92 protein-coding genes and 1 other RNA gene (2 of these 93 only partly in view) are annotated in these 115,343 nt (G+C 41.9%); 13 read left to right on the top strand and 80 right to left on the bottom strand.

Going from position 1 to position 115,343, the window contains the following annotated elements; all coding sequences use genetic code 11:
* Positions 1-96: the start of a cell division protein ZapA gene (zapA, locus tag P8P68_RS08905; RefSeq protein WP_000002028.1), read on the bottom strand. It extends 207 nt beyond the left edge of the window; only the first 96 of its 303 coding nucleotides appear in the window; its start codon is at positions 94-96; the stop codon falls past the left edge of the window.
* Between the two features lie 86 nt (positions 97-182).
* On the opposite strand from zapA, the gene rnhC reads away from it, so the two are divergent.
* From rnhC to P8P68_RS08890, 3 genes are all read left to right on the top strand, one after another.
* Complete coding sequence (gene rnhC / locus P8P68_RS08900; protein ID WP_278275892.1) at positions 183-1,064, top strand: ribonuclease HIII; 882 nt, start codon at positions 183-185, stop codon at positions 1,062-1,064.
* Positions 1,065-1,067: 3 nt separating this feature from the next.
* Positions 1,068-1,682 (top strand): signal peptidase I, encoded by a 615-nt coding sequence (gene lepB / locus P8P68_RS08895; RefSeq protein ID WP_001108430.1) that lies wholly within the window; start codon positions 1,068-1,070, stop codon positions 1,680-1,682.
* A 127-nt stretch (positions 1,683-1,809) separates the two neighbouring features.
* A complete protein-coding gene (locus P8P68_RS08890) occupies positions 1,810-4,179 on the top strand; it encodes an ATP-dependent RecD-like DNA helicase (RefSeq protein ID WP_278275891.1) in 2,370 nt (789 codons plus the stop codon).
* 47 nt (positions 4,180-4,226) lie between these two features.
* On the opposite strand, the gene tig is transcribed toward P8P68_RS08890, so the two are convergent.
* The 17 genes from tig to P8P68_RS08805 all read right to left on the bottom strand — a co-directional run bounded on the left by tig (position 4,227) and on the right by P8P68_RS08805 (position 20,006).
* Positions 4,227-5,510 carry a trigger factor gene (tig, locus tag P8P68_RS08885; RefSeq protein WP_000116504.1) on the bottom strand — a complete coding sequence of 428 codons (1,284 nt, stop codon included), beginning with the start codon at positions 5,508-5,510 and terminating at the stop codon, positions 4,227-4,229.
* Between the two features lie 92 nt (positions 5,511-5,602).
* The gene (locus tag P8P68_RS08880; RefSeq protein ID WP_278275890.1) at positions 5,603-6,259 is read right to left on the bottom strand and encodes a DNA alkylation repair protein; all 657 of its coding nucleotides are present in this window, start codon (positions 6,257-6,259) and stop codon (positions 5,603-5,605) included.
* Positions 6,260-6,892 carry a response regulator transcription factor gene (locus tag P8P68_RS08875; protein ID WP_061865225.1) on the bottom strand — a complete coding sequence of 211 codons (633 nt, stop codon included), beginning with the start codon at positions 6,890-6,892 and terminating at the stop codon, positions 6,260-6,262. It lies immediately after the preceding gene.
* Positions 6,893-6,902: 10 nt separating this feature from the next.
* Positions 6,903-7,901, bottom strand: coding sequence for a sensor histidine kinase (locus P8P68_RS08870; RefSeq protein WP_278275889.1), 999 nt, complete (start codon positions 7,899-7,901; stop codon positions 6,903-6,905).
* Positions 7,898-8,596, bottom strand: coding sequence for a cell wall-active antibiotics response protein LiaF (liaF, locus tag P8P68_RS08865; RefSeq protein WP_278275888.1), 699 nt, complete (start codon positions 8,594-8,596; stop codon positions 7,898-7,900). The genes P8P68_RS08870 and liaF overlap by 4 nt, the downstream gene beginning before the upstream one ends.
* 167 nt (positions 8,597-8,763) lie before the next feature.
* Complete coding sequence (fni, locus tag P8P68_RS08860; RefSeq protein WP_000210639.1) at positions 8,764-9,765, bottom strand: type 2 isopentenyl-diphosphate Delta-isomerase; 1,002 nt, start codon at positions 9,763-9,765, stop codon at positions 8,764-8,766.
* A complete protein-coding gene (locus P8P68_RS08855) occupies positions 9,749-10,756 on the bottom strand; it encodes a phosphomevalonate kinase (protein ID WP_278275887.1) in 1,008 nt (335 codons plus the stop codon). The genes fni and P8P68_RS08855 overlap by 17 nt, the downstream gene beginning before the upstream one ends.
* Positions 10,743-11,696 (bottom strand): diphosphomevalonate decarboxylase, encoded by a 954-nt coding sequence (gene mvaD, locus P8P68_RS08850; RefSeq protein ID WP_278275886.1) that lies wholly within the window; start codon positions 11,694-11,696, stop codon positions 10,743-10,745. Before mvaD ends, P8P68_RS08855 begins: the two co-directional genes overlap by 14 nt.
* On the bottom strand, positions 11,678-12,556 hold the full coding sequence (mvk, locus tag P8P68_RS08845; RefSeq protein ID WP_000163296.1) for a mevalonate kinase: 879 nt from the start codon (positions 12,554-12,556) through the stop codon (positions 11,678-11,680). The genes mvaD and mvk overlap by 19 nt, the downstream gene beginning before the upstream one ends.
* Before the next feature lie 117 nt (positions 12,557-12,673).
* Entirely contained in the window at positions 12,674-13,678 is a 1,005-nt protein-coding gene (gene cbpJ, locus P8P68_RS08840; RefSeq protein ID WP_008292544.1) for a choline-binding protein CbpJ, read from the bottom strand.
* A 99-nt stretch (positions 13,679-13,777) separates the two neighbouring features.
* Positions 13,778-14,467, bottom strand: coding sequence for a response regulator transcription factor (locus P8P68_RS08835; protein ID WP_000518004.1), 690 nt, complete (start codon positions 14,465-14,467; stop codon positions 13,778-13,780).
* Positions 14,468-14,478: 11 nt separating this feature from the next.
* Positions 14,479-15,903 (bottom strand): NADP-dependent phosphogluconate dehydrogenase, encoded by a 1,425-nt coding sequence (gene gndA / locus P8P68_RS08830; RefSeq protein ID WP_000158764.1) that lies wholly within the window; start codon positions 15,901-15,903, stop codon positions 14,479-14,481.
* A gap of 75 nt (positions 15,904-15,978) precedes the next feature.
* Positions 15,979-17,424: a cell division site-positioning protein MapZ family protein gene (locus tag P8P68_RS08825; protein WP_000039240.1), complete on the bottom strand. Its 1,446-nt coding sequence runs from the start codon at positions 17,422-17,424 to the stop codon at positions 15,979-15,981.
* Positions 17,425-17,436: 12 nt separating this feature from the next.
* Positions 17,437-18,594 (bottom strand): class I SAM-dependent RNA methyltransferase, encoded by a 1,158-nt coding sequence (locus P8P68_RS08820; RefSeq protein WP_000662905.1) that lies wholly within the window; start codon positions 18,592-18,594, stop codon positions 17,437-17,439.
* A gap of 83 nt (positions 18,595-18,677) precedes the next feature.
* Positions 18,678-19,059: RNase P RNA component class B (rnpB, locus tag P8P68_RS08815), an RNA gene on the bottom strand.
* Between the two features lie 20 nt (positions 19,060-19,079).
* A complete protein-coding gene (gpsB, locus tag P8P68_RS08810; protein WP_000146523.1) occupies positions 19,080-19,409 on the bottom strand; it encodes a cell division regulator GpsB in 330 nt (109 codons plus the stop codon).
* Positions 19,410-19,478: 69 nt separating this feature from the next.
* On the bottom strand, positions 19,479-20,006 hold the full coding sequence (locus P8P68_RS08805; protein ID WP_000199581.1) for a DUF1273 domain-containing protein: 528 nt from the start codon (positions 20,004-20,006) through the stop codon (positions 19,479-19,481).
* Positions 20,007-20,072: 66 nt separating this feature from the next.
* Between P8P68_RS08805 and recU the strand changes: the two genes are divergently transcribed.
* Together recU and pbp1a are read left to right on the top strand one after the other, a co-directional pair.
* Positions 20,073-20,669, top strand: coding sequence for a Holliday junction resolvase RecU (recU, locus tag P8P68_RS08800; RefSeq protein WP_000248759.1), 597 nt, complete (start codon positions 20,073-20,075; stop codon positions 20,667-20,669).
* The gene (pbp1a, locus tag P8P68_RS08795) at positions 20,666-22,834 is read left to right on the top strand and encodes a penicillin-binding protein PBP1A (protein WP_001041841.1); all 2,169 of its coding nucleotides are present in this window, start codon (positions 20,666-20,668) and stop codon (positions 22,832-22,834) included. Before recU ends, pbp1a begins: the two co-directional genes overlap by 4 nt.
* A gap of 167 nt (positions 22,835-23,001) precedes the next feature.
* On the opposite strand, the gene P8P68_RS08790 is transcribed toward pbp1a, so the two are convergent.
* From P8P68_RS08790 to P8P68_RS08780, 3 genes are all read right to left on the bottom strand, one after another.
* Positions 23,002-31,251: an SIALI-17 repeat-containing surface protein gene (locus P8P68_RS08790; protein WP_278275885.1), complete on the bottom strand. Its 8,250-nt coding sequence runs from the start codon at positions 31,249-31,251 to the stop codon at positions 23,002-23,004.
* Positions 31,252-31,390: 139 nt separating this feature from the next.
* Positions 31,391-37,756 (bottom strand): SpGH101 family endo-alpha-N-acetylgalactosaminidase, encoded by a 6,366-nt coding sequence (locus P8P68_RS08785; protein WP_278275884.1) that lies wholly within the window; start codon positions 37,754-37,756, stop codon positions 31,391-31,393.
* 323 nt (positions 37,757-38,079) lie between these two features.
* A complete protein-coding gene (locus P8P68_RS08780) occupies positions 38,080-40,062 on the bottom strand; it encodes a peptide ABC transporter substrate-binding protein (protein ID WP_049477778.1) in 1,983 nt (660 codons plus the stop codon).
* Between the two features lie 237 nt (positions 40,063-40,299).
* Between P8P68_RS08780 and rfbD the strand changes: the two genes are divergently transcribed.
* A complete protein-coding gene (gene rfbD / locus P8P68_RS08775; RefSeq protein WP_084880425.1) occupies positions 40,300-41,154 on the top strand; it encodes a dTDP-4-dehydrorhamnose reductase in 855 nt (284 codons plus the stop codon).
* A gap of 60 nt (positions 41,155-41,214) precedes the next feature.
* Here the strand turns inward: rfbD and rfbB are convergent, their stop codons facing one another.
* From rfbB to P8P68_RS08680, 19 genes are all read right to left on the bottom strand, one after another.
* Complete coding sequence (gene rfbB, locus P8P68_RS08770; RefSeq protein ID WP_084880423.1) at positions 41,215-42,261, bottom strand: dTDP-glucose 4,6-dehydratase; 1,047 nt, start codon at positions 42,259-42,261, stop codon at positions 41,215-41,217.
* An 18-nt stretch (positions 42,262-42,279) separates the two neighbouring features.
* Positions 42,280-42,873 (bottom strand): dTDP-4-dehydrorhamnose 3,5-epimerase family protein, encoded by a 594-nt coding sequence (locus P8P68_RS08765; RefSeq protein WP_278275883.1) that lies wholly within the window; start codon positions 42,871-42,873, stop codon positions 42,280-42,282.
* Positions 42,874-43,743, bottom strand: a complete 870-nt coding sequence (gene rfbA, locus P8P68_RS08760; RefSeq protein ID WP_000676122.1) for a glucose-1-phosphate thymidylyltransferase RfbA — start codon at positions 43,741-43,743, stop codon at positions 42,874-42,876.
* 71 nt (positions 43,744-43,814) lie between these two features.
* Positions 43,815-44,867, bottom strand: coding sequence for a hypothetical protein (locus P8P68_RS08755; protein ID WP_061852902.1), 1,053 nt, complete (start codon positions 44,865-44,867; stop codon positions 43,815-43,817).
* Positions 44,868-44,894: 27 nt separating this feature from the next.
* Positions 44,895-45,998 (bottom strand): UDP-galactopyranose mutase, encoded by a 1,104-nt coding sequence (gene glf / locus P8P68_RS08750; RefSeq protein ID WP_278275882.1) that lies wholly within the window; start codon positions 45,996-45,998, stop codon positions 44,895-44,897.
* A 9-nt stretch (positions 45,999-46,007) separates the two neighbouring features.
* On the bottom strand, positions 46,008-47,420 hold the full coding sequence (locus tag P8P68_RS08745) for a flippase (protein WP_278275881.1): 1,413 nt from the start codon (positions 47,418-47,420) through the stop codon (positions 46,008-46,010).
* The gene (locus tag P8P68_RS08740; RefSeq protein WP_000915515.1) at positions 47,417-48,577 is read right to left on the bottom strand and encodes a hypothetical protein; all 1,161 of its coding nucleotides are present in this window, start codon (positions 48,575-48,577) and stop codon (positions 47,417-47,419) included. Before P8P68_RS08740 ends, P8P68_RS08745 begins: the two co-directional genes overlap by 4 nt.
* A gap of 38 nt (positions 48,578-48,615) precedes the next feature.
* Entirely contained in the window at positions 48,616-49,581 is a 966-nt protein-coding gene (locus tag P8P68_RS08735) for a glycosyltransferase family 2 protein (protein ID WP_278275880.1), read from the bottom strand.
* A 33-nt stretch (positions 49,582-49,614) separates the two neighbouring features.
* On the bottom strand, positions 49,615-50,613 hold the full coding sequence (locus P8P68_RS08730) for a Stealth CR1 domain-containing protein (RefSeq protein WP_278275879.1): 999 nt from the start codon (positions 50,611-50,613) through the stop codon (positions 49,615-49,617).
* A 2-nt stretch (positions 50,614-50,615) separates the two neighbouring features.
* Positions 50,616-51,773, bottom strand: a complete 1,158-nt coding sequence (locus tag P8P68_RS08725) for a glycosyltransferase family 4 protein (RefSeq protein ID WP_000822224.1) — start codon at positions 51,771-51,773, stop codon at positions 50,616-50,618.
* 3 nt (positions 51,774-51,776) lie between these two features.
* Positions 51,777-52,949, bottom strand: coding sequence for a glycosyltransferase family 1 protein (locus tag P8P68_RS08720; protein WP_278275878.1), 1,173 nt, complete (start codon positions 52,947-52,949; stop codon positions 51,777-51,779).
* Positions 52,950-52,979: 30 nt separating this feature from the next.
* Positions 52,980-54,347 (bottom strand): sugar transferase, encoded by a 1,368-nt coding sequence (locus P8P68_RS08715; RefSeq protein WP_278275877.1) that lies wholly within the window; start codon positions 54,345-54,347, stop codon positions 52,980-52,982.
* A 22-nt stretch (positions 54,348-54,369) separates the two neighbouring features.
* Entirely contained in the window at positions 54,370-55,062 is a 693-nt protein-coding gene (locus P8P68_RS08710) for a tyrosine-protein kinase (protein ID WP_278275876.1), read from the bottom strand.
* 9 nt (positions 55,063-55,071) lie between these two features.
* Complete coding sequence (gene cpsC / locus P8P68_RS08705; protein ID WP_000664124.1) at positions 55,072-55,764, bottom strand: capsular polysaccharide biosynthesis protein CpsC; 693 nt, start codon at positions 55,762-55,764, stop codon at positions 55,072-55,074.
* A gap of 8 nt (positions 55,765-55,772) precedes the next feature.
* On the bottom strand, positions 55,773-56,504 hold the full coding sequence (gene cps4B / locus P8P68_RS08700) for a capsular polysaccharide biosynthesis protein Cps4B (protein ID WP_000565332.1): 732 nt from the start codon (positions 56,502-56,504) through the stop codon (positions 55,773-55,775).
* A gap of 1 nt (position 56,505) precedes the next feature.
* Complete coding sequence (locus P8P68_RS08695) at positions 56,506-57,951, bottom strand: LCP family protein (protein WP_000091224.1); 1,446 nt, start codon at positions 57,949-57,951, stop codon at positions 56,506-56,508.
* 191 nt (positions 57,952-58,142) lie between these two features.
* Positions 58,143-60,104 (bottom strand): peptide ABC transporter substrate-binding protein, encoded by a 1,962-nt coding sequence (locus P8P68_RS08690; RefSeq protein ID WP_000594275.1) that lies wholly within the window; start codon positions 60,102-60,104, stop codon positions 58,143-58,145.
* 146 nt (positions 60,105-60,250) lie between these two features.
* Positions 60,251-62,218, bottom strand: coding sequence for a peptide ABC transporter substrate-binding protein (locus P8P68_RS08685; protein WP_084945100.1), 1,968 nt, complete (start codon positions 62,216-62,218; stop codon positions 60,251-60,253).
* 169 nt (positions 62,219-62,387) lie between these two features.
* On the bottom strand, positions 62,388-63,998 hold the full coding sequence (locus tag P8P68_RS08680) for an alpha-glucosidase (protein ID WP_278275875.1): 1,611 nt from the start codon (positions 63,996-63,998) through the stop codon (positions 62,388-62,390).
* 152 nt (positions 63,999-64,150) lie between these two features.
* Between P8P68_RS08680 and P8P68_RS08675 the strand changes: the two genes are divergently transcribed.
* On the top strand, positions 64,151-65,635 hold the full coding sequence (locus P8P68_RS08675) for a DUF1846 domain-containing protein (protein ID WP_000743564.1): 1,485 nt from the start codon (positions 64,151-64,153) through the stop codon (positions 65,633-65,635).
* Between the two features lie 135 nt (positions 65,636-65,770).
* Here the strand turns inward: P8P68_RS08675 and P8P68_RS08670 are convergent, their stop codons facing one another.
* The 5 genes from P8P68_RS08670 to P8P68_RS08650 are packed head-to-tail and all read right to left on the bottom strand — an operon-like array spanning position 65,771 to position 69,699.
* Positions 65,771-66,802, bottom strand: coding sequence for a HAMP domain-containing sensor histidine kinase (locus tag P8P68_RS08670; protein ID WP_278275874.1), 1,032 nt, complete (start codon positions 66,800-66,802; stop codon positions 65,771-65,773).
* Complete coding sequence (locus tag P8P68_RS08665) at positions 66,769-67,467, bottom strand: response regulator transcription factor (RefSeq protein ID WP_084856625.1); 699 nt, start codon at positions 67,465-67,467, stop codon at positions 66,769-66,771. Before P8P68_RS08665 ends, P8P68_RS08670 begins: the two co-directional genes overlap by 34 nt.
* Before the next feature lie 12 nt (positions 67,468-67,479).
* Entirely contained in the window at positions 67,480-68,202 is a 723-nt protein-coding gene (locus P8P68_RS08660; RefSeq protein WP_278275873.1) for a lantibiotic ABC transporter permease, read from the bottom strand.
* Positions 68,202-68,990 (bottom strand): ABC transporter permease, encoded by a 789-nt coding sequence (locus tag P8P68_RS08655; RefSeq protein WP_042902878.1) that lies wholly within the window; start codon positions 68,988-68,990, stop codon positions 68,202-68,204. Before P8P68_RS08655 ends, P8P68_RS08660 begins: the two co-directional genes overlap by 1 nt.
* A 1-nt stretch (position 68,991) precedes the next feature.
* Positions 68,992-69,699: an ATP-binding cassette domain-containing protein gene (locus P8P68_RS08650; RefSeq protein ID WP_000400161.1), complete on the bottom strand. Its 708-nt coding sequence runs from the start codon at positions 69,697-69,699 to the stop codon at positions 68,992-68,994.
* Positions 69,700-69,982: 283 nt separating this feature from the next.
* Between P8P68_RS08650 and P8P68_RS08645 the strand changes: the two genes are divergently transcribed.
* The gene (locus P8P68_RS08645; protein WP_000032544.1) at positions 69,983-70,465 is read left to right on the top strand and encodes an S-ribosylhomocysteine lyase; all 483 of its coding nucleotides are present in this window, start codon (positions 69,983-69,985) and stop codon (positions 70,463-70,465) included.
* Positions 70,466-70,524: 59 nt separating this feature from the next.
* Here the strand turns inward: P8P68_RS08645 and P8P68_RS08640 are convergent, their stop codons facing one another.
* From P8P68_RS08640 to pflB, 3 genes are all read right to left on the bottom strand, one after another.
* Entirely contained in the window at positions 70,525-72,630 is a 2,106-nt protein-coding gene (locus P8P68_RS08640) for an ATP-dependent Clp protease ATP-binding subunit (protein WP_001063368.1), read from the bottom strand.
* 453 nt (positions 72,631-73,083) lie between these two features.
* Positions 73,084-77,178, bottom strand: a complete 4,095-nt coding sequence (locus P8P68_RS08635) for an FctA domain-containing protein (RefSeq protein WP_278275872.1) — start codon at positions 77,176-77,178, stop codon at positions 73,084-73,086.
* Between the two features lie 320 nt (positions 77,179-77,498).
* Positions 77,499-79,814, bottom strand: coding sequence for a formate C-acetyltransferase (gene pflB, locus P8P68_RS08630; RefSeq protein ID WP_000260621.1), 2,316 nt, complete (start codon positions 79,812-79,814; stop codon positions 77,499-77,501).
* Positions 79,815-80,046: 232 nt separating this feature from the next.
* On the opposite strand from pflB, the gene dinB reads away from it, so the two are divergent.
* A complete protein-coding gene (gene dinB / locus P8P68_RS08625; protein ID WP_042902880.1) occupies positions 80,047-81,108 on the top strand; it encodes a DNA polymerase IV in 1,062 nt (353 codons plus the stop codon).
* 34 nt (positions 81,109-81,142) lie between these two features.
* On the opposite strand, the gene P8P68_RS08620 is transcribed toward dinB, so the two are convergent.
* Together P8P68_RS08620 and P8P68_RS08615 are read right to left on the bottom strand one after the other, a co-directional pair.
* Complete coding sequence (locus tag P8P68_RS08620) at positions 81,143-81,988, bottom strand: undecaprenyl-diphosphate phosphatase (protein ID WP_000273567.1); 846 nt, start codon at positions 81,986-81,988, stop codon at positions 81,143-81,145.
* 59 nt (positions 81,989-82,047) lie between these two features.
* Complete coding sequence (locus tag P8P68_RS08615) at positions 82,048-83,943, bottom strand: DUF2207 domain-containing protein (RefSeq protein WP_049520837.1); 1,896 nt, start codon at positions 83,941-83,943, stop codon at positions 82,048-82,050.
* Between the two features lie 129 nt (positions 83,944-84,072).
* Here P8P68_RS08615 and P8P68_RS08610 point away from each other — a divergent pair, with 129 nt between their 5' ends.
* A complete protein-coding gene (locus P8P68_RS08610) occupies positions 84,073-85,638 on the top strand; it encodes an ABC transporter substrate-binding protein/permease (RefSeq protein ID WP_000732042.1) in 1,566 nt (521 codons plus the stop codon).
* Complete coding sequence (locus P8P68_RS08605) at positions 85,635-86,375, top strand: amino acid ABC transporter ATP-binding protein (protein WP_049505398.1); 741 nt, start codon at positions 85,635-85,637, stop codon at positions 86,373-86,375. The genes P8P68_RS08610 and P8P68_RS08605 overlap by 4 nt, the downstream gene beginning before the upstream one ends.
* Before the next feature lie 92 nt (positions 86,376-86,467).
* On the opposite strand, the gene P8P68_RS08600 is transcribed toward P8P68_RS08605, so the two are convergent.
* From P8P68_RS08600 to P8P68_RS08485, 24 genes are all read right to left on the bottom strand, one after another.
* Complete coding sequence (locus tag P8P68_RS08600; RefSeq protein ID WP_001130031.1) at positions 86,468-86,683, bottom strand: hypothetical protein; 216 nt, start codon at positions 86,681-86,683, stop codon at positions 86,468-86,470.
* 106 nt (positions 86,684-86,789) lie between these two features.
* Complete coding sequence (locus tag P8P68_RS08595) at positions 86,790-87,686, bottom strand: SPFH domain-containing protein (protein ID WP_000244062.1); 897 nt, start codon at positions 87,684-87,686, stop codon at positions 86,790-86,792.
* Positions 87,687-87,768: 82 nt separating this feature from the next.
* Positions 87,769-89,019, bottom strand: coding sequence for a threonine ammonia-lyase IlvA (gene ilvA, locus P8P68_RS08590; protein ID WP_000947300.1), 1,251 nt, complete (start codon positions 89,017-89,019; stop codon positions 87,769-87,771).
* Positions 89,020-89,098: 79 nt separating this feature from the next.
* Positions 89,099-90,121 (bottom strand): ketol-acid reductoisomerase, encoded by a 1,023-nt coding sequence (ilvC, locus tag P8P68_RS08585; protein WP_235097868.1) that lies wholly within the window; start codon positions 90,119-90,121, stop codon positions 89,099-89,101.
* Between the two features lie 89 nt (positions 90,122-90,210).
* Positions 90,211-90,687, bottom strand: coding sequence for an acetolactate synthase small subunit (gene ilvN / locus P8P68_RS08580; RefSeq protein WP_001253813.1), 477 nt, complete (start codon positions 90,685-90,687; stop codon positions 90,211-90,213).
* Complete coding sequence (locus P8P68_RS08575; RefSeq protein WP_000411743.1) at positions 90,680-92,380, bottom strand: acetolactate synthase large subunit; 1,701 nt, start codon at positions 92,378-92,380, stop codon at positions 90,680-90,682. Before P8P68_RS08575 ends, ilvN begins: the two co-directional genes overlap by 8 nt.
* A 322-nt stretch (positions 92,381-92,702) precedes the next feature.
* Complete coding sequence (gene fusA / locus P8P68_RS08570; protein WP_000090339.1) at positions 92,703-94,784, bottom strand: elongation factor G; 2,082 nt, start codon at positions 94,782-94,784, stop codon at positions 92,703-92,705.
* Between the two features lie 287 nt (positions 94,785-95,071).
* Positions 95,072-95,542, bottom strand: a complete 471-nt coding sequence (rpsG, locus tag P8P68_RS08565; protein WP_000087873.1) for a 30S ribosomal protein S7 — start codon at positions 95,540-95,542, stop codon at positions 95,072-95,074.
* Positions 95,543-95,561: 19 nt separating this feature from the next.
* Complete coding sequence (gene rpsL, locus P8P68_RS08560; RefSeq protein WP_001142332.1) at positions 95,562-95,975, bottom strand: 30S ribosomal protein S12; 414 nt, start codon at positions 95,973-95,975, stop codon at positions 95,562-95,564.
* Positions 95,976-96,293: 318 nt separating this feature from the next.
* Positions 96,294-96,893 carry a response regulator transcription factor gene (locus P8P68_RS08555; RefSeq protein ID WP_071851620.1) on the bottom strand — a complete coding sequence of 200 codons (600 nt, stop codon included), beginning with the start codon at positions 96,891-96,893 and terminating at the stop codon, positions 96,294-96,296.
* A gap of 1 nt (position 96,894) precedes the next feature.
* Positions 96,895-97,992: a sensor histidine kinase gene (locus P8P68_RS08550; protein ID WP_000890234.1), complete on the bottom strand. Its 1,098-nt coding sequence runs from the start codon at positions 97,990-97,992 to the stop codon at positions 96,895-96,897.
* Between the two features lie 4 nt (positions 97,993-97,996).
* Positions 97,997-98,731, bottom strand: coding sequence for an ABC transporter permease (locus tag P8P68_RS08545; RefSeq protein ID WP_278275871.1), 735 nt, complete (start codon positions 98,729-98,731; stop codon positions 97,997-97,999).
* A 12-nt stretch (positions 98,732-98,743) separates the two neighbouring features.
* On the bottom strand, positions 98,744-99,619 hold the full coding sequence (locus P8P68_RS08540; protein WP_278275870.1) for an ABC transporter ATP-binding protein: 876 nt from the start codon (positions 99,617-99,619) through the stop codon (positions 98,744-98,746).
* Positions 99,606-99,800, bottom strand: a complete 195-nt coding sequence (locus P8P68_RS08535) for a hypothetical protein (protein ID WP_000709170.1) — start codon at positions 99,798-99,800, stop codon at positions 99,606-99,608. Before P8P68_RS08535 ends, P8P68_RS08540 begins: the two co-directional genes overlap by 14 nt.
* A complete protein-coding gene (locus P8P68_RS08530; protein WP_000390701.1) occupies positions 99,797-100,003 on the bottom strand; it encodes a hypothetical protein in 207 nt (68 codons plus the stop codon). Before P8P68_RS08530 ends, P8P68_RS08535 begins: the two co-directional genes overlap by 4 nt.
* A gap of 124 nt (positions 100,004-100,127) precedes the next feature.
* A complete protein-coding gene (locus P8P68_RS08525) occupies positions 100,128-101,795 on the bottom strand; it encodes a DAK2 domain-containing protein (protein WP_049478837.1) in 1,668 nt (555 codons plus the stop codon).
* A 2-nt stretch (positions 101,796-101,797) separates the two neighbouring features.
* Positions 101,798-102,163 carry an Asp23/Gls24 family envelope stress response protein gene (locus P8P68_RS08520; protein WP_000216437.1) on the bottom strand — a complete coding sequence of 122 codons (366 nt, stop codon included), beginning with the start codon at positions 102,161-102,163 and terminating at the stop codon, positions 101,798-101,800.
* A gap of 152 nt (positions 102,164-102,315) precedes the next feature.
* Complete coding sequence (gene rpmB, locus P8P68_RS08515) at positions 102,316-102,504, bottom strand: 50S ribosomal protein L28 (RefSeq protein WP_001140948.1); 189 nt, start codon at positions 102,502-102,504, stop codon at positions 102,316-102,318.
* Positions 102,505-102,610: 106 nt separating this feature from the next.
* Positions 102,611-103,285: a membrane protein gene (locus P8P68_RS08510; protein WP_049489486.1), complete on the bottom strand. Its 675-nt coding sequence runs from the start codon at positions 103,283-103,285 to the stop codon at positions 102,611-102,613.
* Positions 103,286-103,290: 5 nt separating this feature from the next.
* Positions 103,291-103,737, bottom strand: a complete 447-nt coding sequence (locus P8P68_RS08505) for a LytTR family DNA-binding domain-containing protein (protein ID WP_049489485.1) — start codon at positions 103,735-103,737, stop codon at positions 103,291-103,293.
* Between the two features lie 113 nt (positions 103,738-103,850).
* Positions 103,851-104,354 carry a phosphatase PAP2 family protein gene (locus P8P68_RS08500; RefSeq protein ID WP_049489483.1) on the bottom strand — a complete coding sequence of 168 codons (504 nt, stop codon included), beginning with the start codon at positions 104,352-104,354 and terminating at the stop codon, positions 103,851-103,853.
* 96 nt (positions 104,355-104,450) lie between these two features.
* Positions 104,451-106,211: an ABC transporter ATP-binding protein gene (locus P8P68_RS08495; protein ID WP_278275869.1), complete on the bottom strand. Its 1,761-nt coding sequence runs from the start codon at positions 106,209-106,211 to the stop codon at positions 104,451-104,453.
* Positions 106,201-107,970: an ABC transporter ATP-binding protein gene (locus tag P8P68_RS08490; RefSeq protein WP_000731794.1), complete on the bottom strand. Its 1,770-nt coding sequence runs from the start codon at positions 107,968-107,970 to the stop codon at positions 106,201-106,203. Before P8P68_RS08490 ends, P8P68_RS08495 begins: the two co-directional genes overlap by 11 nt.
* Positions 107,954-108,415 (bottom strand): MarR family winged helix-turn-helix transcriptional regulator, encoded by a 462-nt coding sequence (locus P8P68_RS08485; RefSeq protein ID WP_278275868.1) that lies wholly within the window; start codon positions 108,413-108,415, stop codon positions 107,954-107,956. Before P8P68_RS08485 ends, P8P68_RS08490 begins: the two co-directional genes overlap by 17 nt.
* Before the next feature lie 192 nt (positions 108,416-108,607).
* On the opposite strand from P8P68_RS08485, the gene P8P68_RS08480 reads away from it, so the two are divergent.
* Positions 108,608-109,312 (top strand): CD20-like domain-containing protein, encoded by a 705-nt coding sequence (locus P8P68_RS08480; RefSeq protein WP_198464349.1) that lies wholly within the window; start codon positions 108,608-108,610, stop codon positions 109,310-109,312.
* Positions 109,313-109,362: 50 nt separating this feature from the next.
* On the opposite strand, the gene P8P68_RS08475 is transcribed toward P8P68_RS08480, so the two are convergent.
* Together P8P68_RS08475 and P8P68_RS08470 are read right to left on the bottom strand one after the other, a co-directional pair.
* A complete protein-coding gene (locus P8P68_RS08475) occupies positions 109,363-110,079 on the bottom strand; it encodes a YebC/PmpR family DNA-binding transcriptional regulator (protein WP_000532894.1) in 717 nt (238 codons plus the stop codon).
* A gap of 96 nt (positions 110,080-110,175) precedes the next feature.
* Positions 110,176-111,546 (bottom strand): MATE family efflux transporter, encoded by a 1,371-nt coding sequence (locus P8P68_RS08470; RefSeq protein ID WP_247923962.1) that lies wholly within the window; start codon positions 111,544-111,546, stop codon positions 110,176-110,178.
* Positions 111,547-111,655: 109 nt separating this feature from the next.
* Here P8P68_RS08470 and P8P68_RS08465 point away from each other — a divergent pair, with 109 nt between their 5' ends.
* Positions 111,656-112,210 (top strand): GNAT family N-acetyltransferase, encoded by a 555-nt coding sequence (locus P8P68_RS08465; protein WP_000060284.1) that lies wholly within the window; start codon positions 111,656-111,658, stop codon positions 112,208-112,210.
* Between the two features lie 131 nt (positions 112,211-112,341).
* Here P8P68_RS08465 and P8P68_RS08460 read toward each other — a convergent pair whose 3' ends face one another.
* From P8P68_RS08460 to P8P68_RS08445, 4 genes are all read right to left on the bottom strand, one after another.
* Positions 112,342-112,536 carry a PspC domain-containing protein gene (locus P8P68_RS08460; RefSeq protein WP_000415527.1) on the bottom strand — a complete coding sequence of 65 codons (195 nt, stop codon included), beginning with the start codon at positions 112,534-112,536 and terminating at the stop codon, positions 112,342-112,344.
* A 129-nt stretch (positions 112,537-112,665) separates the two neighbouring features.
* Positions 112,666-113,817, bottom strand: a complete 1,152-nt coding sequence (recA, locus tag P8P68_RS08455; RefSeq protein ID WP_001085520.1) for a recombinase RecA — start codon at positions 113,815-113,817, stop codon at positions 112,666-112,668.
* A gap of 54 nt (positions 113,818-113,871) precedes the next feature.
* The gene (locus P8P68_RS08450) at positions 113,872-115,128 is read right to left on the bottom strand and encodes a competence/damage-inducible protein A (protein ID WP_000642673.1); all 1,257 of its coding nucleotides are present in this window, start codon (positions 115,126-115,128) and stop codon (positions 113,872-113,874) included.
* Positions 115,129-115,200: 72 nt separating this feature from the next.
* Positions 115,201-115,343 carry the 3' end of an LCP family protein gene (locus P8P68_RS08445; protein ID WP_000592171.1) on the bottom strand. Its footprint extends 898 nt past the window's final position, so the window shows 143 of its 1,041 coding nt (coding positions 899-1,041); the start codon falls outside the window, past its right edge — the gene reads right to left on this strand; the stop codon is at positions 115,201-115,203.

Genomic DNA, 115,343 nt, shown 5'->3' with positions numbered 1-115,343 from the left:
CTTGGCAATTTCCTCCATAAAGAGGTTGTCATGCTCGGTTGTCAAGGTTAATGTCTTTTTCCCGAATGTAAACTTATATCGATTTAGATTTGCCATAAAATTCACCTCACGATATTATACCAAATTTCGCTAACTTTGTCAGTTTTTACCAATTCTCCTGCTTTTGTGGTACAATAGAGACTATGGCAAGTATCACACTCACACCAAGTGAAGAGAAAATTCAGAGCTTTTTAAGTCAGTATCAGAAGGCTCTCAGTCCTAGTAAAAATCCCTATATCCGCTATTTTTTGCGCCTGCCTCAGGCAACGGTTTCCATCTATACTTCTGGAAAAGTTCTCCTCCAGGGCGAAATGGCGGAGCAATACGCTAGTTTCTTTGGTTATCAAGTTCAACAAGAAAACAGTGGTCAAGATTTTCCTATGATTGGGACTGATGAGGTGGGAAATGGTTCCTACTTTGGTGGACTGGCTGTCGTGGCTTCCTTCGTGACACCTGACCAGCACGACTTCTTGCGAAAACTCAGCGTGGGGGATTCCAAGACTCTGACAGACCAAAAGATTCGTCAGATTGCCCCTATCCTCAAGGAAAAAATCCAGCACCAAGCGCTCCTCCTTTCACCGAGCAAGTACAACGAAGTTATCGGAGAGCGTTACAATGCTGTTTCTGTCAAAGTTGCCCTTCACAATCAGGCTATTTTTCTCCTGCTTCAAAAAGGAGTCCAGCCAGAAAAAATCGTCATTGATGCTTTTACAAGTCCTAAAAACTATGACAAGTACTTGGCGCAAGAAGCCAATCATTTTCCAAACAAGATCACTTTGGAAGAAAAAGCTGAGGGCAAATACCTGGCTGTTGCAGTTAGCTCCATCATCGCGCGGGATCTCTTCCTTGAAAACTTGGAAAATCTTGGACGAGAACTAGGCTATCAACTGCCAAGTGGCGCTGGAACTGCATCTGATAAGGTTGCAAGCAAAATCCTTCAAGCCTATGGTATGAAGGGGCTTCATTTCTGCGCCAAACTGCATTTTAAAAACACTGAAAAAGCAAAAAAACTTCTACAGAGGTAAACCATGAACTATTTAAAATCATTTATAAAAGAATGGGGAGTTTTCTTCCTGATTATCGCCCTGGTAGGTCTTAGCCGCATCTTTCTATGGAGCAATGTCCGTGTGGAAGGACACTCTATGGACCCTACCCTAGCCGACGGAGAAGTTCTCTTCGTTGTTAAACACCTCCCAATTGACCGCTTCGACATTGTAGTTGCGCATGAGGAAGACGGAAATAAAGACATTGTCAAAAGGGTCATCGGCATGCCTGGTGATACCATCCGCTACGAAAATGACAAACTCTTTATCAACGATAAAGAAACAGATGAACCCTACCTAGCTGAATACCTCAACTTGTTCAAAACAGAAAAGTTGCAAAACACCTATACTGGAAAGGGATTCGAAGGAAACAAAGGAGTTTACTTTAGAGAACTTGCTCAAAAAGCACAAGCCTTTACGGTCGATGTCAATTCCAATACCAGCTTCAGCTTTACAGTCCCTCAAGGCGAGTACCTTCTCCTTGGTGACGATCGTCTCGTCTCTAGCGACAGCCGCCATGTCGGTACCTTCAAGGCCAGCGAAATCAAAGGCGAAGCAAAATTCCGTTTCTGGCCACTCAACCGTATCGGAACATTTTAAGATAAGGAAGAGGCCGAGAATGCTAAGTCTCAGTCTCTTTTTCTATTGTGAGAAAAAACTTTTCGTCATCTAGTTTTTTCAAAGTGGACAAGAGACCAATTCTCACGAACTCATGTAAAGGAAACCTATGGAAGTTTATTTTTCAGGCACCATTGAACGCATTATTTTTGAAAATGTCAGTAATTTCTATCGCATCTTGCTCCTAGATATCGAAGATACCAATGCGGAGGACTTTGACGATTTTGAAATCATCGTTACAGGAACCATGGCTGACGTGATTGAGGGTGAAGACTACACTTTTTGGGGGCAAATCGTTCAGCACTCCAAGTATGGAGAACAGCTACAGATCAGTCGTTATGAGCGAGCAAAACCCACTAGTAAGGGTCTAGTCAAGTATTTTTCTAGTAGCCATTTCAAGGGAATTGGACTCAAAACTGCCCAGAAAATCGTTGATAGCTACGGTGACAATACCATAGACGAAATTCTGGAGCATCCTGAAAAGCTGGAAAGCATTGCTGGACTCTCTGCCAAAAACCGTGAGGCTTTTGTCTCCACCCTCCGTCTCAACTATGGGACAGAAATGGTCTTGGCAAAACTTGCCAACTACGGCATTCCCAATAAACTGGCCTTTCAGATTCAAGACTTTTACAAGGAAGAAACGCTGGGTATTGTCGAAAATTATCCCTACCAACTGGTTGAGGATATCAAGGGTTTGGGTTTTACCATTGCTGACCAATTAGCTGCCGAGCTAGGCATCGAAAGTCAAGCTCCTGAACGCTTCCGTGCTGGCCTTGTCCACAGTCTTTTTCAGGGATGTATGGATACAGGCGATACCTATATGGAAGCCCGAGATTTGCTGGAACAAACCCTGACTCTCCTCGAGTCTTCCCGTCCTGTGGAACTAGACCCCAGTCAAGTAGCTCAGGAATTATCTCATCTAATTGAAGAGGACAAGGTTCAGCAGATTGATACCAAAATCTTTGATAACAGCCTCTTTTTCGCTGAAGAAGGCATTCGCAGTCACTTGGTTCGTATCCTCGAAAAAGAAAAGCAGAAAAATCAGGATTTGGAAACCATTCAAAAGCATATCGCTACTGTCGAGCAAGAACTGGGGATTCAGTACGATAGCATTCAAAAACAGGCTATCTGTGACGCTATCCAGAACAAGGTCTTTATCTTGACAGGAGGACCTGGTACTGGTAAGACGACTGTTATCAATGGGATTATCGCTGTCTATGCCCTGCTTGAAGGACTCGAACTCAAGAAAAAGAGCAACTTACCTATCCTTCTCGCCGCACCAACTGGTCGAGCAGCTCGGCGCATGAATGAATTGACAGGATTGCCAAGTGCTACTATCCACCGCCATTTGGGGATGACGGGAGACGATGATACCAGTCATCTAGATGATTATCTGGATGCCGATTTTATCATTGTAGATGAGTTTTCCATGGTGGATACTTGGCTAGCCAACCAACTCTTCTCCAACATTTCTTCTAACAGTAAAATTCTCATCGTGGGCGATAGCGACCAGCTACCTTCTGTTAGTCCCGGACAAGTCCTGGCTGACCTGCTCCAGATACCCCTGATTCCTCAGACTCGCTTAGAACGGATTTACCGTCAGAGCGAGGAATCAACCATCGTTACCTTGGCTAGTCAAATTCGACAAGGCATCTTGCCAGCTGACTTTACTCAGAAAAAGGCAGACCGTTCCTACTTTGAAATCGCTAGTGGCCATATCCCAGCTACCATTGAGAAAATCCTCGGTGCTGCCCTCAGAAGTGGCATTCCGGCTCGCGATATTCAGGTGCTGGCGCCTATGTATCGAGGAACTGCTGGTATTGACGCCATCAACCAACTCATGCAAGACCTGCTCAATCCTCACCAAAAAGGACAAGTGAGTTTTGAAGCCACTCAGTGTCACTATCGAACAGGGGACAAGGTCATTCACCTAGTCAACGATGCCGAAGTCAATATCTTTAATGGAGACCTAGGCTACATCACAGATCTGATTCCTGGAAAATACACCGAGTCCAAACAAGATGAGATTGTCATTGATTTTGATGGCAATGAGGTCATCTACCCACGTAACGAATGGTACAAGATTCGACTAGCCTATGCCATGAGTATCCATAAGTCTCAAGGAAGTGAGTTTCCTGTTGTCATCCTGCCCATCACCAGTGCTAGCAAGCGCATGCTGGAGCGGAATCTCATCTACACAGCTATCACACGGGCCAAGAGCAAGCTCATCCTTCTTGGTGAATTACAGGCCTTTGACTATGCAGTCAAGCATATCGGGACTGCTCGCAAGACCTATCTGATTGAGCGCTTCAGTGATTTAATTGAAAATAATATTGAAGAAAGTAAACAAGCCTTCTCTGAAACTACCACAGCAAGTGACTCTGGACAATCCTACATCCTCACCGAGGAAAACTGGTCTAGTATTCCAGCCATGATCGGGATTACAGACGCAGACCTCAAATTGATTTTTGGAAAATAGACCAGCAGAAAACCCACCTAGTCAGGTGGGCTTTTTATCTTTTAAGATTATTTTACAGTTGCTGTGCTTGTAATCAATTCAACAGCTTTTTTGATAGTGATATCGTGTTTCAACATGTCAGCTGAAAGCAAGTTTTGAACTTGGGCCACTTCCATGTTGTAATCTGCAGCCAATTGCTCGATTTCTTTTTGGATTTCTTCTTCTGAAGCGTCAAATCCTTCAGCTTTGGCAACTGCTTCGATAACAAGGTTAGTCTTGGTACGTGATTCAGCTTCTGCCTCGTATTGTTTGTGAAGGTCTTCTTGAGTAGTTCCTGTGATTTGGAAGTACATGTCAGGGTTGATCCCTTGACGTTGCAAGTTTCCAAGGAATTCATTTACTGAACGGTGAACTTCTTCGTGAATCATTTCTTCTGGAAGTTCTACGATTTCAGCGTTTTCTACAGCTTTATCGATTGCTGCACCTTCAACAGCATCTTTGTATGCTTCTTCTTTCGCAGCAGTCAATTCTTTGCGGTATTTTTCTTTCAATTCGTCAAGAGTTTCCACTTCTTCATCGATATCTTTTGCAAGTTCATCGTCAAGAGCTGGAACTTCTTTAGCTTTTACTTCGTGGATAGTTGTTACGAATTTAGCTTCTTTACCTGCAAGGTCTTCTGCTTGGTAGTCTTCTGGGAATGTTACGATAACATCAACAGTTTCGCCAGCTGAGTGTCCAACCAATTGGTCTTCAAAACCAGGGATGAATTGACCTGAACCAAGTCCAAGTGAGAAGTTTTCACCTTTTCCACCGTCAAATTCAACACCGTCGATAGAACCAACGAAGTCAATAACAACAGTGTCGCCATTTTCAGCAGCGCCTTCTTTGATAACCAATTCAGCCAAGTTGTTGCGTTCGCGTTCGATACGCTCTTCAACGTCAGCGTCAGTTACTTCTTTTTCTACATCTACTGATACTTCAAGGTTTTTGTAGTCGCCCAATTTTACTTCAGGTTTTGTCACGACTTCAGCTGTGATAACCCAGTCTTGACCTTTTTCCATTGAAGTCACATCGATTTTTGGTTGCGCAACGACTTCAAGACCAGCTTCTTTTACTGCAGCTTCATAAGCATTTGGCAAAAGAGCGTTCATTGCATCTTGATAAAGAGCTTCTTCACCAAATTTTTGGTCGAAGATAGGGCGTGGAAGGTGACCTTTACGGAAACCAGGAACGTTAAGAGTTTTCTTTACTGAGTTAAATACACGGTCCAATTCTGGTTTGATTTGGTCTTGAGAGATAGTGAAAGTCAAGACTCCACGGTTTGTTTCTTTGTTTTCAAATGATACAGACATTCTGTCATTTCTCCTTAAAATTTTTTAAATACAGTCTATTATAGCATAAACCACGGTTAATTTTCAAGTCATGAATGCGCTTTTCAATGATGCTAAAGGTACTTGCTGGCTTCCTTGATACTGAGTTCAGCCATTCTTTCCCTGTTTTTTTCGATGAAGCTTGCTACCCATTCCGGATTGGTTTTAGAGTAGTCTCTTAGAGCCCAGCCGATGGCTTTGTTGATAAAAAATTCTGTCTGGTCCAGATTGTTGAGCAGGACCTTTTCCATTAGCTGGACATTGGTCTTCTCTTTTCTTAACAACTGGTGATCAATAGCGACTCTCCTCAGCCAGATATTGTCTGATAGGCTCCATTGGAGGATGATTTCTTCAAGTTCTGGCTTGCCGTATACTAAACTTCCTACTATTCGATCTAGGATATCTACCGTATCCCACCAGGACTTGGTCACGACCAGGCGCTCAAGATTAGGCAAATCATTCTCTGTTAGATAAGACTGCATAGTTTTCAAATAGTTGGCAGCTACATATTGGTATTCTCTTGGCTCCTTTGCCCAGCAAGTGTCTACAAAATCCCAATCAATAACTCTTGTTTTTTTCGCTTCTGGAAAATACTTTTTATAGAGGGCATTTCTTTCAGGACCTGCAATCCCTAAAAAGGGAAATTGATGGCGCATATAGGCTTCCATTGGGCCTGCTTTCTCAGGGTCTTTTGCTGCTTCTAGCTCCACAAGTAAATCTTCAAGACTCATCTAAAAGTCCTCCTGCCCCACCAAGTGGTGCTGGAAGGCATAGACCGCAGCCTGGGTACGATCGCTGACTTCAAGTTTGGCAAGGATGTTGGACACGTGGGTCTTGACCGTCTTGAGAGAGATAAAGAGTTCATCTGCAATCCGCTGATTTTCGTAGCCCTTGGCGATGAGTTGGAGTACGTCTCGCTCACGCGCAGTCAGATCCTCATGAAGCTCCATATGATTGCGGTGGTATTCGACCTTCTTGCTGACCTCTTGTTCAATAGCAAGCTCACCAGCGGCAACCTTACGAACAGCATGGAGCAGTTCGTCCGCACTTGAAGTCTTGAGCATATAGCCTTTAGCACCCGCGTTCAAGACCGGCATGATTTTTTCATTGTCTAGGTAAGAAGTCACAATCAAAATCTTGGCTTCAGGCCATTCTTTGAGGATGGCCAAGGTTGCATCAATCCCATTCATCTCAGGCATGACGATATCCATGACAATGACATCTGGACGCAGTTCCAAGGCCAAGTCAATACCTTGAGCCCCATTGGCAGCCTCGCCCACAACTTCTACATCGTCTTGGAGGTCAAAGTAGCTTTTCAAGCCCAATCGGACCATTTCATGGTCATCTACAAGTAAAATTTTCATCTCTACTCCTTTATGATTCCTTGTCTAGCAGGGGAATACGGATATCAACCGCCAGTCCTTGCTTTGGAGCTGTCAAAAGTTGAACCGTTCCTGCCATATCTTCGACTCGCTCCTTGATATTTCGCAGTCCATAACTCAAGTCGTCTAAACTCCCTAACTGGAAACCAATCCCATTATCCACCACCTTCAGCTGCACTTCAACATCTGTCTGATAGAGGTAGACATCTAGACAAGATGCCTGGGCATGGCGAAGGGTATTGCTGATCAACTCCTGAAGAATACGGAAGATGTGCTCTTCAATCTTCTTGGGCAATTTAGATACATTTTGCTTGAGACTAACCTTGAGATCACTCTTGTCCTCAAGCTCTTTTAAGAGGATTTGAATCCCCTCAACCAAACTCTTCTCTTCCAACTCAACAGGTCGCAAATGTAGGAGCAAGACCCGCAAATCTTTCTGGGCTGTTTCAAGGATAGCTGCAACACTTTGCAACTGGGTCTGCATCTTTTCTCTATCCAGCTTCAAAGCCTGCTGACTGACACCTGATAAAATCATATGAGCCGCAAACAACTCCTGACTAACCGTATCGTGCAGGTCACGTGCTATCCGCTTCCTTTCTTTCTCGATGATTGCTTCTTCCTTGACCAGGCTTTGATTTTCAGCCTTTTGAACAGCCTCTGTCAAGAGGTTAAGCTTGCCAGACAAGGACTTAAAACTGGCATCCAAGTCTGGATCTGCAAAGGCAACCACCTCTTTTCCTGCTATGAGTCGCTTGAGATTAACCTGCATTTTTCTGCGAGAAATTTCTTCCATCACGCGCCAAAAAAGGACAAAGAAGAAGGACATGGAAAGGCTAAAGACCAAGATCAAGAAGATTAACTTTTCCAGTTTTTCGATATCTTGTAGCAAATAGGACCAATCAAGATTGAGAATATCAAGTAGACTATTGGTCAAAAAGAGGATAAAAAGGAGAGAAGTCAGCCCGATTAACAGATACGATTGATTTTTCATCCTCTGACCACCTCCACATCGCCAACCATAGTAGTTAGGAAAATCTTGACGCTCTTGTTACTCTTGAGATAGTCTCTGGTTTCCTGATGATAGTGTTCATTGCGAAGGGCTCGCTTGGGTTGATGGAGGAAAGTTAAATCTCCATAGAGACAGTTGACACTGAGACTGATTTCCACATCTACAGGTACGATAATCCTAGTCGTTCCGACCATTTTTCTAAGAATAATGACATTGTCATGATTGGTTAGGATGACTCTTTCTAGATGAATGGTGTCCTTGCCCATGAGGCGAAAGAGGTTGATATCGTCAAACTGGCAGGTCTGGTGGCTAGAGAAATGATGGAGATTACCAAACCAAGGATTGCGTTCATTTTTAACCGTCACCACCTCTTCAAAGACCAAGTCGGTCTCCTCTCTTTCTTGATTCATCATCGGATAGAGTAGAAAGAGACTATAGATCACCGCTACAAAGATGGCTAAAATCACAAAGGGATTGAGCATAACGATAAAAAAGAAAAGAATAGTCGTCACAAGGAGGAAGACGTTGTTGGCTTCCTTACCTGTATAATAGCGGAGCAAGAGCAAAAAGAGGAACAGAATCAGCAGAAAACGCGAAAAATGCTCTGATACCATCAAAATCAGAGCTCCCGTCAACAGACAGGCTTCAATAAATAAAAAGATTTGAAATTTTTTCATAGATGCATCCTCTCCCTTCTATTTTATCACAATTCAAAAAAGTCACCTCGGTCTGAGGATGGAAAAAGGAGATTGGACAGAAATCGCTCCTACAAGCTAGGTTTCATCAACTCACTACAGTTGACAAAAGGCTACAAAAAAAGGGCGGGATTCTTGTCCCGACCTCTCTACATCTGATCTTTTGCTTCTTTTAGTTTGCCATAAAGAATATAGTCTACGTTTTGTAGATCCGCTATGGTGGCACAGTTAAGGGCACACATGATCAAACGCAGATCTTCTTTCCAGCCTTGGACAATGCCAATCACCTCTTCGACGGAGTAGGTTTCAATCAACTCAAGAACGGTACGTGACAGTCCCACAGCCTTGGCTCCAAAGACCAGGCACTTAATCATATCCAGCGGGTTCCGAACGCCTCCGCTAACCAAAAGTTCGACCTTGTCTTTCCAGTCTTGGGCATTGAGAAGGGCTTGCATAGTAGACTGCCCCCATTGATTGAGGTAATCACGCTGGCCACTGCGACGGTTTTCGATATAGGCAAAGCTAGTACCACCACGACCTGATAGGTCAACCGTTCGAACACCCAGATCATAGGCTCTCTCGATGGTCTTCACATCCATTCCAAAGCCCACTTCCTTTAAGACAATAGGAACGGGAATTTGCTTGCTATAGTCTGCCAGATGCGATTGCCAGCTTCGAAACTTTCTTTCTCCCTCCGGCATGAGTAATTCCTGCATGACATTAACATGCACTTGGAGGAGAAGAGGATTCATCGCTTCTACAGTCTGAAATCCCAACTCAACAGGCTTGTCCAAGCCAATATTGGTTCCAAGGAGAAGCTTTGGATGGCTAGATTTGACAGAAAAAGAGTCATCTGTTGAATCTTTGAGGGCTGCGCTATAAGAGCCCGTCACAAACAAAATCCCACATGCTTCTGCCACCTGAGCCAGTTTTTGATTGATTTCTTTACCTTTGTCGCTCCCACCTGTCATGGCATTGATATAAAAAGGAAAGTCCCACTTTCGACCTGCAAACTCTGTAGACAAATCAATCTCATCCAGGTCATAAAGAGGCAGGGAAGAATGAATCAACTCCACCTCATCAAAGCTATTATAGGAACTTTTCTGCTCAAGGGCATAGCGGATATGCTCGTCCTTACGATTTGTCGTCATGTCCTATCCTTTCTTGGTATAAGAGCTCAATCCCCAGATCGGCCCAGCGATTTTTTATGGTTTCAGTTGATTGCACATCAAAACTCAAGGCAATGCCACAGTCACCACCACCAGCCCCACTACTCTTGGCAACAGCCTGCAAATCTTGACTGGCTTCTTTCAGCTGTCTCAGCGAAGGTGTGTAGATATCTGGGCTCAAACCTTCTAAAAGCTGACTGGCTGTTTCTAGCTGCTCGATAATTTTTTCTGCATTCCCCTGCTCCAAGACTTCTACCAAAGCAGATACCGTTGCTTTTGAGGAAGTTAAAAAATTCTGGCCTATGTTTTGCTTGATTTGCTTGACCATTTGACTCGATACGGCCACTTGCTTGGTCCATCCCACTAGGAAATCACATTCTAGGGCAGGTTGTACGTGTGAGATAGAAAAGCCCCAATCACGCTCCAAAACTGTTGCCAAGCTTTCTTCTTCCAACCAAGTAGCTATCTTCTTTCGATCAAAAGATTGGTAGAGAACCAAATCCTCTGCCACAATACAGGCAAGGTCTCCCATAGAACCATTGTCTCCTCGCTTGAGTAAGACCGCGCTAGCCAGCTTGAATAAGAGATCCTGATCAACCGTAATATCATATAGAGCCAGCAGGGCCTTGATCACCAAGACAACAACGCTACCACTAGAACCCAGACCAAACTTTTTGCCTTCTCGTTCCATTTTTCCACGGATTTCCAAGGAAAAAGGTCGCAAGGCTTGCCCACGATAAACGAGGAAATCTTCCACTAGAGCAATCGTTTCCTGAATCAAGCCGTAGTCAGGATTTGGCGTCAAGTCCACTGCGAAATCAAACATGTCTGAGTAGATACGATAGTTCTCAGAAAACACAATCTCAGCCTTCATATAGATGGGGATGGCCTTTATCAAGGCTAACTGTCCTGGCTCTAAAATAGCATATTCACCTGCCCAATAGAGTTTTCCGCACGTTTTAACAGCAATCATCTTGACTCAAATCCTTTGTTTTTGACACAATCAAGCGGTAACGTTGACCGAAAATTTCTGATAAATGCTCCAAGTCTTTCTCCTGACAGAGAACCTTGACATTGGGACCGGCATCCATGGTAAAGTAGCAGGCTTCGCCTTGTTCACGAAGTTGACGGACAAAGTCCATCGCTTCATAAGTCGCATCCGTTAGATAAGAAAAGGCTGGGGATGCTGTTTTGGTCGTAGCGTGCATAGCAAGGGCATTTTTCTCCGTTAATTCCCCAACCTTGACAAAATCATTCTCTTTGAGATAAACCAGCATATCCTGATAATCCTTCTCAGACTGGCGCACCCAGTCATCAAAGGTCGTCGAGGTTTCCACACAAAGTTTCATCCCATCACGGCTAGAAATTGTTTTTTTCTTGTCCTCTAGCACCAACATAATCATAGCTAGTTTCAGGTCTGTCTCTACAGGGTAGATTTCCCCACTATCCTTATCCCAAGCACCCAGTGGTCCATAAAAACTACGAGAGGAAGAACCTGAGGCAAACTTAGCCTCCTGTGCCAACTGACTCTGATCCAAACCAAGCTGGAAATAAGCATTGCAAGCCTTGACCAAGGCGGACAAACCACTAGAACTGGATGATAAGCCAGCCGCAGTCGGCATGTTGTTTTGAGTATCAATACGGACAAAACCTTCCCCAGCCGGACGGTAGCGGTCAATGATTTTGCTCATCTTGGCATGCTCGGCCTCACTCTGAAGTTGACCATTGATATAAAAGGCATCAGCAGTCGCATCCGTCGGTAGAGGCGACAAGGTCGTCTCTGTGTACATATTTTCCAAAGTAAGAGAGATACTGCTAGTAGCAGGAACCATCTCTTTTTCTTTTTTCTTTCCCCAATATTTAATAATGGCAATATTTGCGTAGGAACGTACTGTTACAGGCTTTCGATCCATGTCTGAACAGCTCCTTTCTCTTCTAATCGTTTTGCTAGTTCTTCTGCTTGATCCAGATTGGCTGCCAAGGCTATGATACAGCCTCCTAACCCACCACCACTCATCTTGGCACCTAGAGCACCATGGCTAAGAGCCGTTTCAACGAGGGAGTCTGCCTCAGGGCTGCTGACACCAATTTCTTTTAAATGTAAATGCGCTTGACTGAGGATTTGTCCCAATCCTTCAGCATCTTTTCGTCTAATCGCATCTTCTGCTTGCTGGGTCAATTCTCCCAAGGCATGCAAAAACGGTAGGGCATCCTTCCCCATACTTTGAACCACTTGGATGGCTTCACGAGTGTGGCCATACACACCTGTATCTGCAATCACCAAATAGGCAGATAGGTTCATCTCAAGTTCTGTAAAACCAACATTCTTGATAAAGCGAATAGGTTGGTCACTGAGACAGGTCTTGGCATCCAAACCACTTGGATTCATATGGGCAATCATTTCAGCCCGATTGACCAAGATTTCTAGTACATCATGAGGCAGATCGGCTTGATAGTAGTCAAATACCGCACGTATGGCCGCTATGCTGATAGCCGCTGACGAACCCATTCCCCGTTTTTCAGGGATAGCCGAGTCAATCACACATCGAATGCAAGCTTCTTTGATATCCAAATACTCCAGCGAGGCATACACTGCCATGGACAAGGTATCCTCCTCATAAAGACGCCACGGACTTTCAGCAGGGACCACCTTACAAGTCACCTCCACCTCTATGAGAGGCAGGGAAATGGCTGGATAACCGTAAACAACCGCATGCTCTCCTATTAAAATAATCTTACTATGTGCCTGACCGACACCAACTTTTTTTGTCATGTTTTCCTTTAACCAGACGGAAAGACCGTCTCATTTCATACAGTAGTATTTTCTCCTATCTATTTTATTATATTTTCACAAAAAAAGCGATTGTTTCCTTCACAATCGCCTCTTTCATTATTGAACCCATTCGCCATTATAGTTGACAGAATAGCCTTCTACAGTCGTATTCACTGCTAAAGCACCTGAACTATAAGCGTAGTACCATTTGCCATTAACCTGGAACCAGCCTGTCTTCATATCGCCATTACTTGCGTTTAGATAATACCAAGTCGAACCTTCCTGATACCAACCAGTCGCCATAGATCCTGATGAACGGAGATAGTACCACTTGTTACCAAGATATTGCCAGCCTGTTTTCATATCGCCATTTTCAGCATCTAAATAGTACCAAGTTGAACCTTCCTGATACCAGCCAGTTGTCATAGCTCCTGATGAACGGAGGTAGTACCACTTATTGCCAATTTGCTTCCAACCAGTTTGCATGATACCAGTTTCTGAATCTAGATAGTACCAAGCTGAACCATCGTTTATCCAACCTGCACGTCTTTCACCACCAATATAGTTTTCTCCATTAATTTCCGTTTTAGCTAGATAATACCAATTAGACTGGTCATAAAGCCAACCTGTCTTTAAAGAATGATTTTGATTAAAGTAATAGTTCGTGTAAAAACTCTTCTCTTCTTTATCTTCCGGATTTGTACGTTTTTCACCATACTTTCTTCCAACACTGTCTTTAGTTTTAATTTCTAATGCTTTCCAACCAACAAACTCTTGTAGCACTCCATTTTTGTCAAAGTAGTACCACTCTGACTTTGGAAAACCTTCTAATCTGATACCATTTGGGTAAGGACCAATTGTACTACCTTTAGATGGAAACGGGATATACTGCCAGCCGACAACCATCTCTCCAGATAAAGGATCAAAATAATAGTACTTCCCATCAATCACTCGCCAGTAGGTTTCTTTGAGTTCCCCCTTCTTGTAGTAGGTTCTACCATTTTCTTGGACAAATTGCCAGCCTTCTGAATCAGTATCATCCGCCAATACTGCACTTGTCGCTAGCAAACCAAAGAAAAAGACTGCTAATGCGATTTGCATCAATTTTTTTATTATTTTCATTAGACGTATCCTCCATAACTGATTGTAGCAAAGACTTTATTGTATGTCAATATATAGAAACTTCTCAAAAAAAGCAGTTACAAAACTGCAACTGCTTTTCTATTCTTGCATGGTGTACCCAACACCACGCACAGTTTTAATGTAGCTTTTTTGACCTTTTACATCAAGCTTGCTACGTAGATAACGGATATAAACATCCACGATATTGGTTTCTGTCGCACTTTCGTACTTCCAGACACTTTCCAACAACTGCTCACGAGTCAAGACCTTCTTGCTTCCCATGAGAGTGGCCAAAAGGTCATACTCACGGCGCGTCAGAGCAATCATCTCCTCGCCACGATAAACGGTATGATGTTCTACATCCATACGCAAATTGCGGTAAGACGTTGGGACCTTCATCTGACTACAGTGTTGGTCGATAAAGTCCCGACCTCGGAAAATCGCTGAAATACGAGCAACTAGATCATCAATAATCACTGGCTTATAGATGTAAGAAACGGCGAAGCGCTGGATTGTCTCAATCTGGTCTTGCAATTCTTCGCGATGGTCTAAGACCATAATCACTGAGGCTGGTTTTGTCCGACTCAGCCTCTCTGCAAAATCCTGGGCCGTCATATCCCCCAGACGAGCATTCAGTAAAATCAAGTCATAATCTGTCTGGAGAGCCATGGAGAGGGCTTTTTGCCCCTCCTCAACCAGATCAACACGGTATTGCTCTTTTTGGAGTTCCAGACTGAGAAAATGAGCGAGATTTCGTTCTTTCTCAAGTAATAAAATCCGTTTCCCCATGGCAGACCTACTTATTTTTCGTCATACCAAGAGTAGTGGAAGGTTCCCTCTTTGTCTTTACGTTGGTAAGTGTGGGCACCAAAGTAGTCACGTTGCGCTTGGATCAAGTTAGCAGGAAGGTCAGCTGAACGGTAGCTATCAAAGTAAGTAATAGCTGCTGAGAAGGTTGGCACTGGTACACCAGCTTGAACAGCAAGAGCTACGATATCACGCACTGCTTGTTGGTACTTAGCAGTAACATCCAAGAAGTACTCATCCAAGAGAAGGTTTGCAAGGTCTGCATCACGGTTGTAGGCATCTGTGATCTTTTGCAAGAAACGAGAACGGATGATACAGCCATCACGCCAGATAGAGGCGATGTCTGCAAATGGCAAGTTCCAGTTATTTTCTTTAGAAGCCACACGCAATTGGGCAAAGCCTTGTGCGTATGAGATAATTTTTGAGAAGTAAAGTGCTTGACGGATCTTTTCGATCAACTCAGCCTTGTCACCTTCAAATTTGAAGGCAGCTGGTTTTGGAAGAACCTTGCTAGCATGCACACGCTCTTCTTTGTATGTAGAGATGTAGCGAGCAAATACTGACTCAGTGATAAGTGACAATGGCACACCAAGGTCAAGTGATGATTGGCTAGTCCATTTACCTGTTCCCTTGTTGCCAGCAGCGTCAAGGATGTAATCTACGATTGGTCCATCTTGACCTTCATCGTCTTTACGGCTCAAGATATCAGCTGTGATTTCGATCAAGTAGCTGTCCAATTCACCCTTGTTCCACTCAGTAAAGATTGCAGCCATATCTTCTGCAGAAAGACCAAGCAAGTGTTGCATCAAGTCATAACTTTCTGCGATTAATTGCATGTCACCATACTCGATACCGTTGTGAACCATTTTCACATAGTGACCAGCTCCATCAGGACCGATGTAAGTCACACATGGTTTGCCATCTTCTGGTGCTTTAGCTGAGATTTCTTCAAGAACATCAGCAACCAATTCGTAGGCTTCTTTTTGTCCACCAGGCATGATAGAAGGACCTTCAAGGGCACCTTTTTCACCACCGGAAACCCCAGTACCGATAAAGTTGATCCCTGAGTTTGCCAATTCTTCATTACGACGGATGGTATCTTTGTAGAAAGTGTTTCCTCCGTCAATCAAGATATCTCCCTTGTCAAGGTGTGGAAGAAGGGCTTGGATAGTTGCGTCTGTACCAGGTCCAGCTTGAACCATGAGCATGATACGACGAGGTTTTTCGATTGAGTTTACAAAGCTTTCCACGTCATAGCTTGGCACAAAGTTCTTTTCAGGATGGCAAGCAATGACATCTTCTGTTTTTTCTTTACTACGGTTGTAAATGGCAACTGTATAGCCACGAGATTCGATATTTAGGGCAAGGTTACGACCCATTACGGCCATACCAACGACACCAAAGTTAGCTTTTGTCATGTGACACTCCTCTTGTTTAATATGTTTTATTTTATCATTTTTACCTATGAAAGGAAAGAATTTTGTAACGGTCGCTTAGTAGTCCAAGTCATCTGCATGACCAGAACCATTCCCTACAAAGTAACCAGTCTTACAGTTAAGGGTGAAGAGATAGGTTCCATCTGGTTTATAGAGGTTATAATAACCATTTCCGTTTACGATATTGACACGTTCTAGGATATATTGATTTCCAGTGATATAGCCACGAGCACGTGATGTTGCTAGGACTTGTTCCAATACACCATCCGCAAACGTCCAAGCAGGGTTGTTGCTATCGTCTACAGCTGATTGGTTGTACGGTACACGACTAGCACTTCTTTGAAGATTAACCCCATCGCCAGACAAACCACCATTCGTGTCTCTAGCTGGTGCCGTGTTGCTTGTTGAAGGTGTCGTACTACTTGCATTGCTTTCTGTAGCTGAACTTGAGCTTGCTTGACTCGTGCTAGAGCTCGAACTTGAGCTGGAAGCACTGGTTTGTTGACTCTTACCAAGACTAATGGCCTTATCCAAGAGTTTGTCTAGTTCTGTGTTACCTGTCTTGATTTCTGTAAACTTAGCATCTGCTTTGGCTTTCGCATTGGTATCCAAGACACCGTCAGTGATTGCTGGACTTTCAAAGAGGGCATTAACATCTTGAATGGCCTTGATTTGAGTTGCTAGGCTATCATATCTTGACTTAGCTAGTGTATATTCACGGCTACCTTCTAACTTATCTAGCAAGGTTTTCAGTTGGCTCAATTTATCAAACTGGCTGTTTTTCAGAGCTGTCTTATTGGCATCCGTATAGAAAGTATCATAGAGATCATTGAAGTCTTTCAAAGCTGTTTGTGTCCCTTGATCATCCGAAGAGGCTGCTTGAGAAGACTGGATTTCTTGGTTTGAACGAGATACTTGACGGTAGACATAATATGTTCCAGCAAGCACAAGGATTGCAGCTACTACAGAAGCAATGATGATGACACCTTTCTTCTTAGAGCCTGTTTCAGGTTCTGTTTGAGCCGAACGTGATAGAGGTGTATAGGTCGCCTCTTCTTGTTCCTCATTTATTTCCTTGGGCTCTGTTTCTGTTAAAACGAGAGGCTCTATTTCAGCACTTTCTTCATCTTGAAGTGGTGGGACAAACTGAGTAGTCTCTTCATTTTCTATCTCTTCAATAGATTCCTCAGCAACCATGTCTGAATCGTCTACCTGATCAGAAGGTTCACTTGATTCACGAACTTCTTGGATCATTTCCTCTAGGTTTTGAGTAGAAGCTAGCTCTTCTTTTTTAAACTGACGAGTTTCAAACTTGTCGGCTTCGATTTCTTCACGGTGCTGTTTGATGTATTTGTCTAAGATACTGTCCTCAGGCAATACTCCTGCTTCAACCTCTTCATTCTTACGAATGACTTGACCAACAGTCAAGTCTTTTGCTTCGTCAAAGTCGAATTGTGGTTCTTGATGTCCTTTTTTATGACGATCACGTCTTTTCTTACTCATGAGTTCACCTTTCTATTTTACCTCTTGGCGTTTGACACGCTGACCAAAGTATTGATACAAATCCACTTTTAAGGTCCCGTTATAGAGTTTTCGCTTTTTATCAGCTGGACTTCCGTACTTGCTTTCAAAAGCTTCGTCACTCGTCAGGATAAACTTACTCCACGTTTTCAGTGGTGCAAAGACTTGTCCCATCTCAGCATAGAGCTTGGTAACTCCTGCATCATCAGACAAGCGTTCCCCATATGGTGGATTGGAAATGATAACGCCATTAATCTTGTCTGTGCGCAAGTCCTGTACCCGCATTTGCTTAAAGGTGATATCACCTGCGACGCCTGCTGCTTGAGCATTTGCCTTGGCAATTTCCACCATGCGAGCATCTATATCACAGCCCATAATGTCCAGCTCAAGTTCACGATCAATTTTCTTAGCCGCCTCTGTGCGAACTTCCTGGATTAACCGATCGCTGACCCAGTTCCATTCCTCAAAAGCAAAGGAACGTCGAAGTCCTGGCGCCATCTTTCTAGCAATCATAGCCGCCTCGATACAGAATGTTCCTGACCCACAGGTCGGATCAATCAAGGGCTTGTCTGGATACCAGTTAGATAGTTGTAAAATGGCCGCTGCCATATTTTCCTTGATCGGCGCTCCACCCTTTTCCGTACGATAACCACGTTTAAAAAGGCTAGAACCTGTCGTGTCAATCATGACAGTTGCCACATCTTTCAGGATAGATACCTCAATCTTAAACTCGGGACCAGTTTCCATCAAGGGAACTCCTTCTGGACGGGCATAGTGTTTTTGTAATTTCTTCACAACAGCCTTCTTAGAGATAGCCTGAACACTGGGCTCGTTGTGGAGTTTAGACTTAACACATTTTGCCTTTGATATCGGGAAACGTGCTCCTAGCGGGAGATAGTTTTCCCAATCTAGAGCAAAAACGCCTTGAAAAAGCTCTTCAAAAGTCTTAGCTGGAAAGCTTCCGACTACAATCTTGATGCGATCCGCTGCACGAAGCCAAAGATTGGTCTCAATGATTGCCTTCACATCTCCTTGGAAGCGGACACGCCCATTTTCAACCTGGCAATCATAACCAAGGTCTCGCACCTCACGTCCAACGACAGCCTCGAGACCCGCCGCAGCAGTTGCGATTAAATTAAATTGTTCTTTCATTTCTAGTCTTGCAAGACCTTTCTCTTGTTCACTTTAAAAAATGAGGTTGAGAAAGATTTCTCAGCCCCAACCTATATGCAATTTTCTATAAGCCATGTTTTGTTCCAGAAGTGACTAGGACCACTTCCTTCGATAATCATCTGTCTACCGCTAACAGCATAAATCTGCTAGCAGTCAGAGTACTACGTTCGTTTCCGTGCACTCCATGCCCCGACCAAAATTTGGGTTGCTAGCTTGAGGGGTTTACCGCGTTCCACTCTCTCTGTTTCCAGAAAGACTCCGTCACTGTGGCACTTTCAAGCCTATTTTGACCTATCCGAAGACTTAGCCATTTCGACTGCCGTAACGATTTCTCGTCCCTAGGCTTATGGATTCGCCTAGCACAAACACTACAGGCATCACAGCCTGTGCTAGCATGGACTTTCCTCATGAAAAGAGATCCTCTTCACGCGATTATCCAAAAATTGCACTCATTCCTTAGTCAATTATAAATCTTGGTTGTCTAAGATTTGCTTACCAAATACTTCTTTTTCGAGACGATTTAAGCGTTTCAAAATATCAAAATTTGTCATTGAAGTAGAAGCCGTTACTTCAATAGAGTCTGGTTGAGTTGGCGCTACCTGTGGTTTATGAGATAATTCTTCCTTCAAATCAGCAATCTCTTGACGAAGGGATTTGACCAAAGCTGCGTAGGTTTCATAATCCTTAATCACATCGTCTAGGAATTCATCGACCTCTGCTTTGCTATATCCACGTACTTCACGTCCAAATTCTTGTTCAAAAATATCTTTCGCTGAAAATATAATACTTGCCATGTCTCTCTCCATTCTGGGTTGCTAGTATTATTATATAAAAAAAGACAAGTAAAAATCAAGGTCAAAGGCTTACTTTTCAGAAAAATTTTCTACTATTTCATTCAAGTCCTCAAATGTTAATCTTCTTGTAACATAGTCCGCTTGATTTTTCATCATTTGGTAAAAATATCGTAACTTGGTTTCGTTTTCTTCGTCGTAAAAAAGATAACAAGTATCTGTATTTTCCAGCAGAAATTTTTGATAATCGCGTAATTGTCCCTTGTGCTCATATTGTGGATAGGCGTATTTGACAAAATCAACCTGCTTGAACTCACTCAATTTCGCTTGATTTGCTTCATTCCAATTACTGCCATGGGTTTCAAAATCAAAAATGGTCGCCAGTTGAAATCCATAGTCTGCTTTCATGTCTTTCGCCACCTGAAGCGCCCAGTACTCAAAGCCCAAGGTCCCTGTAAAGACAAGCCAGGTCACCCCATCCTCTGCTAGACGTTCCAAGTCTCTCCGAATAGCTGTTTTGATAATATCAACTCGAATATCCTTGTCATTAAAGAGACCAAGGTCGAAGGCTGAATAGCCTAAAATCAAGGCTGATGTCATTTTTAACCCTTTCTTTGTAAATTTATGATATAATAGAGTGATGTTATTGTACCAATAAGGAGAATTATGGTCAACTATCCACATAAAATTTCATCTCAAAAGAGGCAAGCACCCCTGTCACAAACTAAAAATTTCGCAAATCGGGGAATGTCTTTTGAAAAGATGATCAATGCTACGAACGACTACTATTTGTCGCATGGGTTAGCTGTTATTCACAAGAAACCGACTCCCATCCAAATTGTACGTGTTGATTATCCCCAACGAAGTCGTGCCAAGATTGTTGAAGCCTACTTTAGACAAGCCTCAACTACTGACTATTCAGGGGTTTATGATGGATACTACATCGACTTTGAAGCAAAGGAAACCAGGCAAAAACATGCGATACCGATGAAGAATTTTCATCCCCATCAGATCCAGCATATGGAACAAGTCCTTGCCCAGCAAGGAATCTGCTTTGTACTCCTTCACTTTTCTTCTCAGCAAGAAACCTACTTATTACCGGCTATTGACCTCATCCGTTTCTATCATCAAGATAAGGGACAGAAGTCAATGCCACTTGGATATATTCGAGAAAATGGATATAGGATTGAGCCTGGTGCCTTTCCTCAAATTCCCTACCTCGACATTATCAAAGAACATTTACTAGGTGGTAAAACAAGATGAACAAACAAACTTTTCTGCGAATAGCTAAGTATGTCAGCATCAGTCTCTTAACTGTATTTATCGCAGCTGTAATGCTTGGTGGAGGTCTCTTCCTCTACTATGTTAGCAAGGCTCCAGAACTTTCTGAAAGTAAACTAGTTGCTACAACGTCAAGTAAGATCTATGATAGCAATGACGAGCTTATTGCTGATCTTGGATCGGAACGTCGAGTCAATGCCCAAGCAAACGAAATACCGACCGATTTGGTCAACGCTATTGTTTCGATTGAGGACCATCGCTTCTTTAATCACCGAGGAATCGACACGATCCGTATCCTAGGTGCTACCCTCCGAAACCTTCGTGGTGGTGGAGGTCTGCAAGGAGCTTCCACCTTGACACAGCAGTTGATCAAGTTAACCTATTTCTCTACGTCAACTTCTGATCAAACTCTTTCTCGTAAGGCCCAGGAAGCTTGGTTAGCCGTTCAGCTAGAACAAAAAGCGACTAAACAAGAGATCTTGACCTACTACATCAACAAGGTTTACATGTCAAACGGGAACTACGGAATGCAGACAGCTGCCCAAAGTTACTATGGCAAGGATCTCAAAGATCTAAGTATTCCTCAATTGGCTCTCCTTGCTGGTATGCCTCAGGCTCCAAACCAGTATGATCCATACTCGCATCCAGAAGCTGCTCAAGAACGTCGTAATCTCGTCCTCTCTGAGATGAAGGGGCAAGGTTACATTTCAGCTGAGCAATATGAAAAAGCGATTAATACTCCGATTACAGATGGACTTCAAAGTCTAAAATCAGCTAATAGTTATCCTCCATACATGGACAACTATCTCAAAGAGGTAATCGATCAAGTCGAACAAGAAACAGGCTACAACCTCTTAACGACTGGTATGGACGTCTACACCAACGTTGATCCTAAAGTTCAACAACATCTCTGGGATATCTACAATACCGACGAGTATGTCAACTATCCAGATGATGAAATGCAAGTAGCTTCAACGATTGTGGATGTGACAAATGGGAAAGTCATTGCTCAGTTAGGTTCTCGTCACCAATCAAGCAATGTTTCCTTCGGAATCAACCAAGCTGTGGAAACCAACCGTGACTGGGGTTCTACCATGAAGCCAATCACAGACTATGCTCCTGCCTTGGAGTATGACATCTACGACTCAACTGCTTCGATTGTACATGATGTTCCATACAACTATCCTGGAACAGATACCCCTGTTTACAACTGGGATAGAAGTTATTTTGGAAATATCACCATCCAATATGCGCTCCAACAATCACGGAACGTTACAGCCGTAGAAACCTTGAACAAAGTCGGTTTGGATAGAGCCAAGACCTTCCTGAATGGAATCGGTATTGACTATCCAGATATGCACTATGCCAACGCGATTTCAAGTAATACGACTGAGTCAAACAAAAAGTACGGAGCAAGTAGTGAGAAAATGGCTGCTGCTTACGCTGCTTTTGCTAACGGTGGTATCTACCATAAACCAATGTATATCAACAAAATCGTCTTTAGCGATGGTAGCTCAAAAGAATACGCTGATCCTGGTACTCGTGCCATGAAAGAGACGACCGCCTATATGATGACAGAAATGATGAAGACTGTCTTGGCATACGGAACGGGTCGTGGTGCTTATCTCCCTTGGCTACCTCAAGCTGGTAAGACTGGTACATCAAACTATACAGATGATGAAATTGAAAACTACATCAAAAATACTGGTTATGTAGCCCCAGACGAAATGTTTGTTGGTTATACTCGCAAATATTCAATGGCTGTATGGACAGGTTACTCAAACCGCCTGACTCCTATCGTTGGTGATGGCTTCTATGTTGCTGCTAAGGTTTACCGTTCAATGATGACTTATCTGTCTGAGGATAACAACCCTGGCGACTGGACTATGCCAGAAGGCCTCTATCGAAGTGGTGAGTTCGTCTTTAAAAACAGTGCTCGTTCTGCATGGACTGCCCCTGCTCCGCAACAGGCCCCAACACCTGAAAGTTCGAGCTCGACATCAGAAAGTTCAACTTCACAGTCAAGCTCAACTACTCCAAGCACGAATAATAGTGCAAACAATAATACCAATAACCAGCAACCAAATACAACGCCTGGTCAACAAAACCAGAACCAAAATCAGAATCCTCAACCAGCACAACCATAACATTTATCACCCAGAAAAATCTGGGTGATTTTTTCATAGCACTATTGCATCTATCTGCTTAACAAAAGCCTGAGAAGACATCTTCTCAGGCTTTTTCTGTACTATAAACCTCATTGGGAAAGATAGGAAACGGATTTCGTAATCTTGTTAAGAGGTTTTACTAAATACTAGTCTTTCTTTGTTTTTGCTACAAAGAGAGCAGATAGGGCTAGGCTAACACCTGCTAGGAAGAGGGCTGTGTCAGATTGACTCTCACCTGTTGCTGGCAAGCTTTGTTCAGCTATTTCTTGTCTAGCAATTTCTTGTTTATGATCTGGAGTCTTACCTTGATCAGAAACTAGAGTGCTAAGTTTAAACTCTGGTTTCTCTACTGTCGGTGCTGCCTGGTCGCCTACTGTTGATAAGGGACCTGTGTAAGCTGGGAGCTCATGTTTCAAGGCCATAACGGAGTTGACTCCGCCCTGAAACTCAGGTTTCTCTACTGTTGGAGCAGCTTGATCACCTACTGTTGCTAGCGGGCCTGTGTATTCTGGCAATTCATGCACTAGAGCCATCACTGCATTGACACCACCCTTGAACTCAGGTTTCTCTACTGTTGGAGCAGCTTGGTCACCTACTGTCGCTACTGGGCCTGTGTACTCTGGAAGCTCATGTACCAAGGCTTCAACTGCATTGACACCACCTGTGAATTCAGGAACCTCAAGAACAGGTGCTGGTTCTTCACCCTTGCTTGATTGGATCGGTTCTTCTGTCAATTCTTGATGGAAGCTTGCCAATTCATAAAACTCAGCCTTGCCGCCTTCCCAGACTAATTTGACGTCTAGAAGAGAGCCGCCATTTCGGATAGCAAAAGTTTGGAGACTAGATGTAATGGCACCGAGGTCTGTCCAACTGTCTTGACCATCCTTGAGTGTTCTAGCAAGAACACGTGCCTTAGCTCCTTCAGGAAGACTGGAAACGAGACGAAGGTGGTTGGCATTGGTTGGCTCAGACAAGTGATACACCAATTCGCCCTTGTCTTTTTCAGACTTGTAGCTGGTTAAGACTTTTCCGTCTACAAGATTATTATAAAGGTTGCCCTGGCTTTCTCCACTACTTCCTTCTACTGTTGGATCATTGATTGGTTTGACAAATTCACCATCGTTGATGACCAATTCTGTAAAGCCTACAAAACGGGCATCATAGTCTGCTGTATAGAGGACACGGAGATAGTTAGCTTTAACTGGTGTCGTCAATTCACCCTCGATGTAGCGATTTCCTGGCATCTTAGAATCATGTGTCCAACCATCTGTCAATGAATCATCGTGTGTGCTATTGGCCACACCATCTCCTACTGTCACGACATCTGTCCAAGTTTTACCGTCTTGGCTGACTTGGATCTTACCATCACGAAGATAGTTTTGAGTTCCGTCTTGGATGTAGGCTCTGATCTTCTTGATGGTACGTTCGCTACCGAGTTTCAAGGTTACATGGCCATCTTTATGGGCGTAGTCTGAAAACTCAACGAAGTTGTTATAAACACCGTCAAATAGTTGATCTAGGTTGTTCAGCTTACGAACATCATTGCTTCCGTATGTTGGATGAATGCCCATTGTTGTAGATTCTAGTTTGGTTGGTTGCACTTCTTTGGTTGTCACAAGGAGAGAAGTCGCTGTAATAGCTTGCTCCTGATCTGTTTTGTTGACCAAACGCACATAACGTATTAAGTGGCTTGCTGCAGATCTATCAGTCAACTGGCTAGCTGGCATCCATTCTTGCGCATTTGCAGAATACTCCAGGCTAAGAGCTGGGTTGGCTTGACCTTGGAGCTGGATGCTCTTGACCTGATGGATACGGTCAAGTTTCATACCTAGATAGCTATGAGCAGGAAGTTTGGTTCCAGCTGGAATTTGAAGCTCGTAACTGCCCAAGCTATCCACTACTGGTGTTTCCTTCAAGGCGTCGACGTTGGTGTCTGTTAACTCACTGTTTCCAGAGCGTGTCTCAACAGAGAAGTCCTGGATACGCCACCAGAGGTCAAGGGCCTTGGTATTGCGTACTCGGATGTAGCGAGTATTGATTGCTCTGGTCACTTCCTTGGTTTGTTCTCCTGATAGGCGATCCAACTCTTGCCATGCAGTTCCATCTGTAGAGTACTCAAGTACACCTGCAGCAAGCTTATCACCCGTTCCTTGGCGAAGTCGTACTTTAGTGACTGACTTGACTTCACCGAGGTCAAGTTGTGCCCAAGCATCTACTGGTGTCGTATTGCTACCGTCAGCATTTGCCATCATGGCTTCTGTATTGTCCTTGCCATCAGTGATTTGACGAGCTGAGGTATTTAGTTTGTAAACTAAGTTTGAGCTTAGACTAACTGTCGTTGCTTGTTGGCTACGAGCTTTTTCAACTGGACGGTTGACTGCAATTTCCTGAACTGCAAACCAAGTATTCTCACGGTCTGCTGTCGCAATCATGCGAACTGCCTTGGCCTTGATATTGAGATTTTCAAACTTAAGAAGGGATTCATTTCCGACATAGCTTGGCTCTTTCAAGGTTACCCAGTTGTCATTTTCATCTTGATACTGCACTTCTGCCTTACTAAAGGTATCACGTGGATTTGCCTGCGTTCCCATTGCAAAGGTCAAGGTTTGAATCGCTACTGGTTTGTTGAACTTCATACCAATATAATCACCTGTCTTGATGCTATTTGGTGATTTAATAATCGCATGAGTTGCCAAATCGCCATCCGTTACTTCTGCCAAACCACCTTCTACCCCTGTTCGATTGGTGATAAAGGTGCTGATGATTTGGTCTGGATGCAAGACTTTTTGAACTTCAGACGCTAGAACTTCTTTCAGGGATAGGATAAATGGACGAATATGTTGAACACCCAATTCAGCTTTTTCCATATGGTCTACATAATGGAAGGTGTGAGTTTGAGACTGTTCGTACAATTTCAAACCTTTATAGTAGCTATCCCAAAGTTTGGCTGCATCGTTTGTAGCCATGGCTTCAGTTCCTGTAAGGAAGGCATCAAGAGCATTCATTTGGTCGATTGCATTATCCAACCAATAGTGGATTTGGGCAACCATTTTTTTATCGCCTGATGCTTTATAGAGTTCGGCTGCTTCTTTAATCTTGGCAAATTCTGCACGCAAGGCTGTACGTTCAGCAGTCACATCCTGACCTGCTTTAAGCTTGGTCATAAAGTCTGTTAATTTTGGAGCCAAGTCTACCGATTCTTCTAGTTTGACGACACGATTATCCATGTTTTGGTTGATCATGTGCTTACCAAGTTCACGGAAGGCTGCTGATACCTTGCTATCTTCAAAATGACCATTTTCTACAAAGTTGAAGGCAATATCATTGATTTTCTTAGCTTCTTCTTCTGATTTCCACTGTTTCCATGAGTATTGAGCTCCTGAAAAGAGGGCAATCTTAGATGGTTCAGACTGTTGCATTGGGTTCAACATGATACCAGACAGCAAGCTTGGATCCACATTTGGATGAAGGAATTTCTCACCACCACCTAGAATCAAGTGTTGTTTAGAGTTATCTGTTACAGGCCAGTTAATCCAAAGTGAAACGGGGCGATAGGTCTTGCCACCTGCGGATAGATTGTTCTTGAGAGTTGAAAGGAAGCTTTCAGAGACTTCGCCCCAAATCTTACCACCCGTCAAGGTCATGGATGTTGAACTTGGGAGATTTTCATTGAGGGATTTCAACTCATCCTCACGTCCATTACCCCAATACTGTCCAGGAACAAAGATCATTTCTTTACGAAGACCACTGTAAGTTCCCTGCATCTCAGTCAACCACTTGGTCATATCTTGCATCAAGCGGTTATAGCTATTGTAGCCTCCGACTGGGCTTGGAGCATCATCTGCAAGGATACCAAATTCGCGGACACCCACTTTCATCAACTGGGTAAATTTAGCCTTGATGGTTGCCAAATCTTCTTGGTAATGCGCTTCATTGCCAAAGCGGATGCGGTTGTTCATGAATGGATGGATAGTCCAGACATAGCGTGTTTTACTTTGATTTCCGACGCGAGCTAGTTCACGGATTTCAGCTAGTTTTTCTTCTGGATAGAGTTCACGCCATTTCTTGTTGTGGTATGGATCGTCTTTTGGTGCAAAGAAGTATTGGTTCAATTTCAAATCGCCACCAAAACGCATGAGTTCTGCACGATCGGCATTCGACCATGGGTTTCCATAGTATCCTTCGATGAAACCACGGTTCTTGAGCTCTGCGTAATCTTCTACTGTCACATTGCGAAGGACTGGCACTTGGCTTTCCTTGAGCATGTGTTTCAAGGTTGTCAAACCATAGAAGACTGCATCTGTGTCTTTTCCGACGATGGAAATCGAGTTATCCTTGATGCTCAAGACATAGGCGTCAATCTTGTCAAAGAGACCTGCTGAAACCTTGGACAAGTTTTGTTCTGCTTGTGAACCTTGTCCATGCATTCCAAGATAGATGTTGGTTGCGCCAGCGATTGCTGCCTTACCAGTTGTATAAGATACTTGATTGTCCTGCAAGACACTCTTCAAGCGATTGCGAGTATAGATATCGAGTTGATCGCCCATAACCAGATTGACTTGCTTACGAAGGGCTGTGACTCCTTCTCCATAAGTCACTTTTTGTGGCGTTGGGAAGACCTTGTACTCTTTCTTGAGATAGTCTGCGCTCTTGCTGGCAGCTGCAATGCTGTCTTCGCTAGCTGGTTTACTTGCAGTAAATTGATCTGCCAATTCAACTGTTCCATCACCTGTTTGCTCTACTTTTGGTTTTTCTGGTGTAGTTGGTTTTTCTGGTTGACTTGGTGCAGGCGTTTCTTGCTCTTCTTTAACAGGTTTCAATAGATGAACTTCAGCTGCACTTGCAAAACCACCAACGCCTTCCAATACTTTCAACTCAATCTTGTTGGTATCTACCGCCGCAAATTTGACTGTTTTTTCTTGGGCGTTGTTGTCCCAGTTTCCTTCTGAAACCTTGACCATTTGGCCATCTTTTTGTGCGTAGATTTCGTAGCGCGTCACGACACCATTTCCACCACCTGGTCGTGGGAGATACGTCAAGCCATTGACTTTTTCTGCTTCTTTCAAGGTCATAGTAAGGGTGTATGGCGCAGTGTCACCAGTCCACTTAGTATGCCAGAAGGTATTTGGATCATTGTCAAAGGCCTTTTCAACAGCGCCTTCAGTCGCATTTCCTGGAAGCTGCTGACTGCTTGCGGTTGCTGTAATCTTATCATTTGAAATCAAACGAGGATTTACAAATGGTTTGTCTGACAACTCTGCGCTATGCAAGATTCCTTTGAAACCACCGATGCTTTCAAGCGGTAGAACCAAGCTATTGTGGGCAAAGCGAGGGTGGGCTGGATTTGCTATACGCTCAATCTTTTCACCATCCACATAGACTTCTGTAGATTGTGGTTTGGTCACGATAGAGATTTGATAACGTTTGTTCTTTTCAAGTTTTTTATTGAATTGGATATGGAACTGTTCAAACTGGTAAGCAAGATAGCCGTCTTTATCAGCTAGATAGATACGGTTATCCCCACTTGCTGAGAAGGTTTGTTCTCCGTCTCCAGTGACAGTTACATCAAACTTCAAGACGTGACTTGGACCAACATCACCAGCCAAGCCTTCGATACTGCTATCTTTCTCAAAAGCCAATCCCTGTTCGCTTGCCTTCACTTTCTTGCTTGCATAGTTCTTGACTGTTTCAGAATTGATGGTAAACAGGTCGCTTTGATCAATCTCTTTATCAGGATTTGACTGCGGCGCATAAGGACTGGTTGGTAGGGTGCGTTCTGCAAAGGTCGCAGCTGCACGGTCAGACCCCCAGGTGCGTTCTGCAGTGGTTTGCATGCTCTTGAAGAAACGTTTAAAGATGTCATAAGAGGTCAAACCTGTCTCATGAAGGTCGATATTGTCATTCCAAACTGCGTGCCCACCACCAAGGATACTTGGATGAGAAGCTGGTAGAAGTGGACCTCCACCTGTTCTAAAATCATTCGGTGTCCAGCTATTGTACTGACGTTCGTAGTTAGCATAGTCCCCGTAGGCTGCTTGACTATTGCTTCCACTTGGCACACTATAGGTCGGTACATCCGTGATATTGATAATCTTAGCTCCCTGAGCAATGGCTTCATTTGGTCGTTGCCATCCGATACTCCAGATATCAACTTCTACTCCGTTCCAATCAACAGGGGTGTTCCCTCGTTTCGCACTGAGCGAACCCCAGATACGAGGGGTATAGCCTTTAGACTTGATATATTGGGTCAAATCATTGACATAGCGGCGATAGCTTTCGCGGCTACCATAGTATTCATCCGTTCCGATATGAACAGTAGATACGCCATGAAGCGGTGCATCTGGACCATCGAGGAGTTTGTCATAAACTGATTTGACAAAAGCTAGCGTTTCATCGTATTTATTATCTAGGTCGAGCATTGCAACACGTTCAACATTGTGTTTGCCAGCATAATCACTCAAACTACCTTGATACATGAGGTCTGGGCGGACTTTGACAAATGATAGTGCATGACCTGGTGTGTCAATTTCTGGCACTAGATTGATATGCAAGGCCTTGGCAAGTTTAATCAGATTTTGCATTTCTTCCTTGGTATAATGCTCATCTGAAGTCAATTTTTGATCATTCTTACCGACAATGTCTGTCTCCACACGGAAACCAGTCTTAGCGTGTTCAAGTACATACTTGAGTTGTTCTTCTGGACTTAAATTCTTACCTGCCAAGTGTTCCTTTAGGAAGATATAGTTATCGTTGAGGTGCAACTGCAAGTCGTTCATCTTGTAGTAAGCCATGTTGAGCATGATGTCTACAAGAGTGTCATAAGGGATAAATTTACGACCTGTATCTAGCATAAAGCCACGGTGGCTGAAACTTGGGAAATCGCGAATTTCGCCATTTTGGAGGTTACTTTCTCCCATTTGAAGAAGAGTCCGAGTGGCGTAGAAGGCTCCTGTGTTTGTGGCAGCTTCGATGGTAATCACATCATCTTGGATAGTGATGCCATAGCCTTCCTTGCCATAACCTTTGTTTTCAACCTTTTTAAATTCGATTCGTTTTTGAGCTTGCTTGTCACCTGTTGCCAGTTCCAATCCACGGCTAGCAAGGTCTGACTGGTAGAAGGTTGCTGCCTGATCAAAGCCAGAATCACCTGTCGCAAGGACTGTATCTGAAGTGATAGAAGATTGGCCTTCTTTCCCATACCATTGTTGAACAGCTGGTGCTACTTTTGGTTTGACACCTACACCCTCGTTCTGATGTAGACCCTTGATGACTACTTCAAATTCCTTAGTGAAAGTATGACTGTCTCTGATTTGTTGGACCATGACCTTGACGCGTTGATCTGTTAGAGGTTTATGGATGTGATTTTGAAGGTCAATCACACCTTGCTTGTTGCTTCCGATAAGGCTAACTTTCCCTGGTAAAGTTGGTAAGACAAGAGACTGTCCATCTTCTGCTACTGTTAGTTCGGTTACTTGGCGGATATCCGTTACCTTACTTGTATCAGGAATATTCGAATAAGCTCGAATTTCTTGGATACCAACGTTTCTCCAGTTCATTGTACCAGCTTGGTAGTCGTTAATTTCTAACTTAAGATACTTAGCTTTGATACTTTCAGCTAGGTCAACTTTCTCATCTAAAACAGGTTCTCCAGTCTTGGTATGAGCGAGTTTCCATTGTTTTTCTCCGTTAGCGCCCACGTCTTCTTGGCCTGCGTAATAGAGACTCCAAGATTTGATATTAGGGTCATTTTGCCCATTACGAAGACGACGATCCCAGTCAATTTCTACATGCTTGATGAGGGTAGTTTTTGGAAGAGTTAATTCAAAAGTTGGTTTTACTGCATCTCTATCTGTAGCCCAACGGGTATTGTCATCTCCATCGATAGCCTTATCTGCAGTAAAGTTGGTACCAGTCTCATGGTTGCTCGCCTGAGCAGTAGCACCCTCGAGATGGTTGACATCTTCTCTATCTTCGATTGTCTTTTCAGCTGGTTTTACTGCTGGTGTAGTGGTTTCAGCTGGTTTATTGTCTGCCTTTGGTGTTTCAACCGGTTTCAGCGTTTCTGCTGGCTTGGGACTTGCAGGACTTGTCTCTGGTTTTGCCTCTTCACTTGCTGCAAGATTGGTTCCCTCATCTGTCGCTGGAGTTTCTTCATGACTTGCTTCTGTTGCAGCTTCTGCATCCGCCTTTTCAAGCGCAGCGACTAAATCATCTGGTAACTTATCCAGAGCTTGAACATGAGTGATACTTCCCTCTGCCTCTGAAGGTGTTGCTGTTTCTGCCGCCTGAACCATATTGGCGCCAAAGATACTAGCACCAATCATAACGGAGGCTGCACCGATTGCAAATTTTCTTATACTATAGTGACAGCGTTTCTCAAAAAAATGTCTATCCATCTTTCTCCTATTCCTTTCATCCGCATACATGAGTAAGCGGTATCATTTCTCCTTTGAAAAAGGAGAGAACCAAGAGGTCCTCTCCGGCTGTTTGTTCTTTTTGATTCGAGTTGCTTTGAACTGCTAAAATCAAATCTCATTACTCTTCTTTACGTTTTGTCGCAAGGACTGCAGCAGATAAAGCGATGCTCACACTTGCCAAGAAGAGGGCTGCTTCTGAACCATGTTCTCCTGTAGCAGGAAGTTTCTCTTCTTTATCTTCCAGAGTTTTGGCATCAGCTACTGGGCTTAGAGTGAGCGGGTACTCAGGTTTTTCAACTGTTGGAGCTGCTTGATCTCCAGCAGTAGCCAATACACCTGTGTAGGCTGGTTTCTCGTTTACCAAGGCTTGAACCGCATTGACGCCACCTTTGAACTCAGGGACTTCATTTGCAGCCGCTAGGACCGCATTGGCTCCACCTTTGTATTCTGGTAATTCGTGAACCAAGGCTTCAACCGCATTAACGCCGCCCTTGAACTCAGGGACTTCATGTACAGCTGCTTCTGTTGCATTGACGCCGCCTTTGAACTCAGGTACATCAAGAACTGGTGGTTGTTCTTCTCCCTTGCTACTTGTTGGAGCGTCTGGTTTCGTAGCAGAATCTTTTAATTGGTTGAGATAGTCTGCGAAGTAGGCAACCATTCTTTCCGTCAAGAGATGGTTATCCGTCGCATATTTCATGCTTGCCTGAACGCTAGCTACTTCCTCTTGATTGTCTTTGTCTGTTAATTTCTGCGCCTTAGCCAAAGCTGCTTCATAGCCTGACAAGTCAAGAGGTGTCTCTGCTACTTGTGGACGGGTAAAGATAAGTTCCGCTGCAGATTGGTATTTATCGCCACCATCTCCGTAAGTCTTGGTACCAGTAAGGACGATTTTCTTAGCCTTGATTGTCTTGCCAAAGTCAATGTCTTTTGGCTTGTTGTTATTTGGCCAATCTGTCACTGTGAAGGTATGTTCCTTACCAGACTCATCTGTGACAACCAGTTTCACATCACGCAAGTTTCCATTTGAATCAGAGGCACGTGGAACATAACGAAGGCCTGTGATTTCAGTTGGTTCTTTCAAGACCATGGTTGCAGGCTTGCCTACATCTCCTCCATTCCAAGATGTATGCCATAGACTAGACACATTACCATCAAAGGCATTCTCAAGACCTTCACCTGGTTGAGCTGGCGCATCCAAACTTTCAAAGTCTTCTGCTACCAAGGCTGTCTTCTTCTGAACTAAAGCATTCTTCAAAGCTTCAATCTTGGCAATCTCTGCACGCGCTTCTTCCACGCTAATGTCATCATCTGCCTGACTGAGGTTAAAGACCGCCTCTTTCAAAGCATCCATAGACTCTTTCGTGTAGTTAGTCATGGCAACCGTTGGCAAGTAGTTCTTGAGAGCATTTTCTGTCAGCATCTTACCTGTTAGGGTAATTTCTTCGATTTGAAGATTATCCATCATGAAGTCGTTATAACCACGGAAGTTGGCATTTCCGCCAGCATCTCCATGAGTATTGCTTGCGTTTCCAGTTGAGTAGATACCTACCCAAGTATCGCCTGTTTCTGCACCTGTCACGAGGAAGGTTACTTTCTTGGCTTTCTTAGAATCTGTCCAAGTATTTGGCAATTCATGCATTTCCAAGTTGCTTGCTTGACTACCACGACGACCTGACTGGAATTCTCCCTTACCGACTACAAAGGCATAGGTATTGTCTGATCCTGCTTCGTATTCAAAGGTTACACGGTAGGTCTTACCTGCCTCAAAGCGGAAGTTTTGTGGGATAGTTTGGTAAACCAAGTTACGACGGCTCACTAGCCCATTGGTCTTCAATGACCAATTTCCTTCGATAACATCATCAACTTTCTTACCGTTCCAACCACGCTGTGTATATGGATCGTGTTTTTCAGACAAGTGAGTGCGGTTGTCTTCGACACCTTCGACACCACCTACTACAAATGGGAAGATACCTTGAGCTACATTTTCAAAGTCTTGTTTGAAGGTTCCTTGACCTGTATCATGCTTGTCTCCGTACATGCTTGAATTGTTTTCAAAGGTACGAATTTCATCAAAGTATGTTGCTTCATCACCAGCTTCACGACTCAATGTCAAAGTAACATTTGATACGTCAGATCCAGTTGTAAAGAAGGCGTACATATTTTGGAAGTAACTTGTATCATCAACCGTAGCATTTTCACGACGATTGTTATGAGCATAAGCTTTGATATAGTTGAGAGCGAGAGACTTATTGGTATAAGTAGTCACTTCTTTTTCGCCAGTATTCACTGTGATACTTGCCTTAGCATTACTACGGTTATCAACACCGACATAAACCGCATACTTGGTATTTGGTTTCAAGCCAGTCAGTTTCTGAGTAAGGCTGACCTTGCTCTTATTGCCTTGGATACGAAGCATTTCATTTGCGCCCTGTGATTTGACAATTTCTGCCTTAGAAGCATCACCAGAAATGGTCCAATGTTTCAAGGTTCCGCTGTTAAATCCTTGGTCATAGATATGCATGCCTTCGCTCCATGACATTTCAGGATTGGTTTGTTTTGAACGGTAGAGAACGTATGGTTGATTTGCTAGAAGGTCTAGGGTAATCTTACCATCTGTTACAGTTAGTTCTTGCTCTTCTGTCTTACCTTGGTCAGTTAGCTTGTAGAGGTAAACCTTGCTATTTGCCCAATCGCTTGGAAGTGTCCAAGTTGTTGCACCAGCTTGCGTATTGAAGTAGTACATTTTTTCCTTATCAGTAGGAAGTTTCTTACCATTTGCATCCCAGTTCCAAGGAGTCAAGTAAGCTGAACCATCTTGGATGACACGTCCGTTGAGCGTTACTGTACGCTCACGGTATTGCGGGCTATTGACATCGTTTGACTTACGAGTCACAACTACTTTATTGTTATCCGCATCTACCAACTCCACTCGCATTTCTGGAGTCCATTTATAGGTGCTACCGTTATCGGTCATGGTAACTGGTGTACCATTTTCCCATTTACTTACAGTGAAGTGTTGGAAGTACTTAGTCATGACATCATGGGCAAATAAGTTGGTTACATAGCCATTGTAGTCGCTTCGTCCTTGCCAGCCTTCAAAGTCTTTCATGCTGTAGCCACCTAGAAGTGGGTAGTTGGCTGCGCCACCGTAACTTCTGTAGTCCCCAACCCAAGAATCTTTTTGGTGGTTGCGGATAAAGCGGGTGATAGCACTGTTGATACCTTTATTAGTGTAGCCACCATAGGTCAAGTCAGCTGCCCAGTGTTGGAAGGTAGAGTCGTATTCACCACCATGCCCCCACTCAATCGCAAAACGCCAGCCTTGTTTGTTGATTTCTTTAGCAAGAACGTGGGTAGCCCAGGCACCGTTATCACCTGATTGACCATTGCCCCATACGTCCACATAGATAAAGTCGAGACCATCACCAAGTTTTTTCTTCAAGTCTTCCCAGCGAGCCAAGCGTCCATGTGCTAGGTCATAAGCAGCATCAATGTTGATACCTTGGTCTAGCCAGTTCCAGCCGTAGCTGTAGCTGCCATCTGGATTCTTACGAAGAATATTTTCGTTAAAGTATTTAGATTCAGGATAAGTCTCAGAAGCGTTCACGTGGATACCTAGATATGCTCCATATTTCTTCGCTTTTTCGATCAAGGCCTTGAAGTCTTCAACACCACCAATACGTTTACCAATATCAGCATAGTTCAAGTGACCAGAGTCGTGACCTTCACTACCATAACCTTTAAGGAGAACCCCCTGTCCAAGACCATCTGTGTGGAGATTGATCTTCTTGATACCATCCAAGGTCATGAGGAATGGGTTTTGGGCTTGTGAACCAAAGTTCATCGCGATACGATAAGCAGTGATATCCTTAACTTTTTCCCAACCTTGAGGGTTGTTCATGATGCTACGATAAGCAATGGCACCATCTTGCCAGTCGACTTTGTTGTCAGCATTGGCATCTTCGGTGATAACAACCTTGGCACTTGGAAGTTCCTTAGTGTATTCTGGGAAAACAATGCCCTTATAAGCTTTTTCCCATTGCCACTCAGAGCTATGAATTCCGACATAGTTGGCATTTCCGACTGTTTCTTTATAAGCTGTCAAACGAGTCCAGTCATTAGAGCCACCACCGTAGCTATTTTGAGAGTTGCTCCAAACACCTGCAGCAAGCTTATCTGTAGAAACAAATCCATACATGTAGCCCTTAGCCAAGTCCTTCATTGGATTGGTTACATCGATATGATCATCTCCGCTGACATGGGTATTGTTTGACATGGTTGCCCCATCAAACTTAGCCCCAGCTTGATCACTAGAAACAGAGACTAAAGCGTTCCCGAGGAAACTAATCGTAGAAAGCAATTTTCTTTCATCATCAATCTTTTGACCTGGAGTAACTTGATTGTGGTTGACAATCTTAGTCACATCAAAGTGCAACTGGTTATCTACAACTTGCAGACGGACCGTCATTTCTGCATTGATGAAGTTAGCATCATCACGAAGTTTCATCAAATACTCGGCAGTTGTGTCATTGATTTTTTTGTAAGTAACTTCGGGTGTCACTTCGTGTTTGTTGATAAAGACTCTATTGAATTGTTGAACTTGCCCTGGTAAAGTATGACCATTCAAGCTGTATTCTTTCACACGAGGAAAGGCTTGGTCAATCACTGCCTTGAGGACCTTAGACTGGATCGTATCATAAGTCACCTTGCTGTCGTCAACGGCCGGACCTGTTTCTTTCTGGGCAGGAGTATCATCCGCTTTTACGCCTTCTTGATTGTCTGTTTTAACGCTGACAACTGTGCGGTCATTGCTATAGGAACCAGCTTTTAGGACGATTTTCTTCTCATTTTTGAGAGTTTCATTAACAGCTGCTGGCAAAGTGACCGTATCAAAGAGTTTCTCATCATTATTCGTTGCATTGAGTTGTCCATCTGACTTGAGGTTAATTGATAGGTGGTTAATTGATCCTGTCTCAGGCGCTGCTACACGTCCCCCCTTATACCAGGTGCTATCGGTTGGAGATTTATACTCCCAGAACCAGCCGTCCTTGTCATAACCAACAAAAACATTGTTCTTGGTATCTTTAAATTTCAAGAAGACACCAAAGCGTGATTTGCCTTTTTCAGAATCATCTTTGAAGGTTAAATCAACAGTCGCATTTCCATTAGCATCAACTGTCAATCCTTGTTTTTCAAACAAGGCTGGTTTATCGCCATTGTCGTTCTGTGCAGTTGAAGACAATTGATTGTAGCGAACACCTTTTTCTTCACGAATAGTGACGGTTCCTTGTTGCTCTTTATTCGCTACTGTTTGCCATTCAGGAGTTACTGTCTTAGGTGTTTCAGGTTTCGCAGTTGCAGGTTTATTCTCTTTTGGTTTTTCTTCAGCCGGTTTTTCTTTCTCTTCCAAGTCTGCTGGTTTCACACTTGAAATTCCCTGCATGTGGTCTTGAATCCATTTTAGTTGAGCTGGTGAGAAGAGAATGCCTCCGCTCCGTTTTCCAACTACACCATTTTGGTGTACACCGACTAGTTTGCCTTCTGTATCAAAGATACCGCCGCCACTAGCACCCGGTTTTCCTCCTTGGTAACCAATCCCTTGGACACCTTCTCCGTATGGTTCCGCAAAATCAACTGTAGTATTGACAATCGGATTCAATTTCCCTTCTGGATAACCAAAGACATGGAGTTTATCTCCAATTTTCTTAACAACTGGCTTTTTAGTTACTTCAACAGGCGTATTTTCTAGAACTGTACGCAATCTCACAAGGGCCAAATCATTTTTGAAGCCCTTCAGGTAGCCTTCACGATCCCAATGAATGATATCTTTCTTACTAAACTTGACATCTGGCAATCCTGGATAAGAGATGCTATAGATATCTCCATCCCCTTGGTCATTATCCACAACCTTACGGATATTGCCATCTTGGCTGTCCTTGATAAAGTTATGAGAAACCGTCAAGACAAGGTCTTTTGCAACGACAATACCGCTACCTTCTCCTGATGGCGTCTTAATCTTAACAGTCGCGCCATAGTTTAATTCCCCATTGGTAGTCTTAGCCACATCTTCTGGGACGAGCTTCCCTGTATCTTGGGCCAATTGATCCTTGTCAACTTCGCGCCCATTGTCTTCGGCTTTCTCCAACTTATCTTCTAATTCTTTTGGCAGATTGCTTGACTTTTCAGACTTTTCTTTTTCTTGAGCCAACAACTCTTCTTCTGTTTGTGGGCCTTCAGTAGTTTCAGCTGAACCAGGATTCTGAGCGGCAGCTTCCTTGTCAAAATCGTGCCCCTCATCACTAGCCTTCTTATCCAAATCAGCTAGTTCACTCGGCAAATTATCTGTTGAACCAACTCTTGCTTGATCAGCTAATACTGGGCTAGCTGCGAAGAAAGTCGCTCCAATCATCACCGAAGCTACTCCAAGCGTAAACTTACGAATACTGAACTTACAGCGTTTTTCAAAAAATCGTTTATCCATGAACTCCTAAATCCTTTCATTTTCCAGTAAGCGTTTACATTTCTTTTTTAAAAAATACTCCTTTCTCTGAAAGTGCTCTGCTTAACTGTTATAAATAAAAATTAATTGTACTTTTAATATAACAAATAAAAAGGCAGAAAGCAATAGGAAATAGGTAAAATTCACTAAAATTTTCTCTTTTCTGAACAGTTCTAACGCTCAGAATTTTAAGAATCGCTTTACAGCTATAAAAAAATCCTATCTCTAATCATTCAGGGACTTATACCAAGATAAAAAAGGACTTAACCATCATGTCGATGGCTAAATCCTTCACTTTTTTAAAGTTATTTCACATGGTTTGCGAGTTCTTCTTGGGCCTTTTTATTTGACTCTTCTTTTTCTTTCAACCATTTTTCTTGAGCCTTTTGGTATTCGTCTGTTGTCACGGCTTTATCTTGTACTTCTAGATATTTGTACAAAAGGGCTTCACTCATACCCTTGTTACCAGAGTATGCAAATGGAAGTGTAAATGGCACCATCTTAGACAACATTGGACGACCAGTTTGAGAAGTTGTTGGGATGAGCAAGGCACTGTCTGTCAACCAAGCTTGGGCAGCAGCATATTTCTCATAACGTTTTGAAACATCAGTGGTTTCTTCACCAGCTTCCACAACCATTTTTTCGTAATCTTCTAAACCAACTTGCTTAGCGGCAGCGTTGTTTGTCCCAGAATCAAATCCTAGATATGTTTTCGTGTTTTCTCCTACAGAAGGCTTGATAATATCAAGATAAGTAGATGGATCGATATAGTCTGGAGACCAACCCACGTTATCTGAGATATCCCAGTCTTCTCCAGCCGCAGTTTCAGCGAAGTAGGTAATGTTTTGAACATCATCTTTTTGAAGCTGTTGGATATCGATAACCACATTATCTGATCCTAGATTTTCTTCAACTGACTGTTTAAAAGATTGAACACGTTGAACTTTTGTTGTATTGGTTTGATCTACAGGCATATCCAAGTGGATTGGGAATTTCACACCTTCCGCTTGAAGGGCCGCCTTAGCTTTAGCGAATTCTGCTTTGGCTTTGTCAGGATTGTAGAGTCCATCTTGGGCATCATCCAAGTTTACGTTGCTCCACTCATCTCCATAGGTCACCAATTTTTCTTTAACTAATTCCCCAAAGTTTTTCCCATCTGCCTGTACAAATGTAGGAGGAACAAATAAGTTACGAAGCAGTTTAGTAGCCCCGCTTGCACCATTTACTTGAGAAGCGTAGGCTGTTCTATCAAAACCAAATGCAATAGCTTGACGGAAGTCCTTATTCAAAAGGGCCTTCTTGGTTGATGCTTTTTCCTCATCTGTTGTCTTAGAAGTGTACTTATAAGACTGGCGATCGATATTTGTGCCTACTAAATAAGTAGTAGAATCTTGTTGGGTATAAACGATATTGTCTTTGAATGTTTTTTCAGTCTCTGAGTAACTAGCACTTGTTGGGAAGAGACGAGCCATTGTAAAGCTACCGTCTTTGAAAGCTTCAGTTGGCTTATTAGTATCTTGACCATCCCAGAAGGATAATTTCACTTTATCAAGATGGACATTGTCTTTGTCCCAATAGTTTGGATTCTTTTCGAACTCGACTGATGATTTGGCTACGATTGATTTGAGTAAGAATGGTCCATTATAGAGAATGCTGCTTGGGTCCGTACCTTTAGCAAAGTCATCCCCTTTAGAGTTCAAAAATTCTTCATTAACAGGAGCCAGAACACCCATTGTTGTCTTAGAATTCCAGAAACTTTCTGGCTTGTTCAATGTGTATTGAACGGTATAATCATCAAGAGCTTTGATTCCTACTTGAGAAAAATCTGTAATTTCTCCTTTGACGTAAGCATCCAATCCCTTGATAGATTCCTGAACCAGGTAAAGACCATCTGATTTCTTATCAGCAGCATACTTAAGACCAGTTACAAAGTCTTGAGCTTTAACTTCTGCATACTCCTCACCTTCAGATGTATACCATTTTGCATCCTTTCGGAGTGTATACGTGTAAGTCAATCCATCCTTAGATACAGACCAATCCTCAGCCATAGATGGTACAAAGTTCCCATAGCGGTCATTTTCAAGTAAGCCATCGATAACGTTACTAGTAATATTTGCTGTAGCTGCCTTACCAGTTGTCAAATAGTTTAGGTTATCAGGATCCGTTTCGTAAATGTATGAGAATGTTTTCTCACCTTTAGCATTTGAACTTGATCCAGAGCAGGCCGCAAGAGTTGCAGCTGCCAATAACGTCACACCCGCAAGGGCAAGTAGTTTTGAACTTTTCATTGTTTTCTCCTTTAAAACTTTCACCCCATTATAGTCCCTTTTCAGAAACATGTCAATAAAATTTTCAGAATTTTTGAATTACTTTGGTAAATTCTGAAAAATAAGTTTTCTATTATAAAATTATTATTCTCTAATACTATATTTTTATATCTTAAACCAGCAAAACAAGGACCGAAAATCAGATTTTTTATCATTTTTTTGCTATGATTAGATAGAAGAAAAGTTAAGGAGAAGACAATGATATTAATTACAGGTGCAAATGGTCAACTCGGTACCGAACTACGTTATTTACTAGATGAACGAAGTGTGGACTATGTTGCAGTGGATGTGGCCGAAATGGATATCACTAATGCTGAGATGGTTGAGAAAGTCTTTGCCGAGGTTAATCCAACTCTGGTCTATCATTGTGCAGCTTATACTGCTGTTGATGCGGCAGAAGATGAGGGAAAAGAACTGGATTTTGCCATCAACGTAACTGGAACTGAAAATGTAGCCAAGGCCTCTGAGAAATACGGAGCTACTCTGGTCTATATCTCAACAGACTACGTCTTTGATGGGAAGAAACCCGTCGGACAAGAGTGGGAAGTCGATGACCTACCTGATCCGCAAACAGAGTACGGACGTACCAAGAGAATGGGTGAGGAACTTGTTGAAAGCCTTACGTCACAACATTATATCATCCGTACTGCTTGGGTCTTTGGAAATTATGGCAAAAACTTTGTCTTTACCATGCAAAATCTTGCCAAAACCCATAAAACTCTCACTGTTGTCAACGACCAACACGGCCGCCCAACTTGGACACGTACCTTGGCTGAGTTTATGACCTACCTGACTGATAATCAAAAAGAGTATGGCTACTACCACTTATCAAATGACTCCACTGAAGATACCACTTGGTATGACTTCGCTGTCGAGATTCTTAAAGACAGTGATGTTGAAGTAGTTCCAGTAGACTCCAGCAAGTTTCCTGCCAAGGCTAAACGCCCCCTCAACTCAACCATGAGTTTAGCCAAAGCGAAGGCCACAGGTTTCGTCATTCCAACCTGGCAAGATGCCCTTAAAGAATTTTATAAACAAGAAGTAAGAAAATAAAAGATTACGACATACATAAAAAGCAAGAGGCTTTAAATTCTCTTGCTTTTTAGTATCTGATTACTTAATTACTTGTTGTGTCTTAGCATAGTTGGCTTCGACTGCTTCTTTTTCAGATTTCCACCATTCTTGGTTGTCTGTATACCACTTAATGGTCTCTTTGAGACCTGCTTCAAAGTTGGTAAACTCTGGCTTCCACCCTAATTCATCACGGAGCTTGCTAGCATCGATAGCATAGCGAAGGTCGTGACCCGTACGGTCTGTCACATGATCATAAGCATCAGCTGGCTGTCCCATTTCCTTGAGGATGAGTTCTAGGACTTCCTTATTGTTCTTCTCACCATCCGCACCAATCAAGTAGGTTTCACCGATTTGACCTTTAGTCAGAATCGTCCAAACACCTGATGAATGGTCATTGGTATGGATCCAGTCACGGACATTCTTACCTTCACCATAGAGTTTTGGCTTGATACCACTCAAGATATTGGTGATTTGGCGCGGAATGAACTTCTCGATATGCTGGTAAGGACCATAGTTGTTTGAACAGTTGGAAATAGTCGCTTTGACACCAAACGAGCGTACCCAAGCTTTGACAATCAGATCTGAAGCCGCCTTGGTTGATGAGTAAGGAGAGCTGGGATTGTACTTGGTTTCAGCGGTAAATTTCTCACCTGGACCTTCTCCATGACCTGGCAAATCTTCACGCAGAGGCAGATCCCCATAGACTTCGTCAGTTGACACATGGTGGAAACGAAGGTCGTATTTACGAGCAGCTTCCAAAAGAGTGTAAGTCCCAATGAAGTTGGTGTGGATAAAGGGACTCGGGTCATTGAGCGAGTTATCATTGTGGCTTTCTGCCGCATAGTGAACGATGGCATCTGCTTCAGCTGCCAGCTTGTCTACCAAGACTGCATCAGCAATATCTCCAACAACCAACTCAACACGATCACCTAAAATTTCTTCAATATTGGCACGATTACCTGCATAAGTCAGCTTGTCCAATACTGTCACATGGACATCTGGGAAGTTGTTATAGACATAATGAACAAAGTTAGAACCGATAAAACCAGCCCCACCTGTCACGATGATATTTTTGTATTCAGTCATTTTTATTCCTTAACTTTTTTACAAATCTTCTTTTCTTAGTGGTTTGACATCCTTTAGCAGTGGATGATGTTTATCTGCTTCCGAAACTTCTGCTTCTGCTAGGTTTTCCCACTGGATGCCCAAGGTTGGGTCTGCATAGTTGACAAAGGCATATTTAGGCTTGAGTTCAAGTGCCCAGTAGTCATTGACCAGATAGCTATAAGAAACTGTATCCGAGAGTACTTGGAAACCATTGGCCACGCCACGAGGGACAAAGATTCCCTTACTTGCATCAATCTCGGTCTGATAAACATTTCCAAAAGTCTCACCTTCACGTAGGTCAACCCATGAACCCAGAACCTTGCCACCATCTGCTACTGAGATGTACTTATCCCAAGGTTCAGCATGGAGGCCTCGGAGAACATTTTTGCGAGAAAAGCTGACGTTGTTTTGCAGTTTTCCTTCAGCAAAGAAGCTTTCAGGAAAACCAAGTGGTAGCATCTTTTCTTTCTGAAAATTTTCCTTAAACCAGCCACGATTGTCACCATGAACCGGAATGTCAAACTCTAACAAACCTGGAATGGCATCAATCTTGTGCACTGCAAGTGTTTTGCCGAAAAAATTATCTGTCATCTAGATTTCTCCAATCAAACGAAGCAAGTATTGCCCGTATTCATTCTTCTTGAGAGGTTGCGCCAACTTCAGCACATCTTCGCGGCTGATATAACCCATTCGGTAGGCAATTTCTTCCAGATTGGCAACCTGAACATTTTGCATCCTTTGAACCGTTTCGATATATTGGGAGGCCTCTAACAGGCTCTCATGCGTCCCTGTATCCAGCCAGGCAAAACCACGTCCCATAACTTCAACTGACAAATCCCCACGCTTCAAATAAGCATTGTTAACATCTGTGATTTCCAACTCTCCACGAGCACTCGGTTTTATCTGTTTGGCAATCTCCACAACGTCATTGTCATAGAAATAAAGACCTGTCACTGCATAGTTAGAGCGAGGATTCTCCGGTTTTTCTTCTATGGAAATAGCATTCATATCTGTATCAAACTCGACCACACCAAAACGCTCTGGATCCTTCACTTGGTAGCCAAAAACAGTCGCCCCCTTCTCTTTCTTGGCTGCCTTTTGAAGCATTTTGCTCAAACCAGGCCCATGATAGATATTATCCCCCAAGATCAAAGCAACACTATCATCACCGATAAATTCTTCACCGATAAGAAAAGCCTGAGCAAGTCCGTCGGGACTTGGCTGTTCCGCATAGGAAAGCTTGATCCCAAATTCGGAACCATCCAAGAGCAGGTCCTTAAAACGGGGCAAATCCTGTGGTGTTGAGATGATCAAAATGTCCTTAATCCCAGCCAACATCAAGGTTGACAAAGGATAGTAAATCATGGGTTTATCATAAACCGGCATCAGCTGTTTTGACGCAGCTCGAGTAAGTGGGTACAGGCGCGTTCCCGAACCACCCGCAAGAATAATACCTTTCATAATAGGCTTCCTTTCTAGCTAATTACCTATCCTATATTCTATTTCATTTTTTCCCAAATTCCCTAAGGAATTTACTTCAATTTGGATAAGGCAGCTTTTAAATAGGCTCCGTCTCGAAGAGCAGCTCCAACTTTCCTAGCCTGTTCTGAAAGTTCCTTGTAGTCTTGAAGTGTCAAATCATCTAGTACTTTTTGAAGGTCGTGTAGAGAATCAACTGCTAGACCACACTGTTTATCCAGAACAAAATGTGCGAGAGCCGACTCTTTCCAAACCACTAGAGGAAAGCCCGAAGCCAAATAAAGAGAGGCCTTGTGCGAGTTGTTAAAGCGTAGATAGTTTCCGTAAGAACCTTGGCAGGTTTCTGAGCTGTCTCCGTCCCAGACCAAACCAAAACTACCTTCAAGAGCAGCTGGGAGGTCATCCGGCATAAAGGAACCAAAGTAGGTGGTGTTTTTCAATGCACGACTTTCATCATAGCCCACCCCATACAAGTTATAGGCTGGCTGGTCTGGCAAGTTATAAAGATAACCTGACTTTGCAGGGTTCAAATTTCCAGCTACGATAATAGGCTGGTCTTTTTGGAGATTTGGTTTTTCAGCAAAGTTTGGAATCAGGTAGTCAAAAATTTCCAAGCTAACCATTTTATCTGCTGGCACTCCTTGACCTACCAGAACTTTCTTCATGATATCGTTATGAACGATAATGCCATCCACTGACATCAAAGCTTTCTTTTCCTGGAAGTAATTGCGCACTTTATGACGGAATTTCACTTCCGAACCTGCTGCATGACGCAAGGTTTCAATATCATGGATCAAAAGATAGAATTTTGCTCCTCTCTTTTGCGCCTGCTTAATGAGTTGTGAGATGAAAAATGTATGGTGGATAATAGGGAACTGAATCACCAATTCATCTCCGGCTCCCAACTGATCAAACACAGACTTGGTCGCACGATATTTGTGTTGTTGAGCTTTAAAGAAATTCATCTTATACCAATTCTCAACCTTGAGCTCCAACCCCTCATAACCCTCTGAGATTAGAATAGCTTCCACGTCATTTCGCGCCTTACTCCCTGCATTCTTTTCATGTGCATTATGCAGAAATGAATCCTTCAGATAATATTTCACCTTTTCTCCCCTTTATCTGTGATGTTCTTAGATGCTCCCTAGTTCTTCTTCTACCACATTCAATGCACGTTCAACAGTCACATGCATATCATAGTATTTATAATCTGCCAAGCGACCACAGAAGATAACGTGGCCATTTTTCTCAGCTTCTGCTAGATACTGCTCATAAATAGCATTGTTTTTGGCATCATTGATTGGATAGTAAGGTTCATCTCCTCTTTTCCAATCTGCTGGATATTCACGAGTAATAACGGTCTTGGCTTGAGTCCCAAACTCAAAATGTTTGTGTTCGATGATTCGCGTATAGGGAATATCACGTTCAGTATAGTTGACTACAGCATTTCCTTGATAATTTTCTTGATCCAAAATCTCATGCTCAAAACGGAGACTACGATACTCTAGTTCACCAAACTTGTAGTCAAAGAACTGATCAATCATCCCTGTGAAGACAATCTTAGTTGCTGAAGCCTCCAAGTTCTCCCGATCAGTAAAGAAATCTGTATTAAGCTCTACTTCGATTCCTTCCAACAACTTTTCGATGATGACATTGTAACCACCAATCGGAATTCCTTGGTAACGGTCATTGAAATAATTGTTATCATAGGTCAATCGAACAGGTAAACGCTTGATGATAAAGGGTGGTAGTTCAGTAGCAGAACGCCCCCATTGCTTTTCGGTGTAGCCCTTGATTAGCTTTTCATAGACATCCATACCAATCAACTTAATGGCTTGTTCCTCTAAGTTTTTAGGCTCAACATCTTGCATGTGTGTCGTCTGCTCAGCAATCTTGTCCTTGACTTCTTGGGGTGTCTTTGTCCCCCACAAAGCATAGAAAGTGTTCATATTGAAAGGCAGATTGTAAAGATGTCCTTGATAGTTGGCAATAGGAGAATTGATATAATTGTTAAACTCCGCAAACTGATTGACATATTCCCATACCTTTTTATTAGATGTATGGAAGATATGAGCCCCATACTTGTGGACATTGATTCCTTCAACAGATTGGCAATAGATATTCCCACCAATATGTTCTCGTTTATCAATCACCTTCACCTTCTTGCCACGTTTGTTAGCTTCGTAGGCAAAGATTGCACCTGACAAGCCAGCACCGACAATCAAATAATCGTACATAAAATCTCCTTATTTCTTTAAAACACTTTTTAGTTCTTGAAAATCCAAGACACGTAAGAGCAAAACCAAGCCGCCATAGACTAGGAAGCCAAGCAGAGAATAGATCAAGACATTCACAACAGACGAGAAGTGCATGAAAGCTTGTACAGAATACAAAGCGCCGTACATCAAGAGAGCAGCTAAAAATATTTTTAGCATAGATGGAAGGATCTTGACCTCTTTTAGATACGAACGTGTAAAGTAGAGTTGGATCAGCCAAACTAAACCTTCTGTCGCAACAGATACGATCGACGCCCCAATATAGCCCAGAGGCGGGATTAAAAGGAGATTCAAGCCTACACTGAAAATAGCTGGAATAGTTGTTGACAGCATAAATTCACGATTCTTATTATGAGGAATCAAGATTTGAATTCCCATTATATTGGTCCAGCCAATAAAGAACATTCTAAAGACCATGATGGCAATCGCATAGCGAGCATCTTGGAAGTCTTGCCCTAGGAAAAAATTAACAAAATCTTTGTTAACAATCAAAATCCCCGCAATCATCGGAAAGATGACCAAGTTATACACTAAGAAAGACATTTCATGTAGCTTGTTAACCACCTTTTGATTGCCTGATGAGAGAAGATTAGAGACCCGAGGCAACATGACACTACCTAGGGACGTTACCAAGGTTAACAAAATATTCAATAATTTCAAGGCTTGATCATAGATTCCAACATCCTTTGTCGAAGACAAGGCACCCAACATGGTGCGATCTAGCGTGATGTAGAGCGAAATGGCAATCTGTGGCAGAAACAAGAGAATAACTGGTTTGATATGCTCTTTGGCATAGGCTATATCCAGATGCGGCTTGCGAATGTGTTCCCGAGCAGGAAGCCACATACTCAACTGACCTAGTAGATCATAGGCAACCAAGAGGATGATATACAAGTACAAGTCGGATGGTTTCTTAACAAATAGGAATATCGAAACAACACCTAGAAGTTTGACCATTGTGTTACGAGTTGTGATTTTTTTGAAATCTTCTAACCCTTGAAAAAGCCAAGAAATATCAAAACCGCGAGACAGCAAACTAAAGCCAAGTATATAGGCAATTGGATTGTTCATCGACGGCACAAGCAAGCAGACAATGATATAAAGCGTAACCGCTAAACAGGTTGAAAGGACTTGTAAACTGTAAATGCCCCAGAAGGTCTTTTCGACTTCCTTACGATGGCCAGAAATTTCCTTGGTCCCATAATTCGCTACTCCCAGCGTCGCTAGTAGGATAAAATAAGTCACGATGGAGTTATAGTATCCATAGGAACCCAAATCATCCGAAGAGAAAACCCGGGTGATATAGGGAGTTGTAATCACAGGTAAGACGATGACAAGTAACTGATAGGACAGATTGTACAAATAATTTTTTAAAACTCTCACACAGCTTCCCTCATCTCAGATTTTTCCTCTTTAAATTCCATCACTGGAATAGTAGCAAAGAGAAGGAACATAAAGATATTGTATGATGGACGAACCCAGAAGGCCTCAAACATACAGTTGACTGCTATTAAGGATAAGGCCGTCAATAGCAAATAATTCTTTTTGCGATAAAGTGACCAAGACCTAACTATGTATAACACGACCAATAAGAGAACTGGAATCATCCCATAGGTAAAGAGCATCTGAACGTAGGAAGAGTCTACATAGTCGTAGCTCAAAACGGATTCTGTACGCCCCCCATAACCGACAAATGATATGCCCCGAATCCCAAACCACTGCACTGCATATTTTTTTAGTGCCTCATGTCCTAGGTGTAATCTCATACTAAAAAAATTGTTTAAAGCCACATACATTGGATGAGACCAGGTAAATTTAGAAGAGAGATAAATCATTACTGAAGACGCTATACCAGCCGATAAAGGAAGTAAAGCAAAAAGCCGTCGCTGTCTATCATTTCGGAAATAAAAGTACAGAAAAATGAGCGCCATTACAGTAATAGAAGCGGCATTAAGCCTCGCATCGCAATATCGAATAATGAAATAAGCCAGACCAAATCCTAAGGCAGTCCGTAAAATAATGAATTTCTTTCTAAAGATATACGATATAGCTGTATATAGATAAAAACAGTGAGAAGCAAAATCAGTTGGATAAATAAAGCCAAATGAATTTCGAACAACGACTCCCGCAGATCGTGATTGGACAAATTGCAAGTTTGGAATAGCACCAATCACGGCCAAGAGCACTATCAATACAATAAAAAACAAGGCTACAACAGAGTATATTTTAAGTACACTTTCCATCTCAGCCTTGTAAAGAAAGACAAGCAGAAACATATACATCAATGCATTAAGGTTCCCAGTCTTATAGTAAACCATGCCCCCAGCAAAAAGAAGAATTGGTGCAAAGATGAGATAGCTTATAGAGTAGTGATGAATATAAGCAAATCGCATAGCAAGTAACAGGACTGCAAAAAAAGGAACTACATTAGGAATATTAGGTAAAACAGGAGCTAACATAGACGTATTGATCATATCTATGGAGACAACCACTATTAAAACTGCTGCAATTAGCAATTTATCACGTTCTAACTTTAACATTTTCTTTTTCCTTTTCTTCTTTCATCCCTAACTCTTACTTAGGATTTTTTTAACTTTTTAAATTGATAATAGAGCCGCGGATACTTAGTAATTAAAACATAGAGGATCCTACGTTTCTTGCTAACTCTAGCATTCTTCAAGACAAGAGGCAAATAAGGCCTGGTTTTCTCCTGAAGTCTCTTGAATTCTACCGAATCCCCATCCTTAATCATCGTAAAGATAAGAAGACTTCCTGTAAAGAAGCGAGAAATAATGGCTTCTTGGAGTTCTGAACTCTCAGAATAGGTTGCATTCACAACCTCTTTTAAATGATCAATTGCTTCGTAAAACTCGTATTGTTTTGGTGTGAAAGCCGAGGCAGTAATGCTACCAGGTCTATGGTAATAATGGTAAATCGGAAGATGGTACAAAGCCACGGATTGGGCTTGATTGAGATGCTCACTGATGACATAGAGGTCTTCGTAGATGCGCCCCTTGGGGAAGGGAGCTTTCTCAAGAAGTTCTTTCCGATAGAGTTTCCCACAAGCAGAGACCGTTACAAGGTTTCCGTAGAGCATCTCAGTCAGAGCCTTTGCCTTGTCATAAACCTTAACTTGATCTAGATCAAGCTGATCCAAGTGGAAGTTCTGATAACGATGATAGTGAGCTGTCGGCTCTACTTTACCACTAACCATATCTGCTTGGGTACGACCTTGTAGCTCTGCTAGCAGTTCCAAGGCGCAAGGTTCCAAATAGTCATCCGGATCTAGGAAGGTGATCCAGTCACCCTTGGCTTTCAAGACCCCATAGTTGCGAGCATCAGATAAACCACCGTTGACCTTGTGGTAGCTCGTCACCCAATCATACTGCTGGGCATACTGGTCACACAAGAGTCCTGAGCCATCACTCGATCCGTCATCAATCAAGAGGACCTCCATATCCTTGTATGTCTGATGTTCCAAACTCTCCATAGCATAATGAAGGTAGTCCTCCACATTGTAAACAGGTACAATTACCGAAATCATCTATTTTTTCTTTCTCTTACTTATTTTTTCAGTTTAAATCTCAAATGAGCTTTTATCTGGAAGCAGTTGGTCCATAGCCTTGACGAAGTCTGTCATCACCTGTTCCTCATCTTGAATGTTGTGTCCGTCATTGATACACATAATTTGGTATTTACCAGAATTCAGTAGCTTCCAAAAATCTGGTCCGGCATTATCCAAAGAAAAGAGTCCCCCTAACTTAGGATTTCCGATAGCGTATTGACCACTAGCGATCTGCCAATATTTAAAGAGCCAAACATTGGTATCAGAGGGACTTCTGAAGCGACTCGCTGAGGTTGTCTCCAAAACTGCTTTTTCCTTTTCCCATACCAAGTCCATTGTTGATTTTAGTAGGGGATAGGGCAGGTGACTCTCCCAGAAACCACAGATAAACTGACTATTTCTGTATACTAGCGACTTAACAATACTCTTTAATCCCTGCTTAGGATCAAAGAATTGTCCATTCTTCAAAATTTCATTTCGACTGAAATAGCTAGTGACAATCTCCATGTCATTTATCTGAAAATTCCCCGTCCCATATCTTTCAGGAATAATCGGAGAAAGAGCCGTATTATATTTGGGTAAACCATCCCCTGAGAAAAAATCTGTCGGTTCAACTGGAGCCGTCAAATACATATCGTCATTAAAAAAGACAAAGTGCTCAGAGAGACCAGGAATGCGATGGATATTACTTTCGATCGGATTGGCAGAAAAAACTGGTAGGTAATCCTTACAGATAATCTCTGTATGATCTACCAAGACCAATTTTTCACTGTTTATATCTAACCAGCTTGGCTTTTGCTGGTCGGTCACGAGGTAGATCTTATTGACCCAAGGAGCAAATCTTTCAACTCCTCTAAACCAATATTTAAAGGTCCCCCATTCTCGGTAAGCCTTGACTGAATTCATACTCTGTTTAGAAGTATTAACCGATCCATCATAGCTTGATTTTTTTTCTTGCCACACAGGATCATTCCCATCAACCCAAGTCACAACAAAATCTATTTTATTCATAACTAATCTTTTCTATCTGTTTTATACAACTCCGAAAAGTTCTTGATGTAACTCTCCAAAGAAAACAGCTCTTTTTGTCTCTGATATCCTACTCGCCCAAATTTTTCTCTTTTTTCAGAACTATCTAGTAAGAGAGAAATGGCATTAGAAAGTTCTTGAGGACGATTTGGTTTGACTAAGCAACCACTTTTGTCATCTACTACCATTTCAGCTATTCCCCCATTGTTATAACCAACAACTGGTTTTGAACAAGCCATGGCTTCTAGGACTACTGTAGGTAGGGAATCAGGTTTTATACTTGGTAAGACAAAGATATCAAACATATTATAAAGTTCAGAAGTCTTATCGTAGTAATCAATACGATGAATTTGTGACACAACAGATGAAGAAGCTATTCTCTTATCTAGTTCTTCTAAGCGCCATTCTTCACCAGGAAAAACACCTCCAGCCAGGAAAGCCACCGCTTGCTCATTCTTTTCCAAAAGTGGCTCGACTGCTTCTATGAAATCATTTTGTCCTTTAATAGCATTGACCCGACCAATCATGCCAATCACAAGTGCATCTTGCGCAATGTCAAATTTTTCACGAATAGAAGACGCATCCATTGGATAATAGACAGCATTATCGACACCGTTATAAATCACTTCCACTTGGCTATCTTTGATAAAGGGAGACTGCTTGATATGATTAGCGACCGCTTGGGACACCGTCACAATCTTGTCTGCATATCGTCCCATGAGCATATTGATAAAGTCAGAAATAGCTTTGGGTTTGACGATAATCTCATGAACATGCCAAATCAAAGGCAGCTTGAGCTTGCGTTTCAAATAGATGCCCTCCAAAACAGCCGCTGTATTATTGTGAACCATATCTATACTGTGTTCTCGAGCATAGAGGGCGATTTGCTTAGCATAGAAATTATAAGAGCGAATATAGTCGGCAATGCCTTTAGGATTAAAGTATTTTCTACGTAAAATCGGATAATCCAACACGCTGACCTTAGCTCCAACTTGGCGCAAAGCCTCGACTAAAACACCATCATTTGGCAGGATGACGTGAGCTTCAAATTCTTTGGAATCCAACCCTTTAATCAATTCCAATAAAACCTTATCTGCTCCATACATTTCTGCACCAGCATGCAAGTATAAAATCCGTTTCATTCCCTATCCTTTAAACACTTCTTCATAATCTGACACAATCTTTTCCCATGTGAAAGCCGAGAGGATTCTTTGACTTGACTTGAAATCCAAGTCAGTTATTGCTGCCTGATCAAATCCTTCTACTTCCTCAATGACACGTGCCAACTCATCTTTTTTCCAATAAATGGCCCCGTCTTCACCAACCTCACGGTTAAAGCCAACATCTAGCAACAAATTTAGTTTTGTGGATGCTAAAGCTTCCAATAGAGAAGGGTTGGTTCCTCCAACCTCATGCCCATGGAAATAGGCAAAGGCATTTTCACGAATGTATTTGAGCAACTCTTGGTCATAGACCGTACCGACAAATTTAACCCTAGGATCTTTGTCAAAACCAGTATCCCGTAACAACTGGTCGTAAAATTTATTCTGCTCCACATTTGTGATGAGAACAAAGTCCTTTTTGGACTTGGACTTGATAAATTCACGAATCATAGCTTCGTAGTTATTTTCAGGAACGAATCTCCCCACCACTAGATAATAGCCATTTTCGCTGACTCCTTTTTCCTTATACCAATCCCGAACTTTGGCATCTTCTGCTTTCAGGATTGAAGGGGTAGTATCTGTCCCATAGGCAATATAGGTGGTCTTTGGCTGATACTGTTTATAGTCCTCTTGGATATATTGTTCAATATTCTTACTGTCACAGACCAGTAAATCTGCATGTTTGACCATGAGCTGCTCTGAAAATTTCCAATACTTACGAACTGGTAAACTCCATTTTGCTCGCAACCATTCATGACCATCAGGATTTACCAGCAAAGAGCCACCAATGGCACGAATTTTTTTCTTAAGTCCAGAAATAAAAGGACCGATGCGACAAGCTAGAATGTAAAAAATGGGAGCCTCGTCCTTGTTTTCCTTAGCCAATTCAATAGCCTTGTTGACCGCTGCAATATCGTAAGCGATGGCGCGGGCCGGTCCGATATTGGGTACATTGATGTTGAAGCAAATGGCTCCATTGTGCTCAAACTGGTCTTCCTTAATACCAGACTTGGCAGAATTTTCACGCATACAAGCAACATAGTATTGTATGTTGCTGTCTTTTTGATATTCGGTTAATTTTTCAACAAAGGTTTCAAATCCTCCATACTTGGCAGGAATCCCCTTTGAACCAATGATATAAACTGACTTTTTCATCTCTCTCCTAACAGGACTGAAGGGCAGAAATTACTTTGCCCCATCTCTCATAAATACAACTTTAACGGTCTTTAACAATATTTCAATATCTTTCCAAATAGTCCAATCATCAATATAGGCCACATCTAATTTAACAACTTCATTGAAATCCTTGATCTCACTTCGCCCGCTGACTTGCCACAAGCCTGTTATCCCAGGTTTAAAACTCAATCGACGTTTTTGCTCAGGAGTATATTTCTCATACTCATCCACTGTTGGGGGACGGGTTCCGACCAGACTCATATCTCCCATTAAAACATTCCAAAACTGCGGTAACTCATCTAGGCTGGTCTTACGAATAAAGCGACCAATTGGAGTGATACGAGGATCATCATCGACCTTAAACATGCCCCCCTGCATAGTATTTTGCGCCAAAAGTTCTTGTTTCCGCTGCTCAGCATTCACGCACATAGATCTAAATTTATAGAAAGTGAAATGTCGACCATTTTTCCCAATACGCGTTTGAGAAAAAATCGCTGGCCCACCATCTTGTCGAATCATCGGAACCAAAACAATGCTCACCAAACCACAAATAATCAAGCCGACAATCGAACCGACAATATCAATGAAACGTTTGGCAATGACATGACTGGTCTTATAAAATTTTGTAGAAAACGTGATAACATTCAGCCCTGCCATCCCACGAATCTTTTTATCACTACCTAGATAGTTATTAAAAGCATTCAGATTAACTGTAACATCAATTCCCATTGTCTCAAAAAGTGAGATAAACTCCCCGATGTCGTACTCTTCACTTGGTAGATTGATAAAGACCTCATCGACAACTTCATGAGTAGCAAAGTCTAAGATATTCTCAGCAGGTACAACGGTTAAGGTTTGATGCCGAAAATCAGGCTGGTCTAAAACACTGACCGCCACCAAATTCCAAAAAATTTCTCCCGACTCTATCAGCCTATCGATGACTTTTTCAACCCTAGAGGTCGCTGTTATCAAGAATATCTTCTTACTCCCCTTGAGATTTGGAAAGATGCTTTTTCTATAGCGTTTAATGCATAGATTCAACAAATACAACAGAATAGAGTGTATTGTCAAAAAATAAATCATTCCTCGTCTAGAGATACTAAAACGATCTTCTAAGAAAAAATTCGAAATACTGATAGCTAAAGCAAAGAACACGATATACTTTGTCGTGTTGATAAACTCTGCTAAATAACCCCTTTTAAAAAAATCATGCCCATAATCACTGATATAAAAAATAAAAAAATGAAGAATGAACAAGATAATAACAGAAGTATTTACAATCTCTGTTTCCTTAACAAAACTAAGTAAATAAGCTAATAAAATGACAAGAAAACTCTGGATTGTCGCCAAAGTAATCTTCAATCCCTTTTCTTCCATAATATCTTCCCTAAACTATTTATTATTTTTTGCCATAATTCCCATAGTTTCCATATGCTCCATAGGAGCCATATTTTTCAACTGAAGTATTGAGTTTATTAAGCACAACTCCTAAGAATGGTTTGCCTGTTTGTTCGAGTTGTTCTTTAGCTTTTTGGACATCACGACGATTTGTTTCACCAGCAGCAGTTACTAAAACAGAAGCGTCACACTTCTGCGTGATAATCGCTGCATCGATAACAACTCCAATCGGAGCAGTATCTACAACGATGTAGTCAAAGTACTTGCGTAAGGTGTCAATCATGGTCGCAAAATTTTCACTTTGTAACAAAGCTGTTGGGTTTGGTGATACAGAGCCCGCTTGAATGACAAACAAATTTTCAACATTGGTTTCACATAAACCTTGTGATAGGTCTGTTGTACCTGACAAAAACTCTGTTAGACCTGTAATTTTTTCCCGTGATTTAAAGACACCTGACATGACTGAATTACGGATATCCGCATCAATCAACAGCGTCTTATAGCCCGCACGAGCGAAAGCCCAAGCAATATTGGTAGAAGTTGTTGATTTTCCTTCTCCTGGTTTGACAGAGGTAATGGAAATCACTTTCAAGTTATTCCCACTCAATTGAATATTGGTGCGAAGGGCATTGTAGTATTCTTCTGCTTTTCTTGCCAAATCTAATTTTTTTTGTGCAATTTCTAACGTTGGCATTTTTCTCTCCTATTTCAATTTATCCAAATTTGGAACTACTCCCAATAGTGCAATTTGCATCACGTCCTCAATATCTTCTGGACGTTTCACTCGTGTATCTAAGAGCTCAACTAGGAGAACCGTAACAACCATTACAACTGCGCCAGCAAGAAATCCAACCATGGTATTGCGACGGATATTTGGAGACGATGGGGATGTTGCAGGACGAGCTTCTTCAAGCGTTGTCACATCTGAAACTCGCGTGACACTGATGATTTTTTGGGCAGCAACCTCTCTCAAAGAGTTAGCGATGCGGCTCGCTTCTTCAGGCAAACGATCTGTCACAGAGATAGAAACAATACGCGTATCCACTGGAACTGTTACCTTAATTTTACTAGCTAGACCTTTTGGAGGGAGATCTAGTTTCAAATCAGTCGCAACTTTTTCTAAAACGTCTTGCGAGAGAATGATTTCACGATAGTCTTTTACCAGGTAAGATCCAGCTTGCAAGTCTTGGTTGGTCAAACCTGGCTTATCTCCCTGATTACGGTTGACCACATAAATTCGGGTCGTACTCGTAAACTCCGGCTTCACAATAAAACTACTGTAGGCAAATGCTACTGTCCCTGTCACGAATGCTACCAAAGCAATTAAAAATTTTCGTTTCCAAAGGATTTTAAGTAAGTGAAATACATCGATTTCCATCATATTTTGTTCTTTCATTTTTTCTCCTAAATCAATTGATCCATTATTATTTTTCGGGGATTATCCTTAAAAAGTTCCTTAGCCTTATCTTCACTGTATTTTTTGGCAATGATATCATAGGCTTCCTCCATATGAGGAGGTCTGTGATCCAAGTTGTGCATATCACTTGCGATCACGTGAACCAGATCTCGTTCCAAGAAATACTGAGCTCTCTTTTTCATGAATTTATAAGTTTCTCCGAAGAGTTTAGGTTTCAAGACATGAGAACTATTGACTTGAGTATAACATCCCATATCAATCAGCTCTCGCACGCGCTGCTCATTGTTTTCTAAAGCATCGTAACGTTCAATGTGGGCAATGATGGGTGTAATGCCTAACATTAGAATATTACTCAGCCCCTTATGCATATCCCGATAGGGTGTATTCATACTAAACTCAATCAAAGCATAGCGACTATCGTTGAGGGTCGGGATTAATTTCTTTTCTAACTTCTCAACAACATCTGGCGTATAGTAGATTTCTGCCCCATAGGCAATGATTAAGTTATCCGCAACTTCCTTAGCCATTTCTCGCACCTTTAGAAAGTTAGTCGCGATTTTTTCTTCAGGAGTTTCGAACATCCCTTTTCGTCTATGCGAAGTGGAAACGATTGTCCTCACTCCTTGACTGTAGGCCTCTCTAAGAAGTTTTTTACTTTCCTCTATCGACTTTGGACCATCGTCCACATCAAAAACGATGTGCGAATGAATATCGATCATGCTACTTGCCCTCCATCACATCATTGATAGCAGCTTTCGCAGCGGCCAAGCTACTTTCATCAATTTCCATCATGTAGAGGTTACTATCTGGCATAGCGTATGAAGGAAGATCCGTGCGTCCAGTTCCTTTCAAGTCTTGAGAGTTGACTTTGTAGTTCCCACCACTCTCCAATTGAGTATTAACCAGATCCATCATGGTTTCCAAAGGCATATTGGTCTGAAGAGAATCTTGCAATCCCTTGATGATGTTATCGTAGTTTTTTAAAGCCTCAGTTGACGTCAACTTCTGAATAATAGCTACAATAACCTTTTGTTGGTTTCGACCACGGTCACGATCTCCATCTGCTAGAGAGTAGCGCTCACGGACAAAACCAAGAGCCTGCTCAGAGTCTAGATGAACATTCCCAACTGGGAAATGGAACTTCCCGTGTAAAGATGTGAAATCTTGGTCATTATAAACATCTACGCCACCTAAAAGGTCAATCAACTTCAAGAAAGAAGTGAAGTTCAAACGGACGTAGTAATTGATATCCACACCATATAGGTTTTCCAGGGTATGAATCGACGAGTCTACTCCATAAATCCCTGCATGGGTCAATTTGTCCTTTTGATTGTTTCCTCCATCCGCAATCGGAACATAGGAATCACGAGGAGTTGTAGTGAGAAGGATTTTTTTGGTATCACGGTTCACTGTCATCAAAATATTTACATCTGAACGCGAAACTGAACTAATCGGACCATAGGTATCAATACCACTCACATAAATATTGAAAGCTTTATTCTTCGATACCTTTGGTGCCGCAACATCCTTAGTTAATTGTTTTGTATAGATTTTTTTGATTTTTGAAGCATAATCTGGATACTCTACTTCAATGATATTTTCAAAGACACTATTTAAGACAATTGCTTTCGTTTCACCAGAAAGCAGACTCTTATAAGCTGCTAGGTAAGAAGTCGCTTTCTCAACTGTCAAGTCCTTACTCTGGCTGGTCTTAATATCTGCTAACAACTTTTGAATATTGTCATTGTCTGTCTCTGTTGGCCCCGTAACCGTATCCAGTTGAGTCACATTATTGATCTCACTATCTTTCAAAACGACCACACTGATTGAATACTCTGAGTAATTTGACGTCGAATTGATATGATTGGTAAAACCGACAAACTGTTGCAAAGCATAGAGAGAAACTGAACTAACTAAGATGGCAAGCGTCAAAAAGAAGACCGTAAACTTCTCAGCTTTTTTATAAACAATCAGCAGTAGTCCTACTAAAGCAGCTAATAAAATGAGAACTGCAGAAATAATATTCAAGTATCTAAAGGCTAAAATGTTGTGTCTAAAAATCAAGAACAGCAAAAAACCACTCAATAATAAATAAATGGTTGCTAAAACTATATTAATATTTCGTTTCACATTCCCTAAACGAGCTCTCTTTGAACGTCTACTCATGATAATCCCCTATACACGTTAATAGTTATAAATATTATATCACAATCATGATGGAAATTCCATCCATCCTTGCTATTTTCAGCGTTTTCATTCGTTTTTGTTCTCTTAAGTTGCTCTAAAATATGGGCAAAGTTCCGAATACCATTCTACACAAAAAGACAAGGCGCTCAGGGGCAACCTTGTCTGTAATCTTATTTTACGTGGTTTTCAAACTCTTTTTGGCTCTTTTCGATAGCCTTTTTACTTTCTTCTTCCCACTTAGCCTTGGCTTCATCAAATTGTTTCTTGGTAACAGGGTCTTTTTGTAATCTCATGTACTTATAATTATTTCCGTCACCCTTGATTCCCACTAGGGAGTAGGCACGTGTAAACGGAGTTACTTTGGTTACAGAGGCTGTACCACCATTTGACATAGCAGACATAACTAGAGAATTGTCAATCATCCAAGCTTGAGCTTCAGCGTATTTTTCATAACGCTTAGCGACATCTTTATTCTCAGCATCTGCTTCTTTCAGGAGTTGTGTATAGGTATCGAGCCCCAAACTCTTAATGAGCTCTTGGTCTTCCTTGGCATCAAGACCAAAAATCTTGAGATAGAAGCCAGTTTCAGCATTGAAGGGGTCTAGATAAGTCGATGGATCCTGGTAATCACCAACCCAACCATCAAAGTTTAGGTCGTAGTCACGAGCTGCTGGATTTGGTGCTAAGAAAGCAACATTTCCAAAGTCATCTGTAGAAAGCTGTTGAACATCAATGACGATATTGTCAGAACCTAGTACTGTTTCAAGGGTTTGTTTAACCGAGTTCATACCAGAAACCGCATTTTTGTTTGTCTGATCAACAGGGACATCCAAATGGATTGGGAAAGTCACACCTTGGGCTTCCAATTCCTTTTTAGCTTCCGCAAATTTTGCTTGGGCCTTTTCCTTGTTAAAGTAGGCATCTTGAGCATCTGCCAAATTGATACCTGACCACTCAGTTCCGTAGTTCACAAGCTTAGAAGCTGTTACTTCTCCAAAGGTCTTATCTCCCACCTGGACAAATGTTGGGGGAACCAGAGTATTACGAAGGGTTTTGCTCGCTGCTTCTTCACCGTTAGATTGAGCAGAGTAGGCTGTTCGATCAATTCCAAAGTTGATAGCCTGACGGAAATTTTTATTTAAGATAGCTGTTTGAGCTGATTTCTTTTGTTCGTCCGTTGTTTTAGCGGTATGATTATAGGTTTTGCGGTTGACGTTAAAGTTAAAGTACCAAGATGTCTTGTCTTGTAAGCTATAGACGATATTGTCTTGGTATTTTTCTTTTGTCTTAGCATAGTTCGAACTATTTGGATAGACTCCTGCAATCGAGTAAGCACCACTTTCAAAGTTTCGAATGGTCATCTCCTGATCTGACCCATCAAAGTAAGCTAACTTAACTTTTTCAATGGTTACTTTATCATGATCATAATAGTGTGGATTCTTCACATATTCGATCGAAGATTTTGATGTGAAATCTTTTAACAGATAGGGACCGTTATAAAGGATACTGTCTGGTGTCAAGGTACCAAAGTCTTTATCTTTTGATTTCAAAAACTCTTCGTTGACTGGGAAAAGAATACTATTGGTTGTCTTAGAGTTCCAATAAGGTTCTGGTCGAGTCAAGGTGTACTCGACTGTGTAATCATCCAAGGCTTTGACACCAACAGTTGAAAAATCATTGGTCACACCCGTCACATAGTCATTCAATCCCTTGATTGAATTTTGGATCAGATCCATAGCTTGTCCCTTGTTGTCCGCGGCATATTTGATCCCAGTGACAAAATCCTGAGCTTTAACTGAAGCATATTCCTCACCATCAGCTGTATACCACTTGGCATCTTTTCTAAGCTTGTAGGTATAGGTCAAACCATCTGATGAAACAGACCAATCCTCCGCAAGAGCAGGTACGAGGTTCCCATAGCTGTCATTTTCTAACAAACCATCTACGAGATTGGTAATAACGGCAGTGTTATCCGCATAATAATCTAGAAGATAGTTAAAAGTTGTCGGATTTGCACTAAATGTTGATGAATAAGTGCTAGTATCTGTATTGGACTGTCCACATGACGAGAGCAAAATACCTGTCGCTAAGACAAGACCTGTCCCGATTAGTCTTTTTTTCATTTTGATCATCATTCACTCCTTTATGTCACTTTTTATAACATAACCATATTTTATCAAATTTATTCAAAAATGTAAAGTTGCTGCTTTTATGACAACTGGTGTCTCAAAACAAAAAGGAAGCACAGTTTCCTGCAACTTCCTTGTCTATTTATAGATTACTTGACGTGTTTTTCAAGTTCTTTTTGGTATTTGGCATTTGTCTCGATTTTTTCTTGTTGCCATTTCTTGAAGGCTTCTTCGTATTCTTTTGCAGTCACAACGTCATTTTGCAACTCCAAACCTTTGAACACAAATGGGTCTCCCTTGATCCCGACTTGAGAGTAAGCTTTTGTAAATGGTACAGTACGGCTAACCGTTGGAGAACCACCTGAAGAAGCAACTGGGATTAAAAGTGAACTATCCGATACCCAAGCTTGAGCTTTAGCATATTTTTCATAACGCTTGTTAAGGTCGCTTGTTTCAGCTGCAGCGTCATCCAAGAGTTTCTTGTATTCGTCCAATCCAACTTGAGCCATCACTTCTGGATCATTTCCGCGCTTAATCCCCAAGTGTTTAAGGGCAGAACCCTTCTTAGCATCAAGGATGTTGAGGTAGGTAGCTGGGTCTTGATAGTCTGGCCCCCAACCAGTTCCGTTCAAGTCATAGTCTTTTTGGGATGGAACCTTGGCTTGAGATGTAATGCTCAATTTCTCATTATCGGTCATTTGAAGGACATCGACAATGACATTTTCAGTACCAAGTGATGATTCGATAGACTGCTTGAGTGAGTTGGTTTGTTGAACCGCGATTACATCTGTTTGTTCAACGGGGATATCCAAATGGATTGGGAAGGTAACACCCTTGGCTTGCAATTCTTCCTTGGCTTTAGCAAAGGCTGCCTTAGCTTTTTCAGGACTGTAAATCGTATCCTTGCCATCTGTAAGGGCTACATCTTTCCACTGGTCTCCATATGAAACGAGCTCTGCCTGTGCCAACTCTCCAAAGGTTTTTTCACCCACTTGAACGTAGTCATGAGGCACTAGGCTGTTACGGATAATCTTGTTCGCACCTTCTTCACCATTCAACTGAGCAGTATAAGAATGACGGTCAAGAGCAAAGTTCAGCGCCTGACGGAAGTTCTTGTTGAGAAGAGCTTCTTTCGTTGAAGTTTTTTGAGCCTCGTCTGTTTTGGCTGTTTTATTATAAGATTGGCGGTTTACGTTAACAGTGAGGTAGTAGCTTGTCGCTTCTTGTGGACTATAAACAATCTTATCGCCGTACTCTTGTTTAGTTGACTCAAAATTTGAACTTGTTGGGAAGAGACGAGCTGTTGTATAGGCACCTTGTGTAAAGCTACGAATCAAAGATTCTTGGTCTGATCCATCGTAGAAAGTTAGTTTAATATTGTCAATCTTGACATTGTCCTTATCCCAGTAGTTTGGATTCTTTTCATATTCGATGACTGATTTTGAAGTCAATGATTTCAAGAAATAAGGACCATTATATAGGATACCTGATGGGGTTGGTGCACCGTAGTCGCTCCCTTTAGAATTCAAAAATTCTTCATTAACTGGCAGCATGGTTGCAGTTGTGACCTTAGAGTTCCAGAAACTTTCTGGTTTGTTGAGCGTGTATTCTACCGTGTAATCATCAACAGCCTTAACTCCTACGGTAGAGAAATCATTGCTCTCACCACTAACATACTCTGCCAAACCTTTGATAGAATCCTGAATCAAAGAAAGACCATCTGATTTTCCGTCAGCAGCATGTTTAAGCCCAGTAACAAAGTCTTTGGCCTTAACTTCAGCGTATTCTTCTCCATCAGAAGTATACCATTTTACACCCTTACGAAGTTTGTAGGTGTAAGTCAAACCATCCTTTGAAACAGACCAGTCTTCTGCAAGTGATGGAATTAAGTTCCCATACTTATCATTTTCCAAAAGACCATCAACAACGTTTGCTATAACGTCAGAGGTTGAGCTCTTGCTCGTCACACTATAATCCAAAGAAGATGGATCCATAGCGTAGACATAAGAGAAAGTCTTGGGAGCATCCGCTTTCTTTTCACTTTGCCCACAAGCAGTTAACAGTATGGCTGCACTCAAAACAGCACCTGCTCCTAAGAGCCACTTTTTCGATTTCATAAGTAATCTCCTTAAAGATAGTGTTTTCACCATTATACCCTATTTTTTCATAAAAGCAAGGACTTTAGCCAGATTTTTTAGAAAATTCTAACAAATATTTTTTAGAGGCTTTTCTATATATTTTTTAGTAAAAGAACCCCAAGCATCAAAGGCTTGAGGTTCACTTATTTTAATCCGTTAGTTCCACACAGAAGGCATCCCATGGAGCCAAGGTTTGTTTTTCAACTGCTTCTTTAGCAGTAGTGTTTTCAATCAAGATTGACTTAACTCTTCCTTCTACTGAAAAGTTTTGTTTTTCATTGGACAAGTTAGCCACAACTAGGAAACGACGGTCACCGTCCTTACGGATATAAGCAAAGATCTTGTCAGCTGTATCAAGCAATTCAAAGTCAGCTCGAATCAGCCAGCTGTTCTCCTTACGGATTTGCACGAGTTTTTGATAAGTATAGAAAATCGAATCTGGGTTTGCTAGTGCTTCTTGAACGTTGATTTCTTGATAGTTTGGATTAACTGCCAACCAAGGTTGACCTGTTGAGAAGCCAGCGTTGTTGCTCTCGTCCCATTGCATCGGGGTACGGGCATTATCACGTCCGATGACACGGATACTGTCCATAATTTCCTCGAGCGGAACACCTTTTTCAAGAGCTTCACGCGCATAGTTGAGGGATTCAATATCTTCTACTTGGTCCAGTGTTTCAAAAGGATAGTTGGTCATTCCAATCTCTTCACCCTGATAGATATAAGGCGTCCCTCTCATGAGATGAAGCAAAATCGCAAAGGCTTTAGCAGATTTTTCACGGTATTCTTGCTCATTTCCCCAGATAGAGACGATGCGAGGAAGGTCATGATTGTTCCAGAAGAGGGAATTCCAGCCGTCTTCAACTCCTAACTCTGTCTGCCATTTGTTGAAGATTTCTTTCAACTTCCCTACATTTAACTCTTTTTGGTAGTGCCACTTAGGTTGCCCTTCTTGATATTGAAGACAGATGTGTTCAAACTGGAAGACCATAGACAATTCTTGTCCCTTTGGATCAGAGTAGAATTTGGCAATCTCTGGCGTTGCCCCCCATGTTTCCCCTACTGTCAAAAGATCTTTGTCGCCAAAGGTCGCCTGATTCATTTCCTTGAGATAGGGATGGAGCATAGGACCATTATTCACTACCTTCTCATCAGGAATTTTCCCAATCATGTCAATGACATCCATACGGAAACCACCAATACCTTTATCAATCCAGAAGTTCATCATCTCATAGATTTTCTGACGAAGTTTTTCATTCTCCCAGTTGAGATCCGGCTGTTTCTTACTGAAAAAGTGGAGATAGTATTGACCCGACTTTTCATCGTATTCCCAAGCAGACCCACTAAAGATAGACTCCAAATCATTGGGCTCATCTCGCCAGATATAGTAGTCACGCTCAGGGCTATCAGGATTCTCACAAGCCTTGACAAACCATGCGTGTTCATCTGAGGTATGATTGACTACCAAGTCCATGATAATTCGAATATCACGCTTCTTAGCTTCTGCGATGAATTGGTCCATATCCTCCATGGTTCCGAAAATAGCTGCAATCGCTTGATAATCAGCAATATCATAACCATTATCATCCATAGGACTATCATAAACAGGAGAAAGCCAAATCGCTGTGATTCCTAACTTAGCTAGATAGTCTAACTTACTAGTAATTCCTGGCAAATCGCCAATTCCATCTCCGTTGCTGTCCATAAAACTCTTGGGATAGACTTGATAGACTACGGCATTGTGCCACCATTTTTCTTGCATCTTCTTACCTCATTATTTTAATAATCTATAGTCTATGATAGCGCTTTTTCAAACTTAGTGCAAGCGTTTGCCTAATCTTTTTGATTTCTTTTTTGACTCCGTAGTTTCCTATCTTCCAATTTTTTATTATAATAGAGGTCAGAGGTAAAAAAATGAAAAAACAAGCTTTTAGTTCTGAACAATATTTGAATCTACAGCGCGACCACATTTTGGAGCGCATTAACCAATTTGACGGCAAGCTCTACTTGGAGTTTGGTGGCAAAATGTTAGAAGATTTCCACGCTGCTCGCGTTCTTCCTGGTTATGAGCCTGACAATAAAATCAAGCTCTTGCAAGAATTGAAAGAGAAGGTTGAAGTTGTGATCGCCATTAACGCAAGCAATATCGAACATTCTAAAGCGCGTGGTGACCTAGGCATTTCTTATGACCAAGAAGTTCTTCGTTTGATTGACAAATTCAATGAGCTGGGAATTTTTGTTGGTTCGGTTGTCATCACACAATACGCTGGACAACCCGCTGCAGATGCCTTCCGCAACCAGTTAGATAAAAACGGGATTGATTCTTATCTTCATTATCCGATCAAAGGATATCCGACCGATATGGACCACATCATTTCTCCTGAAGGTATGGGGAAAAACGACTACATCAAAACCAGTCGTAACTTGATCGTCGTGACAGCTCCTGGACCTGGTTCTGGAAAATTGGCAACTTGTATGTCCAATATGTACCATGACCAACTCAATGGCATCAAGTCTGGTTACGCTAAGTTTGAAACCTTCCCAGTTTGGAACCTACCCCTTCATCATCCAGTCAACTTGGCCTACGAGGCTGCAACCGCAGACCTTGATGATGTTAATATGATTGACCCTTTCCATCTCCAAACCTACGGAGAAACCACTGTCAATTACAACCGTGATATCGAAATTTTCCCAGTGCTCAAGCGTATGTTGGAACGTATCCTAGGTGAATCTCCATACGCTTCACCAACAGACATGGGTGTCAACATGGTTGGCTTCGCTATTACTGATAATGAATCTGCTATCGAAGCTTCTAAACAAGAAATCATCCGTCGCTACTACCAGACTGTTCTTGATTTTAAAGCTGAAAAAGTCGGAGAAACTGCTGTCAAGAAAATTGAACTTCTCATGAACGACCTCGGTATCACACCTGCAGACCGTAAGGTTGCTGTCGCTGCACGCCAAAAAGCAGAAGAAACTGGTGGGCCTGCCCTTGCTCTCGAATTGCCAAATGGGGAAATCGTCACTGGCAAGAACTCTGAACTCTTTGGTCCTACAGCTGCAGCCTTGATCAATGCCATCAAAAAATCAGCTAACATCGCTAAGGAAGTAAAATTAATCGAACCTGAAGTCGTCAAACCAATTCAAGGTCTTAAAATCAATCATCTCGGTAGTCGCAATCCTCGCCTCCACTCAAATGAAATCCTGATTGCACTTGCAATCACAGCTATGGAAAATCCTGACGCTGCGCGTGCCATGGAGGAACTTGGGAATCTCAAAGGAAGCGAAGCCCACTCAACCATCATTTTGACCGATGAAGACAAGAATGTCCTTCGCAAACTAGGTATCAACGTAACCTTTGACCCTTACTACCAATACGATCGCTTGTATCGCAAATAAATAAACAAGGCTGGACAAAAACTCCATTTGAGAGAAAAATCCAGTAAATCTTTACATAATAAAAAAAATCAAACGCATAATATCAAGTCTTTTGGACACTTGGTATTATGCGTTTTTATGATTTTCCATTCTCATTTATTTCAATGAAATTGTCAACTCGACAGAGGCTCCTCCTTGGTCTAGATTGATCAGGGTCAGACGACCACCATGCAAGAGAGCTACCTGCTTAGAAAAGGCTAAGCCGATACCATGATGGGGATTAGTTGAATTGCGGCTTTGGTCACTCTGGTAAAAGAGCAGTTCTGCTCCCAGCAGCATCTCCTCAGAAAATGCAGGGCCATTGTTCCAGATAGCAAAAACCAACTGGTCCTGCTGCACTGATACCGTTAGCTTGACTTCCTTTTGGTCCTGATTAGCATGTTCAAGCGCATTCAGTAAGATATTGAGCAAAGCCCGCTTGAGATAGTCCAAATGAATGGACAATCTCAAGCTAAGATCACAATCTTCTTGGAGATAAAAATGATAGCTTTCCTGTTTGCTGAACAGTGCCCAATCATCCTGTAGATAAGCCAAAAAATCCCCTAAGGAAAGCTGAATGAACTGATTAGAATCAATCTGAAAAGTCTTAGCGTAATCAATCAAAGAGCCACAATACTCTTCCATCTTGTGACTGGCCTGCAAAATCTCAGAAGCATAGTCTGCCTGTGGCTGGCCTAACTGCGCCAATTCCAAGAGTTCAGCATTCCCCTTAATTACAGTTAGGGGCGTCTTCAAATCGTGCGATGTCGCTGATAGCTGTAAAATCAACTCCTGATTATGCTGCTGCTCTCTTTCTAGAAGATGAGCATTTTCTTGGTGGCTGCTCCGTAAATCGCTATAAACTTCTAGCATTTCCTCAATCCGAAAAAGCTGACTTTGATTTTCTTCTAAAAGCTTCTCGCTCTTTAGCATTTTTATTTCCCTGTCGATTTTTCGGAGCAATTTCAAAATATGATAAAAAGTAATCAGCAGCAAGCTCCCTGCCCAGAAGAACAAGGTGAAAAGAACGTAATCACTTCCTTGCGTAAATTCATAGCCTATAAGCACAAAAATCAAAACATGAAAAAAGACGATTTTCAAGCTAGTTGTCCAGACTAGGCTTTTGAAATTTCGGGTTCTAATTGCCATCTATAGCCTACTCCTCTCACTGTTGCGATTGCTTGCAGACCTTCTTGTTTGCATTTTTGGCGAATCTGATATACGTATTCTGAGATAGAGCGAAGCTGTGTTTCTGAGCTTTCTGGGTAAAGCAAGGTATGCAGGCGTTCAGCTGAAAAGGTCTGCTTGGGATTGCTAGCTAGTAAATGTAGCAACTTAAACTCTCGCTCTGAAAATTTCAAGACTTTACCAAAACAGGCAACTTCATAGAGCTCTGGATAAAATTGACAAGAAGCAATTTCGGAATAGCGCTCCTCCCGTCTTTCCTCCCGCCGAAGATGAGCTCTGACACGCGCCAGCAATTCTTTGGTCCCAAAAGGTTTGACAATATAGTCATCTGCTCCGCGAAAGAGCCCTTCCACCTTGTCCGCCTCTAACTCCTTAGCCGTCAGAAAGATAATTGGACACGAAAGATGAGGACGAATGTAGGAACACAGCTCAAAACCATTAACAGGCGCCATCATCACATCTAGCAGAATCAAATCATATCCTACAAAATCCGTCAGCTCTAGCTCTTCTATCCGATCAAGCGTCGTCACGTCATAAGCATCGAGCTCTAGGACGTTTTTCACCAGCTTTAAAATGCTCCGGTCGTCATCAACCACCAAAATACGATACTGTCTCATGATTTCCATTATAGCATACCTCTAGCGAACATCTCGTTTCAAGGTCAAGAATATAGCAGAGCTCCAAATCAAAGCTAGCCAGAACAGCTGTATTCCCAACCCTGATAGATCTATTGAATGCTGAAGCCCTTCAAACTCAAAAAGATTTAGCGTAGCCAGATCGGGCAGGTACTTTGCTTCTTTGATAAAAGTTGCCAATAAACGGCTAAGACCAATCAAGAGAGGAAATAGCACCGACACCGGCACAACCCAAGATTGAAAGAGCAAAGCGAGGCCGGCAGTTAAAAAAGCCAGAAAAAGATTGCTAAAAAGACCAAAAGAGCTGTAATAAAGGAATTTCCCCAGTAAGGACCAGCTAAAGTCTAGGTCAAATCGAGCCAGCATAACAAAGAAACAGCTGCCTATCATGACACTGTAGAAAACCAAGAGCAGAACGGCCAGAAAAAGGAATTTCCCAGCCAACCAAGCCTTTCTATTTGATACGGTTAGAAAATTCGTTCGCATCCCAGACTTGACAAACTCCTGGGCAAAATAGAGAGAAGTGAAGATGACGATGACAGGCTGCGCCAGATAGAGGGCATGCAAAACCTCGCTCAGAGCCTTCGTCTGACCAACTGCTGTCTGACTATAGTCAAGATTCATCAGGAAAAAAGGAACGACTACCAGAACCACCAAGGCTGCAGCAAGAGCGAGATAGTAAGAACGGAACTTAATCCATTCACTTCTAAGCAGAGCTTTTATCATCAGTATCGCCCTCCTAAATCCGTCTTCAAAAAGCGCAGAGAAGCCATGCCGCCGATGACTAGCAGCCATACGCTTAGTATCAAGAGTCCTTGCAAGGGATTGTTGGCATATTGGGAAGTTGGCGTTGCCGCAAACAACTCTCCTGCTGGTTGTGGCAGATAAGCTCCCCAACTCGTGTGAGCAGCTAGGTAGTTTCCCAGATTATAGATCTGGGGTACGAGAAATAGCAGAGAAACTAGCATGGTCCGAGCCAATAAACCTAACAAAAATGAAAGGATCCCCAAGAGGGTTAGAGATAAGGTTTTCCACAAAATCAAACTCCAAGCTGCCTGATTGAGCAAAATCGGATCAAGCCCTTCCTTTCCTAAAGCCAGATGCATGACCATATAGCTCAAATAAATGGATAACAAGCTAATGATGAGTGAAAACAAACCAAAGGTCAATATTTTCCCCATAAGTAGCTTCAAGCGGTTATTACAAGCCAATAGACTGGTTCGCAAGCTATGAGACTGAAATTCCATAGCTCCCAAAATTCCAGCTAAAATGACCAAAACCATGACCGCCATAGAAGCGCCATTAAGACCTAGATATTCAAGCGGATCAATGGCGTTTATCAGATTAGGAACCGTCTCAGGTGTAGCATCCAAGCCGATAGACAGATATTGTCGGCCCTCCAACCAGGATACGACAGGCACCAATAGTAGCATGAAGGCCACACTCACTTTGAAAGCCTTGATTGATCGGATTTTCAACCATTCTGAATGCAATAAGGACATCGTCTCTTTCATCTTAAACCTCCTCTGTTAAGTCGAAGAAGAGCTCTTCTAAACTATCTGTTCCTTGTAATACATCTTCTAGCGTTCCCTGTTCGATAATTTGCCCATGATGAATCAAGACTACATCATCTGTTACCATTTGTACCTCAGACAGGATATGAGAGGATAGAAGGACGGTTTTCCCAAAATCAGCCTGCTGGCGAATGAACCTTCTAAACCACTTAATCCCACTTGGATCTAGTCCATTAGTCGGCTCATCTAATATAAGAAACTGAGGATCACCTAGTAAAGCTACTGCCAACCCCAGGCGCTGCCCCTCTCCTAGAGACAGGCTTGATAAGAAATCCTTTTTCTTATGAGCGATCCCAGTCATATCCAATACCTCATCAATCCGAAACTTCGGAATAGCATTACTTGCAGCAATAATATGCAGATGGTCGTAAACCTTTCTATTTGGCAGACCTCCAATACCGTCAAAAGCTGCACCTACTGTTTTGAGAGGATAAATCATTGACTGATAGGTTTGTCCATCAAAAGTCGCAGTTCCTGCTGTCGCCCGATCTAAGCCCAAGAGAATCCTCAAGGTCGAGCTTTTTCCTGCACCATTATGTCCTAGAAAAGCCGTAATGCGACCACTCCTAGCTGTAAAAGAAATATCCTTTAAAATTTGCTTGTCTCCATATTTTTTAGAAACACGATCAATTTTTACAATATGTTCCATACTGAACTCCTTTATCTTTATTTTCTCCAGTATACCCAATCTAGTTCAGAATTAGTTCAGAGATTAAACAGAAATTTCAGAAAAAGTTGATCCACTTTTCAAAAGTCACCTGAGTTCCACTAGAAAAACTAAACTTTTCTTTCACAAGGTATTCTTCTCTCCATTCTTTCTTTATAATTCTGAGGTTTATGTATAGAGACTTTATTATAAAAAGTCATTTATCAAACTCCATCAACAGCACCCTTTATGTTATAATGAAAGAAGAAAACTGAAAGGATTTACCATGTCAAAAGAAGTTATTGTTGAAAGTTTTGAACTTGACCACACCATTGTTAAAGCACCTTATGTTCGCTTGATTGGGGAAGAAACGGGGCCAAAGGGAGACATCATCTCCAACTTTGATATTCGCTTGGTACAGCCAAATGAAGACTCTATCCCTACTGCTGGGCTTCACACTATCGAACACCTCTTGGCCAAACTCATCCGTACCCGAATTGACGGCATGATTGACTGTTCACCATTTGGTTGTCGCACAGGCTTCCACATGATTATGTGGGGTCGCCATACCAGTGCTGAAATTGCAGCTGTTATCAAGGATTCGCTCAAGGAAATTGCTGAAACCACTACTTGGGAAGATGTCCCTGGAACAACCATCGAATCTTGCGGAAACTACAAGGACCACAGCCTCTTTTCTGCTAAAGAATGGGCAAAACTCATCCTGGAACAAGGAATCTCAGATGATGCCTTTGAGCGCCATGTCATCTAAACACAAAAAGGAACCAGCTTTTAGCTAGTTCCTTCTTTTTTTATTCTCAAAATCTTGAGTTAGGCTTTTTCACGAATAACCAAAACGCCATCTTCCATATCTGCTTCCAAATGTTTAGCATCTAGATGATCCAAGTGGAAGTCCGTCACCTTATCACGAATTTGTTGTTCAACCACGCGACGGAGAGGACGAACACCCATAACTTCGTCATAGCCTTCTTCTGTGATAAAGTCCTTAGCTGCTTGGCTGACTTCCAAATCAATGTCTTTCTTAGCCAAGGTTTGGTTGACTTCAGCCAACATCAAGTCCACAATCTTAGAAAGGTCTTCCTTATTCAAGTGTGAGAACTCGATAACTGCGTTAAAGCGGTTAAGGAATTCTGGACGGAAGTATGGTTTCAAACGATCCATTAATTCTGGTTTATCTGCATCTTCTGTCAAGTTAGCTTCATAGCCAAATCCAGCATTTGATGTCGCGATAATGACCGTGTTCTTGAAGTTCACTGTATTTCCTTGACCATCAGTCAAACGACCGTCATCCAAGACCTGAAGGAGAAGGGTGATTACTTGAGGATCCGCCTTTTCAATTTCGTCCAAGAGAATGATAGAGTAAGGATTACGACGAACACGTTCTGTCAAAGTATTGCTATTGTCATCATAACCCACATAACCTGCTGTTGTACCGATTAACTTAGATACAGCTGTGCGGTCACTGTATTCAGACATATCCAAACGAATGATAGCATCCTTAGTTCCAAACATATCCAGTGCCAATTGCTTAGCGAGCTCGGTCTTACCAACCCCAGTTGGACCTACAAAGAGGAAGCTACCGATTGGGCGATTGCCTTCATCAAAACCAGCACGGTTACGACGAATAGCACGAGCCACTGCTTCTACTGCCTTATCTTGGCCGATAACCTTGTGTTCCAAACGATGAGCCATATCTTTTAGGCGTTCGATATCAGATGCCCCCATTTGAGAAACTGGGATACCAGTCATACGCTCTACGGACTCGGCCACATCATTGACAGTGGCAGTCACTTTCATGTCTTCTGTGTGGTTTTCGACTTTTTTCTCTAATTCTGCAATGCGAGTTTTAGCATTGAGAGCTGCTTCAAAGTCTTCTGCCTCAACTGCTTTTTCTTGCTTGTCTTTTTCTGCCTCAATTTCCCGTTCAACAGCATGCACATCTGTTACAGGATGTTGAGCTGCCAAGTGAGCAGCCGTTACGTCTACAAGGTCAATAGCCTTATCTGGCAAGCTACGTTGAGGAATGTATTGGATAGAATAATCCACTGCTGCTTTCAAGACTTCGTCTGGCAAGATGACATTGTGGTGTTGTTGATAGAGGTCACGAATCCCTTGAAGGATTTTAAAGGTATCCTCTGCTGAAGGAGCATTGACCTTGACTTCGTTGAAACGACGAGCAAGAGCTGCATTTTTCAAGATGGTGTTACGGTATTCGTCTTGAGTTGTCGCTCCAATAACGGTCAATTCACCACGAGAGAGAGCTGGCTTGAGAATGTCCGCAAGCCCTTTAGAACCACTGTCTCCTCCGATTGAGCCAGCGCCAAGGATTTGGTGAATTTCATCAAAGAAGAGGATAATATTCCCTGCTTCTTTTACTTCATTGACTAGATTTTGAACGTTTTCTTCAAAGCTACCACGGTATTGAGTACCAGCCTCAAGACCTGAGATATCAATAGAAATAATTTCCTTGTTCTTGATGGCAGCCGGAACATCTCCATTCACAATCGCTTGTGCTAGACCTTCTACAACGGCTGTCTTACCAACACCTGCATCTCCGACCAGAACAGGATTATTTTTCGTACGACGTGAGAGGATTTCAGATGTTTCTTGAATTTCCTTGTTTCGTCCGATAACAGGATCCAACTTGCCCTCACGAGCTTCTGCGGTCAAGTTACGACCTAGTTTAGCAAGGACACCGTCTTGTTTCATACCTGAAGCGTGTTGTTGCATTTGCACATCAGATTCTGCATTTCCTGGCAATTGACCAGTTGCACGATAGTGAGCAAATTCCTCAGGTGTCACTTCACGTCCATTAATCAAGTAGCGACGATTTTCAGAACTATATCCTCGCATACCTCCCATCAATTGGTTAAATAAATCATCCATGTTGTTAAAGTTATTAAAGTTGTTGTTCATATTCTTTACCTCGTTTATTCTTAATTATATGCGATCTCTGATATTGACTATCTTTGACCTTTGTTTTAAAAATTTTAGACTAGCTAACTAGCTACCCTACGTATAATTTCTGGTTTTTCTTTCTTAAATAAGCCTTTTATCATCTTCTTTTCAAAATCTGTTAGATTTAACATAGGCCTCACCCCTTTCTAGGGTATCTATCATACATTTTCAAGAAATAGGATCATTGAAAATGAAGTTTTCTAAGGAATTCATTTTCCTTATGTTTCTACTATACCACTTTAGTCAGTAAAAGTCAATAACTTTTTGACCAAATTTGACTATTTTTTTAAAAAATTTTTTGAAGTACAAAAAAAGCCCCTAGAAAACGAATTTTCTAGAGACTTCCTCTATCAAGTTTAAGAGAGAAGAAATATTCTCACTTACCAAGTTTCATGTTTCTTCTACAAAAGCTTAAGCTTTGCGTTTTACGAAGAATACCAATCCACTCAATGCCAAGACTACAAATCCAAGCGCAGAAAGGACAGAGGTTGCTTCCCCTGTGTTTGGAAGTTCAGCTTTACCTTTAGTCTCAGTAGCTGGAGGTGCTGGTTTTGGATCCTCTTTTTGTCCTGGATCAGTCGGTTCTGTTCCTGGAGTTGGATTTGTTCCTGGATTATTTGGCGCTGGATCTGGCGTTGGTGCTGGATCTGGCGTTGTTCCTGGATTATTTGGAGCTGGATTTGGTGTTGGTGCTGGATTTGGTTCTGGTGTTGGTGTTGGAACAGTGTATTTATTTGTAAATACAACTGCTTTACCATCTGCATATGAGACAGTCGCAGTCAAGAGACCTTGACCATCCGCAACTACTGTTACTGTTACAGTATGCTCAGTCTTATCGTATTCAATACCCTCTTCAGTACCAACTTTTTCAACCAAGGTATAAGTGTAAGTACCTGCTTCTTCGAATGAACGAACAAAGGCTACTTTACCTTCGGCAGTATTCTTAGCTGTAGCTACAACGGCACCTTTCTCTTTCAATTCGAAAGTATAAGCGTCTGTCGCAAGTTCTTTACCTTCAAGTTTCTTAGTTGCTTCAATCGTAGCTTCTACTACTGGTGCTTTGAAGCTATTCTTGAAGACATTACCTGCTGGATATTCAACAGCTGCCTTCAAAGCGTTGGTTGCTGCATCTTTGGTTACTTTTACCACCGCAGTCTTTTCTGTATCATAAGTAATACCAGTTGCTCCAGCATTCACTTCTTTTACAGTATAAGTATACTCACCTTCTGCATCATAGTTGATTGCATTAAATGTTACTTTTCCACCTTGGTTTGTTTTTGTATCAATTTTTTGTCCATCTTTGTACAATTCAAATTGGAACTCACCATCAACCAAAGTACGACCAGTCAATTCTTTCGTAAATTCAAGTGTTGCTGATGTAGCTGTTGGCGCCGGTGGAACTGGTGCTGTATAAGTATTTGTGAAGACCCGTTCTGTATCCGCATCTTCTACAGTCGCAACCAATTGGCCTTTACCATCATCCGCAACAGTGACGAACACTTCATACGCATTTTGATCATAAGTGATTGTTTTATCGTCACCAGCTTTTTCAGTAATAGTGTAAGCGTAATCGCCTGCTGCTGAGAAAGTGACGTTGAAGACAACTTCTCCTGAGGCAGTATTCTTAGCCGTAGCTACAAGGTCTGAACCTTCTTTCAGTTCAAATGTGTAAGCATCAGCTTCAAGCGCTTTACCTTTCAAGACTTTCTTAGCTTTGATTGTAGCTTGTGCAGGTTCTGCTTTATAGTCATTAACGAAGACCGGTGTTTCACTTGTAACTGTCGCGACAAGTTGACCTGAGCCATTATCTTTCACTTCTACAGTTACTGGATGTTCTGTTTTATCATAAGTTACACCAAGTTTATTGCCAACCTTTTCTGTAATAGTATAGTTATATACTCCTGCTGTTGAATAGCTAATTTCAGAAAAACGAATCAATCCGCCAGCAGCATTCTTTGCTGTCGCAACAACCTTGTCACCCTCTTTCAGTTCAAACTCAAACTCATCTATCTCCAGCTCTTTACCATTCAAAACTTTTTTAGCTTCAATAGCAATTTTTGCTGGAGCTGCTTTATAAGTGTTGGTGAAGGTTGGGTTGTTACCTGTAACAGCTGCCTCAAGTTGTCCTTGACCGTTATCTGTAACGTTTACCTTAACTTCGTGTTTAGCAGTATCGTATGTCACACCTTTTTCACTACCTGCTTTTTCTGAGATAGTGTAAGTGTGGTCGCCTGCTTCATTGTATTCGATTTCTTTGAAAGTAACAGTACCGTCTGCAGCGTTTTTAGCTGTCGCAACGACTTTGTCACCTTCTTTAAGCTCGAATTCGTATTTATCAGCTTCGAGGGCTTTACCATCCAAGACTTTAGTAGCTGTGATCGTTGCACTTGTTTTAGCTGCTTTATAGGTGTTGGTGAAGGTTGGGTTGTTACCTGTAACAGTTGCAACAAGTTGACCTTGGCCGTTATCTGTAACTTTTACCTTAACTTCGTGTTTAACAGTATCGTATGTCACACCTTTTTCACTACCTGCTTTTTCAGTGATAGTGTAAGTGTAATCACCTGCTGTTTCGAACTCAATTTCTTTGAAAGTAACGGTGCCGTCTGCAGCGTTTTTAGCTGTCGCAACGACTTCTTCACCTTTTTTAAGTTCGAATTCGTATTTATCAGCTTCAAGTTCTTTACCGTTCAAGACTTTCTTAGCTGTGATAGTTTCTTTAGCTGGAGTTACTTTATAAGTGTTAGTGAAAGTTGGTTCTGCAGATGTGACAGTTGCTGTTAAAACTCCACTTTGGAAAGTTGCTGCTACAGTAACTTCCTTGGCTTCTGTATCAAATGTAACGCCTGCAACTGCTGTTGAAGTGTCCTCTTTGATGATGTAGTGATAAGTTCCCGCACCTTTTACTTGGAGATTCTCAAAGGTAATAGTTCCATCAGCTTTTGATTTTGCTGTGGCTACAGGGTCCTTCAAGTTCTCTGCAGAAAATAGGTTAAAGGTAAACTCATCCGCTTTTGGAAGTTTATCTGTACGTCCTTCTACTACTTTCTTAGCCGTCACATTGAATACAGCTGGAACAGGTTCATCTTTAAGATGAATAGTAGAACCCGCAGCACCGAGTTTAACTGTATACTCTTTTTCATCTAGTTTATAACCTGCTGGGGCAGTCTTCTCTTTGATCTTAAACGTTTTACCTTCCCATTTCTGATCATAAGTTTTCGTAAGCGCTACTCCTTTTTCATTCGTAGTCACTTCTGTTGTTTCACTTGCATCATCTGCTGCTGTCACAGTATATACCGCACCCGAAACCGGAGCAAGAGTGAAGGCATCAGTCTTATGAATCTTAATTTGGTAAGCAGTAGATGCTACAATCGTTCCAGAAATCAAAGACGTCGCCTCAGCTGTCATATCAAGTGCTCCCGGACGACTTGTATTCTGTGCTAATTTAGTCCCGTCAGCCAATGACAGAGCAACCCTATTTCCTACTTTACTTCCATCATTAGGAGTTGTTGTGTTATAAGAGACTATATAAGAGGTCGTTCCATCTTTAAAAATGATATCAAATGAAGTATAGTTTTCGTTCCACGAAACGGTATAGTCTTGTCCCTCAGTTAACAAAACTGCATCATCTGGAACAGCAGAAGTCCCAACAGTGATATTTGCCTTATACACTTTTAGAGTCTCAGGAATATACTGTGCAGGAGTGTAACTAGTATCATCATTTGGTATAGTATCATGTAATACAATATTTTGTCCTAAGTCTTGTTTCTCTGTATTTACACGTACACGCCAGGTAGACCATGCATCTCCCTTGCTAACCGAACCAATCTCAGCCAGTTTTGGAGAGTTCCAACTTTCAAGGGCAGCACGACCCCCAATTTTAGCATAATTTTCAGTACCAACTTTGGGACCATCGATTGTTTTTGAGGAATAAATGTGAGTCACTTCTTGCTTCAATGAGGATGAATTAAAGTTAATACGGGTTTTATTCTGATCCTTTAAGAATCTAAAAGTAACAGAAAAATTCCCTGACACATCCTTTACCTTATCTCCACCAGTTTTCTCTAGATATTTATCCAAGTTTTTTAAGGTGATTTTTGCTTTCCCACCTTGATCAGTACCATTTGAAGTCACTTCTGCTTCTCCAATAGTAACTTTTGTTGTCGGATCAATTAAATCCTGACTCCCTTCATAAACTGCCATAGGAGCAGGTATATCAAAGGTAAAATAATCTCCATTATTCAGATGTTCATTATACTGTTTGAGATCAAAGGTCACGCGAAGCTTATATGCTAAATTCGTACGAAGCGAGAAATCTCCTTCTGAACTCACATTTTGCTTAGTGTCTGAAGCATCTAATAGATCGATGCCTGTAATTACTTGTGTCAATTCTTTTGAAACAGGATTATCTGCTTTAACAATCCCTACCAAAACAGATGCTAGAGCTAAAATAGCAAAAGTTAACGCAGAAAATTTAGAAAGCATGTTTAACGCTTTGCTTTTCGACATTTCTTCTCCTCTTTTCTATATGAAATTTTTATTTCTAATCTCCCTAAGAGATTACATCATACTATTTTGACAACCCCTATCACTAACTAGAGTTTATCTGATATATTATAACATTTCAATACAATCTATTCAAGTATATTAACTTAAAAATACACGTATTTGCACCATTCTATAACCTAGCCATTCAATTTTGAACTATTTATATCGGTAAACTGATATAAATAGCTTAATATATATTATATCTACAATTAGGCCAATCTTTGATATTATAGTAAAAAGCCAGTCATTTTGACTGGCTTTCTTTTCATTCTAATTGAATCTTAGCTCAATGCGTCATCCATTGAAAGAACTTCGTGGAAGACACGTTGTGTCAATTCAGTTTTTTGTTCTGGAGTGAGGTATTTAGTGTTTACACAGTATCCAGAGATACGTACGATAACGTCTTCACCTGACATAATCTTTTCGTAAACATCGTTCAAGTCCATAACGTTCAAGTTAACGTGTTGTCCACCGTTTTCGAAGTAACCATCAAGGATTGTTACCAAGTTATCAACTTGCTCGTCACGAGTCTTACCAAGAGCACGTGGAGAAACTTGAGTTGTCAATGAGATACCGTCAGCTGCGTAACCAAAGTCAAGGCTAGCAAGTGAGTTCAAGTTTTGCAACCATCCACCTTTAGCTTTGTTAGATGGGTTCGCACCTGGTGAGAAGAATTCAAGTTTAGACAAGTTCACAGAACCATCTTCGTTGAGGTATACACCTTTGTGGACTGGTGAGTTACCAGTTTGTTTAGAGTAAGCAACGTTAGATGTGATTGTCAAAAGTGATACAGTAGCTTCTGCGTCTTTGTATAGTTTGTGGCTACGTAGACGAGTTGTATAAGCTTCGATCAACCATTCTGCCAATTCGTTTGAACGTGGGTCATCTTCACCCCAACGTGGGTATTCACCGATTGTTTCGTAATCATAGATGTAGCCATTTTCGTCACGGATTGGTTTAACAGTAGCGTATTTAATCGCTGACAATGTATCAACAGTGTTAGCAAATCCACAGATACCGAATCCCATGTTAGCACGTTGTTTAGTTGGCAAGAAGGCCATTTGAACAGCTTCGTAGTTGTACTTGTCAGTCATGTAGTGGATGATGTTCAAAGCGTCTACGTAAGTGTCAGTCAACCAGTCAAGAGATTTTTCAAAGTTCGCTTTAACTGATTCAAATTCAAGAACTTCGTCACGGATAGGATCGATGTCAAATACTTTGTAGTCTTTGTGAACATCGTCGTAACCACCGTTCAAACCAGTAAGAAGAGCTTTAAGAACGTTTACACGAGCACCGAAGTACTGGATGTTGTGGCGTTGATCTTCGTTTTCTGGGTCAAGTGGTGACACACAGCATGAGATACAGCTCATTTCTCCGTATCCGTCTTTAGCCATTGTTGTTACACCTTCGTATTGGATAGAAGAGTGTTTGTGGCTCATGTGCATACAGTAGCGACGGAAGTTGTAAGGCAATTTGTCAGTCCAAAGAACTGTCAAGTTTGGTTCTGGTGAGTTACCGATGTTGTCAAGAGTGTTCAAGAAACGGTAGTCCATCTTAGTAACACGGTGACGACCGTCGTTACCCATACCAGCCATAGAAGTTGTGATGAAGGTTGGGTCACCTGAGTACAATTGGTCATAAGCTTTTGTACGAGCAAATTTAACTGTACGAAGTTTCATAACGAAATCATCAACGAACTCTTGGATTTCTGATTCAGTAAATGTACCGCGAGCAAGGTCACGTTCTGCAAAGATATCCAATACGATTGGCACACGTCCTAGAGATGTTGCAGCACCGTTGATAACACGGCAGACAGCCATGAAGGCGATGTTAACCCATTGGATTGCTTCTTTCGTGTTCATCGCTGGTTTGCGGACATCAACTCCGTAAAGGTCACCCAAGCGAACAACTTGTTGCAATGCTTGGTATTGAAGGTTTACTTCTTCACGAAGACGGATTGTTTCTTCATCAATTTCTTTGATCGCATTCCAGTCGTTTACTTTTTCTTGCATCAAGTAGTCTGCACCGTAAAGAGCAAGACGTGCGTAAACACCGATGATACGTCCACGTGAGTAGGCATCTGGAAGACCAGTTACAGTGTGAGCGTGACGAGCGCGACGAATGTTTGAAGTGTAGGCACGGAAGATACCGTCGTTAACTGTTGTTACGTATTTAGTGAAGATTTCGTGAACAGCTGGATCTGGTTCATATCCATTTTCCTTCAAAGTAGTTTCAGCCATACGGATACCACCTTTTGGCATGAAGTTCAATTTGAAGAGTTCATCGTTTTGGATACCGAAGATAACTTCATTTTCTTTGTCGATAAATCCAGCAGGAATATCAGCAATAGATGTTGGACGAGTGTCCATTGGGAAACGAGTTTCTTCGTAGTGTGCTTTTGTTTCTTCTACGATTTTTTTGATGTGAAGTGAACGTTCTGTTGGTCCAGCAAGGAAACTTTCATCTCCATCATAAGGTGTGTAGTTAGCTTGAACAAAGCGAGAAATACTTGCTTTTTCTTTCCAATCTACGCCTTTGAAGCCTTCCCAAGCTTTATCAAAAATGTCTTGTGCTTCAACAACTGTCTTAACAACCATGTTAATGTCCTCTTTTTTCTAGTAACAGTCATCTGTTACATTCTTGAGACAAGTATACCATACAGTAACCGATTTCAACAAGAGAAAATCGGCATTTTAGACGCTTTCTTTTATAATACAGTCTCTTTTTTGTTCTTATCTGTATTATATTTTTGAAAGTCAGGTTGAACTTTCCCATTTTTTCAGAAAAAAGGGTATAATAAATAGAAAATGACACTAGAAAGGGATTGGAATGCTCATATTTCCATTGATAAATGATCTGTCCAGAAAAATCATCCATATCGACATGGATGCCTTTTTTGCTGCGGTGGAAATCAGAGATAATCCCAAGTTAAAGGGCAAACCTGTTATCATCGGAAGTGATCCCAGACAAACAGGTGGTCGAGGTGTCGTTTCTACCTGTAGCTACGAGGCACGAGTTTTTGGTGTTCATTCAGCCATGAGTTCTAAAGAAGCTTATGAGCGCTGTCCCCAAGCTGTCTTTATCTCTGGAAATTATGAAAAGTATAAGACTGTGGGACTTGAGATTCGAGCTATTTTTAAACGCTACACTGATTTGATTGAACCTATGAGTATCGACGAGGCATACTTAGATGTGACGGAAAATAAACTCGGTATCAAGTCAGCCGTCAAAATAGCCCGCCTCATCCAAGAGGATATCTGGCAGGAACTACACCTGACCGCTTCTGCAGGCGTTTCCTACAATAAATTTCTAGCTAAAATGGCCAGTGATTATCAGAAGCCACATGGTTTGACAGTGATTCTACCTGACAAAGCCCAAGACTTTCTCAAACAAATGGACATTGCTAAATTTCATGGTGTAGGAAAGAAGACAGTAGAAAAGCTTCATGAAATGGGCATTTATACTGGTGCAGACTTATTGGATGTCTCAGAAGTTACTTTAATCGATCGCTTTGGCAGACTTGGTTATGATCTTTATCGAAAGGCTCGTGGTATTCACAATTCTCCAGTCAAGTCCAATCGCATCCGCAAATCAATCGGGAAGGAGAAAACCTATAGTAAGATTCTCCAGGATGAAGAAGATATCAAAAAAGAGCTGACTCTTCTCTCCGAAAAGGTAGCTCACAATCTCAGCAAGCAGGACAAAGCTGGAAAAATCATTATCCTAAAAATACGATATGCTGACTTCTCCACTCTGACTAGACGAAAAAGCCTCCCACAAGCTACACAGGACGCTAGTCAGATTTCTCAAACCGCCCTTCAACTCTACGAAGAGCTAGCTGAAAAAGAAAAAGGTATCCGTTTACTAGGAATTACGGTGACAGGATTTTAAAAAGCTTGAAGGAAACTTCCCTCAAGCTTTTTTCTTATACAAACAAACGCACAAAACTATAGAGCAACAAGACACTACCGAGTACGATACGGTATTTACCAAAGAGTGTAAAGTCGTGTTTTTTCACATAACTGGTCAAGAAACGAATAGCAACCATGCTGACCGCAAAGGCAACACCCATGGCAACCAAGAGCAAGAACAGTTGTCCAAAACTCAAGAGTTGACCTGCTTTAATAAATTTGAAAATCTTTAAAGCGCTGGCTCCGAACATAACAGGAATTCCGAGATAGAAGGTGAACTCTGTTACGACTGAGCGGCTTGTTCCATTTAACAAACCACCAACGATCGTCGCACCTGAACGGCTCGTTCCTGGAAAGAGGGCGAGGACTTGGAAGAGCCCAATGTAAAGGGCTGTTTTATAGGGCAACTTGTCTAGCTCTGTCACTGTTGGTTCAATGGCTTGCGCCTTATTTCGTTTTTCAAGGTAGATAAAGGCAACACCATAGATAATCAACATGATTGCAACTGAAACCATGTTATGGAAGTTGGCATCAAACCAATCATCTAGTTTAAAAACCAATAGCAAAGGCAAGGTCGCAACAAAGACTTTTGACCACAACTGCCAAGTTCTACGAACTTCTACCTTAGTTTTACCAGGTTTGAAAGGATTAAGCTTGTTAAAGTAAATGACCATAACTGCTAAAATGGCACCAAGCTGGATGACAACATTAAACATGGACATGAAGGCTTCATTCTGGTCCTTGTATTGGACAAATTCTTCAACCAAGATCAAGTGGCCAGTACTTGAAATCGGCAACCATTCTGTAATTCCTTCAACAATCCCAAAAAAGATTGACTTCAAAATTTCAATAAAATACATACATTACTCCTTTTTCTGTCCTCTATTATAGCATAATTTCGGATGTTGCGATAGATTTTTTAGAAGGCGCCGATGCTTCCACCGCCACCTCCTCCTGAGAATCCTCCACCTGAAGAACCACTTCCAGAAGATACAGAGTAATTGCTAGCTGTATTTGCGACAGCAGTATATTGCTTGATTTGTGCAGTTGAGGTGTAGAACTGTGAGTGCCAACCATAGGCTACATAAAGATTCAAATCTGGATTTTCAAGCTGAATATGACGGACTTTCATTAACTTGCTCACCTTCTTGGCATAACCAAAGAGAGTCGCATAGACCAGTAGACGGTTCCAAAGGACGATGCTCTCTAGCTCGGCCTGATCCAGATGAGCGATGTCCCGAAGCATATTTTCAAAACTCGTCCAGAGATAGAAGATTTCCGCTCCTTCCTCTGTTAGAACTCCATCGCGATAGGCTCCTCGCGTGGCAAGATAAACCCAGAAACTAGTCCCTAATCCTGTCAATCCTAAGAGTAGAAATGGGATCGAAAAGAAACCATGTGTTTGCCAGCTATAGTAAAAGAATAGCAGTCCACCTAGAGCTGTTATGGCTGAACAAACTCGCATCCCGAGAGCAAGGCGGCGTTCCTCGCTTGTCAAGGAACGATAGTAGCTTGGGATACGAAGTACATGGACCTTATCCTTGACACAAGACTGAATGCGTTGAAGTCTTCCTTCAAAGGAGCGTTTAAGACGCGAGCCTGTTTCTCGGATATGTTTTTCATCTGACTCTTTGGCACCACGGTAAAGGGAAGATGAAACTTGGTAATCAGGGAAGAGCTCTGAAATAGCCAATTCTTTCTTATTTGACAAAGTCATGCGCAGGCATTCCTTCTCAAAATTGGACAAACCCTTTTCACTGATAATGCGCACATAAGGTTCCTCATCCCCTTGGAAAATAGATAAATGGCCTCGATCTACTAAATCCAACAAGGTTGCCTGAATCAAACGTTCAAAAGTAAATTTACCAAACCCTGATTTGTTTAGGGGATTGACTTCCTCTAAGGAGGTTGAATACACTGCTTCTGCTAAAACCATTGGAGGCAAATCCATCGGTGGTTCGTAGAGTCGATGATCTTTTGGAAAGACCTTTTTAATGCTTGTACTCTGACGAAACTTCCTATAGAAGAGAGGAACTAGAAGTAAGAGACTCATAAAAATGACGGGAAATACCCATTTCATCAACATCTCACTTTGCGCTTTTTCTGTCGCTATATTGCTTTCAATCCGGTTAAAATCGGTTAAACGTTCTTCCTCTAATCCTTGATCTGGAGCTTCTGCAAAAGCACTTCTCGGCCAGTAAGCATGTAATTCGATTTGTCGCTTTCTCGGAAGGTCTTTCATTTTGACATGATAGAGATTATTTACTTTTTCAACACTAGAGTCCCTTAGGAGTTGGCCTGCATGAAAATAGAGTTTCTCTGCTGGAGTATCTGAGCTGACCTTGAACTCAATCTCTTTGATGTCTCCAGTACTATCTGTCAAGGGTTGCCAATTTAGCTCTGCGATATCCTTATATAAGAAGAGAAGGTTTGTTAGTTTCCAGGTAACCGTTACACGAACAGTATCTCCAGCATATCCAGCATTGTAAATTTTTACCTTGTAGCCGTCCTCTTCCTCCATAGTATAGAAGGAAACATTTTGAACAATTCTTCCATTTTTAGAGACCTGAACAGTCGGGTCGGGATCAATGTCAAATCCTTCCGGCATTTTCCCAGCTTTCCCTAGTCCAACCAACTGACCATTATAATCGTCTCCAAAGCGGTAGGTAATTGTTTCCTTAAAAATTGCAGTATTATCTGCATGAATATTCAAATCCCCCTGATAGGATAAGATATCAAAGTCTACTGCAAAAACCAAGCTCGGGATAAATAATAAATAAGTAAATACCAAAGCCAACAGCCATCTTTTTTTCATGATCGGTTCCCTTTCAATCTTTTTACCATTATATCATTTTTTATAAGTAAAGGCTTACTTGTATTGAAAATCTCACTATTTTTAGATACAATAGAGAGAGTCATTTTTAGACTAGAAATAGGAGAAAACATGAAAAAATTATGCTTATCTATCCTTGCTAGCCTAGCCCTTACCTTAGGACTAGTTAGCCAAGTCCAAGCCGACGAATATTTACGCATCGGGATGGAGGCTGCTTACGCTCCCTTCAACTGGACTCAAGACGACGATAGTAACGGCGCCGTCAAAATCGACGGTACCAACCAATATGCCAACGGCTACGATGTTCAAATCGCAAAAAAGATTGCCAAAGACTTAGGCAAGGAACCTTTGGTCGTGAAAACCAAATGGGAAGGACTTGTTCCAGCACTTACTTCTGGCAAAATCGATATGATCATTGCCGGTATGAGCCCAACCGCTGAACGCAAACAAGAAATTGCTTTTTCAAGCAGTTACTATACTAGCGAACCGGTTCTATTGGTAAAAAAGGACTCTGCCTATGCGAATGCCAAATCTTTGGAAGACTTTAGTGGAGCAAAAATCACGTCTCAACAAGGTGTTTATCTTTATGACCTGATTTCCCAAATTCCAGGTGCCAAAAAAGAAACAGCTATGGGTGACTTCGCCCAAATGCGTCAAGCTCTGGAAGCTGGTGTTATTGATGCCTATGTTTCTGAACGACCTGAAGCAATGACCGCTGAGTCTGCTAACGCTAAGTTCAAAATGATCCAACCTCAACCAGGTTTCAAAACTGGCGAAGAAGATACAGCTATTGCCATTGGACTTCGTAAAGATGACAGCCGCATCAGCCAAATCAATGCCAGTATCGAAAACATCTCTAAGGATGAACAAGTAGCCCTCATGGATCGTATGATCAAAGAGCAACCTGTGGAGTCTACAACAACAGAGGAAGAAAGTAGTTTCTTTAGCCAAGTCGCTAAGATTCTTTCTGAGAACTGGCAACAACTCTTGCGTGGTGCTGGTATCACACTCTTAATCTCCATTATCGGAACCATCACAGGTCTCCTTATCGGACTTGCGATCGGGGTCTTCCGTACCGCTCCACTATCTGAGAACAAGGCAATGTACGCCCTACAGAAACTAGTCGGTTGGATTCTCAATGTCTATATCGAGATCTTCCGTGGTACACCGATGATTGTTCAATCTATGGTTATCTACTATGGAACTGCCCAAGCTTTCGGTATCAATCTTGACCGCACACTAGCCGCTATCTTCATCGTCTCAATCAACACGGGTGCCTACATGACAGAGATCGTTCGTGGTGGTATTCTAGCAGTTGACAAAGGACAGTTTGAAGCTGCAACTGCTCTTGGTATGACCCACAATCAAACCATGCGTAAGATTGTCCTGCCTCAGGTTGTCCGTAATATTCTACCTGCTACTGGTAATGAGTTTGTCATCAATATCAAAGATACCTCTGTATTGAACGTTATTTCAGTTGTTGAGCTTTATTTCTCAGGAAATACTGTAGCAACACAAACCTATCAATACTTCCAGACCTTTACCATCATCGCCGTGATTTACTTTGTCCTCACCTTTACTGTGACCCGTATCCTACGCTTCATCGAGCGTCGTATGGACATGGATACTTACACTACAGGTGCTAACCAAATGCAAACGGAGGATTTGAAAAAATGACACAACCAATCCTTGAAATCAAACACCTCAAAAAATCATATGGGCAAAACGAAGTGCTAAAAGACATTTCTCTCGCCGTCCATAAAGGAGAGGTTATTTCCATCATCGGGAGCTCAGGAAGCGGAAAATCAACCTTCCTTCGTTCGATTAATTTACTAGAGACACCTACAGAGGGAGAGATTCTCTATCGAGGAGAAAATGTCTTAGAAAAAGGCTATAACCTCACCCATTATCGTGAAAAACTCGGTATGGTTTTCCAATCTTTCAATCTCTTTGAAAATCTGAATGTCCTTGAAAATACGATCGTTGCTCAGACGACTGTCCTTAAACGTGATCACTCTGAAGCTGAAAAAATTGCCAAAGAGAATCTCGAAAAAGTTGGCATGGGAGAACGCTACTGGCAAGCCAAACCGAAGCAACTCTCAGGAGGTCAAAAACAACGCGTGGCTATCGCCCGCGCACTCTCCATGAATCCTGATGCCATTCTCTTCGACGAACCAACATCTGCCCTTGACCCTGAAATGGTCGGAGAAGTCCTCAAAATTATGCAGGATTTGGCTCAAGAAGGCTTGACCATGATCGTCGTAACCCACGAAATGGAATTCGCTCGCGATGTCTCTCACCGTGTCATCTTTATGGATAAGGGCGTCATTGCTGAAGAAGGTAAACCAGAAGACCTCTTCACGAACCCTAAAGAAGAACGGACAAAAGAATTTCTTCAACGTTATCTCAGCTAATAAACAAAGACTGCATAAAGAATGCAGTCTTTTTAATTTGTAATTGTAAAGAAAAGGCAGACTCGACTCAGGAATCTGCCTGTGACCACAGTTTAATCTTCAAATTTTTCATGATTTTTTTCATAGAAATCGATTAAACCAAGAGCTGTTTCAAATGAAATATTTTTAACTTTTGCGCGTCCTTGTGCTAGAGCAATGATAGACATTTCACGCGCGTTCGTTTCTTTAGAGATACGGTAGCCTGTGATTTTCTTATCACGAACCCAGCCAACAACTGCTTCTACTTTTTCAAAGTTCGACTTAGCCATGTTCTTCTCCTAAATTATTCTTTACAATACTTAATTGTATACGTTTTTATTTCGTTTGTCAATAAAAAAACATATATTCGTCGCAACTATATTATTCCGCATATTTTTATTTGGCTTTTAAAGCCGATAATATATGAGTTCTTATATCCTCGACTCCATTAGGATTTGCTGGTAGGAAGATTGTATTATTACCCTCTTTATCTGCAAAATTATTCAACGTATCTAAATACTGGTTCGTTAATAGGATAGACATGATTTGTTCTTCAGTTAGCTCAACATTGGCTCCTTTTAACTCTTGGATAGAATCAGCTAGTCCGTCAACAATTGCTTTACGCTGCTCTGCAATCCCTACACCATGTAGGCGATCTTTTTCTGCTTCAGCTTCTGCTGCGGTCACGATTTTAATCTTATCCGCTTCAGCAAGCTCTTGCGCCGCAACTCTCTTACGTTGAGCCGCGTTAATTTCATTCATTGATTGTTTTACTTCAGCATCAGGTTCAACCTTAGTAATCAGCGTTTTGACAATGATATACCCATATGTAGACATTTCTTCAGCCACTTGTTTTTGAACTTCTAAGGCGATTTCATCCTTCTTCTCAAACAACTCATCTAGGGTTAGCTTTGGTACAGATGAACGCAAAGCATCTTCAATATAGGATTTAATTTGGGCTTCTGGACGCATCAATTTATAATAAGCATCTGTGACATTGTTTTCATTTACTCGATACTGAGTTGCCACATTCATCGTTACAAATACATTATCTTGCGTCTTTGTCTCTACAACAATCTCACTTTGCAACAAGCGTAGTTGAACTCTTGCTGCAATCCTATCAATCCCAAAAGGAGCTCGTAAATGAATACCACTATTGCTCAACTTTTGGTATTTACCAAAGCGTTCTATGATAGCGACAGATTGTTGTCGAACCACATACACAGAACTAACCATAATCACTGATGCAATCACCACTAAAAACAATAAAACAAGTAAAATTTGTAAAACCATGGGAATCTCCCCCTTTCATCACCCTCATTATAGCACCATCATTACCATTACGCAAATAATATGATAATAATTTTATTTTAGCTTAAACTAGCATATTATACAACGTTTCGTTCCCATTCAAATTAATATAAGATGGGTCAAACTTTTCCATTCGATGGATCAATCCAGCATAGTCATGCTTATTGGCAAGAGCTACCCCAATCAATACAGGCCCTGTCCCCTTGCTTGCTCGTTTGATATATTCAAAACGAGTGATGTCATCATTTGGCCCCAAAATGTCATTTACAAACTCTCGTAGAGCTCCTGGACGTTGTGGGAAATTCACTACAAAGTAATGCTTGATTCCATCGTAAATCAAGGCACGTTCTTCCATCTCTGGCATGCGGTTGATATCGTTATTTCCTCCAGAAATAATACAACAAATCGTCTTGCCTTTGATATAGTCTGATAAAACTTCCAAGGCTGCAACGCTGGCAGCTCCGGCTGGTTCTGCTACAATACCTTGTTTGGAATAAAGATCAATCAAGGTTTCGGAAATCAATCCCTCGTCCACCCCAATCAGCGTTTCAACATTCTTACGGGTCGCTTCATAGGTTAATTGTCCAACCTTTTGTACGGCTATCCCATCAGCAAACTTATCAATTTCTTTAAGCTTAACTGGTCCCCCAGCTTCAAAGGCAGCTTTCATAGAGCGAGCACCATTAGCTTCTACCCCGATCACTTCAATAGTCGGGTTGGTTTCCTTAATATAAGTAGAAACACCGGCAATCAATCCGCCACCACCTACTGGTACAAGTACTGTATCAAAATCAATAGACTCTTTACGGGCTTCTTCAAGAATTTCATAGGCTACAGTCCCTTGACCAGCTTGAACATGCGCATCATCAAAAGGATCGATAAAGGTGCGGTTTTCTGTCAATGTAAATTCTTGTGCTGCCTTAGCAGAAGCATCAAAGGTATCCCCAACCAACTTGATCGTCACAAACTCTCCACCGAAAAAGCGAACCTGCCCAATCTTTTGTTGCGGTGTTGTGATGGGCATAAAGATCGTTGCAGGAATCTTCATCTCATTACAAGTATAGGCGACACCTTGGGCATGATTTCCCGCAGAGGCACAGACTACACCACGCTCGCGTTCTTCTTTTGACAGTTGAGAAATGGCATAATAGGCTCCACGAATTTTAAAAGAGCGAACTCGTTGCGCATTCTCCTTTTTGAGATAAATCTTTGCTTGGTATTTTTCTGATAAATAATGATCATATTCTAGTGGTGTATCAACTACTACACCACTCAAAACTTTGTGGGCTTTTACCACATCTTTTGCACTTAGCATTGTCTCCTCCTCAAATACTGTTCAAGATAAAAAACGAGTTAGGTACCCCCAACTCGCCTTCTGTCTCTCTTTACAAGAATTAATTGTAGATTTTGAATGCGTCGTCGTCGTTTTTACCAACGAAAGGCATTGCTTTACGCAATTCTGCACCAACTTTTTCAATTTCAAGGTTAGCTGCTTGTTCACGGTAAGCAGTTAATTTTGGACGACCAGCCTTGTAGTCATTTACAAAGTCATTTGCAAATTTACCATTTTGGATATCTGCCAAAACAGCTTTCATGTTTTCTTTAACTTGCTCAGTAATCACACGTGGACCTGATACATAGTCACCGTATTCAGCAGTGTTTGAAATAGATTGACGCATTTTCTTGAATCCACCTTCATAAATCAAGTCAACGATCAATTTCATTTCATGAAGAACTTCAAAGTAAGCCAATTCTGGGGCATAGCCTGCTTCTGTCAAAACTTCAAAACCTGCTTCGATAAGGGCAGTCAAACCACCACAAAGTACAGCTTGTTCACCAAACAAATCTTCTTCAGTTTCTTCTTTGTAAGTTGTTTCAAGCAACCCAACACGAGCAGCCCCAACACCTTTACACCAGTCCATAGCAATGTTTTTAGCATTTCCTGTAGCATCTTGGTAAACTGCGTAAAGAGCTGGCACACCAAATCCTTCTTCGTAAGTACGACGTACCAAGTGTCCTGGTCCTTTAGGAGCACACATGAAGACATCTACATCTGCAGGAACTTTGATAAATTCAAAGTGGATATTGAAACCATGAGCAAATCCAACTGCATTTCCAGCTTCCAAGTTTGGAGCGATTTCTGATTCGTACAATTCTTGTTGGATTTCGTCTGGTGCCAAGATCATGATAACGTCAGCCAATTTAGTTGCTTCTGCTACTGTGTAAGTGTCAAATCCATCTTCTTTTGCTTTGTCAAAAGATTTACCTGGACGCACACCGATGATGACATCACGACCTGAATCACGCAAGTTTTGCGCATGCGCATGTCCTTGTGAACCATAACCGATTACGGCGATTTTTTTACCGTCAAGCGCTGCTACTTTAACATCTTTTTCGTATTCCATTTGAACTGCCATAGTTTTTCTCTCTTTTCTATTTTTATTGCCTTATAGGCTGGTTAAACAAATTTATGCTGGATTTTATACTCATTGAAAATCAAAGAGTATTAGTCGCGGGTAAATCCAGTTGCACCCGTACGAGCGATATTTTTAATACCATATGGTCGAATCACTCGTAATAAAGCTTCACTCTTTTCAGCATTTCCCGTCATCTGGATGGTGATTGAGCTTGGAGCCACATCTACTACCGTTGCACGGAAAGGTTGGATAATGGCCAAGATTTCTGCACGCTTCTCAGCAGGAGCAGATACTTTTACCAAGATAACTTCTCTTTCCAAGTGTGGTTTATCTGTGATATCTCGAATGCGAATCACATCAATCTGACGATTGAGCTGTTTAATGATTTGCTCTACTTCATCATGAGATGCTACATCAATAATGATGGTGATGCGAGATACATTGGGGTTCTCTGTCGCACCAACTGAGATACTCTCAATATTGACTTGACGACGAGAAAGGACACCTGTAAAACGATTCAAAACTCCTGAACGGTTTTGCAATCTAGCTGTTAACATTCTACGCATGGAACTTCACCCCCAACATCTCATGATTGCTCTTACCAGCTGGTACCATCGGTAAGACCTGTTCCTTACGAGAAATATCCACCTCGATAAACATGGGCACATCCTCCAGAATGACTTCTAGATCTTTTTCTATAGTTTCTGGATTGTCAAATTTATAATTTTTAATACCGTAAGCCTGTGCCATCAGCTGGAAGTCAGGAAGTGTATCAAAGACTGACTCGGAAGTTCTTCCCTCATAGAAGGATTCCTGCCACTGACGAACCATTCCTAGTGAGTGGTTATTCAACATGACAACCTTAATCGGCACCTTGTAGATGTTTAAGATTGCTAGCTCTTGGTTGGTCATTTGGAAGCCACCATCACCGACAAAAAGGATAACTTCTTTTTCTGGATTGGCAATCTTGGCTCCGATAGCTGCAGGAACTCCGAACCCCATGGTACCCAAACCACCTGAAGTGACTAACTGACGCTCATTTTGGTAAGGATAATACTGAGCTGTCCACATTTGGTGTTGTCCGACGTCTGTGACAACAATGGCATCTCCATTCGTCAACTCACCGATGCGTTCAATAACGGCCTGAGGCTGAACCACACGTTCTTTCTTATCATAAGAACGAACTCGATTCTTGTCCTTGGTGACTTTTTCAATCCACTTTTCAGTATTGTTATGAACAGTTGGTTCTGCCAGTAGCATCTGCAAGGCTTTCTTAGCATCCCCCACTACAGGAATATCTGCACTGATAATCTTACCAATCTCAGCTGGGTCAATGTCGATATGGGCAACCTTAGCATTCTTCGCAAAGGTCTTAGGATTCCCCGTCAATCGGTCATCGAAACGGCAACCAATACTAATCATAAAGTCCGCTTCCGTCATTGCAATGTTGGCCGCGAAAGAACCGTGCATGCCTCCCATTCCTAGGAAGAGCGGATGACTCGTTGCAATGGTGCCTTGCCCCAAAAGACTAGTGACTACTGGAATTTGATAACGTTCAGCAAATTCATTGAGTTCCTTAGAAGCTTCCGCATAGCTGATACCACCACCTGCTAACAAAACAGGTTTCTTGGCTTTTGACAATTGCTTCAAGATTTTCTTGATTTGCATGTCATTCGGATCAAGCGTCGGTTGGTAACTTGGTAAATTAACTTCTGGCGAATAGATGAAATCTGTCTCTAGAGCTGATACATCCTTTGGTAAGTCAATCACAACTGGACCTGGTCGACCTGTCGTTGCGATATGGACAGCTTCCGTAATGATACGGGGAATATCTGCTGTCTCACGGACTTGGTAATTGTACTTGGTAATGGGCATGGTAATCCCCACGATGTCTGCTTCTTGAAAGGCATCTTTCCCAATCCCAGCTCGCGCAACCTGACCTGTAAAGACCAAAAGGGGAACGCTATCGCTCATGGCATCTGCAATCCCTGTAATGGCATTTGTTGCTCCCGGCCCACTCGTGACGACGGCAACGCCCAACTTTCCAGTTGATTTGGCATATCCTTCAGCTTCGTGCAAACAACCTTGCTCATGGCGTCCTAAGATGTGGCGAATACCTTTAAAATTGTATATCGCATCATACAAAGGTAAGACTGCACCACCAGGATAACCAAAAATGGTATCAATCCCTAAGTCCCGAAGTGTTTCCAAAACTAGGTCCGACCCCGTCTTAGGAGATTCTAAACTGATTTTCTCCATTGTTCCCCTTTCTCTTCTCTTAAAAAAATAGCTTGTTACTATCATACCATTTTTTCAAAAATTTTCAAGGCAAAAGAGTCAATTTTCTGAATTTTCTATCTAAAAGTGTATTTATGAATCTTTTCCTCATTTTTATTAACTTTTCTACGGAATTAGGAACCTTTATTTACTTTAATTTATCAAATTAGAATATTTTCTTTCTGGATAAAGTTAGTATTTTTCTCAATTAGCGATCAAATTCGTATACTATATTCAGCAAAAATGAATAGTTAAAGACAAAAAAGGAAGCCACTAAGTGACTTCCTTCTAGAGTGAGGACTGATTAGTCTTCACCTTTGTTTTTCTTAATGATTTCTTCTTGTACTGACTTAGGTACATCTTCGTAGTGGTCAAATACCATCATGAATGTACCACGTCCTTGAGATGCAGAACGAAGAACTGTTGCGTAACCGAACATTTCAGCAAGTGGAACGTAAGCACGAACGATTTGGCTGTTACCGTGAGCTTCCATACCATCTACACGTCCACGACGAGCAGTTACGTGACCCATAACATCACCAAGGTTTTCTTCTGGAACAGTGATGGTTACAAGCATCATTGGTTCAAGGATAGCTGGTTGTGCTGATTTAGCAGCTTCTTTAAGGGCAAGTGAAGCCGCGATCTTGAAGGCAGTTTCAGATGAGTCGACATCGTGGTATGAACCATCGTAAAGCTTAGCTTTAACGTCAACCATTGGGTAACCTGCAAGAACACCATTAGCCATAGATTCTACCAAACCTTTTTCAACCGCTGGGATAAATTCACGAGGAACCACACCACCGACGATTGCGTTTTCGAATTCGAATCCTTTACCTTCTTCGTTTGGAGTAAATTCAATCCATACATCACCGAATTGACCTTTACCACCAGACTGACGTTTGAAGAATCCACGTGCTTGAGTAGAAGCGCGGAATGTTTCACGGTAAGATACTTGAGGAGCACCTACGTTCGCTTCCACTTTGAACTCACGACGCATACGGTCAACAAGGACATCAAGGTGAAGCTCACCCATACCAGAGATAACTGTTTCACCAGTTTCAACGTTTGTTTCAACGCGGAATGTTGGATCTTCTTCAGCCAATTTTTGAAGGGCGATACCCATCTTGTCTTGGTCAGCTTTAGATTTTGGCTCAACCATCAATTGGATAACTGGTTCTGGAACGTTGATTGACTCAAGGATGATTTTAGCTTTTTCATCTGTCAATGAGTCACCAGTTGTAGTATCTTTCAAACCAACGGCAGCAGCGATATCACCTGAGTAAACAGTGTCAATTTCTTGACGGCTGTTAGCGTGCATTTGAAGGATACGTCCGATACGTTCACGTTTACCTTTAGATGTGTTCAATACGTATGAACCTGATTGGAGAACACCTGAGTATACACGGAAGAATGTCAAACGACCTACGAATGGGTCAGTCATGATCTTGAAGGCAAGAGCTGCAAATGGCTCTTCGTCAGATGCTGGACGAGTTTCTTCTTCATCTGTATCTGGGTTGATACCTTTGATTGCTGGGATATCAAGTGGGCTTGGAAGGTAGTCAATAACCGCATCAAGCATCAATTGAACACCTTTGTTCTTGAAGGCAGAACCACACAATACTGGGAAGAATTCAACGTTGATAGTTGCTTTACGGATAGCAGCTTTCAATTCTTCGTTAGTGATTTCTTCACCTTCAAGGTATTTCATCATCAAGTCTTCATCAGTTTCAGCAACTGCTTCAACCAATTTTTCACGGTATTCTTGAGCTTGGTCAAGGTATTCAGCTGGGATGTCTTCTTCAAGGATATCTGTACCAAGGTCGTTAGTATAGATTTCAGCTTTCATCTTGATCAAGTCGATGATACCACGGAAGTCATCTTCAGCACCGATTGGCAATTGGATTGGGTGTGCGTTTGCTTGAAGACGGTCGTGAAGTGTGCTTACTGAGTAAAGGAAGTCAGCACCGATTTTATCCATTTTGTTAGCAAATACGATACGTGGAACTCCGTACTCAGTTGCTTGACGCCAAACTGTTTCAGTTTGAGGCTCAACACCTGATTGTGAGTCAAGAACAGTAACCGCACCGTCCAATACACGAAGAGAACGTTGTACTTCGATAGTGAAGTCCACGTGTCCTGGTGTGTCAATGATGTTTACGCGGTGGTTGTTCCATTGAGCTGTTGTCGCAGCAGATGTGATAGTGATACCACGTTCTTGCTCTTGCTCCATCCAGTCCATTTGTGACGCACCTTCGTGAGTTTCACCAATTTTGTGGATTTTACCAGTGTAGTAAAGAATACGCTCAGTAGTTGTTGTTTTACCGGCATCGACGTGAGCCATGATACCGATATTACGAGTTTTTTCAAGTGAAAATTCGCGTGCCATGAGGTTTGTTTCTCCTATTTATTTTAATTTCTATTCTATTATAACACGATTTTAATAAAAACGGATAGGCAGGACCTACCCGTTCTCAATGTTTATCTTGTTTTTGTTGGTTTCAACTTGTAGACAAGTTGAATTGAACTCGGGCTAAAAGCTCAAGTTAACTGATTCGAACTCAATTGAACTCGGGCTAAAAGCTCGGAAAATAGATAAGCTTTCCTAGAATCTTTGATTCTGCGTCAAGCTTCCTAATTTTCAGTCGCTTTTTTAACGCCCTTAGTATCTTATTCTTACCAACGGAAGTGTGCGAAGGCACGGTTAGCTTCAGCCATACGGTGAGTGTCTTCACGTTTCTTAACAGCTGCACCAGTGTTGTTAGCAGCATCCAAGATTTCTTTTGCAAGACGGTCTTGCATTGTGTGTTCACCACGAAGGCGAGCGATTGTTACCAACCAACGAAGTCCAAGTGTTGTACGACGTTCTGGACGAACTTCAACTGGGACTTGGTAGTTAGATCCACCAACACGACGTGCACGTACTTCAAGTACAGGCATGATGTTTTCCATAGCTGTTTCAAATACTTCAAGTGCATCGTTTCCAGTAGCTTCTTTGATTTGCTCAAAAGCACCGTAAACGATTGAAGCAGCTGTACCACGTTTACCATCAAGCATAACGCGGTTGATAAGACGAGTAACTAGTTGTGAATTGTAAAGCGGATCTGGCAATACGTCACGCTTTGGAGCTCTATTTTTACGACTCATTTCTCTTTATCCCCTTTCCTTATGCTTTTGGACGTTTAGTACCGTATTTAGAACGGCCTTGTTTACGATCGTTAACACCTGCAGTATCAAGTGCACCACGGACGATATGGTAACGTACCCCTGGAAGGTCTTTTACACGTCCACCACGAAGAAGCACCACGCTGTGCTCTTGCAAGTTGTGTCCGATACCTGGGATGTAGGCAGTAACTTCGATAAGGTTGCTCAAACGTACACGAGCGAATTTACGAAGGGCAGAGTTAGGTTTTTTAGGTGTCATTGTTCCCACACGAGTTGCAACACCACGTTTTTGTGGTGAAGAAACGTTTGTTTGAACTTTTTTGTGACTGTTGTAACCAACGTTCAAAGCTGGTGATTTAGATTTTTCTACTTTTGATTTACGCGGTTTGCGAACCAATTGGTTAATTGTAGGCATCTACATTCTCCTGTGTTTTTTTATTTTTGGTGATGATACACTTGGTGACAGCTACCATCTGTGTGTACTTTTGCAACATTTGTCAGCACGTCCCTGTACACTTTTGAGAGACCAAAAGTAAAAAGTACCGTCTATTATTGTAACACAATTTTTCCTTCATTGTCAAGATATTTTTCATTTTTATTCTGATCTTTTAACTCTTTGACACTAGCTTTCACCGCTTTTCTAAACCAGAAAAGGAGACAATTTGCCTCCTCCTTTCTAGTATGGTTTTCCTTTGATTCAAGTTGTCATTTCGGAATTTTTTAACCCTTCTTATCAAAGCCAACCAGATTCTTTTGCGATGTTGGCTGCCTCTGTTCGATTGCCTGCATCTAACTTGGAAAAAATATTGGTGACATAGTTTCGGACGGTTCCGTTTGATAGATAGAGTTGGTCTGCAATTTCTTGGTTGGATAAGCCCTGAGCGATTCCCTTTAAGACAGCAATCTCTTGTTCTGTCAACGGATTGGGGTGCGTCATCACCACTTCCATCAATTCAGGCGAATATTCCTTGCGTCCTTCGAGAACAGTGTGCAAGGTTTGCATGAGGTCTGCAATGCTTCTTTCTTTCAAGACATAGGCATCCACTCCAGCCTTAATCGCGCGTTCAAAATAGCCAGGGCGCTTGAAGGTTGTCACCACAACCACCTTTGTTTCTAGCTTTTCTGCTCGTATCCACTCCAAGACTTCGAGGCCTGTCTTAACAGGCATTTCTACGTCAAGAATGGCGATATCGACAGACTCTTTTTCTAAAAGTTGGATTGCTTCTTGGCCATCCTTGGCTTGTAGGACAGAATCTACATCTGGTTGAAAGGCAAGCAACTGGCACATAGCATCTCGCAACATACTTTGATCTTCTGCAACAAGTAATTTCATCTTAGTTTCTCTCCTTATAAGGTAGCCGAACCTGCACTTCAGTTGGATGTTTCTGACTAATCACTTTTACTTCTCCTGAAAAAGGAAGGACACGGTCTCGAGCAGTATGGAGTTCATCCCCTTTTAGAGAAGCAAAGCCACAGCCATCATCTCTCACTGTTAGAATGAGTTCTTTCTCTGTTCGTTCTAATTTCAAGTAAGCTTTGGATGCTTTGGCATGTTTGATGATATTGGTCACTAACTCAAGTAAAATCATGGAGGCCGTTGATTCTAATTCCTGAGTTAGGCTAGCTGTATCTAGTTGGTGATTGATTTCCGTTTCAATTCCTGCAATTTCCAGCATTTTTTTAACAGTCGCAAACTCGGAAGCAAGGGTTCTTGTTTTAAGATTTTCGATAATTGTACGAACTTCACGCATTGATTCTTTGCTAATTTGCTGTATTTCTCTTAATTCCTTTTCCACCTGTGGATAGGCCTGCATTTGAAGAAGTTGTAGGGCAAGGTCCGTCTTCACACTCAACATGGCAAAGGTATGGCCTAGACTGTCATGAAGATCCTGACCGATACGACTGCGTTCGTTTTCAGCCAAGAAAAGATTGAGCTTGGCATTTTGTTTCATCTTTTCTTCTTTTATGTCCTCCGACAATCGAATTCGATAAAGACCAAAGGTCATTGCATCGGAAAAGATAAAGGTCACCAAGAAAAAGAGTAGCTGCCAGGGACTAACATGATTGACCATATAGATTCCGGTCAGAATAAATGGTTGCAGGACAATAAAACTGACAAAACGCCAAGAGTGAAAAGAAATCTCATCCAGCTCATAAATAAGGAGATTGGATAAATAAAAGATAAACCATGTGAAACCTGAACTTAGCCAAACAGATGTATAAAAAATGTAGACAAGCATGGACCACCATGCTAGCCACTGCACGGTGCGATTCTGACTGATTAAAACCGAATAGAAGGCAAGTACAAATAGTAGGGTCCATAGCAAGGTTAAAAGCGGGTAATCTCCAACGATGACACCCGCTATAGGAAAGATGATAAACACAATTGAAATATGAAACATATAATGAATGTTTTTAAATTTTTCCAACATAGATTTATTTTACCTCAATCCGTTTTTTCAGTTGAATGACCAGTACACCAAAGAAAACTGTATAGCCTAGCACAACCAAGGCAGCAAGAATGTTAAACTCGTGATGCTCCAAATAAGTAGAAACAACCTGCATCAGTTGATAGGTTGGGGTCAGTTTGCCAATAGATTGGAGCCATTCTGGGAAGGAATCCAAGGGGAACCACAGTCCACCTAGGACAGCCAAAGCAATATAGGCAATATTTCCAACAACCGTCATCAATTGAGCACTAGGAAGCAAGCTCACCAAGACCCCCATACTGATAAAGACCACGCTTCCAACCAGTAACATAACTCCGATTACCAACCAATCAAGCCAAGGCAGAGTCACTCCACGGACAAAATGACCAACCGAAAAGACAACTATAACTGATAACAAGAAAGTTAGCAGAGTGCTGAACAGTTTTGATACATAATATTCTACCATAGATACGGGAGAATGTTGAATCAATTTTTGCCAGTTGTTTGTCTTATCAGACTCGAGTGTGCTTGGGATACTGAAAAAAGCACTTGACATGATACTAAAGAGCGTCATGGCAAAAAGATAGGCTTGAAGAGCAATTTCTGGAATATCTGACCCTGACATCATACCAGAAAAGATAAGGTAAAACACACTTGGAAGTCCGATGGATAGCAAGTAGTAGATGGCTTGCCGTTTCATCAGAATGATTTCTACTTTCATGAGACTTGTCATATTTTTCATCGTCAATCTCCTTTAATCTTGAGTCGTTTCGAAGATACTGTCTAAGAGAGTTCGATTGCGAACTTCAATTTCTTCGATCGTGCAGCCCTTTTCTTGCAAGACTTTCCATACCTGGCTGGCTTCTTTGGTTGTGAAGGAAAGAGCATTTTGCTTGATTTCAAGCTCTTGAATCTGGTCCAAAGTGCTGATAACTTCCTGATAAGTTAGTGGTACCGTAAAATGTTTTTCTTGTTCTTCACCACGCATGGCATAAGGTGTCGTATCGCGAATCAATTCTCCCTTGTGGAGTACCAAAATGCGGTCAGCCGTATGTTCTACCTCTTCGATATAGTGAGAAGAGTAGACAATGGTGGCACCATTTTTCTTTAACTGATTGACAATTTCCCAAAAATGCTGACGTGTCGAGGTATCCATGGCAGCAGTTGGTTCGTCTAAAAATAGAATTTTCGGACGACCTATTAGTGCCAACACAAAAGAGAACAAACGTTTTTGCCCACCAGATAGCTTGCCCGCGAGCTGATTTTTCTGCTTGTCCGAGAATCTCAGCAAATCATCAATTTCTTGATTGGAGAGACTGTTTGGATAGATTGATTGAAAGAAGGATAAGAGTTCTTTCACTTTCAAGTCTTGAACCACCGTATTTTCTTGAGGTAAGATAGAAATAAGCTGCTTTAATCGAGGATCTGTTGGTGCAAAGCCTTGAATAGCTATCTGACCTGAGCTCACGAACTTGTCGCCCAAGAGGCAATCAATCAAGGTCGTCTTACCTGCTCCGTTAGGTCCGATCAAGGCGACACATTCACCATCGTTGATTTCAAAGGAGATGTTCCGCAAGATCTCCTTGTCTTTTATTTTCTTACTCAATTTCTCAACTTTAATCACAGTCATGAGATTCTCCTTTCAACCACTTCATTCCCATAGGGAAAACGACGAAAATCATAAACCCAAAACCCCAAGCACCACGAATAAATTGGCGAAGCACGGTTTGGTCAAACCAACCAGTAAACATTTCCACTAACCATACCAAGAGTGATAGGCTGATAAAGAAATAGATGATTGCTTTTTTCATTCCTCAAACTCCTTTTTCACATCTCTGACCAATTTCAAACCTTCTCTGACAAGCCAAGACATCATTCCAAAGCCAGCAAAGAGCTCCCAAGGAAAATGGTAGAAACCCTCGTCCAATCCTGAAAACATGAGATAGGTCATAACTCCTGCTGCTACTAAACTCACTGCGACAATCATTTTATTTTTCATTTCTTCTTCCTCCATTTCATACTTCAATTATAGTCTTTTGAAGTTAGCGGAGCTAGATGCTTCTGTCACTAGGAAATATGACAAATGTCATAAAAAAAGAAAGCTGTAAAATCAACTTTCTTTTTTATCTATTAAATTTTTATTCCACACTGAAAAGATATGGATATACGGGTTGTTGACCTTGGTGAATCTCTACTTCAACATCTTCAAATTCTTCTGCGATTTCTTGGGCAATTTCATTGGCAAGTTCTTCGCTTCCGTCTTCTCCGACATAGAAAGTCACGATTTCACTGTCTTCGTCCAACATATGCTTCAAAGTTTCAGTCAAGGTTTGGTGCATGTCAGGGTTTGACACGAGGATTTTCCCATCTACCATACCCAGATTGTCATTTTCATGAATTGCTAATCCATCGATAGTTGTATCACGAACGGCTGTTGTTACACTACCGCTGATAACATCACCAAGGGCTGCAGTCATGCGTTCTTTGTTTTCTTCGATTGATTTGCTTGGATCAAAGGCAAGAAGACTGGTCAAACCTTGAGGAATTGTACGTGCTTCTACAACAACAGCAGGTTGTTCAAGCACTTCAGCCGCAGACTGAGCTGCCATAAAGATATTTTTGTTGTTTGGCAAGAAGATGATGTTGCGAGCATTGACCTGTTCAACAGCCTTGATAAAGTCTTCTGTTGAAGGGTTCATCGTCTGACCACCTTCGATAACATAATCCACACCTTGAGCACGGAAGATATCTGCTAAACCTTGACCAGCTACTACTGCGATAAGGGCATACTCTTTTGTTTCAGCAGGCTTGTTGCCTTGAGTTGCTTCTTTTTCAACTTGCGCTTCGTGTTGGTTACGCATGTTGTCCACTTTTACCTTGATCAAGCTACCATATTTGAGACCTTCTTGCATGACAAGACCTGGATCTTCTGTATGGACGTGAACTTTGACAATCTCATCATCGTTGACAACAAGCAGTGAGTCGCCTAAGTCATTCAAGTAGTTACGGAATTCATCATAGTCAAAGTCCTTAGAATAAGTTGGACCTTGTTTGAGGGCTACCATGATCTCCGTACAGTAACCGAAGGTAATATCCTCAGTTGCCACATGACCTGCTACAGACTTGTGGTGCTCTGCATTGATCATTTCACTCATGTTAGCAGGAGTCGCTACAAAGTCTTCAGAAGCACTGTATTCACCAGTAAGAGCTGAAAGGAATCCTTCGTAGATGAAGACCAAACCTTGACCACCTGAGTCCACAACACCAACTTCTTTCAAAACTGGAAGCATTTCTGGTGTCTTAGCCAAAGCTGCTTTCGCGCCTTCCAAGGCTGCACGCATGACCTCAACAGCATCATCTGTCTCCTCGGCTTTTTTCTTAGCCCCAATGGCCGCACCACGAGAAACAGTCAAAATGGTCCCTTCAACTGGTTTCATAACCGCTTTATAAGCTACTTCGACACCAGATTGAAAGGCAAGAGCCAAGTCTTGACCTGTTAATTCATCTTTTTCCTTGATAGCCTGAGAGAAGCCACGGAAGAGCTGAGAAGTGATAACCCCTGAGTTCCCACGCGCACCCATCAAGAGCCCCTTAGCAAGAATGCTCGCCACTTCTCCTACTGTAGAAGCCGGCTTGTCTGCTACTTCTTTGGCACCATTTTCGATGGTCATTCCCATGTTTGTCCCGGTATCTCCATCTGGAACTGGAAAGACATTTAATGAATTGACATATTCTGCTTGCTTATTCAAACGAGTTGATGCAGCCTGCACCATCTCTTGAAATAAGCTGGTAGTAATTTTTGACACGATTATTCTCCTACAACTTTGATATTTTGAATGTAGACATTCACAGTCTGAGCAGTAATTCCTAGTTGGTTTTCCAAACTAAAACGAACACGCTCTTGGATGTTTTTTGAGACTTCACTAATCTTTGTTCCGTAGCTCAACACGGTATAAACATCAACTGCAATGCTACCGTCTTCAGCTGCTTTAACGACTACACCTTTTGAATAATTTTCCTTACCAAGAAGGGCTTGGAAATTATCTTTGAGGGCATTTTTACTAGCCATACCGACCACACCAAAAATCTCAGTTGCTGCACCACCTACTACGGTTGCAATCACTTCATCTGTCAGTTCGATTTGACCATCTTTTGTATTAATTTTTACAGTCATTTTTTTTACCTCAACTAGTTGATACTCTATTTTATCATATTTCAGCCCAAGTGTAAAAGCAGAATGCTGTATCTGCGGATATTTACTCTATTTTTCAAATGGTTTTATCCTTAGAGCAAAAGAAAAAGACCTAAGCGGTCTTTTCATTTTTATTAAACGCGTTCAACTTTACCTGATTTCAAAGCACGAGCTGAAGCCCAAACTTTTTTAGGTTTACCATCGATAAGAACAGTAACTTTTTGAAGGTTTGGTTTTACGGCACGTTTTGTTTGGTTCATCGCGTGTGAACGGTTGTTTCCTGATACAGTCTTACGACCTGTAAAGTAACATACTTTAGCCATTGTGTTTTCCTCCTATTAGATCTAATATAGCGGATGTGCTAGCACCACATACCGTACTATGTTATCACACTTTCTCTATTTTGGCAAGGAAATTCGAAGACTTTTTTTATTTAACGTAAACAACTCCAAGTTTACCAAAAGCGACTTCCCCACGGATAATCAAGGTTTTGTTTGTTGGCGCTACAGGAGCATCTGCCTTAGCTGCACCAAAGGAGGTTTCTACTTTCAAATCAACACGCCAGTGTTGTGGAACATAGACAGTTGCATTCCCGAAGGCCACTTCAATATTTAAAGTTGCAAAATCACCTAGCATCTCTGCATTATCATAGTAGATTTTAGCATCCCCAAAAGCGACTTCCACTTGGTCATCTACGAGATCTTGATCTTGCTTATAGAAGGTCCCGCTACCAAAAGCGACTTCCTTATCCGTGACGACTGTTTTTTTCCCATCGTACCACCATTTTTTTTCATTCCAGAACTTACTTGAATGCGTCAGATAACCAACACCGAGTACCACCAAGATGCTAGCCCAGATGAGAGAATGATTGGTAACTGGCAAAAAGTCATAAGCGTAATTTGCAATGATGAGCGCCAGTAAACCTGTAAAAACTGCCGAAGTGAGGTGGCGTCTAAGGATAGACTCAATGGTCTTATAAGCAAAAAAAACAATACCTAGTAAAGGCCATATCTTGCCATCCAAAGAAGGAATTCCAAAATTCCCTTGCAGCAAGATCCAAGCTGCTAAAACCAATAAAACAATACCAAATGCTTTCTTTTTCATGTTTTTTACCTCATGTTTCTTAGATTTTCTTTTAGGAGGGATTGGTAATGCCGTGAGACATGAACCTCCTTGTGGGTCTGATAAAAGGAAATAGTGCCCGTTCCTGAAAAGGACTTGTCCACTGAGTAAATCTGACGGATGTTTGCGATAGTTGACTTGGACACTCGGCTAAAATAGCGAGGCAAGATGGTCTCCAACTCATAGAGTTTGAGCCGAACCTCATAGGCTTCCTTATGGGTATGGGCGTAGATCTTGCTACCTTCGGTTTCAAAGAAGAGAATCTCTGATAGGTCAAGATAATATTCGCCTGTCCCCTTGTAAAAAATCAACCTCGGAGCTGTCGACTCCTGCAAGAGCCGTTGCAAGTCCGCAATTTCATCTGTCAAAGCAGGGGTCTTGATGACAATTTCAGTTTCTTCTAAATCGCCGTCAATCTCAATTCGTAACTTCATCACATCTCCTTTCTGACTCTACTATATCAAAGCTAGATTAGGAAAACAAGGGCAAAAAAGCAAGTGGTCAATTTGAAGCAGTAAGTGGTTGTCAGACTAGCTTGACTTACATGTCAAAAAAGGAAGAAAAGAACCCCCCACATGAGACCACAAGCGTAACCAACGACCACATCCTTGGGATAATGAACACCCCCTAAAACCCTCACCAAGCCCAGCAAAGCTGAAAAGAGCAAACATACTAAACCAACAGGTAGACTAGCATGCAGACTGGCCATGGAGATGATAGTTGCCGAAAAAACATGGCGACTGGGCATAGACTGTCCCGAACTATCCTTGTCAAGTAAGGGGGCGATGTCCCAAGTTTCGTAGGGGCGTGGATGATTGATTTTCTTACGAAAGAGGGACAAAATTACAAAGCCTGTAGCAGGGACAAGCAAATAGACCCCGACTTGCTGACCAAGTCCTAGCTGCAGGTAAACGGTAACTAGTAAGGTCAGATAGACCAGGGGCATAGCTACTGTCATCAAACGATTAAAACTAAGCAATAGAAATAAAAGAGTTGGATGGCTAGTTAGTTTGGAGCTAATGTTTCTATACCATTCTTGATAATTTTTCATCTATTCTTCTCACTAACACTTTATTTTTGCCTCTAGGCGAGGCACTTGTCTTCTAGTATAGTGCAGAAAAAGAAGGCCGTCAAGCCTTCTTTTGATTTATTCTTCTGCTTGGTCTTCTGTGAATTGGCTGTTGTAAAGATCCGCATAGAAGCCAGCTTTGCCCATCAATTCCTCATGGTTGCCTTGCTCGATGATATTGCCATCTTTCATGACAAGAATCAAATCGGCATTACGAATAGTTGACAAGCGGTGGGCGATGACAAAGGATGTGCGTCCTTCCATCAAACGGTCCATAGCTTTTTGAATCAACTCCTCTGTACGTGTGTCGACTGAAGATGTCGCTTCATCCAAAATCAAGAGCGGTGCATCTTTGAGAAGGGCACGAGCAATGGTCAAGAGCTGTTTCTGTCCAACAGACAAGGTCACGGTGTCATCCAAAACAGTATCGTAGCCATCTGGCAAAGTCATGATAAAGTGGTGGATTCCCACTGCCTTGCTAGCTTCTATCATTCGTTCATCACTGATGTCTGTCTGATTATAGATCAGGTTCTCTCGAATGGTTCCTTCAAAGAGCCAAGTATCCTGCAAGACCATTGAAAAGGCATCGTGTACTTCCGAACGCTTCATGTCCTTGGTATCGACACCATCGATACGGATACTTCCCTTATCTAGCTCATAGAACTTCATCAAAAGATTGACAATGGTTGTCTTCCCAGCCCCAGTCGGTCCAACAATAGCAACCTTCTGACCTGCATGAGCTGTCGCAGAAAAGTCATGGATAATGGTGCGCTCTGGTGTATATCCAAAGGACACATGATCAAAGACTACTTCCCCTTTCATGTTGCTCAATTGTCTTTCCTTACGAGATTCATCTTGCATCTCTGCTTCAGCTAGAAATTCTAATACACGAGTCATGGCTGCACTCGCTTGTTGCAGGCTCGTAATCCCTTGGGCAATCTGTGACAGAGGTTGGGAGAAGGTCCGTACGTAAACCATAAAGGCTACGATAATCCCTATCGTGATATGCCCTTCTAACGCCAGCGCGGCACCAACGATGATGACTAAGACATAACTAAAGTTCCCAACAAAGAACATGGCTGGCATCATGATACCAGAGATAAACTGAGATTTCCAGATACTGTCATGCAAGTCTTGGTTTAACCCTGCAAATCTCGCTTTGGAGGTGTCCACTGCGTTGTAGCTGGTCACTACATTATGGCCAGAGTACATCTCTTCCACATAACCATTGACGGCTGCTAGATTATTTTGTTGGGCTTTAAAATAACCCTGTGACTTGGCCATGATTACGGAAACCGCCGCAAAACCAACAAGCGTAGAGACCACTGTTACGAGAGCTAAAATCCAGTTCATCCCAAACATGGTCACCAAGACAGCAATCAACAAGAAACTAGCTGAAAGAACTGTCCCTAGACTTTGGTTGAGAGATTGCGCTGCTGTATCCACATCATTGGTCACGCGCGAAAGGGTGTCTCCTTGTGAATGACGGTCAAAATAGCCAAGTGGCAAACGATTGATTTTTTCAGCGATAGCCGTCCGCAAGCGTTTTGAAAAATGTTGGATACTCGTTGAAAATATATAGGCCTGTGTATAATTAAGGATAGCTCCAAACACATATAGGACAACCAAAAATCCAGCAATGTTTGACACAGCTACCAAGTCGATTTCTGTAGCCAAGCCATCTGAAATCAAGTTAGTAATTTCTTTAATCTTAGTTGGACCATAAACGGTAATGATGCTTGAAATGACTGCAGCCACAACTGCTATTAGGAGAGGAAGTTGGAGGCCTGCCATATAAGGTTTGCACTGTTTCCAGACCGAAACTTTTTTATTTTCCATGTTCCAATTCCTCCTTCGATAGTTGTGAGTAGGCAATTTCTTGGTAGACTTCGTTGGTTGCAAGAAGTTCCTTGTGGGTGCCTTGTCCCACGACTTTACCTTGATCCAAAACTAAGATCAGGTCGGCGTCCATAATGGTAGAAATCCGTTGCGCTACGATGAGCTTGGTCATGGATTTTGTTTTCTCAGCTAGCTCTTGGCGAAGGACACGATCTGTCTTGTAGTCCAAGGCTGAGAAGGAATCATCAAAGATGAGAATCTCTGGTTTACGAGCCAAGGCACGCGCAATGGCTAAACGCTGTCTTTGACCTCCTGAGAAGTTGGTTCCGCCTTGAGCCACTTCTGATGCAAGACCTGCTTCCTTGTCTTCGATGAAGCTTTTAGACTGGGCCAATTCCAAGGATTGCCACATAGCAGCTTCGCTTAGAGGAGTTTCTTTGCTCTTACCAAAGTCCAAGTTCCCCTTGACATCTCCTGAGAAGAGGACTGCTTTTTGAGGGATATAGCCGACCTTATTGCGCAAATCTTCCAAATCGTAATCTTGCACATTAACTCCGTCCACTAGGATTTGTCCATCTGAAACGTCGTAAAAACGTGGCAAGAGGTTGACAAGCGTAGACTTACCTGATCCAGTCGATCCGATGAAGGCTACGGTTTGACCCGCTTCTGCTTTGAAAGTGACATGTTCCACGACTGCTTCTGAGTTTTTAGAGTAGCGGAAGGTTACATCGCGGAATTCCACTTGTCCTTGAACTGAAGGATCCGCTGTCTGTGTATGACTAGGATTTTCAATAGAAGAATGCAGATCCAATACTTGATTGATACGTCCTGCCGAAACCAAGGTACGAGGAAGAACAATAAAGAGTGCTCCCATGAGAAGGAATCCCATCACGACCTGCATAGCATAGGACATGAAGACCACCATATCACTAAAGAGTGGCAGACGTTCTGCCAAACTTGCATCGTTGATAATGTAGGCACCAATCCAGTAAATAGCTAAACTTAGTCCACTGGAAATCGCCATCATAATCGGGTTCATAATGGCCATCAATCGATTGACAAAGAGATTGAGACGTGTTACCTCATCGTTGGCTGCTTCGAATTTTTCATCTTGGTAATCTTCGGCATTGTATGCGCGAACAACTCGAATCCCAGTCAAGCTTTCACGAGTGATGCTATTGAGTTTATCTGTCAATTTTTGGATAACAGATTGTTTTGGAAAGGCCAGAGTCATAAGAACAGTGGTCATCAAGACATTGACAATAACAGCCACAACGACCGCCCAGAGCCAGTATTCCGATTTCCCAAGGATTTTTCCAATGGCCCAGATAGCCATAATCGGCCCACGAGTAACCACTTGCAAGCCCATGGTAAAGAGCATCTGTACCTGGGTAATATCATTGGTCGTCCGAGTCAAAAGACTTGGGATTGAAAAGCGCTTGATCTCTGTCTGTGAAAAATCTAAAACGCGATGAAATACGTCTCTACGTAGATGGGTTGTATAGGATGCTGCAACACGAGCAGCAAAGAAACCCACCATAACAGATGAAAAGAAAGCCAATAAAGACAAACCAATCATCTTCGCAGCTGGTGACCAGAGTTCACCCAACTGCGTTCCAGACGTTCCGAGTAACTCTGTAATTTGTGAAATATAGGTCGGTACCTCTAACTCTAGATAGACCGAGAAACAAGTGAACAGAATCGTAAGGATGATCATTCCCCACTCTTTTCCTGTAATACGTTTAGCGAGTTTCTTCATTCTCTCCTCCTATCTTCTCAACATTTTCTTGCAACTGATCGAGAACCTTTTCAAAGATTGCCAAGTCTGACTTTGAAACCCCCTCTAGCAGACTCTGATCGATCCGATCAAAAAAAGCCTTAACTTTTTGCATCTGCGAACGCGATTTCTCCGTCAGGCGAACAAATTTTGCCCGCTTATCGCTCGGGCTGGCCTCTAGCTCAACCAAACCATTTTGCACCATACGCTTGACTAGATTACTCGCCACAGATTTGGTAATATTGAGTTCCTGCTCGATATCCTTAATCAAGACCAATTCCTCTTTTTGTTCACAATGATCTAAAAAACGCAGAACCTGCCCTTGCGGTCCACCCATAAATTCAATGCCACATCGCTTAGCTTCTTTCTGTACCATCAGATGAAGCTGGTGTCCAAAACGTTTGAACATTAACATCGGCTTGTCCATGATTGCTCCTTTCTTACGATAAATATAGTTCTCACAAGAACTATTTAAGTTCCCATGAGAACTATTTTATCATTTTCAGAAAAGATGTCAAGAAAAAAGTTTCCAAGAGAACTATTTTAGTTTAAATTGACATTAGGCAATATTTTTTCTATAATAAGCACTAACTACTGTGGATAGAAATCCATTCACTCGATGAAGGGAGAAAACGTTCAAATGAAACCAGAAGAACAACGAGTTTTAGGAATCTTAGCAACCATTTTTGGAGCCATCGCACTTTTAGGGTCCTGGATTCCATTTATTAACTATCTATCATTTTTCATCGCCATCGTCGCATTTATCTTGGGGATTATCGGCCTTATCGTCAACCTCAAAAAACGAAAAACCATGGCCATTATCGGAACATCTCTCGCAGTTGCCTCTGTCGTACTTTTCTTTACGACTCAGGTACTGTACGCTAATGTCTACAAAGAGTTTGTCAGGGAGTTTAACCGTTCCTATAGAGAGGCAAGTTCCTCAATGGAACGCGAAGAAGAAAGCGACTTGACAGATGATAGCGCCTATCCCATCCCAGAGGAGGAAGAAGACGATAACTTCACTTGGACCCAAGAACAGTTCGACGCCTTAATCGAAGGTGACCTTGACAACAAAGGAAAAGGTGGTACCAACTACAAGGATATTATCAAAAAACACGGACTACCAGACTCCGAGTTTGACTCCACTATCGGAGGTTATAATACGAGAAAAATCACCTATATCTCCATTGGAGACAAGATCAAGACCGTTACCTTAACTTTTGCAAAACAGGACAATGGACAGCTCTTGCTCGTCCAAAAACATGCAGTCGGTCTAGGTCTAGAAAAAAGCAAGAAACAAAACGATTCTGAAACCAGAGTTTAAGTTCAAATATCAAAAAAAACGAACAGCTAGTAAAACTGTTCGTTTTTCTATTAGAATCCATCTACGTTTGTGTAGATCTTTTGTACGTCTTCGTCGTCTTCAAGAACGCTGTAAAGTTTTTCAAATGTTTCAAGGTCTTCGCCTGACAATTCCACTTCTGACTGAGGAATCATTTCCAATTCAGTCACTTGGAATTCTTCAATCCCAGACTCACGAAGGGCAACGATAGCCTTGTGAAGGTCTGTTGGAGCTGTGTAAACCGTGATTGTTCCTTCTTCTGCTTCTACATCGTCCACATCCACATCTGCTTCGAGCAATTGCTCAAAGACCGCATCAGCGTCCTCACCTGCAAATACGATCACACCCTTGTTATCAAAGAGGTATGAAACTGAACCTGAAGCACCCATGTTTCCGCCGTTTTTACCAAAAGCTGCACGGACATTAGCCGCGGTACGGTTGACGTTTGAAGTCAAGGTATCCACAATCAACATAGAACCATTTGGTCCAAAACCTTCGTAACGTCCTTCTGTAAAGGTTTCGTCTGTGTTTCCTTTTGCTTTATCAATCGCTTTATCGATAACGTGTTTCGGCACTTGGGCTTGTTTCGCACGGTCGATAACGAATTTCAAAGCAGTGTTTGATTCTGGGTCTGGATCCCCTTTTTTAGCTGCCACATAGATTTCTACACCAAATTTTGCATATACTTTAGAGTTAGCTCCATCTTTAGCCGTTTTCTTGGCTACGATATTGGCCCATTTACGTCCCATTAGGAATCTCCTTTTTTCACATTTTAATCTTTCTTATTATAACACAAGTTTTTTCGATTTTCACTAGAGGAAATGGATTTTGTTCAGCAAACCCAGCTAGTATTGTCCTTTGGCTGCCAAGATTGCCTTGCCTTCTTTTATCAGGGGATGGCGGAAAAGTGAAAAGTACAGTTGTGTAGTCATGGCAACCCAGATAAGGGGTTCACAAAGGATAACCCCCCTATAGCCTGCCCAAGGGATAATCAAAACCACAAAAACGATTTTCCCGATGAGTTCTATAAAGCTGGAAACTAGAGGAAGGACTTTCTGCCCCAAGCCCTGCAAGCAATTACGATAAATCAGCAAGAGGCTCAAAATCGGATAAAAGACTGAACTGATTTGCAGGTAGAGGCTACCATTTTCTACCAAGTAAGTATCTGTCGAACTGGCCAAGAAAGAAACCAAACTAGGACTGGCAAAAAAGAGGAAGATACAAACAAAACCTGCCCAGGACATGCTCAGGCGACTCCCAATACCAAGTCCTTGAACAATGCGGTCTGGTCGCTTGGCCCCAAGATTCTGAGAAGCAAAGGTCGTCATGGCAGAAGAAATAGCCGTCATTGGAAGGAGAGCAAAGGCCATAATGCGTCTAGCCGCTGTCTGGGCGCTAATAATCACTGCTCCAAAAGTATTAACAGAAGACTGTAAAATCACGCTACCAATGGACACAATCGAACTCATCAGACCCATGGCCAAACCTTGTTCTAAAAGATCCGCGTACAAGGCCTTGTTCCATTTAAAATGCTTGAGTTGAGGGAGCAGTTCTGGAACACTCTTACGGATATAGAAAAAGCAAAGAACCGCTGACAAGCCTTGCGAGATAATGGTAGCAAGGCCCGCAGATTGAACTCCCAGATGCAGTTGCGTAATGAAATAGAGATCCAGAACCACATTGACCAAGGCAGAAAAAATCAGAAATCCAAGAGCTGCTAGACTGTCTCCAATGGACCGCAACAAACCTGCAAAGAGATTATAGGCAAAGCTGACACCGGCACAAGTCACAATCATGGAAATATATTGATAGGACTGGGGAAGTATTTCTGCAGGGGTATCTAAATATTGCAAGAGTGGATACAGGCCGACAAAGCCCATCAACATAACAAAAACACTGAGAAACCCTCCTAAAATCCAGGTTGTAGCAACCGCTTCCTTGATTTTGGTGAAATTACGAGCCCCATAATAGCGGGCAATGACGATCCCCATGCCATTTCCAACACCAAGCGTAAAGCCTATAATCAAGTCAAAAATGGCTGTAGTAGCTCCTACTGCAGCCAAGGATTCTTGGCCAAGAAATCGCCCAACAATCAAGACATCAGCTGTATTATAAAGCTGTTGGAAAATATTTGACAGCAAGATTGGAAAGGCAAAGCTTAACAGCGCAGGAAGAATAGGACCATGTATCAAGTCCACGGATCGTTTCTTATTCATAAAGCTATTATATCAGCTTTCTAAAGGAGCGACAAGGCTCTGTTACTAAGTTTGCAATCAATTGCTTACAGAGAGACAATTTGCTATAATCAAGAAAAGGAGTTCATTTATGAGTTTGACCAGTCAATTAATTACCGATGTATTTCCTGATCTGGATAAGGTTGAAAAGCTAAACAAAGAAGCTTTTCCCGAGGAAGAACGAGTCCCTCTGTCTGAGTTCTTGCGCTATCAGGACCGAGAAGACGCTCACTTTTTTGCCTTTTATAACCAAGAAGAGTTTGTCGGCTTTGCTTTTGCCATCTCCAATCCAAAGGCCTTCTATATCAGTTTTTTTGCCATCATGCCCCACCTGAGAAGCCACGGGTATGGAAAGGAAATCATCGAAAAGCTGACTGATTTTTACCAGCGAACCATGTTACTCGAAGTCGAGCGATTGGATGAAGAATGCGATAACTTGGAGCAAAGGAAGGCTAGAATGGACTTCTATCGACAAAATGGCTTTAAAACAGCCAACGCTTTCCTTGAGTACGATGGTTTGAGTTTTGAAATCCTCTATCGTGGCGACTATTTTGACGAAGAAGCCTATCGCGACATCTTCCAAAAGTTACAAAATGAACATTATTTTGACTTTCATATAGAGTATCGTCGTTTTAGTGACCATTAAACAAGACTTATCCATCCGGTGAAGAACCTCTCTTTTTCGATAGAAACTACATATAAAAATGCATGTAATCTACGATTACATGCATTTTTTATTTTCAACTGATCAGAATAAACTTTTATTCTCTCTATGGCTTAAGCTTCTGCATTGCCTTCCGGAAGAAGGAAGTAGAGAATAGCATAAGCTAAGATTCCAGAACCACCAAGTAGGGTGAAGATAATCCAAAGTGCACGAACAAGTGTGTGGTCCATGTTAAAGTAGTCACCGATACCAGCACAAACACCAGCAATCTTTTTGTCTTGTACGTTTCGAACAAGGCGTTTTTCCATTATAGTAGTCTCCTTTTTATAGAATGATTTAATTTTTTTGATTAAATACTCTTTTATTACGCTTTTGAAGCTTATGGAGACTTAATATTTAAACATAAAAAGCAGAGAAAGACTTCTCCGCTTTTATTTTTAATCTTCAATTTCGATTTCGAGTCCGTCGCCTAGGTCAAGTGTTACTTCTTGGTTAGGTGCTAAATCTTCTGCAACAGAGGTAGGAGTTGTTCTTTCTTCATCTTCAATCAAACCATATTGAACACGGACTTGGTGGTCAATGGCATCAAAGATTTCTGGGTGATCCGCCAAGTATTTCTTAGCATTTTCAGATCCTTGTCCGATTTTTTCACCCTTGTAAGAGTACCATGCTCCCGCTTTTTGGATGATATCGAGATCACTTGCAATCTTCAAGAGCTCACCAGTCTTAGAAATTCCTTCTCCGTACATGATTTCAACAAAGGCTTCCTTAAATGGTGGAGCTACCTTGTTTTTCACGACCTTGATCTTGGTTTCCTTACCGACATTGGTATCTTTTTGATCACCAGTTCCCTTGATTTGTGTGCTTCCACGAACATCCAAACGGACTGAAGCGTAGAATTTCAAAGCACGTCCACCAGGTGTTGTTTCTGGATTTCCAAACATGACTCCAACTTTTTCACGCAATTGGTTGATAAAGATGGCAATTGTTTTGGTTTTATTGATAGAAGCACCAAGTTTACGCATGGCCTGGCTCATCATACGAGCTTGCAAACCAACGTGACTATCTCCAATATCCCCATCAATTTCCGCACGAGGTACAAGGGCCGCAACCGAGTCGATAACGACAAGGTCAACTGCACCTGAGTCAATCAATTTTCCAGCAATTTCAAGACCTTGCTCTCCTGAGTCTGGTTGTGACAAGAGCAATTCGTCAATGTTCACACCAAGGGCTGCAGCATAGGCTGGGTCAAGAGCATGTTCCGCATCGATAAAGGCTGCAATACCACCTTCTTTCTGTGCTTGCGCAACAGCGTGAAGGGCAACCGTTGTCTTACCAGATGATTCTGGTCCATAGATTTCGATGATACGTCCTTTAGGATAACCACCTGAACCAAGAGCAATGTCCAGAGCCAATGAGCCTGAGCTCATCACTTGAACTTTTTGCTCCGCGCGCTCACCCAAGCGCATGATTGAGCCTTTACCAAAGTCTTTCTCAATCAATTTAAGAGCATCGTTCAATGCTTTTTCACGGTCTGCTCCAAATTTTTTCCCAATTTCATCTAATTTTTTTGTTGGTTTTTTCGCCATTTTGTTCTCCTATATTCTACTGGTCCTTAGACCTATCTTTCATTATACCAAAATTTAGTCACTTAATAAAGCCTTGCGAACTAGGTTAAAGGCATGCATGACCGCAATATGTCGAACATCTGCTCGACTCCGTCCTGCAATATTGGCCTTGATCACCTCTGTCCCTTTTGCATGTGCCAATCCAATAAAAACTGTACCAGCTGGATGCCCCTCTAGGCTATCTGGCCCTGCCACACCCGTCAAACTAACTCCATAATCAGACTGAGTCTTGATCCGTGCCTGCTCTGCCATTTTTCGAGCCGTAAACCCAGAAACAACCCCGTGTTCTTTTAGCTCTTGCTCGGAAATATCCAACATCTTGGACTTTTCTTCTAGGCTGTAAGTGACAAAACCGCCATTAAAGATTGCTGAGACGCCCAAAAAGTCTGCTAATGTCGCTTGAAAGAGACCTGCCGTCAAGCTTTCTGCCGCAGTAATGCTTTTCTGTCTCTTCTTTAGCTCTTCTACAACGACACTTGCGAGACTGGTTTCTTCCCCATATCCATAACAGATGTCTCGTAGAGAAATTCCCTCGAAAGTTTGGCGACTCAAGATTTGATTTTCTAAGATATCCAGTGCTTGATCAGCCCTTTCTTGACTAACTGCTTTTGTAGACAAACGCAAGGTCACTTCTCCCGTCTTGGCATACGGCGCCAAGGTCGGATCGGTTTGATGGTCAATCAAATCCGCCAAAATGGTCACCAACTGACTCTCCCCAATTCCAAAGAAACGGAGCACTCGTGAGTATAACTTGGTACCAGTCATTAACTTGGGTAAGAGTTGATTTAAGACCATGGGTTTCAATTCACTAGGTGGTCCTGGGAGGACCACGTAGGTCACGCCATCCACTTCTGACACCCCTCCTACTGCTAAACCTGTCTCATTTGGCAGTGGAGTCGCCCCTTCTACAATTTGGGCTTGGCGCTCATTATTCGGTGTCCGAGCATAGTCAGGTCTATGAGCAAAGAAAATATCCAGTTTCTCTTGCGCTTGAGGGTCAAACACTAGATCTTTTCCCAAAAATTTTGCCAGGGTTTGTTTGGTCAAATCATCCTCGGTTGGTCCCAAGCCCCCTGTCAAAATCACAAGATTACTACGTTGACTCGCAATCTCAAGCAAGGACAAAAGACGAGCTTCATTATCTCCAACAGCTGTTTGGAAGTAGACATCTACCCCGATTTCGGCTAGTTTCTCTGATAAAAACTGAGCATTGGTATTGACAATCTGCCCTGTTAAAATTTCTGTTCCTACAGCAATAATTTCTGCTTTCATGTTTCCTCCTACTTATCTATTCGAATTTTTTTGAAAAAATCGCAGGAAATTTCCCACGATTTGATTCTTTTCTTATTCTGCTTCTTCGTTTGAAGCGTTCGTACTGGTTGAAGGTGCTGTCCGACCAAAGGCTGTTTCGTACAGTACCGCATTGGTTTCCAATTCTGTCACTGGCTCTTTACCTAGCGAACTACGCAAGAGATTTTGCATTTCGA

Source organism: Streptococcus sp. D7B5 (assembly GCF_029691405.1).
In the GTDB taxonomy this organism is placed as follows: Bacteria; Bacillota; Bacilli; order Lactobacillales; family Streptococcaceae; genus Streptococcus.
The sequence above is the reverse complement of the archived record's forward strand: the minus strand, read 5'-3'. Positions and strand labels throughout refer to the sequence as shown.

Excerpts from the sequence above, each read along its gene's own strand:
- rnhC (WP_278275892.1), top strand. The coding sequence starts at position 183 with ATGGCAAGTATCACACTCACACCAAGTGAAGAGAAAATTCAGAGCTTT.
- lepB (WP_001108430.1), top strand. The coding sequence starts at position 1,068 with ATGAACTATTTAAAATCATTTATAAAAGAATGGGGAGTTTTCTTCCTG.
- P8P68_RS08890 (WP_278275891.1), top strand. The coding sequence starts at position 1,810 with ATGGAAGTTTATTTTTCAGGCACCATTGAACGCATTATTTTTGAAAAT.
- tig (WP_000116504.1), bottom strand. The coding sequence starts at position 5,510 with ATGTCTGTATCATTTGAAAACAAAGAAACAAACCGTGGAGTCTTGACT.
- P8P68_RS08880 (WP_278275890.1), bottom strand. The coding sequence starts at position 6,259 with ATGAGTCTTGAAGATTTACTTGTGGAGCTAGAAGCAGCAAAAGACCCT.
- P8P68_RS08875 (WP_061865225.1), bottom strand. The coding sequence starts at position 6,892 with ATGAAAATTTTACTTGTAGATGACCATGAAATGGTCCGATTGGGCTTG.
- P8P68_RS08870 (WP_278275889.1), bottom strand. The coding sequence starts at position 7,901 with ATGAAAAATCAATCGTATCTGTTAATCGGGCTGACTTCTCTCCTTTTT.
- liaF (WP_278275888.1), bottom strand. The coding sequence starts at position 8,596 with ATGAAAAAATTTCAAATCTTTTTATTTATTGAAGCCTGTCTGTTGACG.
- fni (WP_000210639.1), bottom strand. The coding sequence starts at position 9,765 with ATGACGACAAATCGTAAGGACGAGCATATCCGCTATGCCCTTGAGCAG.
- P8P68_RS08855 (WP_278275887.1), bottom strand. The coding sequence starts at position 10,756 with ATGATTGCTGTTAAAACGTGCGGAAAACTCTATTGGGCAGGTGAATAT.
- mvaD (WP_278275886.1), bottom strand. The coding sequence starts at position 11,696 with ATGGATCGAAAGCCTGTAACAGTACGTTCCTACGCAAATATTGCCATT.
- mvk (WP_000163296.1), bottom strand. The coding sequence starts at position 12,556 with ATGACAAAAAAAGTTGGTGTCGGTCAGGCACATAGTAAGATTATTTTA.
- cbpJ (WP_008292544.1), bottom strand. The coding sequence starts at position 13,678 with ATGAAAATAATAAAAAAATTGATGCAAATCGCATTAGCAGTCTTTTTC.
- P8P68_RS08835 (WP_000518004.1), bottom strand. The coding sequence starts at position 14,467 with ATGGGGAAACGGATTTTATTACTTGAGAAAGAACGAAATCTCGCTCAT.
- gndA (WP_000158764.1), bottom strand. The coding sequence starts at position 15,903 with ATGACAAAAGCTAACTTTGGTGTCGTTGGTATGGCCGTAATGGGTCGT.
- P8P68_RS08825 (WP_000039240.1), bottom strand. The coding sequence starts at position 17,424 with ATGAGTAAGAAAAGACGTGATCGTCATAAAAAAGGACATCAAGAACCA.
- P8P68_RS08820 (WP_000662905.1), bottom strand. The coding sequence starts at position 18,594 with ATGAAAGAACAATTTAATTTAATCGCAACTGCTGCGGCGGGTCTCGAG.
- gpsB (WP_000146523.1), bottom strand. The coding sequence starts at position 19,409 with ATGGCAAGTATTATATTTTCAGCGAAAGATATTTTTGAACAAGAATTT.
- P8P68_RS08805 (WP_000199581.1), bottom strand. The coding sequence starts at position 20,006 with ATGACATCAGCCTTGATTTTAGGCTATTCAGCCTTCGACCTTGGTCTC.
- recU (WP_000248759.1), top strand. The coding sequence starts at position 20,073 with ATGGTCAACTATCCACATAAAATTTCATCTCAAAAGAGGCAAGCACCC.
- pbp1a (WP_001041841.1), top strand. The coding sequence starts at position 20,666 with ATGAACAAACAAACTTTTCTGCGAATAGCTAAGTATGTCAGCATCAGT.
- P8P68_RS08790 (WP_278275885.1), bottom strand. The coding sequence starts at position 31,251 with ATGGATAGACATTTTTTTGAGAAACGCTGTCACTATAGTATAAGAAAA.
- P8P68_RS08785 (WP_278275884.1), bottom strand. The coding sequence starts at position 37,756 with ATGGATAAACGATTTTTTGAAAAACGCTGTAAGTTCAGTATTCGTAAG.
- P8P68_RS08780 (WP_049477778.1), bottom strand. The coding sequence starts at position 40,062 with ATGAAAAGTTCAAAACTACTTGCCCTTGCGGGTGTGACGTTATTGGCA.
- rfbD (WP_084880425.1), top strand. The coding sequence starts at position 40,300 with ATGATATTAATTACAGGTGCAAATGGTCAACTCGGTACCGAACTACGT.
- rfbB (WP_084880423.1), bottom strand. The coding sequence starts at position 42,261 with ATGACTGAATACAAAAATATCATCGTGACAGGTGGGGCTGGTTTTATC.
- P8P68_RS08765 (WP_278275883.1), bottom strand. The coding sequence starts at position 42,873 with ATGACAGATAATTTTTTCGGCAAAACACTTGCAGTGCACAAGATTGAT.
- rfbA (WP_000676122.1), bottom strand. The coding sequence starts at position 43,743 with ATGAAAGGTATTATTCTTGCGGGTGGTTCGGGAACGCGCCTGTACCCA.
- glf (WP_278275882.1), bottom strand. The coding sequence starts at position 45,998 with ATGTACGATTATTTGATTGTCGGTGCTGGCTTGTCAGGTGCAATCTTT.
- P8P68_RS08740 (WP_000915515.1), bottom strand. The coding sequence starts at position 48,577 with ATGTTAAAGTTAGAACGTGATAAATTGCTAATTGCAGCAGTTTTAATA.
- P8P68_RS08735 (WP_278275880.1), bottom strand. The coding sequence starts at position 49,581 with ATGATTTCGGTAATTGTACCTGTTTACAATGTGGAGGACTACCTTCAT.
- P8P68_RS08730 (WP_278275879.1), bottom strand. The coding sequence starts at position 50,613 with ATGAATAAAATAGATTTTGTTGTGACTTGGGTTGATGGGAATGATCCT.
- P8P68_RS08725 (WP_000822224.1), bottom strand. The coding sequence starts at position 51,773 with ATGAAACGGATTTTATACTTGCATGCTGGTGCAGAAATGTATGGAGCA.
- P8P68_RS08720 (WP_278275878.1), bottom strand. The coding sequence starts at position 52,949 with ATGAAAAAGTCAGTTTATATCATTGGTTCAAAGGGGATTCCTGCCAAG.
- P8P68_RS08715 (WP_278275877.1), bottom strand. The coding sequence starts at position 54,347 with ATGGAAGAAAAGGGATTGAAGATTACTTTGGCGACAATCCAGAGTTTT.
- P8P68_RS08710 (WP_278275876.1), bottom strand. The coding sequence starts at position 55,062 with ATGCCAACGTTAGAAATTGCACAAAAAAAATTAGATTTGGCAAGAAAA.
- cpsC (WP_000664124.1), bottom strand. The coding sequence starts at position 55,764 with ATGAAAGAACAAAATATGATGGAAATCGATGTATTTCACTTACTTAAA.
- cps4B (WP_000565332.1), bottom strand. The coding sequence starts at position 56,504 with ATGATCGATATTCATTCGCACATCGTTTTTGATGTGGACGATGGTCCA.
- P8P68_RS08695 (WP_000091224.1), bottom strand. The coding sequence starts at position 57,951 with ATGAGTAGACGTTCAAAGAGAGCTCGTTTAGGGAATGTGAAACGAAAT.
- P8P68_RS08690 (WP_000594275.1), bottom strand. The coding sequence starts at position 60,104 with ATGATCAAAATGAAAAAAAGACTAATCGGGACAGGTCTTGTCTTAGCG.
- P8P68_RS08685 (WP_084945100.1), bottom strand. The coding sequence starts at position 62,218 with ATGAAATCGAAAAAGTGGCTCTTAGGAGCAGGTGCTGTTTTGAGTGCA.
- P8P68_RS08680 (WP_278275875.1), bottom strand. The coding sequence starts at position 63,998 with ATGCAAGAAAAATGGTGGCACAATGCCGTAGTCTATCAAGTCTATCCC.
- P8P68_RS08675 (WP_000743564.1), top strand. The coding sequence starts at position 64,151 with ATGAAAAAACAAGCTTTTAGTTCTGAACAATATTTGAATCTACAGCGC.
- P8P68_RS08670 (WP_278275874.1), bottom strand. The coding sequence starts at position 66,802 with ATGGCAATTAGAACCCGAAATTTCAAAAGCCTAGTCTGGACAACTAGC.
- P8P68_RS08665 (WP_084856625.1), bottom strand. The coding sequence starts at position 67,467 with ATGGAAATCATGAGACAGTATCGTATTTTGGTGGTTGATGACGACCGG.
- P8P68_RS08660 (WP_278275873.1), bottom strand. The coding sequence starts at position 68,202 with ATGATAAAAGCTCTGCTTAGAAGTGAATGGATTAAGTTCCGTTCTTAC.
- P8P68_RS08655 (WP_042902878.1), bottom strand. The coding sequence starts at position 68,990 with ATGAAAGAGACGATGTCCTTATTGCATTCAGAATGGTTGAAAATCCGA.
- P8P68_RS08650 (WP_000400161.1), bottom strand. The coding sequence starts at position 69,699 with ATGGAACATATTGTAAAAATTGATCGTGTTTCTAAAAAATATGGAGAC.
- P8P68_RS08645 (WP_000032544.1), top strand. The coding sequence starts at position 69,983 with ATGTCAAAAGAAGTTATTGTTGAAAGTTTTGAACTTGACCACACCATT.
- P8P68_RS08640 (WP_001063368.1), bottom strand. The coding sequence starts at position 72,630 with ATGAACAACAACTTTAATAACTTTAACAACATGGATGATTTATTTAAC.
- P8P68_RS08635 (WP_278275872.1), bottom strand. The coding sequence starts at position 77,178 with ATGTCGAAAAGCAAAGCGTTAAACATGCTTTCTAAATTTTCTGCGTTA.
- pflB (WP_000260621.1), bottom strand. The coding sequence starts at position 79,814 with ATGGTTGTTAAGACAGTTGTTGAAGCACAAGACATTTTTGATAAAGCT.
- dinB (WP_042902880.1), top strand. The coding sequence starts at position 80,047 with ATGCTCATATTTCCATTGATAAATGATCTGTCCAGAAAAATCATCCAT.
- P8P68_RS08620 (WP_000273567.1), bottom strand. The coding sequence starts at position 81,988 with ATGTATTTTATTGAAATTTTGAAGTCAATCTTTTTTGGGATTGTTGAA.
- P8P68_RS08615 (WP_049520837.1), bottom strand. The coding sequence starts at position 83,943 with ATGAAAAAAAGATGGCTGTTGGCTTTGGTATTTACTTATTTATTATTT.
- P8P68_RS08610 (WP_000732042.1), top strand. The coding sequence starts at position 84,073 with ATGAAAAAATTATGCTTATCTATCCTTGCTAGCCTAGCCCTTACCTTA.
- P8P68_RS08605 (WP_049505398.1), top strand. The coding sequence starts at position 85,635 with ATGACACAACCAATCCTTGAAATCAAACACCTCAAAAAATCATATGGG.
- P8P68_RS08600 (WP_001130031.1), bottom strand. The coding sequence starts at position 86,683 with ATGGCTAAGTCGAACTTTGAAAAAGTAGAAGCAGTTGTTGGCTGGGTT.
- P8P68_RS08595 (WP_000244062.1), bottom strand. The coding sequence starts at position 87,686 with ATGGTTTTACAAATTTTACTTGTTTTATTGTTTTTAGTGGTGATTGCA.
- ilvA (WP_000947300.1), bottom strand. The coding sequence starts at position 89,019 with ATGCTAAGTGCAAAAGATGTGGTAAAAGCCCACAAAGTTTTGAGTGGT.
- ilvC (WP_235097868.1), bottom strand. The coding sequence starts at position 90,121 with ATGGCAGTTCAAATGGAATACGAAAAAGATGTTAAAGTAGCAGCGCTT.
- ilvN (WP_001253813.1), bottom strand. The coding sequence starts at position 90,687 with ATGCGTAGAATGTTAACAGCTAGATTGCAAAACCGTTCAGGAGTTTTG.
- P8P68_RS08575 (WP_000411743.1), bottom strand. The coding sequence starts at position 92,380 with ATGGAGAAAATCAGTTTAGAATCTCCTAAGACGGGGTCGGACCTAGTT.
- fusA (WP_000090339.1), bottom strand. The coding sequence starts at position 94,784 with ATGGCACGCGAATTTTCACTTGAAAAAACTCGTAATATCGGTATCATG.
- rpsG (WP_000087873.1), bottom strand. The coding sequence starts at position 95,542 with ATGAGTCGTAAAAATAGAGCTCCAAAGCGTGACGTATTGCCAGATCCG.
- rpsL (WP_001142332.1), bottom strand. The coding sequence starts at position 95,975 with ATGCCTACAATTAACCAATTGGTTCGCAAACCGCGTAAATCAAAAGTA.
- P8P68_RS08555 (WP_071851620.1), bottom strand. The coding sequence starts at position 96,893 with ATGAAATTACTTGTTGCAGAAGATCAAAGTATGTTGCGAGATGCTATG.
- P8P68_RS08550 (WP_000890234.1), bottom strand. The coding sequence starts at position 97,992 with ATGTTGGAAAAATTTAAAAACATTCATTATATGTTTCATATTTCAATT.
- P8P68_RS08545 (WP_278275871.1), bottom strand. The coding sequence starts at position 98,731 with ATGAAAAATATGACAAGTCTCATGAAAGTAGAAATCATTCTGATGAAA.
- P8P68_RS08540 (WP_278275870.1), bottom strand. The coding sequence starts at position 99,619 with ATGACTGTGATTAAAGTTGAGAAATTGAGTAAGAAAATAAAAGACAAG.
- P8P68_RS08535 (WP_000709170.1), bottom strand. The coding sequence starts at position 99,800 with ATGAAAAAAGCAATCATCTATTTCTTTATCAGCCTATCACTCTTGGTA.
- P8P68_RS08530 (WP_000390701.1), bottom strand. The coding sequence starts at position 100,003 with ATGGAGGAAGAAGAAATGAAAAATAAAATGATTGTCGCAGTGAGTTTA.
- P8P68_RS08520 (WP_000216437.1), bottom strand. The coding sequence starts at position 102,163 with ATGACTGTAAAAATTAATACAAAAGATGGTCAAATCGAACTGACAGAT.
- rpmB (WP_001140948.1), bottom strand. The coding sequence starts at position 102,504 with ATGGCTAAAGTATGTTACTTTACAGGTCGTAAGACTGTATCAGGAAAC.
- P8P68_RS08510 (WP_049489486.1), bottom strand. The coding sequence starts at position 103,285 with ATGAAAAAGAAAGCATTTGGTATTGTTTTATTGGTTTTAGCAGCTTGG.
- P8P68_RS08505 (WP_049489485.1), bottom strand. The coding sequence starts at position 103,737 with ATGAAGTTACGAATTGAGATTGACGGCGATTTAGAAGAAACTGAAATT.
- P8P68_RS08500 (WP_049489483.1), bottom strand. The coding sequence starts at position 104,354 with ATGAAAAATTATCAAGAATGGTATAGAAACATTAGCTCCAAACTAACT.
- P8P68_RS08495 (WP_278275869.1), bottom strand. The coding sequence starts at position 106,211 with ATGGAAAATAAAAAAGTTTCGGTCTGGAAACAGTGCAAACCTTATATG.
- P8P68_RS08490 (WP_000731794.1), bottom strand. The coding sequence starts at position 107,970 with ATGAAGAAACTCGCTAAACGTATTACAGGAAAAGAGTGGGGAATGATC.
- P8P68_RS08485 (WP_278275868.1), bottom strand. The coding sequence starts at position 108,415 with ATGGACAAGCCGATGTTAATGTTCAAACGTTTTGGACACCAGCTTCAT.
- P8P68_RS08480 (WP_198464349.1), top strand. The coding sequence starts at position 108,608 with ATGAAGGGAGAAAACGTTCAAATGAAACCAGAAGAACAACGAGTTTTA.
- P8P68_RS08475 (WP_000532894.1), bottom strand. The coding sequence starts at position 110,079 with ATGGGACGTAAATGGGCCAATATCGTAGCCAAGAAAACGGCTAAAGAT.
- P8P68_RS08470 (WP_247923962.1), bottom strand. The coding sequence starts at position 111,546 with ATGAATAAGAAACGATCCGTGGACTTGATACATGGTCCTATTCTTCCT.
- P8P68_RS08465 (WP_000060284.1), top strand. The coding sequence starts at position 111,656 with ATGAGTTTGACCAGTCAATTAATTACCGATGTATTTCCTGATCTGGAT.
- P8P68_RS08460 (WP_000415527.1), bottom strand. The coding sequence starts at position 112,536 with ATGGAAAAACGCCTTGTTCGAAACGTACAAGACAAAAAGATTGCTGGT.
- recA (WP_001085520.1), bottom strand. The coding sequence starts at position 113,817 with ATGGCGAAAAAACCAACAAAAAAATTAGATGAAATTGGGAAAAAATTT.
- P8P68_RS08450 (WP_000642673.1), bottom strand. The coding sequence starts at position 115,128 with ATGAAAGCAGAAATTATTGCTGTAGGAACAGAAATTTTAACAGGGCAG.